Consider the following 113,742-nt stretch of genomic DNA (forward strand, 5'->3'; position numbering starts at 1 on the left):
GTCCTGCTCTATCACCTCGCGGTCGGCCGTGTACCGCACGACCGTGCCGATGTTGAGCAGCTCTTGTCGGGTGTTCTCTCGGAGGCGACCCAGCAGGGTGTTGCCGGGCCACACGAGATCGGAAGAACCGCTCCCCGACGCCTGCTGCGGCGCGGTGGCCACCGCGAGGGAACCCATGAACTGCTCGACCGGGCTGTTGGTGGCCGCGCGTTGCGCGATGGCCGAAGCGCCGGAGCTCAGGCCGACGCCTCGGTGGAGCACCTTCCTGATCCGTCGTTCGACACGGTCGACTAGGGCGTCGGCAACTTCGTCAGGAGTCCGCTCACGGAGGTCGCAGGCGTCTTCGAGGCCGAAGGAGGAGTCGCTGATCAAGTCGTCCACGACGGACGACTCCACGTCGACGCGAGTGTGCCTAGGCATTGCCACCTCCATCCCGAGCAGAGCGGTCGACGGATTTTCGATGTCGTTCCAAAGCTCCTTTGACCGCTCCGTGGGACGTGCCCAAGGATTCAGCGATCTGTCCCACGGTGTAACCGGCCTCGCGCAGGACGAGAGCTTGCCTGGCCAACTCGTTGCCGATGCCGGCCAAGCCGCGTTTGATCTCCAGCCTGGTGACGACGGTGTCGGCTGGACCCGGTGTCGGCGAGGCCATGCCGACGAGTTCGTCGAAGTCAGTCGACCGGGCCGATTCCCGTCGACGACGGGCGAACTCGTTGTTCCACTTCCGGTAGATGTTCGGGAACGCGTAAATGCAGGCCGTGGCGAAGTAGGACTTGAGGCTCGAACCGCCGCGCGGGTCCCAATCCCCACTGAGCAGGGCTTTGCGCCGGAACTCGTCGATGGCTTTGACCACCGTGTCGCTCGCCAGGCTGACCAGGTCGTCGTGCTCCCAGTAGAGCGGTGGACCGCCGACGGGGCAGCCCTTCTCGGCGCACTTGTCGAAGATCGCTTCCGACCTCAGCCAGGACATCATCAACGCGTGCCCGTACTTCGCGATGATCTTCGTGAACCGCTGCCACTCCGGCCCCTCGCAGCCCTCGGCGACCAACGCGTCGCGGAGCTTGGCGTCCCCTGGGTGATCGCCCGTGTTACCCACCTCCTCCTTCGGAGTCGGTTCATCCGGACGAGTGGTTCTATGTCGGCGCGAGCGGCTGGCGGCACGGAGCGGGGCGATCGGTTTCGTCCGTGCCGCGAGCGGCACACCACGACATACAAGCTGCACAAGGCAACCAACGGCCAAGGCCGCAGACCTCGGAGCAGCAACGTGAGCCGGACTCCTCGCCCTCCCCTCCTGAGCACGCGCACCGCGTTGGTGCTGCTGCTGGGCCTCGCGTGCGGCGCGGTCGCAGGAGCGTTGACCTACATCGCCGGGAACAACGTCGCGGCCTCTGTCCTCGCGGGGCTCACCGCGAGTGGCGTCGCGGTCGCGTTCTTCCACGCCCACGTGGGTGATGACCTGCCAGAGGGGCGCGACGACGCCTGACTGCTCCGGTTCCGGTTACTGGGGTTCCGGCTTCGGTTCCGGCTTCGGCGACACCACCGGCGCCCGCCGCGCGGTCGGCAGCACCGGCGGCGGTTCCTCCGTGTCCAGGCCGGCCGCCATCGCCACCGCCCGGTCCCACTCGGGGTCGGAGGCGTAGTCCGCGTGCCGGTTCACGCCGGGCGCCCAGCGGCGACCGGGGAACGGCCCCCGCTGCGGGTCGGGCAGCCAGTGGTCGCCGCCGAGGACCAGCGCGCCCGTCGGACCCCGCCGCGCGGGCGGCAGCGCCCCGGTGGTGCCGTCCTCGCGGAAACCCACCCCGAGCAGCACCTCGTCGAACACCTGCCGGTCCCACGTCGTCACCGCGCCGCCCAGCGCGTCGGTGCCCCGGCACAGCGCCCGCCACCGCCCCTCCAGCCGCGCGGACAGCGAGGCCAGCGAGCTGTGCGGCACCACCGCCGGGAACGCCCGCGCGTACGCCCACTGCAACTGGGACCCGGCGGTGACCAGGCCCAGCCGCTCGGCCTGGTGCGGCGGCAGCTCCTCCAGCAGCCGGGCCGCCGCCACCGCGGTGAGCAGGCTGCCCTGGCTGTGCCCGGCGAGCACGACCCGCGTGCCGGGTTCGGCGAGGTGCTCCCGCGCCCGCGCCACCAGCTCCGGCACCACCTTCAGCGCGTAGCACGGCGGCACCACGGGGTGCGCCTCGCGCGGCCAGAACGCCGCCAGGTCGGCCAGCACCCCCACCTGCCGCGCCTTGTCCGGTCGCCGCGCGGCCAGGTAGACCGCCCGCAGCAGCGACAGCACCAGCAGGCCCAGCACCACGACGCCGAAGTTGGACACCGGGTCGGTCCACGCCGGCGGGTCCACCTCGCGCAGCCGCAGGAACGCCGCGGGCACCGCGCCGGTCGCCAGCACCGCCGCCAGGACCAGCACCGCCTGGTGGCTGTGCCGCCGCTGCCACCGCGCCCACCACCACGCCCGCGCCGCGCGCTTGGCGTCCCGGCCGCGCCCGGCGTGCAGGAGCGCGGCCTCGCGCGCCCACTCCTCCTTGCGGCGCAGCGAGCTCCACCGCAGCATCCCGAGCGTCGCGGCGACCGCCAGCCCGGCGGCGAGCGCGAGCACCCCGGCCACGCCCCACAGCAGCGCGATGTAGCGGTACCCGCGCGGCAGCGACCCGTGGCCGAGCACGCCGCGCAGCGCCAGCGCCAGCCCCGCGCCGAACCCGCCGCCGAGCAGCGCCGCCACCGCCACCACCGGCGCGGCCATCCAGCCGCCCGCCCACGGCCGCAGCTCGCGCGGCTGCTTCGACCAGGTGCGGCGGGCCAGCAGGGCGGCGGGCACGAGCAGCAGCCCGATGAGCAGGCACACCAGCGCCTCGATCGCGGCCACCAGCTGCACGGACAGGTCCGCGCCGGGCAGCCGCGACGGCAGCCTGACCAGCAGCGCGGTCGAGACGAGGAGCAGCAGCCAGGCGGTGGTGTGCAGCACGCGGCGCGGTCCCCTGCCGAGCGCGGCGCGCAGCCACCGCCCGCCCCGGTGCGGCGTGCCGCCGGTCGGGTCGTCGAGCAGCATGGCGCCCAGCGCGGCCACCGCGACCAGCGCGATCCCGGCCGCCCAGCACACCGCGATCGCGTGCCCGTGCCCGCCCGGCGCGAGCAGCGGTCCGGGCGGGCCGCCCAGCGCGACCACCACGCCCGTGCCCAGGCCCGCGACCAGGTGCAGCACGCGCAGCGCGGGCGTGTCCGGGTCGGCGGCCACCAGCGCGCCGGGCAGGCCGGACGGGCCGGGCTCCGGGTCGGCCGCGACGGGCGTCCCGGCGCGCTCGATCCGCCAGTCCACGCTGGACATCCGGTGCAGCACCAGCAGGGCCAGCGCGATCGGCGCCACGCCCACCACCGCCCGGACCCACGGCGTGCCACCCGCCCACGGCCGCCCCCACAGGCACGCCGAGCCGGGCGCGAGGCACTGCGCGGCGACCAGGTCCAGGCTGATCACGGCGAGCTGCGCGACGAGCAGCACGGTCAGCAGCAGCGCCGCCAGCCGCAGCAGCGCCCGCAGGCAGATGCCGAGCAGGTGCGCGGGCGCGTTGCCGGCGGGCGCGGGCGGCAGCATCCAGTGCGCCACGTTGGCCAGCGCGAACGGGAACAGCAGCGCCCACGCGGCCTTCGCCAGGCCGCCGGAGGTCATGCGGCCCCACACGTAGCCCTCGACCACGCGCGACACGGGCCGCCCGCCGGCCTGGAGCACGGGTCCGGGCGCGGGCCTGCGCAGCCGGTCGGCCGGGCGCACGACGCGACCCAGCCCGTCGCCGGCCACGTCGACCGCCGCCACCGCGTCGACCAGCGACTCCGGGGTGGTGCCCTGGACACCGTGCACCCGCAGTTCGACCACCCTCGTGTCGGGGCCCGGAATCAGCACCAAATCCTCCAGCGAGCCTCGGTCCAGCCAGGCCATAGTGGTGCATCGACCACACTCGACGTCGACTTCCGGGGGCCCGGCGTGGCGAGCGGTATGGTCGGGCCGACCCCGACATGGAGGAACCCACGATGACCGCCGAGAGGCTCCAACACCGCAACGGCGTCGACTTCGCCGTGGCGGACCTCTCCCTGGCCGAGTTCGGCCGCAAGGAGATCCGGCTGGCCGAGCACGAGATGCCGGGCCTGATGGCGCTGCGCCGCGAGTACTCGGAGGTCTACCCGCTGCGCGGCGCGCGGGTCTCCGGTTCGCTGCACATGACCATCCAGACCGCCGTGCTGATCGAGACCCTGGTGTCGCTGGGCGCGGAGGTGCGCTGGGCCTCGTGCAACATCTTCTCCACCCAGGACCACGCCGCCGCGGCCGTCGTGGTCGGCCCCCACGGCACGGTCGAGGAGCCGAAGGGCGTGCCGGTGTTCGCCTGGAAGGGCGAGACGCTGGAGGAGTACTGGTGGACCGCGGAGTCCATGCTGACCTGGCCGGACGGCAACGGCCCGAACATGATCCTGGACGACGGCGGTGACGCGACGCTGCTGGTCCACCGGGGCGTGCAGTACGAGAAGGCGGGTGTCGTCCCGGAGGCCGAGGTGGACGCCCCCGAGGAGTGGAAGATCGTCCTGGACACGCTGCGCCGGTCGCTCGCGGCGGACCCGGGCAAGTGGACCAAGGTCGCCGAGGGCATCCGCGGCGTGACCGAGGAGACCACCACCGGCGTGATGCGGCTGTACCAGCTGGCGGCGGCCGGCGAGCTGCTGTTCCCGGCGATCAACGTCAACGACGCGGTGACCAAGTCGAAGTTCGACAACCGCTACGGCATCCGTCACTCGCTGATCGACGGCATCAACCGCGGCACGGACGTGCTGATCGGCGGCAAGGTGGCCGTGATCTGCGGTTACGGCGACGTGGGCAAGGGCGCGGCCGAGTCGCTGCGCGGCCAGGGCGCCCGGATCGTGGTCACCGAGGTCGACCCGATCTGCGCCCTCCAGGCGGCCATGGACGGCTACGACGTCCAGGTGCTCGACGACGTGCTCGACCGGGCCGACATCATCATCACCACGACCGGCAACAAGGACGTGGTGACCGCCGACCACATGTCCCGGATGAAGCACCAGGCGATCCTGGGCAACATCGGCCACTTCGACAACGAGATCGACATGGCCGGCCTCCAGCGCTACCCGGGCGTCCGGCGGATCAACATCAAGCCGCAGGTCGACGAGTGGGTCTTCCCGGACGGCCACTCGATCATCGTGCTGTCCGAGGGCCGCCTGCTGAACCTGGGCAACGCCACCGGCCACCCGAGCTTCGTGATGTCCAACTCGTTCTCCAACCAGGTGATCGCGCAGGTCGAGCTGTTCACCAAGCACCAGGAGTACGACAAGGAGGTCTACCGGCTGCCGAAGAAGCTGGACGAGAAGGTCGCGCGCATCCACCTGGAGGCGCTGGGCGGCAAGCTCACCAAGCTGACCAAGGACCAGGCCGAGTACATCGACGTGGACGTCGAGGGCCCGTACAAGCCGGAGCACTACCGGTACTGACGCCGACCGGGGTGGCCGGTCCCGGCCACCCCGGTCAGGTCCACTCGACGCCGACGCCCGCCACCCCGGGCCCGACGTCCTCGAAGTACGCGCTGACGAACCCGCCGAGCCCGCACACCAGCTCCTCCAGGTCCACCGGGGAGGCCCCGGTGTCGCCGCGGAACTGCTTGGTGCACCGGGCGGGCAGGGTGCGCCGGCTGAACGCGACCTGGAGCAGGTAGCCGCGGCAGGCCCCGTGGAACGTGCGGTGGTGGCCGGGCGTGGGTCCGCCGGTGTCGTCGACCACGGTGAAGCTGAACACGTGCTCCTCGCCCTCGGCGAGCCTGCGGTCGAACAGCAGCTCGAACGCGAGCCCGTGCGCGGGGTGCTGCCGCCGCGTGCGGCCCAGCCGGCAGCCCTCGCCGGTGCGCACGAGGGCGTTGTCGGCCAGGCCGCCCCCGTCGCCCCGGTGCACGGCCAGGAACCGGTCCGGCCCGGCCTTCGCCGCCCGCACGACGAGCCGCGTGGTGACGGACCTCTGCTCCCGCTCGGGTCCGACGAGCACGGTGTCGTGCACGGACAGCACGTCGAGGTCGGTGTTGGCGCCGGCGTCGGCGACCGACTCGAACTCGGCCGGCGGCGGCGCGGGGGAGAGCCACGTCGAGCGGGGAGGCCTGGGCTGGGGGCGGTGGCCGACCAGCGCCACCAGGGATTCCGGCGGCAGCTTCAGCACGGTCTCCAGGGCGCGCACGGTGGCGATGGCGCGCGGCACCTCCGGGTGGCGCAGGCCGCGCTGCCAGTAGCTGAGCGTGGACTGCCCCACCTGCACGCCCTGCTGCTCCAGGTGGGCGCGCAGGCGGGCCAGGGACAGGCCGCGGTGCGCGATGGCGTCGTGCAGGGCGCGGTGGAACGGTCCGTAGCGCAGCGTCTCGGCGAGCGCGTTCGGGAGTCCCCCCGTGGAGTGGCCCTCAGTCGGGTGGCCCACCGGCTCGTCAACCGGTCTGGCGTGCCCGGAATCCGCGGTCACCGCGGCACCACCCTTTCGCGCAACCGGAAATGGGGTTCACCGTAGTCACTCGATCTGGTGATCGAAAGGATCAATCATCACCCGACTGGGCGAAGTGATGCCGCCGAACGTGGACAAGGACCGCCCCTTAGGGTGTTCTTCGTGGGAAAACTCGTCGTGATCGAGGGCCTGGACGGCTCCGGCAAACGCACCCTCGCCAAGGCGCTGACCGGCGCGTTGGAGGCCCGCGGCCTCGCGGTGGCGACGGGCGCGTTCCCCCGGTACGAGCAGGACGTGCACGCCGAGCTGGTGCGGGACGCGCTGCACGGCAGGCTCGGCGACCTGACCGGCTCGGTGCACGGCATGGCCGTGCTCTACGCCCTGGACCGGCGGGACGCGGCCGAGGGCATCCGAGCCGACCTGCGCGCGCACGACGTGGTGCTGCTCGACCGGTACGCCGCCTCCAACGCCGCCTACGGCGCGGCCCGGCTGCGGGAGCCGGCGGGCGGCGGGTTCGTCGAGTGGGTGAGGGCGCTGGAGTTCGACCGCTTCGGCCTGCCCGCCCCGGACCTCCAGGTGCTGCTGCGCGTGCCGACCGGCGTGGCGGCGGACCGCGCGGCCCGGCGCGAGGTGGAGGAGACCCGGGACCGCGACCTGTACGAGTCCGACGGCGGTCTCCAGGCGCGGTGCGCCGTCGCCTACGACGAGCTGGCCGCGATGGGCTGGGTGTCGCCGTGGGAGGTGCTGGACGGCACCGCTGACCTGCGCGCGGATGACCTCGTCGAACGCTGGTTCGCCCGTTAGCGTGACGGTGTAACGAAACGTCACGGCTGCGCCGATGACCCGCTGACGATCCCGGTTCGGGGAGGCGAGGCGGTCACGTGCATCGGCGACACAGAGTGGTCACGGACTGGACCCGTGCGGCGACCAGCGGCGATGACCACCGGTCGGTGCGGGGGCTGCCGGCCGTTAGTGGGACGATGTTGGGTATGAAGGCACGCGTGCTCGTCGTGGACGACGACCCCGCCCTGGCGGAGATGCTGACCATCGTGCTGCGGGGCGAGGGCTTCGACACCGCCGTGGTGGGCGACGGCGCCCGCGCCCTGCCCGCGCTGCGCGAGCTGAAGCCGGACCTGGTCCTGCTGGACCTGATGCTGCCCGGCATGAACGGCATCGACGTCTGCAAGGCCATCCGCTCCGAGTCGGGTGTGCCGATCGTGATGCTGACCGCCAAGAGCGACACCGTGGACGTGGTGCTCGGCCTGGAGTCGGGCGCCGACGACTACGTGGTCAAGCCGTTCAAGCCGAAGGAGCTGGTCGCGCGCATCCGCGCCCGCCTGAGGCGCACCGAGGCCGAGCCCGCCGAGGTGCTCCAGATCGGCGACCTGACCATCGACGTCCCCGGCCACGAGGTGCTGCGCGAGGGCAAGCCGATCCAGCTCACCCCGCTGGAGTTCGACCTGCTCGTGGCGCTGGCCCGCAAGCCCCGCCAGGTGTTCACCCGCGAGGTGCTGCTGGAGCAGGTCTGGGGCTACCGGCACGCCGCCGACACCCGCCTGGTGAACGTGCACGTCCAGCGGCTGCGGTCGAAGGTCGAGCGCGACCCGGAGCACCCCGAGGTGGTGCTGACCGTCCGCGGCGTCGGGTACAAGGCGGGTCCTCCGTGATCGGCGGTCGGTTGATCAGGTGCGGATGACCGGGGCCGCCCGCCGGCGGCTGGTGGACCCCGCGGTGCGCGAGGCGCGCCGCGCGGTCGAGCACGCCCGCCGCCGGGCGGTGGCGTTCGGCGACCTGTGGCGCCGCTCCCTCCAGCTGCGGGTCGTGGTCAGCACGCTCGCGCTGTCCTCGGCCGTGGTGTTCGTGCTGGGCATGGTGCTCCAGGTCCAGATCACCGACCAGCTGCTCCAGGACAAGATCAAGGCGGCGGTCCGGCAGACCGAGGCCAGCGCGGCGGCCATCCAGCCCGAGATGGCCGGCCTGAACCCGGGCCCGGACAACGTCAAGGCCCGGTTCGCCCTCGCCCTCACCAAGCTCACCAGCTCCGGCGTCGACCTCGACGCCGCGGGGTCCGGCGCGGGCGCGTTCGAGCCCGTGCTGTGGGACGCGGGCGAGGTCGGCGCGGACGGCCTGCCGGTCGCCGTCGGCCCCTACCCGGAGGTGCCGCTCGGCCTGTACGACATGCTCGGCGAGGCCAGCACCGGCTACCAGATCACCACCGTCGACCGGGACACCGGCCCGACGACGCTGCTGGTCGTCGGCAAACCGGTGAGCACCTCGTCCCGCGCCATGCACCTCTACCTGCTGTTCCCGCTGACCGGCGAGCAGACCACCGCGGAAGTCGTGCAGAACACCCTCGTGGTCGGCGGGCTGGTGCTGCTCCTGCTGCTCGCCGTGATCGCGAACCTGGTCACCCGGCAGGTCGTGCGGCCGGTGCGGCAGGCCGCCGAGATCGCCGAGCGGTTCGCCGACGGCGACCTCGACGAGCGGATGCCCGTGGTCGGCGAGGACGACGTGGCGCGCCTGGCCGAGTCGTACAACGAGATGGCCGCCAGCATCCAGCGGCAGATCCACCAGCTGGAGGGGTTCGGGCAGCTCCAGCGCAGGTTCACCTCCGACGTCTCGCACGAGCTGCGCACCCCGCTGACCACCGTGCGGATGGCCGCCGACGTGCTGCACGCCTCCCGCGAGCAGTTCCCCAGCGGCCTGGCCCGCTCCACCGAGCTGCTGGTCGACGAGCTGGACCGGTTCGAGTCGCTGCTCGGCGACCTGCTGGAGATCAGCCGCCTGGACGCGGGCGTCGAGGAGCTGGCCGCCGAGCTGGTCGACGTGCGCGTGCTGGCCCGCCGCGCCCACGACGCGGTCCGAGCCATCGCCAACAGCAGCGGCTCGGCGATCGTGCTGGACCTGCCCGACCACGAGGTGGTCGCCGAGGTCGACGCCCGGCGCGTCGAGCGCATCCTGCGCAACCTGCTGGCCAACGCCGTCGACCACGGCGAGGGGCTGCCCGTCGAGCTGACCATGCGCGGCGACGACCACGCGGTCGCGGTGACCGTCCGGGACCACGGCGTCGGCCTGCGCGCGGGAGAGGCGGACCTGGTGTTCAACCGGTTCTGGCGCGCCGACCCGTCCCGCAACCGCCGCACCGGCGGCACCGGCCTCGGCCTGTCGATCAGCCTGGAGGACGCCCGCCTGCACGGCGGCGCGCTGGACGCGTGGGGCGAGCGCGGCCAGGGCGCGGTGTTCCGGCTGACCCTGCCGTGCCGGCTCGGGCACGAGGTGACCGGCAACCCGCTGCCGCTGGTGCCGCCCGACCTGCCGGTGGTCGCGCCCGAGCCGGAGCCGGCGGCGCCCGAGCCGGTCGAGGAGGTCGAGCTGACCGAGGAGGAGATCACGTGGCAACCCGCCGAGCCGGTCACCGGCGAACGCGAGGAGGTCCGGTGAGGCTCCTCGTCGTGCTCCTGGCGCTGCTGGTGGCCTCCGGCTGCGCGGCGATCCCCACCGAGACCTCGCCGATCGCGGTCAACCCGTCCGCGGGCCGCTCCACCAAGGCCGCCGCGATCGAACCGGCCGACGACATCGACCCCCTCACCCTGGTCCGCGAGTTCGTCAACGCCACCGCCAACCCCGAGGACGGCTACGCGGCCGCCAAGGCCTACCTCACCGAGTCGGCGCGGGACAGCTGGAACACCAGGAGCACGCCGACGATCATCGAGCCGACGTTCAACACCGTGCCGACGGGGCTCGGCGCGGACGACGACGAGCAGCGCACGGTGCTGCTCCAGGGCAAGAAGGTCGGCAGGCTCCAGCTGGAGGACAACTCGTTCGTCGAGCTGGTCGGCAACGTCGACACCGCCATCGGCGTCGCGCGCGACGCCGACGGCCAGTGGCGCATCTCCCAGCCGCCCGACGGCATCTACGTGCCGCAGGGCGGGTTCAACCAGCACTACCGCCGGGTGACGCTGTTCTTCTGGAACCACGACTACAGCGTGCTGGTGCCCGATCCCCGGTACGTGGTGGTCGCGCCGTCGACGTCGATCCCGTACCGGGTGACGCAGCTGCTGCTCAAGGGACCCGCGGTGACCATGCGCGGCGCGATGGCGTCGGCGATCCCGAACGGCGCGGAGCAGCGCCACGACACCACCGAGGCCGACGACGGGGCGCTGGAGGTCGACCTGACCAAGGTCGGCGACATCACCGCGGCCGTGCGCAAGCAGGTCGTGGCGCAGGTGGTGAAGTCGCTGACCGGGGTGAGCAGCAGCCGCATCCGGATCCTCGTCGAGGGCCAGCCGATCCTGCCCGAGCGGGACGAGTGGCGGCCCGCGGACGTGACCACCGGCGAGGGCCTGACCACCCCGGACGCCGGCCTGACCGGCATGCTGCTGACCGGCGGGCGGGTGCGGCAGGTCAACGGGGAGCAGGTGGCCGGTCCCGCGGGCGCCGGCGAGTACCAGGCGATCGGCGCCGCCCAGTCCATGGACGGCAGCCGGCTGGCCGTGGTGAGCCGGGTCGGCGACGGCCCGGTCCGGCTGCGGGTCGGCGGCGTCGGCGACGGCCTCGGCCTGGTCGACCTGACCGCCACCTCGCTGACCAGGCCCACGTGGCTGCTCAGCGGGCAGGAGGACGAGCCGAGCAGCGAGGTGTGGACCGTCGTCGACCGGACCAACGTGGTGCGGGTGGTCGCGACCGACAACGGGTGGACCGCGCGCACCGTGAACGCCTCCGAGCTGGCGCTGCACGGGCCGATCACCGAGCTGCGGCTGTCCCGCGACGGCACGCGGGTGGCGGCGGTGGCGGGCGGGCGGCTGCTCGTGGCGGCCGTGGTGCGCGGGCAGGACTCGGCGGTGGCGCTGCGGTCGCCGCGCAACGTCCAGCCCTCCCTGGTGGGCGCCAACGCGCTGTCCCTGGACTGGCTGGCGCAGGACGTGCTGGTGGTGAGCACGTCGCTGGCGTCGTGGCCCATCGCGAAGATCAACATCGACGGGCTGGGCATCGAGCGCTACAACACCTCGAACCTGACCGCGCCCGTGAACTCGGTGACCGCCGCGCCGGGCCGCACCGTGCTCGCGGTGGACCAGAGCGGCCTGTGGAGCGCGAGCGACGTGGCCGACGTGTGGCGGGCCTCGCCCACCGAGGTCGACCGCGCCACCCAGGTCTTCTACCCGGGCTGACCTCGCCTTGTTTCACCCGATCGAGACTTCCCGGGGTCCGTTCCGGACCCCTCCGGCTGTCGGTGGTCGCCGGCACCCTCGACCCGTGTTGACCACTCTGCTGTTCCCGCCCCGCTGCCCCGGCTGCCGCACCTGGGGCGCCCGCGCGTGCGCCCGCTGCCTGGCCGCCTTCGGCCCGCCCCGCCGCGTCCCGTGCGCCGGCCCGCCCGCCTTCGCCCTGGCCCCCTACGCGGGCGCGGCCCGCGAACTGGTCCTCGCCTTCAAGGAACGGGGCCGCCGCGACCTGGCCGCCGTCTTCGGCGCCCTCATAGCCACCGCCGTACCCCTCCTGCCCCTGCCCCACACCTCACTCCCCCTTCCTCCCACTTCCCGGACCCCCGCCACCGCGCCGCCACGGCCGTCGCCGTCACCGTCTCGGGGTTCTCCGTCCCCGGGGCACATGGGGCTTCCAGGACACGCGTGGCTCCCGGGACAGGTGTGGCTGGTTCCCGCACCGTCCCGATCATCGGCGGCGAGGGCGCGGGGAGGTTCCCACGTGTTGAGAATGGCACGCGCGTCCGGCTTTTCCGTCGCCCCGGTCCTGGCTTTCGCGAAAGGCGTTCGTGATTCGGTCGGGTTGGACCCGGCGTCCCGACGGGCGAATCTGGAGGGGCGGGTGCGGATCGTTCCGGGTGGGCTGCCACCGCCCGGAACACCGGTTGTCCTGCTGGATGACGTGATCACGACAGGTTCTACGGCACGCGCCTGCATTTCGGTGTTGAAATCGGGTGGGTTCCGGGTATCCGGGGTGCTCGCACTGACAGCAGCCAGACGAACCCACTCGGTCGAGTGAATCCAGTCGGGAACCCCCCGGCTCGCTCGTCCGTTAGCCGGATGTGAGGCCCATGCAGAGGCTGTTCGCCGTAATCGCCCTACCGGCGGATGACCGCGTCCGCCTGGACTGCCCGGGTGAGCCGTCGTCGGCGTGGCGCCGTGACGCGCCTGCCTGGCGCACAGCCGGTGCCCATTTTTCGTCGCTCTGCGTCACGACCGAAAAATCTTGGAGTTCCCCCGCCCCGGGGGCTGTCGCAGCGGCGAATACCGGGCTAACGTGCACCGCTATCAGCGTTCCCGGCACGCGGGGAGGAGGCGAACAGCCCATGACCCTGGCGCCGGTCGGATGCTGAGGGGCCACCCTCAGCAACAACTCCGCGAAGCAGGTCGCGACGCAGATCGCGTATCCGGCGCCGAAAGATCCAGAGCCACAGCTCGCCCCTAAGCGAGGGAGGTTGCGTATGGACATCGTCGTTAAGGGCCGCAACGTCGAGGTGCCCGAGCACTACCGGGTTCACGTCGCCGAAAAGCTGGCCCGGCTTGAGCGTTACGACCGCAAGGTCATCCGCTTCGACGTGGAGCTCTTCCACGAGCCGAACCCCAGGCAGTCGAAGAACTGCCAACGCGTGGAGATCACCGGCAACGGACGTGGTCCCGTGGTCCGCTCCGAAGCCTGCGCAGGCGATTTCTACGCCGCGCTGGACGCCGCCGTCACGAAGCTGGAAAGCAGGTTGCGCCGCTCTCACGACCGCAGGCGCGTGCACCACGGTCGACGCGCCCCGGCCTCGGTCGCCGAGGCGACCAGCGGACTCGCGGCCACCCTGGCCCCCGACACCGACGGGCAGGCGCAGAGCGCGTGGCGCGGGCGCACCGCGGTGCTGGAAACCACAGGACCGACCGACGACGAGGACATGGCGGAAGTGCCCTCGCAGCGCTGGGACGACGGCGTCGAGGACAACGAGCCGGGCCGGATCGTGCGGGAGAAGGAACACCCGGCCAAGCCCATGACCGTCGACCAGGCCCTCTACGAGATGGAACTCGTGGGCCACGACTTCTACCTCTTCTCCGACGCCGACTGCGGCCGTCCGAGCGTCGTCTACCGCCGGAAGGGGTTCGACTACGGCGTGATCAGGCTGGCCTGACCCCCACCTGACCACGGTCCCCCACCACCCACCAACCCCCGGCGTCCAGCACGCCGGGGGTCCAACGCGTCCCCACCCACCCCCGCAAGCACGTACCCCCAGCCCACGCGAGTCGTACCTCCAGAACGCGCGAGTCGTACGCCCAGATCAACCGTGTCGTACGCCCAACCCGCGCGAGTCGTACCTCCAGAACGCGCGAGTCGAACGTTCATGACCCCCGAGTTCTACGTTCAGGACCCGGCGTGTCCTCCACTCGGGCACCGCGTGTCCTCCACTCCGGCATCGCGTGTCCTCCACTCCGGCACCGCGTGTCGTCCAGTGGGTCACCCCGCCCCGCCGAGGACCTCCCCGGCGCCGCGCCGCAGGTAGATCAACTACCCGTCCGCGGCCCGTCACGGGCCGTTTCGCACCCCTTCCTACCTGTGTCTGTGCACACACCTTCACGACTTGCCTACGATGGCAGGTGGTGAAGGCTCGGCATACCCGTGACGAGCCGCTGGAAGGCGCCCGCCCGGGCGCTCGCGATGAGGTAATGAGGTCGACCCGGATGGTGCTGTCCCGACTGCTCCGCGCTGGCGAGGGCAAGATGCTCAAGCGCCTGCGCAACATCGCAGCGCACATCAACACCCTCGAAGACGACGTCGTCGACCTCTCCGATGCGGAGTTGCGCGCGAAGACCGAGGAGTTCCGCCGCCGCCACGCCGACGGCGAGTCCCTCGACGACCTGCTGCCCGAGGCGTTCGCCGTGGTCAGGGAGGGCGCCAAGCGCACCCTCGGCCAACGGCACTTCGACGTCCAGTTGATGGGCGGCGCCGCGCTGCACCTCGGTCAGATCGCCGAGATGCGCACCGGTGAGGGCAAGACGCTGACCTCCGTGCTGCCCGCCTACCTCAACGCCGTCGCGGGCAAGGGCGTCCACGTCGTCACCACGAACGACTACCTGGCCAAACGTGACTCCGACTGGATGGGCCGCATCCACCGCTTCCTCGGCCTGACCGTCGGCGCGATCCTGTCGGAGATGACCCCCGAGCAGCGGCGGGTCGCCTACAACGCCGACATCACCTACGGCACGAACAACGAGTTCGGCTTCGACTACCTGCGCGACAACATGGCGTGGAGCCGCGACGAGATGGTCCAGCGGGGCCACTTCTTCGCCATCGTCGACGAGGTCGACTCGATCCTCATCGACGAGGCCCGCACCCCGCTGATCATCTCCGGCCCGGCCGACCAGTCGTCCCGCTGGTACGTCGAGTTCGCGCGCCTGGCCACCAAGATGCGCCGCGACGTGCACTACGAGGTCGACGAGCGCAAGCGCACCATCGGCGTGACCGAGGCCGGCGTGCAGTTCGTCGAGGACCAGCTCGGCATCGACAACCTGTACGACTCGACCAACACCCCGCTGGTCGGCTACTTCCAGAACGCGATCAAGGCCAAGGAGCTGTTCGCCAAGGACAAGGACTACATCGTCCGCAACGGCGACGTCATGATCGTCGACGAGTTCACCGGCCGCGTGCTCGCCGGTCGCCGCTACAACGAGGGCATGCACCAGGCGATCGAGGCCAAGGAAGGCGTCGAGATCAAGGCCGAGAACCAGACGCTGGCCACGATCACCCTCCAGAACTACTTCCGCCTCTACGAGAAGCTCGGCGGCATGACCGGCACCGCCGAGACCGAGGCGGCGGAGTTCCACCAGACCTACAAGCTCGGCGTGGTCCCCATCCCGACCAACCGCCCGATGAAGCGCAAGGACGAAGCCGACCTCGTCTACAAGACCGAGGAGGCCAAGTTCGAGGCGGTCGCCGAGGACATCGTCGAGCGGCACGAGAAGGGCCAGCCGGTGCTGGTCGGCACGACGAGCGTCGAGCGCTCCGAGTACCTGTCCAAGCTGCTCGTCCGCAAGGGCGTCCCGCACGAGGTGCTCAACGCCAAGCACCACGAGCGCGAGGCGCTGATCATCGCCAAGGCCGGCCGCAAGGGCGCCGTCACCGTCGCCACCAACATGGCGGGCCGCGGCACCGACATCGTGCTCGGCGGCAACCCCGACATCCTCACCGACCACGAGCTGCGCGAACGCGGCCTCGACCCGGTGGAGGCGCCGGAGGAGTACGAGGCCGCGTGGGCGAAGCTCATCGAGGACATCACCGCCGAGGTCAGGTCCGAGGCGGAGGAGGTCCGCGAGGCGGGCGGCCTGTACGTGCTGGGCACCGAGCGGCACGAGTCGCGGCGCATCGACAACCAGCTGCGCGGCCGCTCCGGCCGTCAGGGCGACCCCGGTGAGTCGCGCTTCTACCTGTCGCTCAAGGACGAGCTGATGCGCCGCTTCAACGCGGCGATGGTCGAGACCGTCATGACCCGGCTGAAGGTGCCGGACGAGGTGCCGATCGAGCACAAGATGGTCACCCGGGCCATCCGCAGCGCGCAGACGCAGGTCGAGCAGCAGAACTTCGAGATCCGCAAGAACGTCCTCAAGTACGACGAGGTCATGAACGAGCAGCGCAAGGTCATCTACGCCGAGCGCCACCGCGTGCTCGACGGCGAGGACCTTCGCGACCAGGTGACCCACATGATCACCGACGTGGTCGGCGAGTACGTCGACGGCGCGACCTCCGAGGGCTACGCCGAGGACTGGGACCTCGACAAGCTGTGGACGGCGCTCAAGACGCTGTACCCGACCACCCTCGACTACAAGAAGCTGCTCGACGAGGACGAGGACGTCACCCGCGAGTCGCTGAAGTCGCGGCTCCAGGAGGACGCGCTCGCCGCCTACGAGGCGCGGGAAGCGGAGATCGACGGCCGCGTCGGCGAAGGCGCCATGCGCGAGCTGGAGCGCCGCGTCCTGCTCTCGGTGCTGGACCGCAAGTGGCGCGAGCACCTGTACGAGATGGACTACCTCAAGGAGGGCATCGGCCTGCGGGCGATGGCCCAGCGCGACCCGCTGATCGAGTACCAGCGGGAGGGCTTCGACATGTTCAACAGCATGTTGGACGCCCTGAAGGAGGAGTGCGTCGGCTTCCTGTTCAACCTCCAGGTCGAAGCCGCCGAGCCCCAGCCCGCGCCCGCCGAGCCGCCGGTCCAGGTCTCGATCGCCAACGGCGGCCCGCTGGCCGGCAGCCGCGCCCGCGCCCGGGCCGCCGCCGCGGCAGCGGCCCAGCAGGAGGCGGAGGCCGCCGGCCAGGCCCCGGCCGGCCCGGCCCTGGCCCAGTTGCAGAGCGGCAACGCCATCCCGCCCGCCCTGCGCGGCAAGGGCCTGGACGGCCATGCCCAGCAGGGCCTGACCTACTCGGGCCCGTCGGAGAGCGGTGACGAGCAGACCCAGGGCGGCGGCCCGCGCCAGAGCGGCGGCGGCGGTGGCGGTGGCCAGAGCGGCACCCGCAAGGAACGCCGCGCGGCGGCTCGTGCCCAGGCGAAGGGGCAGCGCAAGGGCCAGCAGTGACCTGACACGCGGCCGGCTGCGCGTACGTGCGTGGCGGGACGCGTGTGAGTGAGCGTCCACGCGGAGGCGGGGCATCGACCGAGGTCGGTGCCCCGCCTCCGCATTTCACCGGCCTGTGGCCCGTGGCCCGCGATCCGCGATCTGTGGCCTGCGATCCGCGGCTCGCGCGCCCCGACAGGTTCCGCGCCGCCCTCATGATCGCGAGCCCTGACCATCTGGCCACAGGCATACGGGCGCGGATGCGCGCGTCGTGCGGGCGCACGCGGATGTGCCGGAGGGCGGGCATTGGGCTGTGGCCGGCGGGGTCGGGTGGCGAGGAAGCCGGGGCGGTGGTGTGGCGGGGCGGTGGTGTGGCGAGGCAGGGGTTGGGCCCGGACTGCGAACCGGACTGCGGCTCGGGTGGAGGGCTCGGGTGGAGGGCTCGGGTGGAGGGCTCGGGTGGGGCTGGCGTGGAGGGCTCGGGTGGAGGGCTGGGCTGGGGGAGTCGTTGGAGCGGGTGGGGCTGGAGTGGGTGTGGAGGGGTGGTTGCTCGGGCGTCCATTTCATCAACCGATGGCCGTAACGGCGTTTTCGTACATGGTTGGGGTTGTGATCACCTGATCGTGTGACGGGAGCCGGCGGGGGCAGAGGCGAGGGGGCAGAGGCGGTGGGGACCGAGGGGCCGGGTAGGTGAGCGGCGGGTGTCAGGGCAGCAGGTGGAACTCGGTGCACCGCCAGCGGTCGCCGTGGCGTTCCACCCTTGCGGCGAAGGCGCGCGTCCTCGTCGGCATGTGCAGGGTTCCCGCCAGTTCCGCCGCGTCCGACGACACCCGGCACAGGCGGTAGCGGCCGAGGCGGGTTCGGCCCCTCGTCACCGCTCCCGCCAGCGTCGACACCGCCGGTGGGGCGAAGGTCTTGGCCAGTTGGCTCGCCGGGCGGCGGCCGCACAGGGTTTCCAGGGCCGGGATCAGGAAGTGGCGGGCGTCCAGCGCCGTCGGCTGGGACGGGGGCGGCGTCGTCCAGGACGGGGGCAGCGTGCGCAGTTGAGGTGGCATGCTGAACCGAGTGGGAAAGCCCGCCGTACGTACCAAGATCACCTGATGGAGGCAACGGGTGCGCGGACTGGTGCTCGACTTCGGCGGTGTGCTCACCGACCTCGGCGACGACCACACCGCCGCCGAGCCTCCCCTCGTCACCGCGACCCGGCGGCTGCGGCGCGGCGGCGTGCGCACCGCGGTGCTCTCCAATGCCGACGGCCTGTGGCGACCGCCCGCCGCCTGGTCGCCGCTGTTCGACGTCGTCGTCACGTCCGGTGAGACCGGCATCGCGAAGCCCGACCGGCGCGCCTACCTGCTGGTCGCCGAACTGCTCGGGCTTGCCACGAACGAGTGCGTCTTCGTCGACGACCTCGCGGTGAACGTGCGCGGCGCCGTCGCGACCGGGATGGTCGGGGTCCACCACCGGTCGGTCGACGCCACCCTGGAGGAGCTGGCCGTCCTGCTACCGGGCTGACCGCCTGGCCACCTCGAAGCACAGCACCGCCGCCGCGCCGGCGACGTTCAACGACTCGACGCCCGCCGCCATGGGGATGGACAGCCAGCCGGTCACGTGCGGCCTCACCTCGGCCGACACGCCCGCCGTCTCGCTGCCGAGCACGAACGCCGCCCGCTCGGGCAGGTCGAACCCGTACACGGTCCGCGGCGCGCCCGCGTCGAGCGCGTACACCGGGTAGCCCTCCGCGCGCAGCGCCTCGACCGCCTCGGCGGCCGTCGCGCACTTGAGCACCGGCGCGCGGAACGCCACCCCCGCCGACGCCTTCACCACCAGCGGGTCGATCGACGCCACGCCCCGGCGCGGCACCACGATCCCCTCCATGCCCGCGGCGGTGGCGGTGCGCAGGATCATGCCCACGTTCGCGGGCGTGGTGATGCCGTCCAGGACCAGCACGTGGCGGGGCCGCGAGCGCAGCGCCACGTCCAGTGGGAGCATCCGCGGCGCCACGACGTCCGCCAGCACGCCCTGGTCGTGCCGCCCGTTGCCCGCCAGCACCTTCACGCGCTGCGCGGTGGCCCGCTGCACCCGCACGCCCCGCCGGCCGGCCGCGTCCAGGATCTCCCTGGCCGCGGGTCCGCGCGCGGTGTCGGCCAGCACCACCTTGTCGACCTCCAGCCGCGGGTCGTCCAGCGCTTCGAGGACCGGCTTGCGTCCGTAGACGGTGACGAACTTGTCCTTGGGCGAAACATCCACGAGGAGCAGTGTCCTCCACCCGTTCGGGGCTTGTTTCTCCGCCGGCAATCATGATGATCGTCACATGACACCGCGCGACGAGGCGCACCGTCTGCTGGCCGCCGGTCAGGAGGCGGACGTCTACCTGCGTCCGGACGGCCTGCTGGTCAAGCGCAGCCGCGCGGGGCGCGACCCCGGACCCGAGGCCGAGCTGATGCGCTACCTGCGCCGGCACGGCCTGCCGGTGCCCCGGGTCGCCGACGTCTCGGGGGCGGACCTGGTCATGGAGTACATCCCCGGGCCGCGCATGTCCGAGGAGGTCGACGCGAAGCCGTGGCGGGCGGGCGCGCTGGGGCGGGAGCTGGCCGCGCTGCACCGCAGGCTCGACGACCTGCCCGCACCGGACTTCCTGCCCGGCGACGGCGGCCTGCTGCACCTCGACCTGCACCCCGGCAACGTCGTGCTCGGCCCGGAGGGCGCCGTGGTGGTGGACTGGGCCAGCGCCCGCCGCGGCGACCGCCGCGTCGACGTGGCGCTGAGCTGGATGGCGATGGCCGTGGCGCCGCTGCGGCCGCTCAAGCGGCTCGCCCGGTCCCGGCTGCTCAGGGGTTTCCTGGCCGGTGTCGACGGCGGGGTGCGCGCGGCCATGCCCGCCGCCGCGGCGATCCGGCTGGCCCGGCACCACCGCGACGAGGCCGAGGTCAGCGCCGTGCGGCGGCTCGTGGCGGATTGCAGCGACTAGCCTGGTCGGCATGCCCGACCGCCTGTCCGCGCTGGACGCCTCGTTCCTGTACCTGGAGGACGCCACGACGCCGATGCACGTCGGCGGGGTGGCGGTGTTCCGCCGGCCGCGCTCGGGCTTCGACTACGACCGGCTGGTCGGGCTGATCGAGGAGCGGCTGTCGCTGGCGCCCCGGTACCGGCAGAAGGTCGTGCACGTGCCGGGGCGCCTCGCGCGGCCCGTGTGGGTGGACGACCAGGACTTCGACGTCACCTACCACGTGCGGCGGTCCGCGCTGCCGAAACCGGGCAGCGACCGGCAGCTGCACGACCTGGTCGCGCGGCTGATGTCCCGCCCGCTGGACCACGCGCGGCCGCTGTGGGAGGTCTACCTGGTCGAGGGGCTGGCCCGGAACCGGATCGCGGTGGTCACCAAGACCCACCAGGCCGTGGTCAGCGGGCTGGGCGCGCCGGAGATCGGCCAGGTCATCCTGGACGTGTCCGCCACGCCGCGCCCGCCGGTCGAGTCGCTGTGGATGCCCGCGCCCGAGCCGAGCGGGGTGCAGCTGGTGGCGGACGCGGTGGCGGAGGCCGTGCAGCGGCCCGGCGAGGTCGTGGAGAACGCCCGCTCGGCGACCATGGACACGGTGGCCGCGGTGCGCAAGGTCGTCGGGCTGTTCGGCGGCCTGGCCTCGGCGGTGCGCACGGCCGCGACGCCCGCGCCCGGCAGCCCCCTGAACGTGCGGATCTCGCCGCAGCGGCGGTTCGCGGTGGCGCGGGCGCGCCTGGACGAGCTCCGCACCGTCCGCCGGGTGCACGGCGGCACGGTCAACGACGCCGTGCTGGCGGTGCTGACGGGCGCGCTGCGCACGTGGCTGCTGTCGCGCGGCGAGATCGTGACGGCCGGGACGACCATGCGGGCCATGGCGCCCATGTCGGTGCGCGACGACGAGGCGGGCGTGGCCGCGTACTTCGTGGACCTGCCGGTCGGCGAGCCGAACCCGGTGGTGCGGCTGCACCACGTGTCGCACGCGATGCGCGCGCACCAGGAGTCCGGGCAGTCGGTCGCGGCGCAGACGCTGGTGCGGTTCTCCGGCTTCGCGCCGCCCACCCTGCACGCGCTGGGCGCGCGGGCGGCGTCGTCGTTCTCGCGGAGGCTGTTCAACGTGGTGGTGACCAACGTGCCCGGCCCCCAGGTGCCGCTGTACGCGGCGGGCGCGAAGATGATCGAGATGTTCCCCGTGGTGCCGCTGGCCAAGAACCAGGCGCTGTCGATCGGGGTGACGTCGTACGACGGCGGGTTGTACTTCGGCTTGAACGCCGACCGCGACGCCATGTCCGACGTGGACGTGCTCGCGGCGATGGTGGAGGAGTCGGTGGAGGAGCTGATGGGAACGGTGTCCGCATGAGGGTGTACCTCCCGGCGACCGTCGCGATGTTGCGCGACCTGGTGGACCAGGGGCAGTTCGTTCCGGTGGGCGGGACGGGGTTCGCGTTGACGCCCGCGCTGCGCGAGTCCTACGCGGCCGGCGACACCGAGGAGCTGGAGTACGCGGCGATGCTCGACGCGGCGCGGGCGTCGTTGCGGCTGATCGCCGGCGACGAGAAGGCCGTGCCGCGGCGGGCGGTGGTGTCGGTGGACGTGGAGGGCGTGCAGCTGCGGCCTGACCTGGACTTCTCGGTGGTGAAGTTGTCGGGGCCGGTGCCGGTGAAGCAGGTGGCCGCCGTGCACCTGGACACGGGGGAGGCGGAGGACGACGTGCGCGCGGCGGCCGAGGTGATCGACGCGGCCGACCTGGGGGATCCGGACGCGGAGTTCACGCTGGGCGGGGCGGAGGACCACGAGCTGGCCTGGTACGCGCTCCAGGAGCTGCCGTTCGTGCTGGAGCTGATGTAGGCGCGGCGGTGGTGACCGGTCGCGGGGGTCCCGGTGGGACTCCCGCGACGCCACCACTGGCCTGGAATTGTCGTACCCCGCCGGTAAGGTAAAAGCAGGGGTCCCTGAGCGGGGACTCCTGCGAAGCGTTCATGCGGCTCGGAGCGTTCGTGCGCCTCGGAGCGTTCACCCGGCTCGAAGTACCCACCCGGCGGTGCTCGCGGTGCTCGTCGGCTTCGCCAGGCCCCCTCACATCCCCGGCGCCGGCTCCCACAGCTCCACCCGGTTGCCCTCCGGGTCGACGCACCAGCCGAACCGCCCGAACTCCGAGTCCTCGGTCTGCGGCAGCACCTCGACCCCGTGCGTGCGCAACCGCTCCAGCACCAGCACCAGGTCGTCGACCCGGAAGTTGATCATCACCCGCTGCCCGGGTTCCCCGAAGTAGTCGGTGTCCTGCGCGAACAGCGCCAACGTCGTGGTCTCCGCCCCACCCCAGTGGAACGTCACCGCGCCGCCGTCGCTCATCGGGACGCCCAGGGTCCTGCGGTACCACTCGGCCAGCCGCGCGGGGTCGCGGGCGCGCAGGAACACCCCGCCGATGCCGGTCACCTTCGCCACGACCGCGCACCGTACTACCGCCGACCCCGCTCGCACGGACGGGTGATCGGCTTAGTCGTACTCCTCCAGCTTCCCGCGCGACTCCAGCAGCCTGCGCAGCGACGCCAGCCGCCCCGGCGTCGCCTCGCCGGTCTCCACCAGCGCGTCCAACATGCAGCCCGGGTCCTCCGGCGCGCCCTGGTGCCCGCACCCGGACGGGCACTCCTCGGCCATCGCCCTCATGCCCGGGAACGCCGCCACGATGTCGTCCGGCGTGATGTGCGCCAGCCCGAACGACCGGATGCCGGGCGTGTCGACGGCCCACCCGCCGCCGGGCAGCGGCAGCGCCACCGTCTGCGTCGACGTGTGCCGCCCCTTGCCGACGCCGCTCACCACGCCCACCGCGCGGTTGGCGTCCGGCACGAGCTTGTTCACCAGCGTCGACTTGCCCACCCCGGAGTGCCCGATCAGCGCCGACAACCGGTCGGTCAGGCGCTCCCGCAGCTCCGCCGGGTCCTGGTCGGACCGCGTCACCACCACCGGCAGGTCCAGCTCCGCGTACGCCGCCAGCAGCTCGTCCGGCGGCGCCAGGTCGCTCTTGGTCAGGCACAGCAGCGGCTGGAGCCCGCCCGCGTACGCGGCGACCAGGCAGCGGTCGATGAACCCGCGTCGCGGCTGCGGCTCGGCCAGCGCCGACACGATCACCAGCTGCTCGGCGTTGGCGACGACGACCCGCTCGAACGGGTCGGTGTCGTCGGCGGTGCGGCGCAGCACGCTGCGGCGCTCGTCGACGCGCACGATCCGGGCCAGCGTGTCCGGCTGCCCGGTGGTGTCGCCGACCAGGCCGACCTGGTCGCCCACCACCACCGGGGTGCGGCCCAGCTCCCGCGCCCGCATCGCGGTGACCAGCCTCGACGGGTCGTCGCCCACCGCGCACGTCCACCGGCCCCGGTCCACGCCGACGACCATGGCGGGCACCGCGTCCGCGTGCTCGGGCCTGCGCTTGGTGCGCGGCCGGGTGCCCTTGCCCGGCCGCACCCGCACGTCCGACTCGTCCAGCCGCCGCCAGTCGCCGCGCGCCACGTCAGCGCGCTCCCAGCAGGGTCGACCACATCCCCGGGAAATCGGGGATCGTCTTCGTCGTCGAACCGATGTCGTCCACCGCCACGCCCTCGACCACCAGCCCGATGATCGCGCCCGCCGTGGCCATGCGGTGGTCGGCGTAGGCGCGCCACGGCCCGCCGCGCAGCGGCCGAGGCGTGATCACCAGGCCGTCCTCGGTCTCCTCCACCTCGCCGCCCAACCGGTTGATCTCGGCGGCGAGCGCGGCGATGCGGTCGGTCTCGTGGCCCCGGATGTGCGCCACGCCGCTGATCCGCGTCGGCCCGTCGGCCAGCGCGGCGAGCGCCGCCACGGTCGGCGTCAGCTCGCTCTCGTCACGCAGGTCCACGTCGACACCGGTCAGCCGGTCGGGCCCGGTCAGGGTCAGGCCACCGGCGGCCAGCTCCACGCGGCACCCCATGCGCTCGAACAGCTCCCGCACGGCCCCACCGGGCTGCGTGGTGCGCTCCGGCCAGCCCGGGACGGTCACCGAACCGCCGGTCACCGCCGCCGCCGCCAGGAACGGCGTCGCGTTCGACAGGTCCGGCTCCACGTGCCGGTCGCGGCCCGCGATCGGGCCCGGCGCCACCCGCCACACGTCCCGCGCCGAGTCGTCCACCTCCACGCCCGCCTCGCGCAGCATCGACACGGTCATCCCGATGTGCGGCAGCGACGGCACGGGCCTGCCCGAGTGCCGCACCACCACCCCGTCGTCGTAGCGGGCGCCGGACAGCAGCAGGCCCGACACGAACTGGGACGACGCCGACGCGTCGATGGTGACCTCGCCGCCCGGCACCGCGCCCGTGCCCCGCAGGGTGAACGGCAGCGCGTCGCCCTCGACGTCCGCGCCCAACGCGCGCAACGCGTCCAGGATCGTCGTCATCGGCCGCACCCGCGCGTGCTCGTCGCCGTCGAACGCGACCTCGCCGACGGCCAGCGCCGCCGCCGCGGGCAGGAACCTCATCACCGTGCCCGCCAACCCGCATTCCACCCGCGCCGGCCCGCGCAGCGGACGCGGCGTGACCAGCCACGACCCGTCCGGCCCGTCGTCGACGCCGACACCCAGCGACCGCAGCGCGGCCGCCATCAGCAACGTGTCACGGCTGCGCAGCGGGGCGCTCACGGTGGACGGCCGATCGGCCAGCGCGGCCAGCACCAGCGCCCGGTTGGTGATCGACTTGGAACCGGGAACGGGTACCGTCGCGTGCACGGGGCCTTCGGCGGTGGGCGCGAACCACTGCTCAGTCATGCGTCGATGATCCCGCATGGCCACCCGGACGGCTCGCACCGGGCCTTCCGACGTGCGACGATGACCGTCGGAACTGATCGTTGTGGGGTGATGGGTCGTGTGCGGCAGGTACGCCTCCACCAAGAACCCGGCGCTGCTGGCCGCCGAGTTCGACGCGGTGGACGGGACCGAGGGCGAAGCGCCCGGCCCCGACTACAACGTCGCGCCCACCAAGCGCGTGCTCGCCGTGGTCGAGCGCCACCCCCGCGACGACGAGGGCACCCCCGACCCGGACCGCCTGGAGCGCAGCGTCCGCGTCATGCGCTGGGGCCTGGTGCCCCACTGGGCCAAGGACACCTCCGGCGCCGCCAAGATGATCAACGCGCGGTCGGAGAGCGTGCTCGACAAACCCTCCTACCGCGACTCCGCGGCCAAGCGCCGCTGCCTCATCCCCGCCGCCGGCTGGTACGAGTGGCAGCCCGGCGAGGGCCGCAAGCAGCCGTACTTCATCAACCCCGGCGACGACTCCAGCATCGCCATGGCCGGCATCTGGTCCGTGTGGTGGCAGCAAGAGGGCGACGAGCGCAAACCGATCATCACCTGCGCGGTGCTGACCACCGACGCCATCGGCGAGATGACCGCCGTGCACCACCGCATGCCGCTGGTGCTGCCCCGCGACCGCTGGCAGGCGTGGCTCGACCCCGACCTCGCCGACCCGAAGGACCTGCTCGCGCCCGACCGCGACCTGGTCGACGCGCTGGAGCTGCGACCCGTGTCGATGCGCGTCAACAGCATCAAGAACAACGACCCGTCGCTGATGGCCGCGGTCGCCCTGGGGGAATCCGAGAAACCGGAGCCCACCTTGTTCGAGCTGTCATGACCTCCCGGGTGGTCGACACCCCCCACGGCCCCGCACGGGCCGAACTGCACTGCTCGCCCGGCGGCCGGGCGGCACTGCTGCTCGGGCACGGAGCGGGCGGCGGGATCTCCGCACCCGACCTCGTGGCCGCCACCCGCGCCGCCGTCGACGTCGGCGTGCACGTCGCCCTGGTGGAACAGCCCTACCGCGTGGCCGGCAGACGCGCGCCCGCACCCGCCAAGCAGCTCGACGCGGCGTGGCTCGCGGTGGCCGAGGAGCTGTCCACCGGCTGGTTCGACGACCTGCCCCTCGTGTTCGGCGGGCGCTCATCCGGCGCCCGCGTCGCCTGCCGCACGTCCGCCGAGGGCCAGGCGGTCGCGGTGATGTGCCTGGCGTTCCCCGTGCACCCGCCCGGCAAGCCCGAGAAGACCCGGCTGCCCGAACTGGACGCCGTCGAGGTCGCCACCCTGGTGGTGCAGGGCGAGAACGACCCCTTCGGCCGCCCGTCCGCCGCGCACCACCGCGAACTCGTGCTGCTGCCCGGCGCCCACGACCTCAAGGCCGACCTGGAGGGCGTGCGCCGCACCGTGGGGGAGTGGCTCGACCGCGTGCTCAGGCCCCTGGACTGAAACCCCGCCGTCAACCGGAGATCGGCGCCACCACCGCCTGGGTCAACCGCACCAGGTCCGCGGGCGCGATCTCCACCTCCAGGCCGCGCCGCCCCGCCGAGCAGTAGACCGTCCCGAACGCCTCCACCGAGGCGTCCACCACCACCGGCAACCGCTTCTTCTGGCCCAACGGCGAGATGCCGCCCGCCACGTACCCGGTCGCCCGCTCCGCCGCCGCCACGTCGGCCATCCTCGCCTTCTTGCCCTTCAACGCCGCCGCCAGCGCCTTCAGGTCCAACTGCCCGGTCACCGGCACCACGCCCACCGCCAGCTTGCCGTCCACCTCCGCCACCAACGTCTTGAACACACGTTCAGGTGAGATCCCGAGCGCCTCCGCGGCCTCCAGCCCGTAGGACTCGTGCCGCGGGTCGTGCTCGTAGGCGTGCAGCTCGTGGGCCACCTTCTGCTTGTCCAGCAACGCGGTGGCGGGCGTACCACGTCCGGCCATGATCGCGCACCCTAATGGAGGGAATGCCCGCCGCGGCGAGCGCGTTCTTGAGGACGTGGTTACCGAGGTGAAGGACCAGCAGGGCGCGCAGTCGGCCAACGGGCAGTCGACCGACGAGCGGCCGACCACTGAGCGGCTGACCACTGAGCGGCCGACCAACGGGCGGCCGGCCACCGGGCGATCGGTCAAGGCGCGCCCACCACGTGGCTCGGCTCACTGCCGTCCCACCGCCCGCCGCGTATCCTCGAAGGCGTCTCAGACGACGTCCACCGCGCTGACCGGCAGGTGGGAAGGGAGCGCGGTGCCAGCCACGCGAACGCAGGTCACGCCTAGCGACGAGACCTCGGACGAGCGAGCAGCCAGGTTCGAGCGCGACGCCATGCCGCTGCTGGACCAGCTGTACTCGGCTGCCCTGCGGATGACCCGCAACCCGGCCGACGCCGAGGACCTGGTGCAGGAGACCTTCCTCAAGGCGTACGCGGCGTTCCAGTCGTTCTCCGAGGGCACCAACCTCAAGGCCTGGCTGTACCGGATCCTGACGAACACCTACATCAACGGCTACCGCAAGAAGCAGCGCCAGCCGCTCCAGCAGCCGACCGACGAGATCACCGACTGGCAGCTCGCCCAGGCGGAGAGCCACACGTCCACGGGCCTGCGGTCCGCCGAAGTGGACGCGCTCGACCGGCTGCCGGACTCGGACGTCAAGGACGCCCTCCAGAGACTGCCCGAGGAGTTCCGGATCGCCGTCTACCTCGCCGACGTCGAGGGCTTCGCGTACAAGGAGATCGCAGACATCATGGGCACCCCGATCGGCACCGTGATGTCCCGGCTGCACCGGGGCCGCAGGCAGCTCCGCGAGCAGCTGGCGGACGTCGCCCGCGAACGCGGCTTCCTCCGCGACGGCCAGCGCGAGGTGGCGGGGCGATGAGCTGCGGCGAACACCACAAGACCGACTGCTCCGAGGTCCTGTCCGAGGTCTGGCTCTTCCTCGACCACGAGTGCGACCAGAAGCGCAAGGAACTCCTCCAGACCCACCTGGACGAGTGCCACCCGTGCCTGGAGCAGTACGGCATCGAGGAGCAGCTGAAGGCGCTCCTGGCCCGCAAGTGCGGCGGTGAGCACGCGCCCGAGGAGCTGAAGCGCCGCCTGCGCGCCCACCTGTTCCGGGCGACCGGCGAGGGCACGGTCGAGGTGGAGGTGGAGATCACCACGACCACCACCAGCGCCTCTCCTCCGTCTGCTGCGCCGTCCTCGTCTTCTGCCTCCCCGTCTTCTGCGCCCTCCTCCACGTCCTCCGCGTCGTCTTCTGCGTCGTCCTCGGACTGAAGCGACCCCACCGAGCGGCGCCGGACCCCTCTGGGCCCGGCGCCGCTCGTTCTCACCGGTGGGGCCCGTAAACCCCGGTGCGCCCGGCACGACACCGTTGCTACGGTCGCGCGGTCGTACAGGGCTGTGCCGGGTTGTGCGGGTCGATGCCGGGGAGGGCCGATGTCGCGGTTCTACGTGACCACCTCGAACCTGGATCCCGTGCGAGCCGACGTGCTGGCCCGCCACCGCCGCCTGCGCGGCGACCGGGTGCGCTTCCTGCTCGTCTCACCCACCCGCGACACCCGGGACCTGCTGGCGCTGTCGTCCACCGACACCGTCGACCCCTCCGACACCGGGCACCGGGCCGGGGTGTCACGGCTGTGGCGCGCGTGCGCCGCCGCGGGCGACCTGAACCGGGGGCCGGGCGACGAGTGGGCGTTCCGGCTGTCCAGGCACACCGGGCGGCTCCGCGAACTGATCAAGACCGGTGAGCTGCGCATCGAACCCGCCACCCGCCGCGACGAGGTGCTGGCACTGTTAGCCGCCGAACCACCGGACGTCCGCGCGGCCGGCCCCGATGACCAAGGCGCACCCGTGCCCGACCACCCCGGCCTGGCGCTGGAACCGTGGTGGGACGCGGCAACCGGCGTGACCGGCCTGGGGTACGGCGCGGACAGCCCCAACCACCGGCGCTGGTGGCTGGAGGGCGACCGGCGGGTGCACGTGGTCGACGCGGACGCCCTGCGGCCCCACGCCGTGCTCTGGCCGGCGGTGCTGCTGTCAGCCGGACTGCCGCCACCCACGGACATCTACATCCACGACCCCGCCGCCGCCCTCGACCTCACCGACCTCACCGACCTGGCCGACCGCCACGGCGCCGACGCCGTGCGCTGGTGGCTGCTGCGCACCGCACCAACCCCTGCCGGCCGCCAGCCGCCCCCGACCACCCGCCCGGCGGCTCCCACCAGCGGCCCGGCGGCTCCCACCAGCCACCCGGCGACTCCTTCAGGCCCTCGGGCGGCTTCCCCGGACCGCTTGGTGGCCCTCGCCAACGACGACCTGGCCGGCACCCTCGGCGGTCTCGTCGACCGCGTCACCACCATGGTCCACCGCTACCGCGCCGGTAAACCGCCCGTCGCCCTTCCCCCGCCGGACGCCGAGGCCCTGCTCACCGCCTGCCGAGCCGCGCCCGACCAGGTCAACGAGGCGCTGGCCGCGTTCGACTTCCGGCAGGCCACCGACGCGGTGTGGCGGATCGTCGAGCAGGCCGGCCGCTACGCCGACCGCGCCCGGCCGTGGGACCTGGCCCGTGCCGATCGCGCCGGTGACCGCGACGCCCGCGACCGGCTCGACGCCGTGCTCGCCGTGCTGCTCACGGCGTGCCGTGTGCTGGCGACCGAGCTGACGCCGTTCCTGCCGACGCTCGCCGCCGGCATCGCGGGGCAGTGCATCACGCTGACGGATTCGCTCGCTGCGCCTCGGGCCTTGTTCCCTCGGCGGTGAGGTGCGGCGGTGGCAGTGGCGGGTGCGGCGGTGGCAGCGGGGGGTGTGGCAGTGGCGGTGGCGGGTGCGGCAGTGGTGAGGGGCGGCAGTGGTGGGGCAGGTCGCTGGTGAAGGTGGGCTGCCGGTGAGGGTCGGTTCGGGCAGGTGGCTGGGACCTGGGGTCGTGGGGGTGGTTGCTCGGGGCCTCATTTCATTCTCAACCGATGGGCGTAACAGCGTTTCCGTACATGTTCGGGGCCGGCTTCACCCGGTTGTGTGACCGAGCACCGAGGCACCCGGAAGTCGAAGCACCGAAGCGCCCAAGATCGCCAACCGCCCCGATGATGCCGCTCGAACCGCCCGTCCGCCCGCCGAACCGACCCCTAACCCGCCCCTACCCCACCCACGCCACCACCGCCGAGCCCCAGAAAACCGAAGGCCCCGGGAGCCGCAGCTCCCGGGGCCTTCGCACACCACACCGTCGAACGACGGGTCAGGCGTTGGGGCGCTTCCCGTGGTTGGCGCCACCCTTCTTGCGGTCGCGGCGCTTGCGGGCACGCTTCGACATGGGGTTCTCCTAGTGCTCGAACTACCTCCCATCAGTGTGTCACGACCCCTCATCCGCACATCACCGGCCCTGAACCGTGGTTGGATTGGACCCGATCGAAGGAGGGCCATGGCCGAGGAGATTCGCGCCGAGATCGTCGCCAACGTGGCGCAGATCGCCGTCAAGGAGGGCGACCAGGTCGACCACGAGACCACGGTCGTGGTGCTCGAGAGCATGAAGATGGAGATCCCGGTCCTCCCGGAGGGCTCCGGCAGGATCACCCGCATCGCGGTCGCGCCCGGCGACGTGGTGCAGGAGGGCGACCTGATCGCGGTGGTGGAGTAGCTGTCCACGCTCACCGACCTCCTCGCCGAGCACACCAAGCTGTCCGGCGCCGCCGTCGACCACCTCCAGCTGGTCGTGGCCGAGTGGCAGCTGCTCTCGGACCTGAGCTTCGCCGACTTCCTCATGTGGGTGCCGCTGGACGACCGCGAGTTCCTGTGCGTCGCGCAGGCCCGGCCGACGACGGCGCCGACGGCGCACCCCGAGGACGTCGTGGGCAGCACGGTCGACGTCGACGAGCACCCGCAGCTGCGGCGGGCCATGGGCGAGCAGCGGATCTGCCGCGAGGAGGACCCGCGCTGGCACCTCGGTGTCCCGGTGCGCCGCGAGGCCATCCCGGTCAAGCGGAACGACGAGGTCATCGCGGTGCTCAGCCGCAACACGAACCTGGCCGTGCCGCGCGTGCCCAGCCCGCTGGAGATCTCCTACCTGGGCAGTGCCGCCGACCTGTGCCAGATGATCTCCGACGGCACGTTCCCCACCACCGAGCCGTCCCCCGACGTGCACACGAGTCCGCGCGTGGGTGACGGCCTGATCAGGCTCGACGCGTCGGGCGCGGTGGTGTTCGCGAGTCCCAACGCGCTGAGCGCCTACCACCGCATGGGTCACGCGTCCGACCTGGTGGGCGTGCACCTGGCGCCGTTGACGCGGTCGCTGATCGGTGACCCGTTCGACGCCACGGAGGTCGCCCAGCGCATCCGGGCGGCGCTGGACGGCCAGCCGTCGATGCGCATCGAGGCCGAGTCGCGCCGGGGCGCCGCGGTGCTGTTCCGGGCGTTGCCGCTGCGGCCCCGGGGCAGCGCGGCGGGCGCGCTGGTGCTGTGCCGGGACGTCACCGAGGTCCGCCGCCGCGACCGGGCGCTGATGTCCAAGGACGCGACGATCCGCGAGATCCACCACCGGGTGAAGAACAACCTCCAGACGGTGGCCGCGCTGCTGCGGTTGCAGAGCCGCCGGACCAGCAGCGAGGAGGCCCGCGAGGCGCTGGCCGAGTCGGTGCGCCGCGTCACCTCGATCGCCCTGGTGCACGAGACGCTGTCGATGTCGGTCGACGAGCGGGTGGACCTGGACGAGGTGGTGGACAAGGTCATCCCGATGATGTCCGACGTCGCGGCCACCGAGTCGCAGGTCGTGGTGCGGCGGGACGGCCCGTTCGGCATCGTGCCCGCCGAGCTGGCCACGCCGCTGGTGATGGTGCTGACCGAGCTGGTGCAGAACGCGTTCGAGCACGCGTACGCGGCGGGTCAGCGCGGCGAGGTCGTGGTGCACGCGGAGCGCTCGGCGAAGTGGCTCGACGTGGTGATCTCCGACGACGGCAAGGGCCTGCCGCAGGGCTTCTCGCTGGAGCGCACCGACCGCCTCGGCCTCCAGATCGTGCGGACCCTCGTGGAGTCCGAACTCAGGGGCTCGTTGAGCTTGCGACGCCGGCCCAAAGGCGGTACAGAGGCGGTCCTGCGCGTACCCCTCAGGGCACGGCGTTAGACTGCTACCCGTGCACACGTGACGACCTGCCTCAGCGGAGTCACGTGGTCATGCGGGAGGGTGTGCAACACAAACGAAGGGCCCGACACCTGGCACGGTGTCGGGCCCTTCGCTTGCTGCTTGGCTCAGGCGTTGCTGCGAGCCCGGGTGCGAGCGTTGCGGCGCTTGAGGGCGCGACGCTCGTCTTCGCTCATCCCGCCCCACACGCCGGCGTCCTGGCCGCTCTCCAACGCCCACGAGAGGCAGTCGGAGACGACGGGGCAACGGCGGCAGACGGTCTTCGCCTCGGCGATCTGCAGGAGCGCAGGACCGCTGTTCCCAACGGGGAAGAACAGCTCGGGGTCCTCGTCGCGGCAGATCGCGCGGTGGCGCCAGTCCATTGGAACTACTCCTCAGCTAGGCGCGCAAAGGCGCGCCGGTCGTCAGCGGTCGGTTTTGGGGTGCTTGTGAATGCTTTCACGAACGCCACGGATGTCAAGGGTTTAGCACTAACCCGGTGAGTGAACTCACCCGAAAGATCGACTGAGTTCACCCGTGGTTTCACGGAGAGGCATCTCTACCAGCAAGAACATCGCGGACAGGTAGCGCGACGGTCACGCCACGGTCACACGAACGTGGTCACACCGCCACCGTCAGCGCGCCTGGCACCCCGGTGAACTCCACCTCGGTGCACGTGCCGAGCAAGTCGCCGTCCACCTGGAGGTTGACGGGCTCCCGGGTCGTCACCCGGACGTACTCGACGTCGTCGCGCCGCAGCAGGTTCGCGCCTCTCGGGTTCCCATCCGTGGCCAAAAGATGCGCGACGTAGCGCAAAATCGTCGGCAAACCCATGCCGTGCAGCCCGAACAGGCCGAGACCGCCGTCGAACGAGGTGCTCGGGTTGAGCCGGATCGCCTTGTCGCCGAGGTAGGTCCACGGGTCGGTGTTCGACACGAACGCCAGCCGCACGTCCTCGAACGGGGGCTCGCCCGGGATCCGCACGGTCAGGCTGGCGGGTTCCCTGCGCTGGGTGAAGTAGCTGGCCAGCGCGGTGCGCGCGTACAGGCCCGGCGACGCCTGGCGGCCCTTGGCCCGCTGGTGCTCCACCCCGGCGACCACGTCGGCGTCCCAGCCGACGCCCGCGTTGAAGGTGAACCAGCGGTCGTGCTGGTCCGGGCCGCCCGCGGAGGCGACCTTGCCGAGGCTGACCCGGCGGCTGGTGCCGTGCTCGACGGCCTGGAGCAGGCGGTAGGTCGCCTCGACCGGGTCGCGGGGCAGCCCGAGGGCGCCCGCGAAGACGTTGGCCGAGCCGCCCGGGACGACCCCGAGCAGCGGCAGCCCCGGTCGCGCGCCGCCGCGCAGCACGCCGTTGACGACCTCGTTCACCGTGCCGTCGCCACCGTGCGCGACCACCAGGTCGTACCCGTCCACGACGGCGCCCGCGGCGGCGTCCGCCGCGTGACCGCGGTAGTCCGTCTCGACGACGTCGAGCTTCACCTCGCTGGCCAGCGCGTGCGCGAGCACGTCCCGGCCGCCGGGCGTCGTCGCCGTAGCCTGTGGGTTGACCACCAGAAGTGCGCGCACTACTGAAGGGTAGGACAGCGCGTGACCTGGCACCGATCGCGCGTCACCCGGTAAGCGGGGTCAGGGCGCCCGGAAGTGGCCGACATCTCCTTTCCCGCAACGCAGTGCGCAGCCTCGTGACCTGTGCCCGCGACAAGTGCACCCCGGCCCGACCGCCGGCTCGCCGAAGACTTCCCTTGATCTTCGCCCCTGGCGCGGCCGAAGGGGACTCGCCAACCGGGTGGCCTACGATGCGTGACGAGTACTCACGGTGAGGAAAGGCCCAGCGTGTCGAACCGGAATGGGGTGCCGGCGGCGGTCCGGGTGGCGGGCGGGCTGACGGCGGTGGAGGGGTTGGCCGGGCTGGCGTTCGCGGTCGCGCTGGTCGTGCGGTCGTTCGAGGTGGACGACCCGGGCTCGGACCTCGGCCAGGCGGCGTACTTCGTCGTGCTGGGCGGCGGTGTGCTCGCGGCCGCGATCGGGCTGCTGCTGGGCAGGCACTGGGGGCGGACGCCGGCGATCGTGCTCCAGCTGCTGCTGCTGGGCGTGGCCTGGTACGCCTACGGGCCGTCCGGGCAGCAGCTGTGGGGCGCCCTGGGCGGCCTCTACGCCGGGATCACGCTGTTCCTGCTGTTCACCAACCCCGCGCGCCGGTGGGCGCTGGGCGTGGACGAACAGGACGATTAGGTCGTTCGGTCCCAGACCATCGTCTGGACGCTCGCCGACGAACGGAGGGTGTTCCCATTCACCTCGACGGGTGACGCTGTGGGTGGTGAATTCACCACTCCCTGCGTTCGTTGAGGTGACGAATCCATGCGACTCAATCGCGCCCTGTCCGCGGTGGTCGGAGCCACTGCCGCGCTGCTGTCCGCGCTGGCCCTGACGGCGATCGCGCCGGCGGCCTCCGCACAGGAGGCGGACGGCGTCCAGCCGTACATCATCGGCGGCGGCACGGCGAGCAACGCTCCCTGGGCGGCCCGCCTGTTCCGCAACGGCCAGCAGAACTGCTCGGCCACCATCATCGCCCCGACCTGGATCCTCACCGCGCAGCACTGCGTGGCGTCCTCGGGCACCTACACGTTCCGGGTCGGCAGCCTCGACCAGACCACCGGCGGCACGCTGGTCACCGCCACGCGGATCATCCAGCACCCCTCGGTCGACCTGGCCCTGGCGCAGATCGACCGCTCGGTGTCGACCACCTACGCCCCGCTGGGCACCACCACCGCCGTGGCGGTCAACCAGACCGTGCAGCTCTACGGCTGGGGCGCCACCTGCACCAACCAGCCGGAGATCAACTGCCAGTCGCGCTACCTCAAGTACGCCGACACCCGGGTCACCTCGGTGAACGGCCGCGACTACCGCGGCGGCATCGCGATCTCGGTGACCCGCGTCAACGGCATCGCCGCCGGCGGTGACTCGGGCGGCCCGATGTTCGCCACCAGCCCGGTCGACGGCCGCCGCTACCAGGTCGGCGTCGCCTCCACCTCCGACCGCTCGACGCGGTCGCACTACACCGCCGTCACCCGCTACCGCGACTGGATCCGCTCCTACGCCGGCGTCTGACCGAAGTCTCCCGACCGGGGGGCAGGACTTCCTCCCCTGCGCCGCCCCCCGGTCGGGGCACCACGGCGACCGACCCGACCTGCTCACCAGTTGTAATCACCCTGCGTGTTCACTTTTGGCGGATGGACACGAACGGAGTAGCCAGATACGGTTCTCCAGGCGTTCACGCCGCTCCGGGTGCCGTGCAGGGTGAGGTGCGCAGTGCAGAACCCCCCGAAATGGGTGTCGACGAACGGTGACGTCGAGCGACCCAACGTGGCCCGGTTGTTCGACTACTACCTGGGCGGGGCGCACAACTTCGCGGTCGACCGCGAGTACGCCGAGCAGGCCCTGCCGCGGATCCCGACCGCGGAGATCGTCCAGCACACCCGCGCGTTCCTGCGCCGGGCGGTGCGCGTGTGCGTGGCCGCCGGCATCCGCCAGTTCCTCGACCTGGGCTCCGGCATCCCGACCGCGGGCAACGTGCACGAGGTGGCCCAGCAGGTCGACCCGACGTGCCGCGTGGTGTACGTGGACAACGACCCCACGACCGTCGCCCACAGCCGCACCATGCTGCGCGACAGCCCGAGCGTCGCGATCGCCGAGGCCGACGTCCGGGACGTGGGCGCGGTGCTGGCCTCGCCGGAGGTCCGCGGCCTGCTCGACCTGACCCGGCCGGTGGCCGTGCTGATGGTCGCGATCCTGCCCCACGTCGGCGACGAGGACGGGCCCGTCGAGCTGGTCGCCCGCTACCGGGACGCGGTCGTGGACGGCAGCTACCTGGTGATGAGCCACCTGACCGCCGACGAGCAGCCGGAGATGGTGGAGGAGCTGGTCGGCGTGACCGTCGACACGCTGTCGCCGATCGTGGCGCGGTCCAAGGCGGAGCTGGAGCCGCTGTTCACGGGCTTCGAGCTGCTGGAGCCGGGGCTGGTGCTGGCCGCCCGGTGGCGCGGCGAGGAGGATCAGGTGAGCTGCGCGGAGGCGGTCGCCTACGGCGCGGTGGGCGTGAAGCGCTCGGGGTGAGCGCGCTGGTCAGGGCTCGGGGCGCTTCTCGGTGAGCAGCCGCGTCTGCTGCCTGAGGACGTCGGCGGTCCGCGTCACCCAGTCCTCGATGACCCGCTGCTCCTCGGGCGTGTAGCGGGCGGAGAGGTCCGCCATCGCGGCGGCCAGGCCCGCGAAGACCCGCCCGAACGCGCCGGGCACCGCGGTGATCACCACGCGCCTGCGGTCCTCGGGGTCGGGCTCGCGGCGGACCAGGCCCGCTCGTTCCAGCCGGTCGGCCACGCCGGTCACCGCGCCCGGCGTCAGGTTGATCTCCTTCGCCAGGGCGCCCGCGGTCAGCGGGCCCTTGCCCGCGATGAGCGCCAGCGCCCGCTGGTCGACCGCGGTCACGCCCAGGTGCGCGCCCACGGCCTCGTGGAAGGCCACCACGGCGGTGCTCAGCTCGCGCCCGCGGTCACGCGCGCGGTCACGTCCGTGGTCCCGGCCCTCCATGGCGGGCACTTTACCGCTCCCAATATTTCAGTACACTGAACTAAAATATTTGGAGGCTGAGGGGGTTGGCGGATGTCGGAGTTGCGGCTCGCGCTGGGGGTGCCGAGGTGGGCCGGGCGGTTCTACCTGCGGCACTGGCCGGTGGTGGTCGGCCTGTCGCTGGTGGGGTCCGCGCAGCGGCTGGTGGCGGTGAACTGGGGGCTGCCCGGCTTCGCGGGGTTCGCCTCGGAGGTCGTCGTGATGGCGGCGCGGATCGCCCTGGTGGTCGTGGTGTGGCGGCTGGCGGCGCGCGGGGAGGAGTGGCGGTGGGAAAACGTCCGCACGTTCGTGTCACGCCACTGGCAGTCGCTGCTGTGGCAGGGCACGCTGTTGTCAGCGGCCTTCCTGGTGTTCGACGTCGGTCTGGAGTCGGTCAGCTCCTCACCGACCTACCTGGCCGTGCTGCTGTTCCTGAAGAACCCGACCGTCATCGCGTTCACGGTGGTGTGGTGGGTCGGGTTGATCAGGCAGGCGGCGGTCAGCCGTCCTGTCCCAGCCGGGTCAGGGCGTCGTCGGTGAGGCGGAAGACCGTCCACTCGTCCATGGGGAGGGCACCGAGGGACTTGTAGAAACCGATCGAGGGGGTGTTCCAGTCGAGCACCGACCACTCCAACCGCGCGTAGCCCTGCCGCACGCACTCCTCCGCGAGGGCCTGGAGCAGCGCCCGGCCCAGGCCGCCGCCGCGGTGGGCGGGCTGGACGTAGAGGTCTTCGAGGTAGATGCCGTGCGTGCCGCGCCAGGTGGAGAAGTTGAGGAACCACAGGGCGGTGCCGACGACGCGACCGTCCACTTCGGCCACGTGCCCGAACAGCGCGGGGTTGGGGCGGAACAGGACGTCGTGCAGCTGCTCGGCGGTCAGGTGGCACTCGTGGCGCAGGCGCTCGTACTCGGCCAGCTCCTCGACCAGCCCGACGATCGCCGGCACGTCCTCCGGGCGGACGCGGCGGACGCGCGGGTCAGTCAACGTCGACCTCCCAGGCGGGCACGTTCAGCCTGCGCACCTGGGGGTCGCCGCGCTCGTCGCCGAGCACCGCGGTGCCCGCCGGGTCGAGGCCGAAGTGCACGCCCTGGTCCGGCGGGAGGTTCAGCCACGCCGCGATGAGCACGCGGCTGAAGTGCCCGTGGCCGACGAGCACGACGTCGCCGCCCGGGAGGACCTTGCGGACCCGGTCGAGGACCGCGGTGGCGCGCGCGTGCACCTGCTCGGCGGTCTCGCCGTGGGGTGACGGGTGGGTCCACACGGTCCAGCCGGGCACGGTCTCGCGGATCTGCGGGGTGGTGAGGCCTTCGTGGTCGCCGTAGTCCCACTCGCCCAGGTCCTCGGTGCGCTCCACCTCGTGGAGGCCCGCGAGCTCGGCGGTGCGCCAGGCGCGTTGGCGCGGGCTGGACAGGACCAGGGCCGGTGGCCGGTCGGTCCCGCGCAGTCGGGCGAGGACTGCCCCGGCGCGGCGGGCCTGCTGCACGCCCACCTCCGTGAGCGGGATGTCGGTGCGGCCCGTGTGGCGACCGGTCTCGGACCACTCGGTCTGGCCGTGCCGGAGGAGGTAGACGTGTGACGTCACGTCGTCGATCTTAGGGGTGGGGGTGGTCGTCGGCCGGGTGATTGGTGTCGCCGGTTACGTGGCGACCTTCGTCACCGCGCCGGTCCTTGAGCGCGTTCGGGCAGGTCGAGCCGAAGCGACCGGGTGCCCAGGACGCCGGCGAGCACCAGGCGTGCGGCGTCCTCGGTGCCGGACTCGGCGGTGTGGGCGGCGACGCGCAGGCCGTCCCGGGCGACGGGCGACGTGTCGCGGTCGAGGGTGATCGGGCCGATGGCAGGGCAGTCGACGGCAGGGCGGTCGACGGTCTTGCGCCGCGACGGTTCGGCTGGGGACGGGATTCCGGCGTCCCCGAGCTCGACGAAGCGCGGACTGCCGGAGGCCAGGTCGCTGATCAGGCGTCGCGGGGCGCGGTCGGCGGGGTGGCGCGTCGTGGGGTGCGTTGGCCGACCCGAGCGTCCAGCCGGCGTCGTGCACGACTACCGGGATGTGCGACGGCCGGTCGAGCAGCCGTTGCACGCCCGGGGTGATCCGCGACGGCACGACGTCCGGGCCGGCGACTCCACCACCTGCGCCGACGACAGGGTTGCTGGCGTACTCAGCCGTACCGGGCGTGCCAGGTGTGCCGAGATGAAAACGGCGCTGACCAGGCGGGGGGACCCCGCTGGTCAGCGCCGTGTTTCAGCAGGTGATCAGGACGCCTGCTTGGTCTCCCAGAAGATCTTGTCGATCTGGGCGATCAGGTCGAGCAGCTCCTGCCCCTTGGCGGGGTCCATGGAGCCCTTGGCGCCGGAGGCGCCCGCGGCCTTCGTGGCCTTGTTGAACAGCTCGTGCAGCTCCGGGTACTTCTCGAAGTGCGGCGGCTTGAAGTAGTCGGTCCACAGCACCCACAGGTGGTGCTTCACGAGCTCCGCGCGCTGCTCCTTGATCAGGACAGCACGGGTCCGGAACTCCGGGTCCTCGTTCGCCTGGTACTTCTCCTGGATCGCCTTGACCGACTCCGCCTCGATCCGGGCCTGAGCCGGGTCGTACACACCGCACGGGAGGTCGCAGTGCGCGGTGGCCTCCGGGAGTGGGCGGCGGAGTGAACGGATGCGCGACAGAAGTCGCATCTTTCCTCCCTGACAGTGGATGCTCCGACGTGCGGAACCCTACTCCGGGGGCGTGGCGCGGGCAGGCGGAGGTGATCGTTGGCACGGGACGGGCGCGGTGCGGAGGTCAACCCGTTGCCGCTGGTTCGGGTGGTCGGGCCGTCGATGGCGCCGACCCTCCGCGGTGGCGACGTGGTGCTGGTCCGGTACGGCGGGGAACCTCGGGTCGGGGGGCTGGTGCTGGTCAGGTGGGCCGCGCGGCCCGCGCAGTTGTCGATCAAGCGGGCCGTTCGCGAGGTGCCCGGCGGGTGGCACGTGGAGGGGGACAACCCGTTCGCCTCGACCGACTCGCGCGAGTTGGGCGCGGCCGAGGTGGTGGCCACGGTGCGGTTCCGGTTGTGGCCCCGGCCGCGGTTGCTCCGGTGACCCCGGAGGAGCCGGCGCCGCCCGGAGGAGCCGGCGCCCCCGGGGGAACCGGCGCCCTGGGGCAACCGGCGCCGTGGCAACCGGCGTCCTCGGCCGTCAGCCGCCCCGGCCTCTCCAGCCGCTGATTCCGCGCCGCTGACCCCTCGGCCGTCGACCCCGTGCTGTTAACCCCTCGGCCGACCACCCCGTGCGGTCAACCCCGTGCGGTCAACCCCTGAACCGCCGACCCCGCGCCGGCTAACCCCTCAGTCGCGCGTACCAGGCCTGGCACTCGTCGTACGACGGCAGCAGGCCGGCGTCGCGCGCTTCCTCCAGCGTCGGCGCGGCCGCGTCCTTCGGCGACAGCACCGGCTCCACGTCCGCCGGCCAGGGCAGGTCCACCGACAGCGGGTCCAGGCCGCGCTCCGCCTTCGGGTTGAAGCCCTCCGAGCACAGGTACGAGGCGATCGTCCCGTCCTCCAGCGACATCAGCGCGTGCCCCAGCCCTTCGGGCACGTACACGGCGTTGAACAGGTCGGGCGACAGCTCCACCGCGTCGCACGCGCCGAACGTCGGCGACCCGACCCGCAGGTCGAACACCACGTCCAGGAACCGCCCGCGCGGGCAGTGCACGTACTTGGCCTGACCCGGCGGCACGTCCGCGTAGTGCAGCCCCCGCACCACGCCCCGCCGGGACTCGCTGTGGTTGGTCTGCGCGACCCGCAGCGGGTGGCCGACGGCCTCCTCGAACGCCGCGCCCTGGAACGGCGCGACGAACAGCCCTCGCTCGTCCGGGAACACCGAAGGGGTGAACTCGAACGCCCCGGGAATTTTCAGCTCACGTGCCTGCATGCCGGACACCCTAGGGCCCGCCGGCTCTTGACCGATCCTGCCTGCGGAAACTGACCGGTCAGTCCAGAAAACCGGACGTACGTCCTGTGAAAATGGCCTCTGACCTGCGAAAAGACTGTGACCCCCGTCGCAGACAGCGGCCGTTCGCGCTGCCATGCTTGCCCGCACACCGCCTTCCAGGGCCGCCGCGCGACCGCGCGTGCCGACCCGCAGCCAGGCCCCGTCGACCCGCGTGACAACGCCGGTCCCGGTGCGCCACCGCCACTCGCGCACCGCAGGAGGGACTCCCATGACCGCAGTGAACGAACCGCTCACGACCGAGCTGACCGACGACGAGATCTTCAGCGCCCACGAGGGCGGCAAGCTGGGCGTGGGCATCACCGCCTCCCTGGCCGACCCCCGCGCCCTGTCCATCGCCTACACCCCGGGCGTGGCCCGGGTCAGCCGCGCCATCGCCGACGACCCCGGCCTGGCCTCCCGCTACACCTGGGCGCACCGCCTGGTCGTGGTGGTCAGCGACGGCACCGCCGTGCTCGGCCTCGGCGACATCGGCGCCAGCGCGTCCCTCCCGGTCATGGAGGGCAAGGCCGCCCTGTTCAAGACCTTCGGCGGCCTCGACTCGATCCCGCTGGTGCTCGACACCACCGACGTGGACGAGATCGTGGAGACGCTGGTCCGGCTGCGGCCGTCCTTCGGCGCGGTCAACCTGGAGGACGTCGCCGCGCCGCGCTGCTTCGAGCTGGAGGCCCGGCTCATCGAGGCCCTGGACGTGCCGGTCATGCACGACGACCAGCACGGCACCGCGGTGGTCACGCTGGCCGCCCTGCGCGGCGCCAACACCGTCCTCGGCAAGCGCGTCGGCGACCAGCGCGTGGTGATCTCCGGGGCGGGCGCGGCGGGCGTGGCCTGCGCGAAGATCCTGATCGCGGCGGGCGTGGGCGAGGTGACGATGGTCGACTCGCGCGGCATCGTGCACGCGGGCCGCGACGGGCTGAACCCGGTCAAGGCGGAGCTGGCCGAGGTCACCAACGCGAGCGGCCTGCGCGGCGGCATCGCCGAGGCGCTGCGCGGCGCGGACGTGTTCGTGGGCGTGTCGTCCTCCACGGTCGAGGAGGAGCTGATCGCGGGCATGGCGGGCGACGCGATCGTGTTCGCCCTGTCCAACCCCGACCCCGAGGTGCACCCGGAGGTCGCCGGGCGGCACGCCGCCGTGGTCGCCACCGGTCGCAGCGACTTCCCCAACCAGATCAACAACGTGCTCGCCTTCCCCGGCATCTTCCGGGGCGCGCTGGACGCCGGGGCCCGCCGGATCACCGAGGGCATGAAGCTCGCCGCCGCGGACGCCATCGCCGCGGTCGCCGCCGACGACCTCGCCGTCGACCGGATCGTGCCCAGCGCGCTCGACCCCCGGGTCGGGCCCGAAGTGGCCACCGCGGTGGCCTTGGCAGCGCAGCGGGACGGAGTAGCCTGACCCCAAGTCGGAGTTGGGAGAGCTCCGGCCGCATCCGTCCGTACCCCTCGATTGGCAACGAAACCGCCAAGGTGTTGTTTCGTTAACCCGTTGAGGGGTGGGCGATGACGCTCCGAAGCGCTACCGTCCCTCTCCTCGGGTGAATATTGCCCGTGGAGAGGGACGCCGTTTTCGGGTGCGGTCGGGCCGGTCATCCCTGCCGTAGACACGGGAAGGTGGGACCGTGCCCAAGCGGGTTGGACGCGCTCCGGTGGTGCTGGACCCGGCCCGCCCGCCGAACGGCGAGGTGGAGCTGGGCGGTCTCGCGCTGCCCGAGTCGCCCGCGCTGCTGTGCGACCCCAAGGGCGTCGTCATGCGCGCCAACCCCGCCGCGGTCGCGCTGTGCCGGGCCCGGTCCGCCGACGAGCTCGTCGGCCGCGACCTGACCGGGCTGCTGCTCGGCGACCCCGACGACCTGCGCCTGTGCCGGGCCGACGGCGTGCTGCTGCCGGTCCGCGTGGTGCGCACCCACGTGCCGGGCACGGGCCTGCACGCCGTGCTCATGGTCGACGTCTCCGACCTGGCCGGGGCCGCCGAGGACCTGCGCGACGAGCAGCGGCGGCTGCGCACGGTGCAGCGGGTCGCCCAGATCGGCTCCTGGGAGTACGACCCGGACACCGGCGTCACGGTCTGGTCCGAGTCGCACTACGAGATGATGGGCGTCAAGCCCGGCGAGGTGGTGCCCGGCGCGCAGGCCGTGCTGGACGTGGTCCACCCCGACGACCACGAGATGGTCGCCAGCTACTGGGCCAACCGCGCGCTCGACGGCAGCCCGATCGACATCGTCTACCGGATCGTCCGGCCCGACGGCGGCCTGCGCTGGATCCGCGGCGTCGCCGAGGCCAAGGTGCGGTCGGACGGCCGGACCCAGTTCATCACCGGCTACATCCGCGACATCACCGACCAGCTGACCTCCGACCGCGCGCTGGAGACCGAGCGCGCCCGCCTGCTGGAGGCCCAGCGCATCGCCCGCATGGGCAGCTGGAGCTACGAGTTCCCGGCCAAGGCGGGCCGGTCCGGCGCCGTGCACCGCAGCGAGGTGCTGCTGGAGATGTACGCCGAGCTGGGCGTCGTGCCCGACGACGACCTGCTGTGCGGCGTGCACCCGGAGGACCGGGGCCCGCTGGAGGACCTGCGCCGCAGGCTGCTGCGCAACGACGACGCCGACGGCGGCCGGACGCTGGAGGCCGAGGTCCGCAGCGAGCTGGGCGACCGCGTGTACGTGTGCCGGGCCCGCGCCGAGGCCGAGGGCGGCCGGATCACCCGCCTGCACGGCACCGTCCAGGACGTCACCGAGGCCCGCGCGCTGGAGCGGGAGCTGCGCGCCGACCGGCGCCGCCTCGCCGACGCGCAGCGGGCCGCCCAGCTGGGCGTCTGGGAGTGGAACCTCCAGACCGGCGAGGTGGTCTGGTCGGAGATGATGTCCCAGCTGTTCGGCGTGCCGCGCGAGGAGCACACCCACTACCAGACCTACCTGGACCTCGTGCACCCCGACGACCGGGCGTGGGTCGACGACCTGTGGCAGCAGCTCGCGGGCGAGGAGGTGCCCATCCAGCTGGAGCACCGGCTCGTGCGCCGCGACGGCAAGGTGCGCGTGTTCCGCTGCTACGGCGTGGTGGTCAAGGGCCCGGACGGCAGGCCGCTGGCGGTCGGCACGGCGCAGGACATCACCGAGCAGCGGGCCACCGAGACCCGCATGAAGCGGTCCAGCCAGCGCTTCGCCGACCTGGTGTCGCTCACGCCCGTCGGCATCGGCCTGTTCGACGAGGGCGAGCGGCTGGTCGACGCCAACGACGCGCTGTGCGACCTGCTCGGCATGGACCTGGAGCAGCTGCGCGGCATGACCGCGGGCCGGCTCACCCACCCCGACGACAGCGGCAACCCGCTGCCGCCGATCGACGAGATGTCCGCGCCCGGCGCCGAGCGCTCGTTCAAGATCCCGCAGCGCATCCTGGTGCGCCGCGACGGCGTGCAGGTGTACTGCGAGCTGCACATCGCGCTGTCCGTGCAGGACGACGGCCGCCGGTTCTGGCTGATCGTGTTCCAGGACATCACCGAGCGCCGCCGCACCGCCGAGGCCCTGCGCCACCAGGCCACCCACGACGAGCTGACCGGCCTGCCCAACCGGGCGCTGGTCAAGGAGATGCTGGCGGACCTGCTGGCGTCGCCGCGGCGGTCCAAGGTCGCGGTGCTGTTCTGCGACATCGACAACTTCAAGCGGGTCAACGACTCGCTCGGCCACGACGCGGGCGACGAGCTGCTGGTCGCGCTGGCCAGGCGGCTGGAGGGCGGCCTGCCCGGCAGCTGCACCGCCGCCCGGCTGTCCGGCGACGAGTACGTGATCATCTGCGAGAACATCGACGAGGTCGGCGGCGTGGACAAGCTGGCCACCACGGTGGCGGGCCTGCTGCGCACCGCCGTGCCGGTGCACGGCCAGCTGGTCCGGGTGTCGGCGTCGATCGGCGCGGCCGTGCCCAACGGGTCCCGGGCCACCGGCAACGACCTGCTGCGGTTCGCCGACGCCGCCATGTTCGAGGCCAAGCGCGCGGGCGCGGGCCGCGTGTCGCTGGCCAGCGCCGCGCTGATCGCCTCCGCCGACCGGCAGGTCCACCTGGAGGGGCAGCTGCGGGAAGCGCTCCAGCACGACGGGCTGGCGCTGCACTTCCAGCCGGTGGTCGGCGTGGACGGCGCGGTGCTGACCGCGGAGGCGCTGGTGCGCTGGCCGCACCCGGACCGCGGGCTGCTGCCGCCGGACATCTTCCTGCCCGTCGCGGAGCAGGGCGACCTGCTGCGCGAGCTGGACCGGTGGGTGCTGCGCACGGCGCTGAAGGAGGCGGCGGGCTGGCCGTCGCCCGGCGGCCGGGCGGTGTCGGTGGCGGTGAACCTGGCCGGGCTCGTGCCGGGCGACCCCGAGTTCGTCGACATCGTGGCCAACGCGATCGCCGAGGCGGGCATCGAGTGGGACCGCGTGGTGCTGGAGCTGGTCGAGACCGCGCTGGTCGACCTGCCGTCGCGGGTGCGGCAGTCGATGGACGAGCTGGTGGGCCGCGGCATCAGGTTCGCGGTGGACGACTTCGGCACCGGCTACTCGTCGCTGGCCAGGCTCAAGGACCTCCCGGCGCAGATCATCAAGGTCGACCGGCGGTTCGTCTCGGGCGTGGGCAACGACTCGTCGGACTTCGCCGTGGCCAAGGCCGTGGTGGACATGGCGCGGGCGATGGGCCGCGAGTGCGTGGCCGAGGGCGTCGAGACCGCCACCCAGTTCCACGTGCTGCGCGGCGTGGGCGTGGACGCGTACCAGGGCTGGCTGTTCTCCCGGCCCGTGCCGCCCAAGGAGTTCCGGGCGGTGCTGGCGCTGGGCCCCTTGCACATACCCCGCGCCGGGTGATTCGGGATACTCCACGATCGGGTGGTGACGTGGAGTGAGGAGACGGTGCGGTGGACCCGGCACGGATGATCGCCGACTTGGAGGCCAAGGCGCGTGACCTCGCCCGGCGGGCGCAGGAGGTGCGGGAGGGCATCCGCGCGGCGGAGGCCGTGGTCAGCTCGCCCGACGGGGTGGTGACCGCGACCGTCGCGCCCAACGGGGCGCTGCGGGGGATCCGGTTCGCGCTGCCCGCCTCGGGGATCCCGGACGCCCGGCTCGGCGAGGTGGTGATGGAGACCGTCCGGCGGGCGCAGGCCGAGGTGGCGCGGCGGGTGGCGGAGGTCGTGGAGGTCGAGTTCGGGGGCACCGAGGCGATGGGGTTCATCGCCGGGTTCGCGCCGGAGGGGGCCGGTGGGGCACCGGTCGACGGGGTGGCGGGGGGCTCGGGGCGGCACCGGGTGGTCGCGGGGGCGCCTGCGGCGCCGGGGACGCCGGCGGTGGCCGACGTGCCTGCGGTGGCCGACGTGCCTGCGGTGCCGGCGGTGGCCGACGTGCCCGGGGTCCCGCTGCCGCGCAGCCTGTGGTGCCCGGAGGACGGCGGTGAGGCGGGGCGGTGAGCGGTCTCGACGTGCGGTCCGGCGTCGATCTCGGCGGTGACGCGTTCGGCGTGCTCCTGAGGCCCTTCGCCGACGCCGCGGCGCGGGCGGTGGAGGACGTCCGGCGGGCCGGGCCGGACGTCGAGGTGGGCGAGCCGTCCCGGGCCGCCCGGAGCCGCGGGCTGGCCGCCGCGTGGCTGGACACGCTCGGCGCGGTCCTCGACCCGTTGGACGCGCTGGTCGAGGCCGACCTCGGGTGGCTGGTCGAGCACGTCGCCTTCCTGCGCGCGCCGCTGGACTGGCTCGCCGGCGACGGCGCGCGGATCAAGGACGCGGTCGCCCGGTGGCGGCAGGCGTCGATCGACCTCGACCGCCTCGCCCGCGCGCGGCGGGACGAGGTGGACGTGCACGTCGCCGGGTGGGCGTCGCACGCGTCGGAGGCGTTCCGGCGCGCGCGGGAGGCGTGGGTGGACGAGGCGTTCGCCGCCTCGCGGCGGTGCGCCGCGGTCGCCGACCACGTGTCGATGGCGGGCACCGCCGCGGCCGCCGTGCGCGGCGTGGTGCGCGACCTGGTCGTCATGTTCGCCCGCGAGGTGGTGCGCAACGCCGCCGTCGCGCTGGCCGCGGCCGAGTCGAGCGGCGGGACGTCGGTGGCGGACTTCACCGCGTGGGCGGTCGGCCGGGCGGCGGCCGTGCTGGCGCGGATCACCGAGCAGGTCGCGAAGCTGCTGGGCGCGGTGGCGCGCCTCCTCGGGCGGCTGGAGGAGCTGGCCCGCTCGGTGTGATCAGGCACTTGTGCCAATGCGGGCACTCGTCGACGACTCGTCGGCGATACTCACGAACCGGTGTCGAACGACAACGGGGGGTGACCGGGTGAACCCTGAACGGGTGATCGCGGACCTGGAGGCGAGGGCGCAGGACCTCGCCCGGCGGTCACAGGACATGCAGGAGCAGATCAGGGGCGCGGCGGCGACGGTGCGCTCGAACGACGGCGCGGTCACCGTCACGGTGGCGCCCAACGGAGCGCTCCAGCACATCGGGTTCTCGCCGCGCGCGACCGAGTTCTCGCACGTCCAGCTGGGCCAGGTGGTCATGGACGCGGTCCGGCGGGCGCAGGCGCAGGCGGCGCGGCAGGTGGCGGCCGTGGTCGAGCCGCAGTTCGGCGGCACGGAGGCGATGGACTTCCTGACCGCCTTCATCCCGCAGGAGGAGGCCCCTCCGCCCGCGCCGGTCGCGGAGGAGGGCGGCGGCGTGCTGCGGCAGGACCCGTGGGGCGCGCCGAGCGGTTTCCGGCCACCACCCGCGCGACCCGCGCCGAGGCGTGCCGAACCCGACGACGAGGACGGCTTCGGGACGGTGCTGCGGTGAGCGGGTTCCGGGTGCAGGCGGGGCAGCTGCGGTCGTTCGCCGGTGGGCAGGAGGGGCGGCAGGGCGAGGTCGCGGCGGTCGCGGCGGACGCCGCGGCGATCGACCTCGGCGGTCGGACGTTCGGCGAGCTGCTGGAGTTCTTCGCCAACGAGGCCCAGCAGGCCGCCGCCGAGGCCGCGGAGAAGATCGGGGAACTGGCCACCGCCTACGGCGAGGCCGCCGGCGACACCATCGCGACGGCGACCCGCTACGACGACGTCGAGGACGGCAACCGGAAGCGGTTCGGGGGAGGCGGCTGATGGGGGACGACGGCCTGATCACCGGGGTCGACACCGGCGAGCCGTTCGCGCCGGACAACTTCGCGGGCGCGGGCGTCTTCGAGTCCGGCGCGCAGGCGTACGACTCCTTCGGACGCGCCATGGGTGAGGGCGACTGGGGTGAGTTCGGCATGAACGTGGGCGCCCTCGCCCTCGACGGCCTCGGCATGATGATCGACCCGCTCGGCTCGCTCGCCACGGCCGGCATCGGGTGGCTGATCGAGCACATCAGCTTCCTGCGCGAAGGGCTGGACAAGCTCGCCGGCGACGGTGACAAGATCAAGGAGGCGGTCGCCGGCTGGAACAAGGCGGCGGCGGCCCTCGACGGCATCGCCCAAGCCCAGCACGACGCGGTCGAGAACCAGGTCAGGGGTTGGGAGCAGGCTGCGGCCGACGCGTTCCGGCAGAGCCAGGGCCGGTTGGTGCAGGAGACGCTGGAGACGAGCCGGACGTGCGTCGCCGTCGCCGAGTCGGTCGCCTCCGCCGGCACCCTCACGGCGGCCGTGCGCGGCATGATCCGCGACCTCGTCGCGGTGCTCGTCTGGGAGATCATCCGCAACGCGGCCATCGCCCTCGCCTCGTCGGTGGTGAGCTTCGGCAGCTCCGTCGCCGCGTTCGCCGCGTGGGCGGTCGGCCGCGCGGCGGTCGTGCTCGGCAAGATCGCCCAGCTGATCGCGAAGCTCCTGCGGGCGGTGACCCGCGTCCTGAGCCGGATGAAGGGCGCGCTCGGCTCCCTCGGCAACGCCCTCAAGGGGCTGCGTCGGTTCGGGCGGGGTGGGAGCGGCACGACCCGGCCGGCCGGAGCGCCAGGGGCTGGGTTCCAGGGCTTGGAGGACGCGGGCAAGCGGATGGAGGGCCGGGGCGACGCGCGCCCGACGCTGGGCGACGTGGGCTCCGGGGTCGCGGACGCGGGCAGGCAGTTCGGTCGCGCCTACAGCGATGCCGGCAGGACCTGGGAGAAAGCCACGGAGAACGTGACGGTCCGGCGGGTGGAGGGCGGCAAACCGGCGGTGGAGGCCTACACCCCGTTCAAGCCGTTCAAGCGCGGGGACGGCTCGCCGTCACCGCACTCGATCCCCAGCGTGACCGACGGCGCGTTCCAGACCAAGCTCGCTGCCGACTACTCGCGGGAAGCCTCGAAGCAGGACGAGTTGGAGAACGAGGGCCGGGGCGGCGACGACGCGTTCAAGCGCAGGACGGGGTACCTGGACGAATGAGGGGCAGGGGCGTTTGGGTGGTGGTGGCGGTGCTGTGCCTGGTGGCGCAGTTCGCCACCGGGTTGTTCGTCATGGGCAACACCAACAGGGTGGTCGGCTTCGTCACGCTTTCCTTGGGTTTCCTGGGCTTCCTGCTCGCGATCTTCCAGATGCGGATCAAGGGTTGGCTGGTCCTGGTGGGGCTCGTCGTCTTCTTCGGCACGATGGTGGCCTCCGGCCTGGCCTCGCACCCGCTGTACCTGGCGGTGTTCGGGCAGACCACCGAGTGCGAGGTCCTCCGGGTGCACGAGGTCGACACGTCGAGGACCAACTCCGAGTTCCGGTACTCGCTCCGGTGCGGTGATCGACACCACGACGACGTGAAACTCGACACGTACAAACACCCCCTCGGCGAGGCGGGCGACCGCATCCCCGTCGTGTTCGACCGGCACGAGCTGGTGTCCCCGGCCTGGCCGGACCAGGTGGGGGTCGGCAAGGCGTGGCTCCTGCCGCTCGCCCTGGTGGTCGCGCTCGGGTTCGTCGCCTTCGCCGCCACCCGGCCGCTCGAACCGGAGCCACCGCGCCGCGGGTCAGCCGGCTGACGCCCGGACCAGCGGCAGGAGGGCGGCGACGCGGTGCCGGGGCAGGTCGATCAGCCTCAGCTCCAACTCGTCCTCGTCCTCGGCGTGCCGGTCGACCAGGTCGCGCGACTCCCGCTTGGTCAGCTGCCCGCGCGACGCGGTGACCAGGGCCTCCCGCCACACGTTGCCCAGCTTGCCGTGGGCCCGCGAGAGCACCTCGCGCACGGCCAGGCCGCCCGCGTCCAGGGTGCCCGCCAGCACCTGGTCCGCGACCACGACGCAGTGCTTGCCGTCCGGGGTGGAGCGGAGGAACTTCAGCGCGAACCTGGTGCCCACCAGGGACGTCAGCGACCGCTGGCCCTTCTCGGATGCCACGTCCGGGTGGTTGTTCGGCACCAGCGCGGCCATCCGGCCCGGCGAGCACGCCAGCAGGGTCCGCAGCAGCCAGGGGCCCGGGTCGCCGGACAGGTCGACGGCCAGGGACGCCGCGCCCTTGCCGACCGGTTCGGCCCACCCCGGTTGGCGCGGCTTCGGCGGCGGGGACGACTCGGGGCGCGGCGCCAGGTCGACCAGCGCCTGCAACGCCCGCGAACCGGGGCCGGTCGCCTCCACCGACTGCGGGCCGTGGGTGTAGATGGCGGTCTTCGGCGGCGCGCCCGCCGAGCGGCGGGTGGTGGGCCGGCACACGTACAGGTCCGCCGCGCTGCCGATGGCCTGCGCGCCGTCGAACCGGTGGAACGCGGGCAGGATCGCCTCGAACACCATGCCCAGCTTCTGGAGCTCCTGCTGCACCTTCAGGCCCAGCGCGGGGGTGCGCTCGCTGAAACCGTGCGCCAGCAGGACCCGGCCCCGGCCCAGGTCCGCCAGGCACTCGACCGCGCGCGACGCGAACAGCGCCATGCCCTCCGGCGTGTACGGCGGGTCGCTGAACACCAGGTCCGCCGACTCCAGCACGGCGGGCGGCAGCCCGAAGCGGAAGTCGGCGTGCAGCGCCCGCACCGGCCACCCGCGTTCACCGGCCCGGGTCGCGATGTGCTCCAGCAGCCGGTCGTCCACGTCGACCACCACGACCGACACGTCCGGGTTCACCGCGCACACCGCGAGCGACGTCAGGTCGTGGTCGCCCAGGCACAGCAGCGTCCGCCCGGCCAGGTCGTAGGTCGCGTCCAACCACAACGCGCGCCGCAGCGCGGTTTCGGGCGTCGCCTGCACGTGGTCCAGCGCGGCCAGCGGCGGCGGCACGTCGGCGATGTCGGCCCGGATCGACCGCAGCTCGGCGGCGTGCCCGCGCACCAGCTCGTCCAGCGGGTCGGGCAGGTCGCCGCCCGCCCGGAACGCCGCGTAGTCGGCGACCTTGGCGGGTGTCACGCGGTAGCGGTCACCGCTGGTCTCCAGGTCGTCACCGATCGCGGTCAGCAGCTCCTGCACGGTGCGCCTGGGCACTGCGGGAAGCCGCACCAGCTCCGCGAGGGTCCGCCAGTCCTCGACCAGCAGGTCGAGCACGCGACGGAGCCTGCGGGAGTGCGCGCCTCGTGCGGCCAGCAGGGCTCGCACCGGTTCGGTTGCCACAAACCGTGCAGCCTACTGACCGAATGGTGGAACGCCGTGCCCCGGTCCGGGTGACGGGCTAGGGTCGTTCGACGCTTGATACCCACCGGCGGGAGGACCACGGGTGATCGAGTTCCGCGACGTGACCAAGCGGTTCGACGACGGCACCACCGCGGTCGACGGCCTGGACCTGGTGGTCGAGGCGGGCACGATCACGGTCTTCGTCGGACCGTCCGGGTGCGGCAAGACCACGTCGCTGCGCATGGTGAACCGGATGCTCGACCCCACCTCGGGCGCCGTGCTGGTGGACGGCCGGGACGTGATGGACGTGGACCCGCCGGCGCTGCGGCGCGGCATCGGGTACGTCATCCAGCAGGCCGGCCTGTTCCCGCACCGGACGGTGCTGGACAACGTGGCCACCGTGCCGCTGCTCACCGGGTGGACGCGGAGGAAGGCGCGGGCGCGGGCCGCCGAGCTGCTGGAGCTGGTCGGCCTGCCCGCCGAGCTGGGCAAGCGCTACCCCGTGCAGCTGTCCGGAGGGCAGCAGCAGCGCGTCGGCGTGGCGCGGGCGCTGGCCGCCGACCCGCCGGTGCTGCTGATGGACGAGCCGTTCAGCGCCGTCGACCCCGTGGTGCGCGAGGGGTTGCAGGACGAGCTGCTGAGGCTCCAGGCCGAACTGGACAAGACGATCGTGTTCGTCACCCACGACATCGACGAGGCCGTGCGCATCGGCGAGAAGGTGGCGGTGATGCGCGTCGGCGGCGTGCTCGCGCAGTACGCGCCGCCCGCCGAGCTGCTGGCGCGGCCCGCCGACGACTTCGTGGCGGGCTTCGTGGGCAAGGACCGCGGTTACCGCAGCCTGTCCTTTGTGGACGCCTCCGGGGTGGAGGTGGCCGAGGCGCCGGTCGCTGACGGGCGGGCGACGGGCGACGGGTGGCGGCTCCTGGTCGGCGAGGACCGCAGGCCGAGCGGCTGGATCGCGCCGGACGGCGCGCTCGTGCCCGGCGGCTCCCTCTACGAGGTGGGCGCGCCGGTGCGGGGCGCGCTGGACTCCGCGCTGTCCTCGCCGTCCGGCCTCGGCGTGGCCGTCGACGCCGAGGGCAGGCTCTCGGGCGTGGTCACCGCGCGGCAGGTGCTGGACGTGATCGAGCGCGCCCGTGGGTGAGATCGGGAACTACCTCGCCGACGCGGGCACCCGGGCGGCGCTCGTGGACATGCTGCTCGACCACGTCTACCTGTCGCTCGTGCCGCTGCTGGTGTCGGTGGTGCTGGCGGTCCTGCTCGGCCTGCTGTGCCACCGGTTCCGGCAGGTGAAGTCGGCGCTGGTCGCGCTGTCCAACGCGGTCTACACGATCCCGTCGCTGGCGCTGTTCGCGATCATCCCGGCGATCATCGGCACGCAGGTGCTCGACCCGCTCAACGTGATCATCGCGCTCACCGTCTACACCACGGCCCTGCTCGTGCGGCCGGTCGCGGACGCGCTGGACGCGGTGCCGGCGCACATCACGGCCGCCGCCACCGCGATGGGCTTCCGGCCGCTGCGCCGGTTCCTGTCCGTGGAGCTGCCGCTGGCCGTGCCGGTGCTCGCGGCGGGCGTGCGGGTCGGGTCGGTGAGCAACATCAGCCTGGTCAGCGTCGGCGCGCTGATCGGCACCGGCGGCCTCGGCGCGCTGTTCACCGACGGGTTCCGGCAGCGCTACCTCGCGCCGATCATCGTCGGCATCGTGCTGACGCTGGTCCTCGCCCTGGTGGTGGACCTGCTGCTGGTGCTGCTGCGCAACGCGCTGACGCCGTGGACGAGGGTGGGGAAGCCGTGATCTTCGCGGACGCCCTCGCGTGGCTGGTCGACCCGGTCAACTGGACCGGGTCGAAGTCGATCCCGGTGCGGGTCGGCGTGCACCTGCTGTACTGCCTCGGCGCGGTGCTCGGCGCGGCCGCGATCGCGGTGCCGCTCGGCCTGTACGTCGGGCACACCGGGCGCGGCGGCGTGGTGCTGGTGGGCGGCGGCAACGCCCTGCGCGCGCTGCCGACGCTGGGCCTGGTGACGTTCCTGTACCTGGTGGCGGGCGGCGGCGCGGTCGGCGTGCTGGTCGGCCTGGTGGTGCTGGCGGTCCCGCCGATCCTCGCGGGCACGTACGCGGGCATCCAGGACGTGGACCGCGGTGTGGTGGACGCCGCGCGCGGCATGGGCATGACCGGCGCGCAGCGGCTGTGGCGGGTGGAGGTGCCCAACGCGCTGCCCCTGCTCGTCGGCGGCCTGCGCAACGCCACGCTCCAGGTCGTCGCGACCGCTTCGGTGGCGGCGTACGTGGGCATCGAGACGCTGGGCCGTCCGCTGCTGGACGGGTTGCGGGTGCTGGACTACGGGCAGTTCGTCGGCGGCGCGGTGCTCATCGCGCTGCTCGCGGTCGTGCTGGACGTCCTGCTCGCGGGGTTGGGGCGACTGGTCGTCCCCGCCGGGCTGAGGCTGCGGACGCAGCCGGGTCGCCGGAGGAGCCGGTGACCGTCGAATCAGGAGGAAGCACCGCATGAAGCGCACGTGGGCCGTCATCGCCGCGACGGCCGCGCTGGTCGTTTCCGCGTGCGGGTCGCAAGAGGACCTGAGCGGGGCGAACCAGCAGGCGGAGTCGGGCGAGGTCGTGGTCGGTTCGGCCGACTTCACCGAGAACAAGATCCTGGCCGAGATCTACGCCGGCGCGCTGCGGGCGACGGGCGCGACCGTGTCGGTCAAGGCCGGCATCGGCGCGCGCGAGCTGGTGGTGAAGGCGTTGCAGGACAAGTCGCTCGGCGTGGTGCCGGAGTACAGCGGCAACCTGCTCAACTACTTCGACAAGACCAACACCACGACCGAGTCCGAGGAGGTCTACGCGGCGCTGAAGGCCAAGACGCCGTCGGGCCTGGAGGTGCTGGCGCAGTCGCCGGCGGAGGACAAGGACGTCCTCGTGGTCACGAAGGAGACCGCGGACGCCGGCGTGAAGTCCATCGCGGACCTCGGCGCGGGCAAGTACGCGCTCGGCGCGGCCGGCGAGTGGGCGCAGCGCTGGGAGACCAAGGTCGACGAGCTGTACGGGGTGACGTTCACCGAGATCAAGACCACCGACGCGGGCGGGCCGGTGACCGTGGACGCGCTGAAGAACGGCGAGGTGCAGGTGGCCAACCTGTACACCACGTCGGCGGACATCGAGGCCAACGGGTTCGTGCAGCTGGAGGACCCGAAGACCATGTACCCGGCGCAGAACGTGGTGCCGCTGCTGCGGTCGGACGCGGTCGACGCCAAGGGCAAGGAGGCGCTGGACAAGGTGTCGGCGGCGCTGACCACCGAGATCCTGGCCGACCTGGTGAAGCAGGCGGACGTGGACAAGAAGACCATCGCCAACGTGGCGGCGGACTTCTTGAAGAGCGTGTCGCTGTAGGGCTGGAGCGGTCGTTCGACGGCCCGGTTCCCCGAGGGGGCCGGGCCGTTTCGCTGTCCTGAACGTGGAACTCGGGGGTCCTGAGTGTTCGACTCGCGATGCTTGAGTGGAGGACACGCGATGCCCGAGTGGAGGACACGCGCGGGGTCAGGGGGTGCGGTAGGTGAGTTCCACGTGGGTTTGGTGGCGGGTCAGGCGCAGGGCGGCGGTGGCGGCCAGCATCAGGAGGACGCCGGCGTTCTCGGCCAGTTCCTCGGCGTGGTAGGTCAGGGTGTAGAGGGGGCCCGTTTCGGACCGGGCCGGCAGGAGGCCTTGCGCCACCTCGCCGCCCAGGGCCGCCACCAGGAGGGTCGCGCAGCCCGCCGGGAGCAGCCACCGTCCCGTGGCAACCATGTCCCACCTCGTCCAGTCCGCAGTCGGGACGGGACGGCAGGTGGCGAACATGAGGGCCGGGTGGAGATCGGGGCCGATCAGCTCCGGCCGCCGATGCGCGAGGTCAGCTCGTCGGCCGAGCGGCCGACCTCGGCAGCCAGCTCGGGCCAGGTCTCGCCGCACTCCGGCGCGCAGTCGTGCCGGAACGTCACGGTGACCGCGGCGATCGGGCGGCGGCCGTGGTCGAACACCGGGGCCGCCACCGAGGCGAACCCGGCCGTCACGTAGCCGTCCTCCACGGACCAGCCGCGCCGCCGCTCCGCGGCCAGCAGGCGGCGCAGGGACGGCAGGTCGGCGGGACCGCGGCCGGTGCGGTCCACGAACGAGGCCACGCCCGGGAACAGCGCCCGCACCTGCGCCGCGGGCAGCCGCCCCAGCACCGCCCGGCCCGACGCGGTCAGGTGCGCCGGCAGCCGCACGCCCACGTCCGACACGATCGTGGTCGGCTGCCGGGGCTGCTCGCGCACCAGGTACAGCGACTCGGCGCCGTGCAGCACGCCCAGGTGCGCGGTGCGGCCCGCGGAGTCGACCAGCCGCCGCAGGACGGGGCCCGCCAGCCGCTCCAGCGGGTCGTGCCGCAGGTAGGCCGACCCGAGTTCGAACGCGGCCACGCCCAGCCCGTACCGTCGCTCCTCGGGGAAGTGGGTCGCGAACCCGGCCGCCGCCAGCTCCGCGAGCAGGTGGTAGGTCGTCGACCTGGGCAGGGACAGCTCGCGGGCCACCGCCGCCGCCGACAGCGGTCCCGGCCTGCTCGCCAGCAGCCGCAGCACGGCGAGTCCCCGGCGCAGCGCCGGCACGTCGCTGCTGGCTCCCACGGACCCATTCTCAACAAATCGGCGGCCGGGCGCATTGGAGGGGCATGACGACGAGCTTCGAGGAGTTCGCCGCGGCGCAGGTGACCCCGCTGCTGCGCTACGCCACCGTCCTCACCGGCGACCCCCACCTGGCCCAGGACGTGGTCCAGGAGTGCCTGCTGCGCGCGCAGCAGCGCTGGGCGCGCATCAGCGGCGTGGACGCCCCGGTGGCGTACCTCAAGCGCATGGTGACCAACGAGTACCTGAGCTGGCGGCGACGCCTCAAGACGCACCTCCCGCTGACCGGCGTCGACCCGCCCGGACCGGACCTCACCGGCCACTACGACGAGCGCGAGGACATGCTCCAGCGCATCGACAAGCTGCCGCGCAAGCAGAAGGCCGCCGTGGTCCTGCGCTTCTACGAGGGCTTCGACGACGCCGAGATCGCCGCGACCCTGGGGTGCTCCCAGGGCACGGTCCGCAGCCACATCTCCCGCGCGCTGGCCACCCTGCGCGCGGCCGAGAAGGTGAAGGAGGCGCTGTGAACGACACCGAGAAGCTGGTCGCCGAGGCCCTGCGGCTGCGCGCCGAGCGCACCCCGCCGCCCGGTCCCGTGCTCGCCGCCCTGCACCGGCCGCGCCGCAGCCGCAAGCCGCTGCTCCTGGTGCTGGCCACCGCCGGCACGGTCGCCGCGGCCGTCGTGGCGGTCACCACGGTGGCCAGGCCCCCCGTCGCCGAGGAGGCGCCGCCCGCGATCCCGATCACCACGACGGTGGCGGAGGACCCGGGCCCGGCCGTGCGGACCGTGCCGCTGGAGTACAGCCCGACGTGGCTGCCGGACGGCTTCACCGAGTGGCGGCGCGGCAACACCCCGCACGGCTCGGATCGCTCGTACCAGCGGGTCGAGGCGGAGGGCTCCGTCGCGCCGCAGATCGACTTCAGCGTCCACGGGGACGACATCGCCACGCGCGCCGCCTCGCTGGAGGCGTCCGCCGACCAGGTCGCGGTCGCCGGCGCGCCCGGCTACTTCGTCGGCGGCGACCTGCACTGGCGGGTCCGGGAGGACCGGTTCCTCGTCGTCACCACGCAGGGGGTGCCCGACGCGCGCGCCACGGCCCTGCGGGTCGCCGAGTCCGTCCGGCCGGACGGACGGGCGATCCGCGTGCCGGTGTCCTTCGGCGACTCGACCGTGTTCTCGATCACCGACAGGGGCGACGGGGGCTGGAGCGCGCACGGGACCGCGACGCACGGCGGGCACGACTACCTCGTCTCCCTCTCCACGGCCCCCTACCTGGCCAATGCGGCGCGGGAGGTGACGGCGCGGGGCCGTCCCGCGCAGTACTACGAGGAGATCAGCGGCGGGCTGCTCAACGTGGACCTCGGCGCCGGGCGGCACCTCGGCGTGTCGAACACCGGCTCGTCCAGCCGGTTGGCGCCGCCCGAGGCGCTGGTCGAGGTCGCCGAGCTGGTCGTGGTCGACCCGGAGCCGCAGGTCAAGTGGTAGCTGTCTGGGATGCCAGACGAGATCCGGGGTTCCCCGGTCGTGCGGACCCGGCTGCCGGGTTGAGATGGGCTCATGCCACCACCCGTGCAGCTGGGTCCGAAGCCCCTGACCCGCGCCGACGTCCACGCCGTCGCCCGCGAGGGCGCGCGCGTGGAGATCACGGACGCGGCGCGCGAGGCGCTCACCGCCGCCCGCGCGCACATCGACCGCCTGGCAACGGCCGACCAGCCCACCTACGGCGTGTCGACCGGGTTCGGCGCGCTCGCGATCCGGCACATCCCGCCTGACCGCCGCGCCGCGCTCCAGCAGTCCCTGGTCCGCTCGCACGCGGCGGGCGCGGGCCCGGAGGTGGAGCGCGAGGTCGTCCGCGCCCTGGTCCTCCTGCGCCTCAAGACGCTCGCCGGCGGCCACACCGGCGTCCGGCCGGGCACCGCCGGGGCGATGGCGGCCATGCTCAACGCGGGCATCACGCCGGTGGTGCGCGAGTTCGGCTCGCTCGGCTGCTCCGGCGACCTCGCGCCGCTGTCGGCCGCCGCCCTGGCGCTGACCGGCGAGGGCGAGGTCCGCGACGCGCACGGCGCCCTGCTCCCGGCCGCCGACGCGCTGGCCGCGGCCGGTCTCGCACCGGTCCGGCTGGCCGAGAAGGAGGGCCTGGCGCTGATCAACGGCACCGACGGCATGCTCGGCATGCTGGTGCTGGCGATCGCCGACCTGCACCGCCTGCTGGACGTGGCCGACCTGACCGCCGCGATGAGCGTGGAGGCCCTGCTCGGCACCGACCGGGTCTTCGCCGCCGACCTCCAGGCGCTGCGCCCGCACCCCGGCCAGGGGCGCTCGGCCCGGCGCATGGCCGCGTTCCTGGCGGGCTCGGAGATCGTGGCCAGCCACCGCGGGCCGGAGTGCACCCGCGTGCAGGACGCCTACTCGCTGCGCTGCTCGCCCCAGGTGCACGGGGCCGCCCGCGACACCGTGGCGTACGCGGAGACCGTCGCGGACCGCGAGCTGGCCGCCGCCGTGGACAACCCGGTGGTGCTGGCCGACGGCCGGGTCGAGTCCAACGGCAACTTCCACGGCGCGCCGCTGGCGTACGTGCTGGACTTCCTGGCCATCCCGACCGCGGACGTGGCGAGCATCGCCGAGCGCCGCACCGACCGGATGCTCGACGTGCACCGCTCGCACGGCCTGCCGCCGTTCCTGGCGCACGACCCGGGCGTCGACTCCGGCCACATGATCGCCCAGTACACGCAGGCCGCGATCGTGAGCGAGCTGAAGCGCCTGGCGGTCCCGGCGAGCGTGGACTCCATCCCGAGCAGCGCCATGCAGGAGGACCACGTCTCCATGGGCTGGTCCGCCGCCCGCAAGCTGCGCAGGGCCGTGGACGGGCTGCGGACCGTGCTGGCGATCGAGCTGGTCACCGCCGCCCGCGCCCTGGACCTGCGCCACCCCCTCAAGCCCGCACCCGCCACCGCGGCGGCCGTGGCGACGCTCCGCGAGGTGGTGCCGGGCCCCGGCCCGGACCGCCACCTCGCCCCGGAGATCGCCGCCGCCGAGGAGCTGATCCGAAGTGGAGCGATCTGATGGTCCGAGCGAACCGCGGAACCGAACTGACCGCCCGCAGCTGGCAGACCGAGGCCGCCCTGCGGATGTTCCACAACAACCTGGACCCGGAGGTCGCCGAGCGGCCCGACGACCTGGTGGTCTACGGCGGCACCGGCAAGGCCGCCCGCGACTGGCCGAGCTTCCACGCCATCACGCGTGAGCTGACCGCCCTGGCCGACGACGAGACGCTGCTGGTGCAGTCGGGCCGGCCGGTCGGCGTGCTGCGCACCCACGAGTGGGCGCCGCGCGTGCTGATCGCGAACTCCAACCTGGTGCCGGACTGGGCGAGCTGGCCGGAGTTCCGCCGGCTGGAGGCCGAGGGCCTGACCATGTACGGCCAGATGACCGCCGGCTCGTGGATCTACATCGGCACCCAGGGCATCCTCCAGGGCACCTACGAGACGTTCGCCGCGGTCGCGGACAAGCGGTTCGGCGGCACGCTCAAGGGCACCCTGACCGTCACCGCGGGCCTCGGCGGCATGGGCGGCGCGCAGCCGCTCGCGGTGACCATGAACGAGGGCGTCGCCCTGTGCGTCGAGGTCGACCGGGCCCGCGCGCTGCGCCGCGTGGAGACCCGCTACCTCGACGAGGTCGCCGACGACCTGGACGACGCGGTCGCCCGCGTGCTCAGGGCGAAGGCCGAGGGCCGCGCGCTGTCCGTCGGCGTGATCGGCAACGCCGCCGAGGTGCTGCCCGAGCTGCTGCGCCGCGACGTGCCGGTGGACGTGGTCACCGACCAGACCTCCGCGCACGACCCGCTGGCGTACCTGCCGAAGGGCGTGGCCGTGGACGACTGGGCCGACTACGCGGCGAAGGAGCCCGACGAGTTCACCGACCGGGCCCGCGAGTCCATGGCCGACCACGTGGGCGCCATGGTCGGCTTCCTGGACCGCGGCGCCGAGGTGTTCGACTACGGCAACTCGCTGCGCGGCGAGGCGAAGCTCGGCGGCTGCGAGCGGGCGTTCGACTTCCCCGGCTTCGTGCCCGCCTACATCCGGCCGCTGTTCTGCGAGGGCCGGGGCCCGTTCCGGTGGGTGGCGCTGTCCGGCGACCCGGCCGACATCGCCAAGACCGACCGGGCGATCCTGGAGCTGTTCCCCGAGGACGAGAAGCTGGCCCGCTGGATCGGGCTGGCCGGCGAGCGGGTCGAGTTCCAGGGCCTGCCCGCCCGCATCTGCTGGCTCGGCTACGGCGAGCGGCACCTCGCGGGCCTGCGGTTCAACGAGATGGTGGCCTCCGGCGAGCTGTCCGCGCCGATCGTGATCGGCCGCGACCACCTGGACTGCGGTTCGGTGGCCTCCCCGTACCGGGAGACCGAGGCCATGGCCGACGGCTCGGACGCCATCGCGGACTGGCCGCTGCTCAACGCCCTGGTCAACACCGCCTCGGGCGCGACCTGGGTGTCGCTGCACCACGGCGGCGGCGTCGGCATCGGCCGCTCGATCCACGCGGGCCAGGTGATCGTCGCGGACGGCACGGAGCCGGCCGCCCGCAAGATCGAGCGGGTGCTGACCAACGACCCGGCGATGGGCGTGATCCGGCACGTGGACGCGGGGTATGACCGGGCCGCCGAGGTGGCCGCCGCGAAGGGCGTCGCGATCCCCATGGCGGGCGACCGTGGCTGACCTCGCGGACCTCGCCGACGTCGGCCGCGACCGGCGGCGGGGCGGCTACTCGCGGCACGGCTTCGACCGCGCCGAGCTGGAGCTGCGCGCCTGGTTCGCCGAGCAGGCCCGCGGGCGGGGCCTCGACGTGCGGCCCGACCGCAACGGCAACCTGTGGGCGTGGTGGGGCGAGCCGGGGCCGGGCGCCGTGGTCACCGGCAGCCACCTGGACTCGGTGCCCGGCGGCGGCGCGTTCGACGGCCCGCTGGGCGTGGTGTCCGCGCTCCAGGCCGTCGACCTGCTGCGCGCCCGGGGCTTCCGGCCCGCCAAGCCGCTGGCGGTCGTGGTGTTCGTGGAGGAGGAGGGCGGTCGCTTCGGCGTGGCCTGCCTGGGCTCCCGGCTGATGACGGGCGCGATCGCCGCCGACGCCGCGTGCGCGCTGACCGACGCGGACGGCGTCACGTTCGGCGAGGCGGCCCACGCGGCGGGCTTCGACCCGCTGCGCATGGGCCGCGACGACCGGGCGCTCGCCTCGATCGGCGCGTTCGTCGAGCTGCACGTGGAGCAGGGGCGCGGGCTGGAGGAGCCGGTCGGGCTGGCGTCGTCGATCCTGGCGCACGGCCGGTGGCGGTTCACCTTCACCGGCGAGGGCAACCACGCGGGCGCGACCCTGGTCGAGGACCGCCGCGACCCGATGCTCCCGGCCGCCGCGACGGTGCTGGCCGCCCGGCGGGCCGCGACGGGCGGCGCGCGGGCGACCGTGGGCCGGGTCGTGCCCAACCCCGGCGGCACCAACGTGATCGCCTCGTCCGTCGACGTGTGGCTGGACGCCCGCGCCGACGACGAGCCGCGCACCCGCGAGGTGGTCGCCGCGATCACGGCGGCGGCCGAGGGGGCCGCCCGGGACGAGGGCTGCGAGGTGGTCGTGCGCGAGGAGAGCTGGGGCGGGACGGTGACCTTCGACGCCGGGCTGATGGCCGAGGTGCGCGCGGCGCTCGGGGCCGACACGCCCGCGCTGCCCACCGGGGCCGGGCACGACGCGGGCATCCTGGCCGCGCACGCGCCCACCGCGATGTTGTTCGTGCGCAACCCCACGGGGGTGAGCCACGCGCCGGGCGAGCACGCCGAGCCGGACGACTGCGCGGCGGGCGTGGTGGCGCTGGCGTCGACGCTGGAGCACCTGGCGCGGTGAAGGGCTTCTGGCTGGAGCGGGCGTGGCTGCCGGGCGGGCCGGCCTCGCGGGTGCTGGTGCGCGCCGACGGCGGGCGCATCACAGATGTGTCCACTGTGGACAGCATTCCGCTCGGCGTGGAGCGCTTGCGCGGCATGGTGTTCCCGGGTTTCGCGAACGCCCACTCGCACGCGTTCCACCGGGCGTTGCGCGGGCGCACGCACGGTGGCGGCGGCACGTTCTGGACGTGGCGCGAGCGGATGTACGAGCTGGCGGGGCGGCTGACGCCCGAGTCGTACCTGGAGCTGGCGCGGGCGGTCTACGCGGAGATGGCCGTGGCCGGCGTGACGGCGGTGGGGGAGTTCCACTACCTGCACGCGGGCGGCAACGAGATGGGTGAGGCGCTGCGGGCCGCCGCCGCCGAGGCCGGCGTCAGGATCACCCTGCTGGACGCCTGCTACCTCACCGGCGGGATCGGCGAGCCGGCGCGCGGCGTGCAGGAGAGGTTCTCCGACGGCACCGCCGAGCGGTGGGCGTCCCGGGTGGCGGAGCTGCGCGAGGACGCGAACACCAGGGTCGGCGCGGCGATCCACTCCGTGCGCGCCGTGCCGCGCGAGGCGCTGCCCCTGGTGGCGGGCGCGTTCCCGGACCGGCCGCTGCACGTCCACCTGTCGGAGCAGCCGGCGGAGAACCGGGCCTGCCTGGACGCCCACGGGGTGACGCCGACGCGGTTGCTGGCCGAGGCCGGCGCGCTGACGCCGCGCACGACCGCCGTGCACGGCACCCACCTGACCGCCGAGGACGTCGCGCTGCTGGGGTCGTCCGGGACCGGCGTGTGCTTCTGCCCCACCACGGAGGCGGACCTGGCCGACGGCATCGGCCCGGCGCGGGAACTGGCGGACGCCGGGTCGCCGCTGTCGCTGGGCAGCGACCAGCACGCGGTGGTCGACCCGCTGCTGGAGGCGCGGGCCCTGGAGCACGGCGAGCGCCTGCGGACCGGCAGGAGGGGCCGGTTCACGCCCGCCGAGCTGGTCGCGGCGCTGACCAACCACGCGGCGATCGGGTGGCCGGGTGCGGGGCGCATCGAGGTCGGCGCGCCGTGCGACCTGGTGGCGGTGCGGCTGGACTCGGCGCGCACCGCCGGCGCCGAACCCGACCAGGTGGTGCTGGCGGCCACCGCGTCCGACGTGACGGCGGTCGTGTCCGGCGGGCGGGTCGTGGCGCGCGACGGCGTGCACGAGACCCTGGGCGACGTCGGGCGGCTGCTGGGGGAGGTGCTGTGAGCACGGTGGTCACCGGCATCGGTGAGCTGACCACGAACGACCCGGAGCTGGGGCGCGTCGCGGGCGCGGCGCTCGTGGTCGAGGGCGGCGCGGTGGCGTGGGTGGGGCCCGCCTCGTCCGCGCCCGCCGCCGACGAGGCGGTGGACGTCGGCGGGCGGGCCGTGCTGCCGGGGTGGGTGGACAGCCACTCGCACCTGGTGTTCGCGGGTGACCGGACCGCCGAGTTCGAGGCCCGGGTGGCGGGCCGGGCGTACGAGGCGGGCGGCATCGCGGTGACCGTGGCCGCGACGCGGGAGGCGTCGGACGAGGAGCTGGTCGCGAACCTGCGGCGGCACGTGGCCGAGGCCGCCGCGCAGGGCACCACGACCGTCGAGACCAAGACCGGGTACGGGTTGACCGTGGCGGACGAGCTGCGGTCCGCGCGCCTCGCCGCGGCCGAGGTGGACGAGGTGACGTTCCTCGGCGCGCACCTGGTGCCGCCGGGCGCGGACGCCGACGAGTACGTGGCCCTGGTGACGGGGGAGATGCTGGACGCGGTCGCGCCGCACGTGCGGTGGGCGGACGTGTTCTGCGAGGTCGGCGCGTTCGACGAGGACCGGTCGCGGGCCGTGCTGCTGGCCGCCGCGGCGCGCGGCCTGGGGCTGCGCGTGCACGGCAACCAGCTGGGCGAGGGACCGGGCGTGCGGCTGGCGGTGGAGCTGGGCGCGGCGAGCGTCGACCACTGCACGCACCTGTCCGGCGCGGACGTGGACGCGCTGGCCGGGTCGCCGACCGTCGCCACCCTGCTGCCCGCGTGCGACCTGTCCACCCGGCAGCCCCTGGCGCCGGCGCGCCGGCTGCTGGACGCGGGCGCGACCGTCGCGCTGGCCAGCAACTGCAACCCGGGCAGCTCGTACACGACGTCGATGGCGTTCTGCGTGGCCACGGCCGTGCTCCAGATGGGGCTGACGGTGGAGGAGGCCGTCACCGCCGCCACCCTGGGCGGCGCGCGGGCGCTGCGCCGCGACGACGTGGGCCGGCTCGGCGTGGGCGCGCGGGCCGACCTGCACGTGCTCGACGCGCCGTCGGCGACGCACCTGGCGTACCGGCCCGGCGTGCCGCTGACGTGGGCGGTGTGGCGGGCCGGCGCGCGGCTGCGGTGAGGTGGTCCGTGGTCCCGGGGCCCCGGGACCACGGACGGGGTCAGCCGTTCACGAGCTGGACCTCGCCCTCCAGGTCGACCCTGGAGTAGTCGGGGCTCAGCACGATCGAGGCCCGGTAGTACGACGACCTCGCGCGGAAGGGGTGGTCCTCGGCGAGGACCACGAAGGTGGCCCGCTGCTCGGCGCCGGTGCACGACTCCGACCGGGTGTGCGAGCCGGTCGCGATGTTCGGGCCGACCCGCTGGTTCAGCAGGGCGCTCAGGGTGTACCACCGGCCGGCGGCGCAGGTGAACCTCAGGTTCATCTCGACCGCCGCGCCGCGGGCCTTTCTCAGCACGGGTTGCTGGAGCTCCAGGACGGCCCTGGTGGCGACCCGGCAGTTGACCGCGAAGGTCACCTCCACCACCGCGCCGCGGGTCTTCCCGACCGCCGGCGACTGGATCTCCAGGACCACGGGCTGCGAGTCGTCGTCCACGTCCGCGCCGGCCGGCAGCGCGGCCGCGAACGTGGCGCCGGCGACCAGCGCGGTGGCGACCGCGACCTTCGCTGTTCTCAAGGGCTCTCCTCGGTTTGGGCGGAAGCCAGGCCGATGAGCAGCCCGGCGGTCAGCAGGGTCACGGGCAGGTGCCACAGGAAGTCGAAACCGCTGTGCGCCAGCAGCGCGACCAGGCCGGCGGCGGCGCCGGCCCACAGCGCGCCGGGCCGCCCCCGCCACACGACGACGGCGGCGGCGGCGGCGGCCAGCACGAGCGCCAGGAGCACCAGGCCGACCAGGCCGAGTTCGACCAGGACCTGGACGTACTCGTTGTGCGCGTACCGCATGGCGCGCGTCCCGCCGGCGGGACCGGTGAAGGTGAACCAGCCCCGTCCCGGGCCGGCGCCCGTCCACGGCCGGGCGGCGACCTGCTCGAACGCCGACCGCAGCGCGCCCTCGCGGTCGGGGGAGTCGACCGTCAGCCGGGTGCCGGACACCGCCGCCAAGCGGTCCCGGAACGCCCACGCGACGGCCCCGACCAGGGCGAACCCGACCGGCACGCCGACCCGCCGGACCCCCTCCCGGGAGAGCCCCAGCGCCACCGCGAGCCCGGCGGCCAGGCCGAGGCACGCCAGTGGCGGGTCGGCGGGCCCCGCGGCCGGGATGGACGGCGCGAGCGCGCCCAGCGCGACCAGCGCCCCGAGCGCGGCGGGCGCGGCGTGCCGCGCGACCGCGCGCGGACCGGCGACCGCGCCCAGCACCACCAGGCCCGCGACCAGCCCGGCCCGGCTCAACGTCGCGCCCAGCCCCACCAGCAGCGCGTACGCCGCCGCGGCCAGGCCCGGCGAACCGGGTTTCCCGGTCCGCAGGCCGAGGGCGAGCAGGGCGAGCGCGGCGAACAGCGCGGCGGCGGAGTTCGGGTAGGTCACCGTCGTGGAGGCGCGGACCAGCCCCTCGGACACCATCGACCACGACGGGACGCGGAACGCGACCGCCGCCCACCCCACGAGGGCGGCGGTCGCGCCCAGGCCCACCAGGGCCGACGCGACCAGGTCGCGCTGCGCCGGGTTCGCCTGCCGGCCCACGACCGCCGCGGCGGCCACCGTGCCGAGGGCCGCGACCGTCGGCAGCGCGTCCGGGGGCTGCCCGTCCAGGCCCGCGCGCAGCAGCGCCCACGCCGCGAGCGCGCCGCACGCCCACGACAGCGGACCGGCGGACGGGCGCGTGCGGAGGACGAGCAGGAGCGCGAGACCGGCCAGCACCCCGGACAGGACCCGTCCGGGCAGGTGGTAGCCGCCTTGCGCGACCACCGCCACCGCGACGGCGGCCGGCAGGGCAAGGACTGGGTTCGGCGCCGCGGTGGCGGCAGGAACCCGTTCGTGTTGGACCGGCACGGCTCTCCCCCTGAGTTGCGCCGCTGTAGCCCCCGATGCGCGGATGCTGTCCACGGGTTCGGACACTGGTAAAGAAAACTTACAAACTTGCCCGCCCGCCCGGCGGGCGAGCGGCGGCGGCGGTCGCGTCCCGCTTGGCGCACCAGGGGGAACGGCGTCGCCTGTTCGGGCGGCGCGCCTCCGCCCGGTCCGGGCCGCCGGCGACCTGGAGCGGCTCCACGTGGCCGGATCGGCGCGGCGGGGGCAGGCTTGGTGGCATGGAGTACACCCAGCTCGGCCGTTCCGGCCTGTCCGTGTCCCGGCTCTGCCTCGGGACGATGAACTTCGGCCCGGAGACGTCCGAGACCGACAGCCACGCGATCATGGACCGGGCCCACGAGCACGGTTTGAACTTCTTCGACACCGCCAACGTCTACGGCTGGCAGAAGGGCGAGGGCGTCACCGAGCAGATCATCGGCCGGTGGTTCGCGCAGGGCGGCGGCCGGCGCGAGCGGACCGTGCTGGCCACCAAGCTGTACGGCGACATGGGGGACTGGCCCAACGACAAGCGGCTGTCCGCCCTGAACATCCGGCGCGCCGCCGACGCGTCCCTCAAGCGGCTCCAGACCGACTACATCGACCTGTACCAGATGCACCACGTGGACCGGGACACGCCGTGGGACGAGATCTGGGAGGCGTTCTCGGTCCTGCGCCAGCAGGGCAAGGTGATCTACTTCGGGTCGTCGAACTTCGCCGGGTGGCACCTCGCCCAGGCCCAGGAGGCGGCTCGGAACAGGCACTTCCTCGGCCTGGTCAGCGAGCAGTCGATCTACAACCTGATGAACCGGTACGTGGAGCTGGAGGTCCTGCCCGCCGCGCTCCACTACGGCCTCGGCGTGATCCCGTGGTCCCCGCTGCACGGCGGCCTGCTCGGCGGCGTGCTGCGCAAGCAGCGCGAAGGCGGCGGCTCGCGCGGCAACAGCGGGCGCAGCGCCGACGCCCTGGAGAAGAACCGGGACGCCGTCGAGGCCTACGAGAAGCTGGCCGCGGACCTCGGCGAGGACGCGGCCCACCTCGGCCTGGCGTGGCTGCTGCACCGCGAGGGCGTGACGGCCCCGATCATCGGACCCCGGACGCAGGACCAGCTCGACGGCTCGCTGCGCGCGGTGGAGATCAAGCTCGACGGCGAGGTGCTGGACCGCCTGGACGAGCTGTTCCCGGCGCCCGGCCCGAACGGCAGCAAGCCCGCGCCGGAGGCGTACGCCTGGTGAACCGCGGCGGCCCGGACGAGCACGAGGCCCCCACCCGAACCCGGGTGGGGGCCTCGTCCGCCTCGCGGCTCAGTCCTCGAAGTCGTCCTCGTCGTCGCGCGCCAGGTACGTGGCCAGGCGCTCGACCGCCGTCTCGAACTCGGGGTTGGCGTCGACGAACCCGCGCAGCTTGCCGGCCAGCCAGGCGAGGCTGACCTCCTCCTCGCCGCGCCGGCTCTCCAGCTCCTCGATGCCTCGGTCGGTGAAGTACACGATCCCTACTCGAACGCCTTGGTGATCAGCTCGCGCTGCTCGACCTCGTGGACCTTGGACGACCCGGCGGACGGCGCGGCCATCGGGCGCCGGGACACGCGCTTGACGCGGAACCGGTCCGGCAGCAGCTCCGGCAGGGCCAGGCCGAAGAACGGCCACGCGCCCTGGTTCGCCGGCTCCTCCTGGACCCAGCGGACCTCGGCGGCGTTCGGGTAGCTCTCCAGCGCCGCGGTCAGCTTGCGCGCCGGCACCGGGTACAGCTGCTCGACGCGCACGACCGCCACGTCCTTGACGCCGCGCTTCTCCTGCTCGGCCAGCAGCTCGTAGTAGATCTTGCCGTAGCACAGGATGACCTTGGTGACCTCGGACTTCACCACGTTCCGGTCGTCGATGACCGACTGGAAGCGGTCCTCGACGAAGTGCTCGACCGGGCTGGTCGCGGCCTTCAGGCGCAGCATCGACTTGGGGGTGAACACCACCATCGGGCGGTTCACGCCGTCCAGCGCGTGCCGGCGCAGCAGGTGGAAGTAGTTCGCCGGGGTCGACGGCACCGCGATCGTCATCGAGCCCTCCGCGCACAGCTGGAGGAACCGCTCGATGCGGCCGGAGGTGTGGTCCGGGCCCTGGCCCTCGTGGCCGTGCGGCAGCAGCAGCACCACGTCGGACAGCTGGCCCCACTTCGCCTCACCGGACGAGATGAACTCGTCGATGATCGGCTGCGCGCCGTTGACGAAGTCGCCGAACTGCGCCTCCCACAGCACCAGCGCGTCCGGGTTGGCCACCGAGTAGCCGTACTCGAAGCCGAGCGCCGCGAACTCCGACAGCACCGAGTCGTAGACCATGAACTTGCCCTGGGTCTCGGCCAGGTGCTGGAGCGGGGTGTACTCGTCGGAGCGCTTGCGGTCCACCAGCGTGGCGTGCCGCTGCACGAACGTGCCGCGCCGCGAGTCCTGGCCGGCCAGGCGGACCGTGCGGCCCTCCAGCACCAGCGACCCGAACGCCAGCAGCTCGGCGAACGCCCAGTCGATGCCGCCCTCGCGGGCCATCTTGGCGCGCCGCTCCAGCACCGGCTTCACGCGCGGGTGCGGGGTGAAGCCCTCGGGCAGGTCCACGTGCGCGTCGGCGATCCGCTCGATCATCGAGCGCTCGATGCCCGTCGGCAGCTTGGCCGGGATCTGCTGCTCGGCCTCGATCGACGGCGAGGTCTTGATCGGGTGCTTCTCCAGCTCCCTGACCTCGTTGAACACGTGCTCCAGCTGCGAGGAGAAGTCCTGGAGCGCCTTCTCGGCCTCCTCCACGGAGATGTCGCCGCGACCGATCAGCGCCTCGGTGTAGGTCTTGCGGACCGAGCGCTTGGTGTCGATCACGTCGTACATCGCGGGCTGCGTCATCGACGGGTCGTCGCCCTCGTTGTGGCCGCGCCGCCGGTAGCAGACCATGTCGATGACGACGTCCTTGTGGAACCGCTGCCGGTACTCCACGGCCAGCTTGGCGACCCAGTAGCACGCCTCGGGGTCGTCGCCGTTCACGTGGAACACGGGCGAGCCGATCATCTTCGCCACGTCGGTCGAGTACTTCGACGACCGCGAGTTCTCCGGCGCGGTGGTGAAGCCGACCTGGTTGTTGACGATGACGTGCACGGTGCCGCCGGTGCGGTAGCCGCGCACGAGCGCCAGGTTCAGCGTCTCGGCGACCACGCCCTGGCCCGCGAACGCGGCGTCGCCGTGCAGCGCGACCGGCAGCACGGTGAAGCCCTCGCCGCCCTTGTCGAGCATGTCCTGCTTGGCGCGGACGATGCCCTCCAGCACCGGGTCCACGGCCTCCAGGTGCGAGGGGTTCGCGGTCAGCGACACCTTGGTCTCGCCGTCGCCGAACATGCGGAAGTACTTGCCCTCCGCGCCCAGGTGGTACTTCACGTCGCCGGAGCCGTGCGCCTGGCCCGGGTCGAGGTTGCCCTCGAACTCGCGGAAGATCTGCGAGATCGGCTTGCCGACGATGTTCGCCAGCACGTTCAGCCGGCCGCGGTGCGGCATGCCGATGACGACCTCGTCGATCTCGTGCTCGGCGGCCTTGTCCAGCACCGCGTCGAGCAGCGGGATGACGGTCTCGCCGCCCTCCAGCGAGAACCGCTTCTGGCCGACGTACTTGGTCTGGAGGAAGGTCTCGAACGCCTCGGCGGCGTTGAGCTTCGACAGGATGTACTTCTGCACGGTGGCCGGCGGCTTCTCGTGCGGCACCTCGACGCGCTCCTGGATCCAGAGGCGCTCCTCCGGGTCGAGGATGTGCATGTACTCGACGCCGACCGTGCGGCAGTACGAGTTGCGCAGCACGCCCAGGATGTCGCGCAGCTTCATCCGCTCCTGGCCCGCGAACCCGCCGACCGGGAACTCCCGGTCCAGGTCCCACAGGGTCAGGCCGTGCGACAGGACGTCCAGGTCGCGGTGGCTGCGCTGGCGGTAGTTCAGCGGGTCCGTGTCGGCCATCAGGTGGCCGCGGGTGCGGAAGGCGTCGATCAGCTCGATGACGCGGGCGGTCTTGTCGACCGCGCCCTCGGGGATGTCGGCGACCCAGCGGATCGGCTCGTACGGCAGGCGCAGCGAGGTGAAGACGTCGTCGTAGAAGCCGTCCTCGCCCAGCAGCAGGTGGTGGATGCGCTTGAGGAACTCGCCGGACTCCGCGCCCTGGATGATCCGGTGGTCGTAGGTGGAGGTCAGCGTGATGATCTTGCTGACGCCCATGTCCGTCAGGGCCTGCTCGCTGGTGCCCTGGAAGTGCGCCGGGTACTCCATGGCGCCGACGCCGATGATCGCGCCCTGGCCCGCGGTCAGCCGCGGCACCGAGTGGTTGGTGCCGATCGTGCCCGGGTTGGTCAGCGAGATGGTGGTGCCGGAGAAGTCCTCGGCGGTCAGCGCGCCGGTCCGCGCCTTGCGGATCAGGTCCTCGTAGGCCTGCCAGAACTGCGTGAACGTCATGTTCTCGCAGCCCTTGATCGAGGCCACGACCAGCGAGCGCGAGCCGTCCTTGCCGGGCAGGTCGATCGCCAGGCCGAAGTTGACGTGCTCGGGCGTGACCACGTTCGGCTTGCCGTCGACCTCGGCGAAGTGCCGGTTCATGTTCGGGAACGCCTGGAGCGCCCGGACCACGGCGTAGCCGATCAGGTGGGTGAAGGAGACCTTGCCACCGCGGGTGCGCTTGAGGTGGTTGTTGATCACGATGCGGTTGTCGGCCAGCAGCTTGGCCGGCACCGCGCGCACGCTCGTCGCGGTCGGGACGGTGAGCGACAGCTCCATGTTCTTCGCGATGGCGGCGGCCGCGCCGCGGAGCGGCTTGCGCTCCTCGCCCTTGCCCTGCTGCACCGGCGCGGCCTTGGCGGCCTGCGCGGGAGCGGGCTTGTTCGCCGGCTTGGGCGGCGCGGCGGGCTTCTCCGCGGGCTTGCCGTCAGCAGGCTTGGCGTCGGCGGGCTTGGCGTCGGCGGGCTTCGCCGGCGCGGCCTTGGTCGCCGTGGCGGTGCCCGACGTGGTCGTGCCGTTCTCCGCGGCCGTCGGGGCCCCGTTGCCGGACCGCTGCGTCGACTTGTAGTCGGCGAAGAAGTCGTGCCACGCCGGGTCTACCGACGACGGGTCGGCGAGGAACTGCTCGTACATCTCCTCGACCAGCCACTCATTGGGGCCGAACTGCGAAGTAGGGCTGCTGCTGGACACGGCTGGCGCTCGCCTCTATCCATCTCGCTCTTGGCAATGACTCACTCATCGCCAGGCTAGTCCCCCGTCTGGTGCAGTTCACACACAGGAGGGGCCCGGCGTCGAGTGTTCGCTCACAGGATCGATCAGGTCGCCGCTCGTGTTATGGGTGCTTGGGCATGACTTGAGGTTGAGCCCGTCACGTTCGCCCGGGGCTTCGTCCCGCGCACTCCTGCCACCCACCCCCTGTGAACCATTCACCCACCTGAACAAGGCCTCCTGACCTCAATGTTCAACCAAAAGGTTGACCAGGCCGGACGACCCGGCTACCGTCTTGTTCAACCAACCGGTTGAACAAGGAGGTGGCGGTGGAGGACCGGCTGTCCCGGGTCTTCGCGGCCCTGGCCGACCCGATCCGGCGCGACATGGTCGCCCGACTGGCTTCGGGCGACGCCACCGTGAACGAGTTGGCCGAGCCCTACCCGGTCACCGTGCAGGCCGTGTCGAAGCACCTGAAGGTGCTGGAGGAAGCCGGCCTGGTCACGCGCGGCAAGCAGGCGCAGCGGCGACCGGTCCACCTCGAAGCGGAGGTGTTCGACCTGATGACGAAGTGGATCGAGCGCTACCGGCGCCAAGCCGAGGAGCGCTACCAGCGACTGGACGAGGTGCTGCTCGAACTGGGGCAGCCCCGAACCGAAGGAGGAGCGCCATGACCACGACCACCCGCGCCGACACCACGATCAGCGCCGACCCGACCCTCCCGCTGATCCGCATCACCCGCGAGTTCAACGCCCCGCCCGAGTCGGTCTTCCGCGCCCACACCGACCCGGACCTGGTGGTCAAGTGGATGGGCCCGCGCTCGATCACCATGGAACTGCTCCGCTGGGACCCCACCACCGGCGGCGCCTACCGCTTCGTCCACCGCCGGGGCGACGAGGAGTACGGCTTCTACGGCTCGTTCCACGAGGTGCGCCCCTCCGAGCGGATCGTCCAGACCTTCACCTTCGAAGGCTTCCCGGACGGCGTGTGCCTGGAGACCCTGACCTTCGAAGACCTGGGCAACGGCCGAACCCGCCTGCAAGCCCTCAGCGTCTACGAGTCCACCGAAACCCGCGACGCAGTCCTGTCCAGCGGCATGGAAACCGGCGTCGTCGAAGGCTACGAACAGCTGGACGACCTCCTCGACTAACCACCCGCCAACGCCCCACCCTCCTCGCGCGCCAGCGCACACGGCACCCAGCTCGTGGTTTCCCCGTATGGCCTGGGCGCAGCCCGACCGCGCTTGTCAAGGGGTCCGCACGCCCTTCGCGGACCCCTTGACGAGTGTGGTTGCCTCAGGCAGGCCATACGGGGAAACCACGAGCCCACGCCCTTCCCCGGCGGCCTGCCCAGCGGCGAGCGCCGCTTTCAAGCCCTTCAAGCCCTTCAAGCCCTTCAAGCCCTTCAATCCCGTGAACCATCACCCAGCCTGAATCCCAGCCCGAACCCCAGCCAACCCCTCGGGCACAACCTCTCCCACCCCATGCGCCCACAACCGCGCGTAATACCCCCCAGCCGCCACCAACTCGGCGTGCGTGCCCACCTCCACCACCCGCCCCTCCGCCAGCACCACGATCCGATCAGCCCGAGCCGCCGTGGCCAACCGGTGCGCCACCACGAACGTGGTCCGCGACCCGGCCCCCGCCACCCGGTCGGCCGCCTCCAGCACCGCCGACTCGGTAGCCGGGTCCAACGCCGCCGTGGCCTCGTCCAGCAGCAACAACGAGGGCCGCACCAACTCGGCCCGGGCCAGCGCGATCAACTGCCGCTGCCCCGCCGACAACCCCTGCCCGCGCTCACCCACCTGCTGGTGGAACGCCGCGGGCAACGACGCGACCACCGGCAGCGCGCCCACCGCCCGCACCGCCGCCTCGACCTCGCCGCGTGAGGCCTCCGGCCGGGCGTAGGCCACGTTCTCCGCGACGTCCCCGCCGAACAGGTGCGCCTCCTGCGGCACGACCCCCAGCCGCTGCCGCAACGCCGACAGGTCGTAGTCCCGCACGTCGACCCCGTCGACCAGCACCTGCCCGCCGGTCACGTCGTAGAACCGCGCGACCAGCTTCACCAGCGTCGACTTCCCGGCGCCGGTGGCGCCGACCAGCGCCACCGTCTCCCCGGCCGGGACCTTGAGCGACACGTGGTCCACCGCCGGCCGGTCGGCGCCCCGGTAGGCGAACGACACGTCCCGGAACTCCACCTCGCCGCGCAACTCCGCCACCGGCACCGGCGAAGCGGCCTCCGGCACCGAGGTGGGCGTCCGCAGCAGGTCCCCGATCCGGCTCAACCCCACCCGGGCCTGCTGGTACCCGTCGAACACCCCGGACAGCTGGTACAGCGGCGAGAAGAACAGCCCCAGGTACAGCACGAACGCCAACAGCACCCCGGGCGACAGCGTCCCCTCCGCCACCCGGTAGGCCCCGACCACCAGGATGGCCGCCTGCGCCACCCCCGACAGCAGCGACAGGAACGGGAAGTAGGTCGCGATGTACCGCTGGGCCCGGATGCGCGACCGCCGATAGGCGTCGCTGCGCTCCGCGAACGCCTGGGCCGACCGCCCCTCCCGCGTGTAGGCCTGGGCCACGCGCAACCCGGACACGTTCTCCTGGAGGTCGGCGTTGACCGCGCTGACCCGCTCCCGCGCCTCCGCGTAGGCCGCCGACGACAGGCGCTGGAAGACCACCGTCGCGGCGAGCAGCACCGGCAGCACGGCCAGCGCCACCAGCGACAACCCCGGATCGGTCACGACCAGCGCCGCGGCGATGCCGACCACGGTCAGCACGCTGATCACGAACGTGGTCAGCCCCGTCTGGAGGAAGCTGGACAGCGCGTCCACGTCCGTGGTCATCCGGGTCATGATCCGCCCGGCCATCTCGCGCTCGTAGTAGTCCAGGCCGAGCCGCTGCAAGTGGGCGTAGCTGCGCACGCGCAGCAGGTACAGCAACCGCTCGCCGACCCGGGACGTCACCACGGCGCCCGCGGCGGCGGACACCCACCCGAAGGCGACCAGCAGGAACCCGACACCGGCCACCGCGACGATCCACCCGGGCGCGCCGCCCACCACGCCCCGGTCGATCCCCAGCCGGACCAACCCGGGCAGGGCCACCGCCAGCAACGTGTCGACCAGCAGCAACCCCCCGACCCCGAGCATCGCCCACCGGACCGGGCGCAACAACGTGCGCAGCCGGAAGCCGGGATCGGGCGCGGCCGGGTCCTCGCCCCCCAGCTCGGGCTCGTCGACGGCCGGCGGCAGGGCGCGCACCCGGGCCATCAGCTCCGGCGTCGGCGGGGTGCCGCCCAGCAACGCCGACGTGCCCCCGCCACCCCGGCCACCGGGCGCGGCGGAGACCGACCGGTTCGCGGCGCGAACGGCCAACCCGTCGGAGTCCGAATCCAAATCCGAACCCGCCCCGGACCCGGGCCACAGCTCAGGGGTGAACCCGCCCGAACCGGGCTCCAGCGGCACGTCGGCCCGGGGGTCCACGTGCTCGATCGCCTCACCGGGCCCGGCCAGCAGCTCCCGGTACAGCCGGCAGCGCCCGTGCAGCTCCTCGTGCGTCCCCACGTCGACCACGCGCCCCGCGTCCAGCACCGCGACCCGGTCCGCCAGCGCCAGCGAGGACCGCCGGTGCGCGATCAGGATCGTGGTCCGCTCCGCCGTGACCGCGGCCAACGTGCGGTGGATGGCCGCCTCGGTGGCGTTGTCCACCGCGGAGGTGGCGTCGTCCAGCACCAGCACGCGCGGGTCCGACAGCAGCGCCCGCGCCAGGGCCACCCGCTGCCGCTGGCCACCGGACAGGGTCAGCCCGCGCTCGCCGACGACCGTGTCGTACCCGTTCGGCAGGGCCTCGACGAAGGAGTGCGCCTCGGCCGCCCGAGCCGCCGCCCGCACCTGCTCGTCCGAGGCGTCCGGCAGGCCGTAGGCGATGTTCGCGCGCACCGTGTCGGAGAACAGGAACGCCTCCTCGAACACCACGCCCACGGTCCGGCGCAGCGATTCCAGGCGCAGCTCCCGCACGTCCACGCCGCCCACCGACACCGCGCCGGACTGCACGTCGTAGAAGCGGGGCAGCAGCAACGAGATCGTCGACTTGCCGGACCCGGCCGTGCCGACGACCGCCAGCGTCTCGCCCGGCTCGACCCGCAGCGACACCCCGGACAGCACCGGCTCGCTGCGCGTGTACCCGAACGACGCGTCCCGCAGCTCCACCGACACCGGTCCGGGCGGCACGTCGCGCGCGCCGTCCACCACGTCCGGCTGGGAGTCGATCAGCTCGTACACCCGCTCCACGCCCGCCCGCGCCAGCTGGGCGGTCACCATCAGGCTCGACAGCAGCCTGGTCGGGCCGACGAGGTTCGCCACGTAGGTGGCGAACGCCACGAACGTCCCCAGGGTCACCTCGCCGCGCAGCGCGAGCCAGCCGCCCAGCGCCAGCACCGCCACCTGGCCCAGGTAGGGCAGCGTGGCGAGGGTGGCCGCCGGCTTCGCGGTCAGCCGGGCCGCCCGCATCCGCTCGGCGAACAGCACCCTGGCCCGCCCCTCCAGCCGGGCGACCTCGCGCGCCTCCTGCCCGAAGCCCTTCACCACGCGCACGCCGGTGACGGTCTCCTCGACGTGCTGCGCCACGTCGGCCGCCCGCTGCTGGGCCGACCAGGTGGCCGGGAACAGGGTCAGCCTGCTGCGGGCCGCGACCACGCCGACGGCGGGCACGATCACCAGCGCGATCAGGGTGAGCAGCGGCGACAGCCAGAACATCGCCACCAGCGCGGCCACGGCGAACACGACCGTGCCGAACGCCAGCGGCGTCATCGACAGCAGGCTGTTGACCAGCTGGAGGTCGGTGATCGAGCGGGACACCACCTGGCCGGTGCGCAGCGCGTCCTGCTTCGGCCCGTCCAGCCGCTGCACCGCGCCGAACACGGCCTGGCGCAGGTCGTGCTGCACGTCGACGGCCAGCCGCCCGCCCAGGTAGCGGCGCACGAACGCGGAGCCGAAGGTCAGCAGCTCCAGCCCGACCAGGACGACCGCGAGCCAGGTCAGGCGGTCCGTGCGGCCGGCGACGGCGTCGTCGACGGCGGCCTTGACCAGCAGCGGCCCGGCGGCCTGCAAACCCACGCCGACGACGGCGGCCAGCACGGACAGCACCACGAGGGAGCGGTGCCGCCAGCAGGCCCTGGCGAGTCGCTTGATCCAGCCGTCGGAGGTGTTCACGGCTCCACATTAGGTCCGGGGCCCGACACTTTCCGGCCGCGGCGGAGTGCCAAGGGCCACCCCGGAAATCCCGGGGTGGCCCTTGGTCCTTTCAAGATCACCTGATCAGGTGAGGATCACGTGATGTCCTTGCGCTGCGTAGCCGCCCAGCCCGCGAGGAAGAACAGCGCCGACCACACCAGGAAGACCAACCCGCTCAGCCACCAGTCGAACGCCCCGAGCGCGCCCGCGACGGCCCGCAGCACGTCCACCAGCTCGTCCGGCACCACGCCCGCGTTGGCCAGGAACAGCGACGACGCCACCGAGCCGGTCATGCCGTTCACCGCGCCGTTGGGCAGGAAGCCGATGACGTCCGGCAGCTCCTGCGCCGCCAGCACCAGCTGGAGGCCGTTCTCGATGATCAGCATGTAGAGCAGCAGCACCACGGTGGTCGCCGCGGTGCTGGTCATCAGCGCGCCGACGCCGACGCCGAACATCGTCATCAGGATCGACGCCAGGACGCCGACACCGGCCAGCGCCAGCCAGCCGCCCGCGCTCGGCAGCGCGCCGGAGTCCGAGGTCAGCGCGATGCCGATGCTGACCGAGGCCACGATCGCCAGGCCGTAGATCGCGCCCCACGCGATGTAGACGACCATCTTCGCGGTCAGCGCCGCCACCCGGTTGGGCGAGGTCAGGAACGTGGTGGTGATCGTCTTGCGGTTGATCTCGTTCGAGATCGCCAGGCCGCCGAAGATCATCGGGAAGACGGTGGCCACGTTGATGCTGCGCGCGATGCCGAACACCGACACCTGCCACTGCGCCGGGTCGACCCCGAGCAGCCTGGTCAGCTCCTCGGCCTCGGAGCTGCTGACCACGTCCATGATGCTCCGGCCGATGGCGCCCGTGCCGAGCGCCCAGCCCAGCGCGAGCAGCACGGTCGGGATCATCAGGCCCCACCACAGGCCCGTGGTGGTGGTCTTGCGGAACTCCGCCTTGATCAGGTTGCCCATCACGCACCACCCTGCTGCTGCCCGTAGGGGTTGTCCGGCTGTTGCTGCCCGGTGCCGGGCGGCGCGTACGGGTTCGGCTGCTGCTGTTGCTGCTGGTAGCCGGGCTGCTGATAACCGGGCTGTTGGTAACCGGGCTGCTGCTGGTAACCGGGCTGCTGGTACCCCTGCTGCTGGTAACCGGGCGGCGGCGCGTAGTACCCGCTGCCCTGCTGCTGCCCCGGGAACTGACCCTGCCCCGGCGGGAACTGCCCCGGGAACTGGCCCGGCGGGAACTGGCCCTGCGCCGCGTACTGGTCCTGCCCCGCGTACTGACCGCTGGTGAGCTGGAAGAACAGCCGCTCCAGGTCGGCCCTCTCCTCCTCGATCCCGTAGATCGACACGCCCGCCTTCAGCGCCACGTCCGCGACCTGCTGGACCTCGACCCCGGTGATCGCGATCCGCCCGTCCGGCAGTTGCTCGATGCCCGCGACGCCCTGCTCGCGCAACGCCGCGACCAGCGCGCCCGCGTCCGAGGGCTGCACCAGCACCCGCGCCTGCTGCTGCGCCCGCAGGTTGTCCAGCGGCCCGTAGAACATGGTCTGGCCGCGGCTGATGATGACCACCTGGTCCACGGTCTGCTCGACCTCGGCCAGCAGGTGGCTGGAGATCAGCACGGTCCGCCCGCTGCGCGCGAACGACTGGAGGAACGACCGCAGCCAGGCGATGCCCTCGGGGTCGAGCCCGTTGGCCGGCTCGTCGAGCACGAGGATCTGCGGGTCGCCCAGCAGCGCGGTGGCCAGCGCCAACCGCTGCTTCATGCCGAGCGAGAACTCACCCGCCTTGCGGTCGCCCGCCGCGCCCAGCCCCACGAGCTGGAGCACCTGGTCGGCCCGCGCGTCCGGCACGCCGATCGCGGCGGCGTAGACCCGGAGGTGGTTGCGCGCGGTGCGCTTGGGGTGGAAGCCCTGCGCCTCCAGCACCGCGCCGACCACCCGGCCGGGGTTGCCGAGCCGGTCGAAAGGGCTGCCGTTGATCAGGGCGGTGCCCGCGGTCGGGGTCACCAGGCCGAGCAGCATGCGCAGGGTCGTCGTCTTGCCCGCGCCGTTGGGTCCGAGGAAGCCGGTCACGGAACCGGGTTCCACCGTGAAGCTGAGATTCTGCACCGCCGCGACCGGACCGAACTGCTTGGTCAAGCCCTGCACCACGATGCGGCCACTGCCGTCGTGCACGCGTCCCTCCCGGATTGCTCCTACCGGGCGTCATCCTGCCTTAGCGGGATCACTCGGGGAGGGCATGTCGTGGTTTCGACACCACCACGGGCAGTTCCGCGGTGGCCTCGGGGTCCCCCGACGGATTCCCCGGCGGACCACCGGGCAGCCCGCCGAACAGGTCACCGGGCAGGCCGCCCACCACGCCGCCCGCCGGACCGCCGGGCGCGGTCCCCGGCACCTCCTCCGCGCGGTGCGCCGCGCGGTGCGCCGACCGCCGCGCGCGCCGCCGCTCCCGGTGCGTGGAGCCCTCGCCGATGAGGTGCTGGTGCGCCATCGTCCACACCTGGCACGGCCACCTCTTGTTCCGCAGCACGCCGGGGCACGCCCGGCAGCGGCCGTCCGGACCCTGCTGGTGCACGGTCAGCAGCAGCCGCCAGCCGTCGGCCAGGCGGTGGATCTCGGCGCGCGCGAGCGGCACCAGCGAGTCGGCCTCACCGCGCTCGGCGGCCTCGTCGAGCAGCGCCAACCGGCGCAGCACCGCGGCCCGCAGGGCTTCGTCCAAGACGCTCACATCCTGTCCGCGGCCTGGTCGAGCAGGCGGTGCAGTCGGCGGGTTTGGGTGACGGACATCACAGCCGATTCGCCGGGCGGGGAGACCAGGAGCACCCGGTCGTCCTCGACGATCACGGTCATCGACCGGTCCCGCCCGAACGGGTCGTGGCAGTCGATCCAGTCCTGTGGTTGAGCCATCGGCACTCCGATCGGAGGTGGCGCGGCGCCTCGCCGCGCGAGCGGACGACCCCGCTGCGTAGCGACGCGGGTTCCCAGACCTGTCCATCGGCCGACGAGCCGCCGTGACTTACCCGTTACCGTCTAGATTCACTCGTTCGCTTGAACCACGTGCACGCACCGTGGTTCAGGTGGCGGGTGGTGTGGGCCGGACCGGTGGGCCCGCTGGGCAGGGCCCCCGAACTCCGGCTAGGATTGGCAGCGCGGCCCGCTCCCAGTGACCCCCAGGCTGGTTGAGCGGGCCGCCTCTCACGTCGAGGGCCCCGCTCACGGTAGGTGAGCGGGGCCCTCTCTTCTCCCGGATCAGCTCGTGGGCTCCCGGATCAGATCTCGACCGCGGTGTGCTCCAGGTCGTGGGCCTCGGCGACCGGCCGGTTGGTCAGCGCGCCCTCGTGCGCGTTCAGGCCCAGGGCCAGCGACGCGTCCGCGCGCAGCGCCTCCCTCCAGCCCCGGTCGGCCAGCGCCACGGCGTGCGGCAGGGTCACGTTGGTCAGCGCGTAGGTCGACGTGCGCGGCACCGCGCCGGGCATGTTGGCCACGCAGTAGAAGACCGAGTCGTGGACCTGGTAGGTCGGGTCGGCGTGCGTGGTGGGCCGCGAGTCGGCGAAGCAGCCGCCCTGGTCGATCGCGATGTCCACCAGCACCGAGCCGGGCTTCATCTGCGCCACCAGCTCGTTGGACACCAGCTTCGGGGCCTTGGCGCCGGGCACCAGCACCGCGCCGATCACCAGGTCGGCCTCGCGCACGGCCTGCTCGACCGCGTACCGGGTGGACGTGACGGTGCGCAGCCGGCCCTGGAACAGGGCGTCGACGTGCCGCAGCCGGTCGACGTTGGTGTCCAGGATCTCGACGTCCGCGCCCATGCCCGCGGCGATGGTGGCCGCGTTCAGGCCCGCCACGCCGCCGCCGATGACGACCACGCGCGCCGGGTGCACGCCGGGCACGCCGCCGGGCAGCACGCCCCGGCCGCCGGAGGGCTTCATCAGCGCGAACGCGCCCACCTGCGGCGCGAGCCTGCCCGCGACCTCGGACATCGGGGCGAGCAGCGGCAGCGCGCCGTTCGGGCTCTGCACGGTCTCGTAGGCGATGGCGGTGGTGCGGGACGCCAGCAGCGCCTCGGTCAGCGGCCGGTCGGCGGCCAGGTGCAGGTAGGTGAACAGGACCTGGCCCTCGCGCAGCCGGGGGTGCTCCTCGGCCACCGGCTCCTTGACCTTGAGCACCAGCTCGCCCTCGGTCCACACGTCGTCCGCGCTCGCCAGCACCTTGGCGCCGGCGGCGAGGTACTCCTCGTCCGTGATGGCCGAACCGAGCCCGGCGCCCGCCTCCACGTAGACGTCGTGGCCGCGCGTGGTCAGCTCGTGGGCGCCCGCCGGGGTCAGCGCGACGCGGTACTCGTGGTTCTTGATCTCGCGGGGAACTGCGATCCGCACGGTGGGCTCCTTCGGCCGTCGTTGCACCAAAGGTCGGTTACCCGGTTCGCGGTGTCATCGTGCTCCCGGCACGAACGGCCGGGGGCCCGGTTGTGCCGGCAGGACAAGTCGACCGGCGCGTTGACACCCGTCCCACCCGCCACCTAGCGTGCGGGCAAGTCAACTGAACATCGGCCGCGGCGTCGCGCAGAGACGCCGGAACCCGCGCGGGAGAGACCCCGGGCACCGTCCCGGGGCGCCGAAGGAGCAAGCACCCCGCACACTCTCAGGCAGCGAGAACCGCTCGGGTGAGGCGACTCTGGAAAGCGTGCTCCACAGCGCGCACCCACGGTGCAAGCCGCAGCTTCGTGCGGCGAAGCTCTCAGGTCCCAGGACAGAGTGGGGGAACCAGGACCACCACCCAGGGAGCGCTGTCGTGACCTTTCCGGAGAAGCTGCTGTACACGCCCGAGCACGAGTGGGTCGACTGGGCGCCGGGCGCCCAGGACCCCGTGGCGATCGGCATCACCTCGTACGCGGCCGAGTCGCTGGGCGACATCGTGTTCGTCGACCTGCCCAAGGCGGGCACCCGCGTGACGTCCGGCGAGGTGTGCGGCGAGCTGGAGTCCACCAAGTCGGTCAGCGAGCTGTTCGCGCCGGTCACCGGCGAGGTCGTCGAGGTCAACCCGGCCGTGGTCACCGACCCGTCGCTGATCAACAACGACCCGTACGGGCGCGGCTGGCTGTTCAAGGTGGCGGTCGAGGAGGCCACCGGGCTGCTGACCGCGGCGAAGTACGCGGAACTGACCGAGGCCTGATCGTGGCCATCAGCGTGTTCGACCTGTTCTCCGTCGGCATCGGCCCGTCCAGCTCGCACACGGTCGGCCCGATGCGCGCGGCGACGATGTTCGCGGCCAGGCTGCGGCCCGCGCTCGCGTCCGTGAACCGGGTGCGGGTGGAGCTGTTCGGTTCGCTCGGCGCGACCGGCCACGGCCACGGCAGCCCGAAGGCGGTGCTCCTCGGGCTGGAGGGGCACCGGCCGGAGGAGGTCGACCCGGCGGCGGCCGAGGCCCGGGTCGCGGAGATCCGCGCGTCCGGCAGGCTCCGGCTGGGCGGTGCGCGGGAGATCGCCTTCACCGAGGACGACGACCTGGTCATGCACCGGCGCAAGTCGCTGCCGCTGCACCCCAACGGCATGAGCTTCACCGCTCACGCCGGGTCGGAGGTCGTCGACTCGGCGGTGTACTACTCGGTCGGCGGCGGTTTCGTGGTCGACGAGACGGCCGCCGGCGCCGACCGGATCAAGGCGGACCGGACGGCGCTGGCGCACCCGTTCAAGTCCGGCGACGAGCTGCTGGCGCGGACCCGCGAGACCGGGCTGCCGATCAGCGGGGTGATGCTGGCCAACGAGCTGTCGTGGCGCGACGAGACCGAGGTCCGGGGCGGCCTGCTGCACATCTGGCGGGTCATGCAGGACTGCGTCGAGAGGGGCTGCACCGAGACCGGCGTCCTCCCCGGGGGCTTGAAGGTCCGGCGGCGGGCCGCGGAGATGCGGCAACTGCTGGCGGCCGAGCACTACGCCACCGACCCCCTGCGGGTGATGGACTGGGTGACGCTGTTCGCGCTGGCGGTGAACGAGGAGAACGCCGCGGGCGGCCGGGTGGTGACGGCCCCGACCAACGGGGCGGCCGGCATCGTGCCCGCGGTGCTGCACTACTACGCGAGGTTCGTGCCGGGCGCCTCGGACGACGGCGTGGTGCGGTTCCTGCTGACCGCGGGCGCCATCGGCGTGCTGTTCAAGGAGAACGCGTCGATCTCGGGCGCCGAGGTGGGCTGCCAGGGCGAGGTGGGCTCGGCCTGCTCGATGGCGGCCGGCGGGCTGGCCGAGGTGCTGGGCGGCACGCCGGAGCAGGTCGAGAACGCGGCCGAGATCGCGATGGAGCACAACCTCGGGCTGACCTGCGACCCGATCGGCGGGCTGGTGCAGATCCCGTGCATCGAGCGGAACGCGCTGGCGTCGATCAAGGCGATCACGGCGGCGCGGATGGCGCTGCGGGGGGACGGGTCGCACTTCGTGTCGCTGGACAAGGTCATCAAGACCATGCGGGAGACCGGCCGGGACATGAAGGACAAGTACAAGGAGACGGCCCGGGGCGGGCTGGCGGTGAACGTGATCGAGTGCTGACGGTCGCGGTGACACCCGGCCCCGCGTTGGCGCGTGGGCCGGGTGTGGCCTGTTGCAGTGGCGCACCACGGGTGCCCGGGAGGTCGGTGTCACACTCGGGGGATGAGCGTTGAGCCGTGTCCTGCCGGGGAGGGCGGCGTGCACGTGCCGTCCCCGGCGCCGGGTCGTGACCGCTGCCAGCTGTGCGGACGGGACCTGAGGTGAAGGCCGTCCAGTTGCCGCGGGATGCGCGTGGCCAGCGGTTGTGCCGCCACGAGTACGCCGGGGGCTGCACGTGGTGGTGCAGCTACCGGCGCGGCGTGGTGTGCGTCGGGCCGGCGGTCGGGTTGCTGGCCGCGGCCTGCGTGATGCTGTGGCTGTGGGGCGACGAGGCGGGGCGGCAGCGGGCGGTCGAGGCGGCGGTCGGGATGCTGCTGGTGGCGGGGGCGGGTGCAGCGGCGGTGCTGGTCGCCGAACGCGCCAGTGACCGCATCTGAACCTCGGTCGCGTCCGGCGTGCCGGACGCGCGTCCTCCACCGCGCCGCACCGCTCCGTCGACTAGCGCGGCAGCGCCGACTCGACCGCCGCCACCACCTCGTCCGCCTCCGGGTCGGTGGTCGGGCGGAAGCGGGCGATCACCGAACCGGTCGGGGACAGCACGAACTTCTCGAAGTTCCACTGCACGTCACCGGCCGCGCCGGAGCCGTCCGGCACGGCGGTCAGCTCCTCGTACACCGGGTGCCGGTCCGGGCCGTTCACGTCGACCTTCTCGAACAGCGGGAACGTCACCCCGTACGTGGTCGAGCAGAACGTGGCGATCTCCTCCGCCGTGCCCGGCTCCTGGCCCGCGAACTGGTTGCACGGGAAACCGACCACCGAGAAACCGCGCTCCGCGTACCTCTCGTGCAGGCGCTCCAGGCCCTTGTACTGCGGCGTCAGGCCGCACCGCGACGCGACGTTGACCACCAGCAGCGCCTTGCCGGCCAGCGAACCCAGGCTGGACGCCTCGCCGGACAGGGTGTGGACCGGGATGTCGTGGATGCTCATGCCCGAAGGCTAGATCCCACCCGGACCGCGGGCCTGCGCAGGCCGACCGCCCCGCCCAGGACCAGCACCAGCCCCGGCAGCGCCAGTGGGCCGGCCAGCGCCCACGCCGAGCCGGCCTCGACGGGCGCGGCCGCCGCCGACAGGCACAGCGCCACCGCGAACGCCGCCACGGTGGTCCGCAGGGCGTTGTCGGGCACCGCGTCCGCCAGCGCGAACAGGCCGACGCCGAGGGCGATCAGCGGGCCGACCGCCGGGTGCGACGCCACGAGCACGGCCGCGCCGAGCAGCGCCACGACCAGCGTCGGGTACAGCACCCCGCGCCGCCACAGCGCGGCCGCCGCGGCCAGCAGGATCACGCCCGTGCCGGTGCCCGTCCACCAGCGCGGCAGGTCGTGCAGGGCGGTGCTCGCCGGCAGGGCCGCCCAGCCGACACCGGCCGCGGCCAGGTAGGCGCCCGCGGGTGTCGCGTACCCGAGGCCCCGCGCCACCACCCACGCGCCCACCAGGAGCACGGCCACCCAGTAGAGGCCGACCGCGGTCGGGTGGCGCAGGTCCGGGAGGTTCACCGCCTGCGAGAGGACGTCGCCGCCGCGCCGCCCCGACCCGCCCGGCCGGTACAGCGGCAGCACCAGCAGCGTCGCCACCCCGAAGAACAGCAGCGGCGCCGCCCACGCCCGCCGCGCCACGTCCGCTTCCCCCATCGGACCAGGTTGGCAGCGGTCCGCGACCAGCGTCAACCGCTCGGCCGGCACACCGCCACCACCACCCGCGGGCCGAGCAGGCGCGCCGGCGCGGTGCGGACCAGTCCGACGCGCAGGCCGAACACCAACCGCGTGCCCGGTGGCCAGTGCCGGGAACGTCACCGGAACGCCGACCGCGCAGAGCCGGAGGTCACCCATCGTCATCCCCCGGGCGACTGGGCCGGAGGATGGATCGGACCTGCTGAGACGGTGCGCCGGTGGGGGAGAGGTCCGATCACTCGGGTGGAGCAGGCGACCCGCCGCTGCGTGATCCCCGGCGGGGACGGGACGCGCCGGCGCGGTTTCACCGATGTGAACTTCGTTGACGCTGGTGTGACCGACTCCCTAACGTCAACGGCGAGAGGTCCGAGGACCTCGTCAACCCGAGGAGGGGGCCACGACTTCGGCGGCGGTGTCGTGGCCCCCTTCCCGGGCGTGTGGGCCGGTGGTCGCGGGGACTGCGGTGGTCAGAAGTCGAAGACCGGGCCCGTGTGCGAGCGCATCACGCAGGCGTTCGGGAACTCCGCCTCGAACGTGCGCTTCTCGCCGCGCCACTTGCCGATGGCCTTGACCCGCACGGGGGCGTACTCCAGCGTGCAGGCCCCGTCGCCGGGGACCAGGCCGGCGACGTCACCGTCCACTTCGGACAGGATGGAGCAGGTCTCGTCCGCCCTGGGGTGCAGGCCGCCGTTCGGCTCGCAGACGAGGTTCACGATCTGGAGGGTGCCGTCACGCGTCGAGCTGAGCATGAAGTTCGACTCCGGGACGGTGAAACCGGGTACCAGTGCGGCGATCGCCGCGAGGACGGGAAGTGGTGCCATGTGCCCACGATGGGCCTCTCGCACCGCCTCCTCCAGTTATCTCACCGAAAAGTGTGGTTCCGCTCAAGGTTCACGCCAGTCGGGCCGATAGTCCCGTTACCTGCGAGTAGGTGAGTGCGCCCTCGTCGCGCCGGGAACACGCGGCCCCGAGACCGCCACGACCGGGGACCGCCACGACCGGGAGTCAGTCGGCGAGCCGGACGACCGCGCCCGTCCGCGCCGACTCGAACGCCGCCTCCACGACCTCCAGCCCGGCCACCGCGTCCGCGCCGGGCACCGGGGCCCGACCGGCCGCGACGGCCGCGTAGAAGTCCTGGTACGCGCCGGGCTCGGTGCGCACCGGCGCGTCGCCCAGCAGGCCCCAGCGCTCCCGGTCGTCCTCGCCCCAGCCGGGTCCGCCGGGCGTCGCGCCCGCCTTCAGCGCCTCCTCCTGCGGGTCCATGCCGGACTTCACGAACGCCGACCGGTCGCCCAGCACCCGGAACCGGGGCCCGAGCGAGGCCGCCAGCGCCGACGTCCACAGGTGCGACACCGCGCCGGTGGTGTGGGTCAGCGCGAGGAAGGCGTCGTCGTGCGCCTTCGCGCCCGCCCGCAGCGTCCGCACCTCGGCGTACACGGCGGTGGGCCGCCCGAACAGGGCGATCGCCTGGTCGACCAGGTGCGTGCCCAGGTCGTAGACGACGCTGCCCAGGTCGGCCGGGTCGCCGGACTCCTTCCAGGAGTCCTTGACCTCCGGCCGCCACCGCTCGAACCGCGACTCGAACCGGTGCACGCGGCCCAGCGCGCCCTCGCCGACCAGCCGCGCCACCGTGCGGAAGTCGCCGTCCCACCGCCGGTTGTGGAACGGCGCGAGCAGCAGGCCGCGGGACGCCGCCAGGTCGACCAGCCCGCGGGCCTCGGCCGCGGTCGCCGCGAACGGCTTGTCGACCACCGCGCCCAGGCCGTGCTCCAGCGCGGCGCGGGCGTGCCCGGAGTGGAAGCGGTTGGGCGTGGTCACCACGGCCAGGTCGAACTCGTCGGCCCGCGCCCACAGCTCGTCGGGCGACGCGATCAGCTCCGCCCCGGGGTAGCGGGCGGCCACCTCGGCCCGCCGCCCGGCGTTGCCGGTGACCACGGCGGCCAGCTCCAGGCCGGGCGTCGCGTCGAGGAACGGTGCGTGGAACGCGGCTCCGCCGAGCCCGTAGCCGATCAGTGCGGTGCGCATGCGGGGAACCCTAGGCTTCCCACGACGTGGACGCCCTGTCGTGGGCGGTCACGCACCGCTACGTTCAGCCCCATGAGTCTGCTGGTGAAGCGACGGCACGTGGATCACGTGCGCGTCACCAGCACGGCCTGTCGCCTCGGCTGATCCACCTCGTTCCAGCACCGCCGTCCCCCCTTCGGCGTGCCCTCTTCACCACCCCAGCCTGACAGGAGCCCCCGGCATGTCCTGGTCGTTCGACACCAAGCAGGTCCACTCCGGCGCCGCGCCCGACCCCGCCACCGGCGCCCGGGCGACGCCGATCTACCAGACCACCTCGTTCGTGTTCCGCGACACCGCGCACGGCGCGGCGCTGTTCAGCCTCGCGGAGCCCGGCAACATCTACACCCGCATCAACAACCCCACCCAGGACGTGCTCGAACAGCGGGTCGCCGCGCTGGAGGGCGGCATCGCGGCGGTGGCGTTCGCCTCCGGCCAGGCCGCCGAGACCGCCACGATCCTCAACCTCGCCCGCGCGGGCGACCACCTCGTCTCCAGCGCCTCCCTCTACGGCGGCACCTACAACCTGTTCCACTACACGCTGCCCAAGCTCGGCATCGAGGTGTCCTTCGTGGACGACCCCGACGACCTCGACGCGTGGCGCGCGGCCGTGCGGCCCGACACCAAGGCGTTCTTCGCCGAGTCGCTGGCCAACCCGCGCAGCAACGTGCTGGACATCGAGGGCGTGGCCGAGGTGGCGCACGAGGCGGGCGTGCCGCTGGTCGTGGACAACACCGTGCCGACGCCCTACCTGCTGCGGCCCCTGGAGCACGGCGCGGACATCGTGATCCACTCCGCCACCAAGTACCTGGGCGGCCACGGCAACGCCATCGCGGGCGTGGTGGTCGACGGCGGCCGGTTCGAGTTCTCCGACGCCGAGCGGTTCCCCGACTTCAACGAGCCCGACCCCAGCTACCACGGCCTCCGGTACTGGCCCGCGCTCGGCCACGGCGCGTTCGCCGCCAAGCTGCGCGTGCAGGGCCTGCGCGACACCGGCGCGGCCATCGCGCCGCTGAACAGCTTCCTGGTCCTCCAGGGCATCGAGACGCTGTCGCTGCGCCTGGAGCGGCACTCGGCCAACGCGCTGGAGCTGGCCCGCTGGCTGGAGTCGCGCGACGAGGTGGAGAAGGTGCACTACGCGGGCCTGGAGTCCAGCCCGTGGCACGAGCTGGCGCGGAAGTACCTGCCGGACGGCCAGGGCGGCATCGTGTCCTTCGAGCTGCGCGGCGGCGTCGAGGCGGGCCGGGCGTTCGCGGACGGCCTGGAGCTGTTCAGCCAGCTCGCCAACATCGGCGACGTCCGCAGCCTGGTCATCCACCCGGCCAGCACCACGCACAGCCAGCTCACCGCGGAGGAGCAGGCCGTCGCCGGCGTCACGCCGGGCCTGATCCGGCTGTCGGTCGGCATCGAGGGCGTGGAGGACCTCAAGGCGGACCTGGAGGCGGGCTTCCGCGCCGCGAAGTCGGTGCTGTGACGACCGCTCCGGACCTCGGGGCCACCGTCGGGAAGACCCCTCGCGCCGCCGGCGGGTGGCGCGAGGGGGACCCCGACGGGCGCAGGCGCTGGTTCCGCGGCGCCCTGCCCGGCCTGCCCCTGAAGATCGCCTACGAGACGTGGGGCGAGCCGAACGCGGACCGCTCGAACGCGGTGCTGGTGCTGCACGCGCTGACCGGCGACAGCCACGTGGCGGGCGGGGTCGAGCCGGGTCACCCGACGCCGGGCTGGTGGGACGGCCTGGTCGGGCCGGGTCGGGCGCTGGACCCCGCCGAGTGGTTCGTGGTCGCGCCGAACGTGCTGGGCGGCTGCCAGGGCACCACCGGGCCGTGGGCCGCCGCGCCGGACGGCAGGCCGTGGGGCCCGCGGTTCCCCCGAGTGTCGGTGCGGGACCAGGTGGCGGCCGAGGTGCTGCTGGCCGACCACCTGGGCGTCGGGTCGTGGGCGGCCGTGCTGGGTGGGTCCATGGGCGGGATGCGCGCGCTGGAGTGGGCGGTGTCCGAGCCCGACCGGGTGCGGTCGCTGCTGGTGCTGGCCGCGCCCGCGGCGTCGACCGCGGAGAACGTCGCGCTGGCCTCGGCGCAGCTGCGGGCCATCGAGCTGGACCCGGTGCGCGGCATGGGCGTGGCCCGGCGGATCGCCCACATCAGCTACCGCAGCGAGCCGGAGCTGGACGCCCGGTTCGGGCGCGAGGTGCAGCCGGACGGGCGGTTCGCGGTCGAGTCCTACCTGGACCACCACGCCGACAAGCTGGCCCGCCGGTTCGACCCGGAGAGCTACGCGGTGCTGACCGAGGCCATGAACGGCCACGACGTGGGCCGGGGCCGGGGCGGCGTGCGGGCGGCGCTGGGCCGGGTCACCGCGCGCACGATCGTGGCGGGCGTCGACTCGGACCGGCTCTACCCGCTGCGCCTCCAGCGGGAGGTCGCCGACGCCGTGCCCGGCGCGGGCGGGCTCCGCGTGGTGACCTCGCCTCACGGCCACGACGCCTTCCTCATCGAGGTGGACCAGGTGGCCGCGCTGGTGGGCGAGCTGCTGGAGGGGGTCGGCAGCCCGCGGTGACGCGGGTGGACTCCCGGTCCGGCCGCGCGATGCCCGAGCAGGTCGACGACACCCGGCAGCCCGTCCTGGAGCCCGCAGGTGCCGACGACCTCCTGGCACGCGCCCGCAAGCGCTTGCGGGGTGGTGCGGTCCGGAGTCGGGTCCGGCGCCGCCCCAGCCGCCGAGGCCGCGGACCGACCGGTCAGGGCTCCGCGTCGATCACGTGCGGGAGTCCGACCCGCGGAAGTGGGCAGCGGCGCCGGAAGCGGTCACTCGTCCAGGGCGGCGGCGATCCACGGCGACACCGGCAGGTCGCGCGTCTGGCACTCGGCGGCCAGCTTCACCGTCCAGCGCAGCGCCTGGAGCACCACGGTGGCCAGCTCCTGCGGTTGCCCGTTGGCCAGCGCGATCTCGATCTGCTCGGCCGCCGCCTCCTGGTCGCCGTGCACCTCGGCGAGCAGCGTGCGGATGGCGGTGCGGACCGGCGGGTCGGCGTCGTCGATCGGCACCTCCTGCCCGTCCTCGTCGAAGACCTGCATCTTCACCGGTGTCGCGCCGCCCGACCCGAGCGCGGCGACCATCTCGCTGCACTCGGAGAACAGCAGCAGGACCAGCTCCCGGATCTCCTCGTTGCCCTCCGGGGAACCGCTGAGGTAGCCGGTGACCAGGTCGACCGCGACCGCGTCCTCACCGGCCTTGGCGGCGGTCAGGGCCTCGGCGGCCACGGCCTGGAGCCGTGCGCGGCGGTCCGGATCTTGCTGCGGGTGCATGCGGCCATCTTCCGAGGGTGAGTGGGTGTGCACAGCTCTTGCCTATTGCCTACCCGGTGGTGTTCGGCTGAAGCAACGCCTTGTCCGCCGGGGTGCTACTCGGGTATGTCGATCTGCGGGGGCACGTGCCGGGGTACCCGGGCCGACCTGCCATCAGGCGCATGATCCGCACTTTCCTCCGGGTCGTGCTGCTCCGCGACCGCACGCGGATCTTCGGGGTCTCCCGCCTCGGCGTGGCGCCGGCGCCCGCCCGGGCCCTGGCCGTGTCGATCACCTGGGGTGCCGACTGCGCCGACACCCCGGACCCGGACGGGTGGTGGTCGGGCCGACCGGCGACGGGGGTTCGGGGTGCGTGCGACGATCGCGGTGGAGCGGCGTCGGCGTCCGCGGCGCAGGTGCGGCGGCCGGTCGCGCCGGTGGCGGTGCTGCTCGGCGCGCGGGCGCTGGTCCTGTTCGGACTGTCGTTGCGCGGCCTGCCGCGGCGGGCGGTGCGGACGACCGGCTACGGCTGCTGGAGCGCCTCACGCGGCTGCCGCTGTTCCTCGCCGTGCGCCTGGTCCTGCTTCGGCAGCGCCGCCAGCAGCGCGACCGCGATCGTCGCGCCGTGCAGGGCGACCTCCGCGGCGGACGGCCGGAGCACCAGCAGCGGCGGCACGCAGGCCAGCGCGGTCAGCAGCCAGGGCCGGCGGGTGTGGCAGCCGCCCGAGTGGGCGGTGTGCAGCAGGTACCAGCCGAGCAGCAGGTGGATCAGGTTCTGGAGCGGGTCGACCCGGAACACCACCAGCACGCCCGCCGTGCCCGCGAACCCGGTGACGACGAACCCGAGCACGCCCAGCACGCCGTAGCCGACGCCGAGGGTGACGGCCAGCCGGGTGCGGTGGGTCTCCCTGGTCCGGGACGGCAGGTGGGTGGCGCCGCGCTCGAAGCGGTGGAACAGCAGCAGCACGGGCAGGAGCAGCAGCACGAGCACGGCCGTCCAGCGGGGCCGGTGGACGACCCAGCCGAACGCGGCGGGCCCGTCGAGCACGCCGAGCAGCCCGACCACCGCGGCGAGCGCGGTGAGGTAGCCGAGGTAGACCGTCATGGGCGCGGCGCGGGTGAACTCGACGACCCGCCACTGCCGGTGCCCCTCCAGCCACGCGGCCACGCGGGGGCGCAGCAGCAGCACCACGCAGATCTGGGCCAGGCCGAGCACCAGCAGGCAGACGGTCGGCGGGTTGAGGTTGGAGGTCCGCTCGCCGGGCAGCGCCATCATGGTGCGCGGGTAGCCGCCGAGCGTGATCAGCGCCAGGAGCACGGGCACCGCGGCGACCGCGAGCAGGGCGAGGACGCGGCGGGGGAGGCGCAGCAGGCTGCCGTCGGCGTAGTGGAACCCGAGCTGCTGGAGCAGCAGCGCGCCGAGGAGCAGGTTGAGGTGGCCGCCGGTGTGCCAGTCGGAGCCGATGCGCAGCGCGTCGACCAGGATCATCAGGGCGACCAGCGCGACCGGCGTGAGCAGGCGGGCGTCGCGGTGCAGCCGGGCCATCACCGGGGTGGCGGCCACGGCGACGAGGTAGAGGCCGAGGAACCACAGCGGGTGGGCGATGAGCCTGCCGAACAGCTCGACCCGGGACTTGTCCACGTCGAGCAGTTCGAGCGGCAGCGGCAGGACCAGCCAGGCCAGCACGAACGCCAGCACCGGGCGCAGCAGCCACGAGGTGCGGGCGGCCAGGTAGCGGCCGTAGCCGCCGTGCCCGGCCTGGACGGCGTGCCAGCTGACCAGGTTGGCGTGGCCGCCCGCGAAGTAGAAGACCGGGATGGCCTGGAGGAACCAGGTGAGCAGCCACAGCCAGTGCGGGTCGGCGCCCGCCCAGTGCGTCACGGTCAGCACCGAGTGGCCGACGACGACCAGGCCCAGGGCGGCCAGGCGCAGGAACGTGGCGTAGCGGTCGGGCTGCCGCGGCTCCGGCGGCGGACCGGGCGGCTCGCGGCGGCGCGGCAGGCGGGCGACGAGCAGGAAGACGACGACGGCGCTGCCGAAGCCCCAGGCCAGCACCGGTTCGTGCCCCGGCGGTCCCCAGCGCTGGCGCCAGGAGTTGAACTCCAGTCCCGCGGTGTAGAGCTGGGCGGTGGCGTGGCACCGGCCGGGGTTGCCGCGCGGGTTGCGGTCGCACTGGCCGCGCATGTCCAGGATGAGGCGGGTGTCCAGGGCCTCGCGCGCCTGCCGGTCCAGGGGGCGGCCCTTGCTCTCGGCGTAGCGGAGGAGGTCGTAGCCCAGGTCGTGGGCCTTGCAGCCGGTGCCGAAGTCCCACTCGGTGTCGCCGGCGGGTCCCGAGCAGCCGCCGCCGGGGTCGATGGCGCGGGTGGTGCCGTCCGGGGCGGTGACGACCCGCGGGGTGCGGTGCACGACCTCGGTGAAGTCGGCGGGGAACTCGGCCAGAGGGCTGGTGGTGGAGGGGTTGACCATCGCGGTGACGGCGCGGGCGGCGACGGCGACGTCCCCGGTGAGCGGTGGCGGGTCGGTGGCGCCCGCGGGGCGGGAGGCGATGACGCCGCAGGCGAAGACGGCCAGGGTGATCAGGGCGAAGCGGAACCAGGCCGGTAAGCGGGCGAACGACCGGAAGCCCGGCCACCCCCCGGTGGTCTTCCCCTCTTCGTCATCCATCGGCCGTCCAGGCTACGGATCGGCGTCGCGCGCCGCCAACCGGTTGAGCCCCCTGTCGGGGTGGGGTTGACCCCACCGCCGATCAGGCGATCGGGGGCGGGCCGGGTTCGGGTGCCCGGGGCCGGTCGGCGCCGAGCGAGGTTCCGGGTGCTCAGGCGGTCGCGCCCGACAGGGAGGCCAGGGCCATCCGCGACAGCAGCTTCGCCATCTGCTCCCGGTCGAGGTGGGCGCTGTGCGGCGTCGAGTTGATCAGGCCGAACACGGCGTGCGCGGCGGCCCGCGCGGTCGGCTCGTCCACCTCCGGCGAGGTCTTGCGGATCGTCTCGACCCACACCTCCACGTAGCGCCGCTGGAGCGCTCTCACCAGCCGCCGGTCGGGGTCGGTCAAGTTGGCCAGGTTCCGGATCTGCACGGTGATCAGCGCCGGGTCGTCCAGCGCGAAGTCGACGTGCCAGCGGATCAGCTCGCGCAGCGCGTGCTCCGGGTCGCGGGACACCGCGACGCGCGCCAGCCCGCCGTCGAGCAGGCGTTCGCTGATCTGCGTGAGCATTTCCCCCAGCATCGCGTCCTTGCTGCGGAAGTGCCGGTAGAGCGCGGGTCCGGAAATGCCCACCGCCGCGCCGATGTCGTCGATGCCGACGCCGTGGAAGCCGTGCCGGGCGAATAGTTCGGCGGCGGCGGCCAGGATCTGGTCACGGCGGCTCTGCTTCACGGGTACGTCCGGCACGGCGCCCATCTTAAGCGGCCCGACCACCCCGGGTAAACGTCCGTTAACGCGGGTGCCACGTGGAGATCGTTAACTACCTGGGGTAACCGGTTGTTAACTCTTGACCCACTCTTCTTGGTCGGGTCTAACTGCTGGTAACTGTTGTTGTGCACTGCATCACACCCTGCGTTGTTTCCCTCCGGGAGTCTCCGATGCGCCTTGTCAAAACCCTGTCCAGCGCCGCGGTCGCGTTCGCCGCGACGCTGGCGCTCGTCACGCCGGCCCAGGCGGCCGGCGCCAATTACGTCGCGCTCGGCGACTCCTACTCCTCGGGGACCGGCACCGGCACCTACTACAGCGACTCGGGCAGCTGCAAGCGCAGCCAGTACGCCTACCCGGCGCTCTGGGCGGCCTCGAACGCGCCCGCGTCCTTCAAGTTCGTCGCCTGCTCCGGCGCCCGCACCGGCGACGTGCTGAACAACCAGGTCAGCGCGCTCAGCTCGTCGACGTCCCTGGTCAGCGTCTCGGTCGGCGGCAACGACGCCGGCTTCTCCGACGTGATCACCACCTGCACCCTGGGCACGGACACGACCTGCGCGAACCGCGTGAACCAGGCCAAGGCCTACGCCACCGGCACCCTGCCCGGCCAGCTCGACAACGTCTACACCCAGATCCGCAACCGCGCGCCGTCCGCCAAGGTCGTCGTGCTGGGCTACCCGCGCCTGTACAAGGTGCCGGGCTCCTGCTCGGTCGGCCTGAGCGACACCAAGCGGGCCGCGATCAACTCCGCCGCCGACACCCTGCACCAGGTCATCTCGGCCCGCGCGGCGGCGAAGTCCTTCACCTACCGCGACCTGCGCGGCGCGTTCACCGGGCACGAGATCTGCTCGTCGGACTGGTGGCTGAACAGCCTGTCCTGGCCGGTCGACGAGTCCTACCACCCGAACCGCAACGGCCAGCGCCTCGGCTACCTGCCGCAGTTCACCTCGGCCGCCGGCTGACCGCCGCCGGCCGACAACCGCCGGCCGGCAACCGGCAGTCGACAACTGACAACTGACAGCCGGCAGATAACGACTGACAACTGACGGATGACAACTGACAGATTTTGACCGGTGATCGCTGCCCGGTTGTCGGGAACACCGAAGAGGGGGCCGCAGTCGGCGGCCCCCTCTCGCTTGTCCCCTGGCGTTAACAGGCGCTAACATCCTCATAGGTTAACGACGGCTAACCACGAGGAGCCCATGGACGCCCCGGTGCTGCGCAGCGCGGCCGACAAGTCGGCCGACGCCTTCCGGCGCTACCACGACGAGCACGCGCGCCTGGTGGACGAGTTGCGCGCCAAGCTCCGCGACGCCGCGCGCGGCGGCCCGGAGAAGGCCCGCGAGCGGCACGTCGCGCGCGGCAAGCTGCTGCCCCGCGACCGCGTCGACGCCCTGCTCGACCCCGGTTCGCCGTTCCTCGAACTCTCGCCGCTGGCCGCGGGCGGCATGTACGGCGACGAGGCGCCCGCCGCGGGCGTCATCACCGGCGTGGGGCGCGTGTCGGGCCGCGAGGTCGTGGTCGTCGCCAACGACGCCACCGTCAAGGGCGGCACCTACTACCCGATGACGGTCAAGAAGCACCTCCGCGCCCAGGAGGTGGCGCTGCACAACAACCTGCCCTGCGCCTACCTCGTGGACTCCGGCGGCGCGTTCCTGCCGAAGCAGGACGAGGTGTTCCCCGACCGCGAGCACTTCGGCCGCATCTTCTTCAACCAGGCCACCATGTCCGCCCGGGGCATCCCGCAGGTCGCGGCCGTCCTCGGCTCGTGCACGGCCGGTGGCGCGTACGTGCCCGCGATGTCCGACGAGGCGGTCATCGTGCGGAACCAGGGCACGATCTTCCTCGGCGGCCCGCCCCTGGTGAAGGCCGCGACCGGCGAGGTCGTCACGGCCGAGGAGCTGGGCGGCGGCGAGCTGCACTCGCGCACCTCCGGCGTCACCGACCACCTCGCCGAGGACGACGGGCACGCGCTGCGCGTCGTGCGCTCCATCATCGGCACGCTGGGTCCCCGCCCGCCGCGCCCCTGGCGGGTCGAGCCGAGCGTCGAGCCGGTCGTGGACCCCGCCGAGCTGTACGGCGTGGTGCCCACCGACAGCCGCACCCCTTACGACGTGCGCGAGGTCATCGCCCGAGTGGTCGACGGCAGCCGGTTCCAGGAGTTCAAGAAGGACTACGGCGCCACGCTGGTCACCGGGTTCGCCCGCGTCCACGGCCACCCGGTCGGCATCGTCGCCAACAACGGCGTGCTGTTCGGCGAGTCCGCGTTGAAGGGCGCGCACTTCATCCAGCTGTGCGACCAGCGCTCCGTGCCCCTGGTGTTCCTCCAGAACATCAGCGGGTTCATGGTCGGCCGCGAGTACGAGGCGGCGGGCATCGCCAAGCACGGCGCGAAGATGGTGACGGCGGTGGCGTGCGCGCGGGTGCCGAAGTTCACCGTGGTGATCGGCGGGTCGTTCGGCGCGGGCAACTACTCGATGTGCGGGCGGGCCTACTCGCCCCGGTTCCTGTGGATGTGGCCGAACGCCCGCATCTCGGTGATGGGCGGCGAGCAGGCGGCGTCGGTGCTGGCCACCGTGCGGCGCGACCAGCTCGGCGACCCCTGGTCCGCCGAGGACGAGGAGGCGTTCAAGGCCCCGATCCGGCGGCAGTACGAGGACCAGGGCAACCCGTACTACTCCACGGCCCGGCTGTGGGACGACGGCGTGATCGACCCGATGGACACCCGGACCGTCCTGGGCCTCGCGCTGTCCGCCGCGGCCAACGCGCCGATCGAGCCCGTTTCCTACGGCGTCTTCCGGATGTGATGGGGATGTTCGAGTCGGTTCTGGTGGCCAACCGCGGCGAGATCGCGGTGCGGGTGGTCCGGGCGCTGCGGCGGTTCGGCATCCGGTCGATCGCGGTCCACAGCGACGCGGACGCCGACGCGCCGCACGTGCGGCTGGCGGACGAGGCGGTGCGGCTCGGCCCGGCGGCGGCGCGGGAGAGCTACCTGTCGATCGAGCGGGTGGTCGAGGCCGCGGTGTCGACGGGCGCGCGGGCCGTGCACCCCGGGTACGGGTTCCTGGCCGAGAACGCCGAGTTCGCGCGGGCCTGCGAGAAGGCGGGCCTGGTGTTCATCGGCCCGCCCGCCGAGGCGATCGAGGCGATGGGCGACAAGATCCGCGCCAAGCTGACCGTGGCGGCGGCCGGCGTGCCCGTGGTGCCGGGGCGCGCCGCGGTCGGCATGACCGACGACGACCTGGTGGAGGCGGCCGGCGAGATCGGGTTCCCGGTGCTGCTGAAGCCGTCCGCGGGCGGTGGCGGCAAGGGCATGAGGCTGGTCCGCGAGCCGTCCGGGCTGCGGGACGCGATCGAGTCGGCGCGGCGCGAGGCGCGCGGGTCGTTCGGCGACGACGCCCTGCTCATCGAGCGGTTCGTGACCAACCCGCGGCACGTCGAGATCCAGGTCCTGGCCGACGCGCACGGCCGCGTCATCCACCTCGGGGAACGCGAGTGCAGCCTCCAGCGGCGGCACCAGAAGATCATCGAGGAGGCCCCGTCGCCGCTGCTCACGCCCGAGGTGCGGGAGGCGATGGGTCGGGCGGCGGTGGAGGCGGCGCGGTCCGTCGGGTACGTCGGCGCGGGCACCGTCGAGTTCATCGTCGACGGCGTCTCCGGCGACTACCACTTCATGGAGATGAACACCCGGCTCCAGGTCGAGCACCCGGTCACCGAGCTGGCCACCGGCGTGGACCTGGTCGAGCAGCAGCTGCGCGTCGCGGCCGGCGAGCACCTCCGGCTCGACGACGTGCGGTCCTTCGAGAAGCACGCCGTGGAGGCGCGGGTCTACGCGGAGGACCCGGCGCGCGGGTTCCTGCCGACCGGCGGCACCGTGCTGGCGCTGGACGAGCCCAGTGACGTGCGGGTGGACTCGGCGCTGAGGGTCGGGCTGACCGTCGGCAGCGACTACGACCCCATGCTGGCCAAGGTCGTCGCGTCCGGCGACACGCGCGAGGAGGCGCTGCGGCGGTTGGACGCCGCGCTCGGGCGCATGGTGCTGCTGGGCGTGACGACGAACATCCCGTTCCTGCGGGCGCTGCTGAAGGACCCGGACGTGCGGGCGGGCGCGCTGGACACCGGCCTGGTGGAGCGCAAGCTCGACGAGCTGGTGGCCGTCGACCGGCCGGACGAGGTGCTGGCCGCGGCGGCGCTGGAGCGGCAGCTGTCGCTGCGCGGCGACGACCCGTGGGAGCGCGGCGACGGCTGGCGGGTCGGCGAGCACGCGTGGACCACGTGGCTGATCGACGGCGTGCCGGTGCGCGTGCGCGGCGACGAGGTGTCGGTCGACGGCCGGGAACCGGTGCGCCTCAAGGCCTCCGTCGAGGACGGCGCGCTGGTCGTCGGCACCCGCCGGTACGCGATGGCCAGGTCCGGCGACGTGCTGTGGCTCGGCGCCGGCGGGCGCTCGTGGGCGCTGACCGAGACCCTGCCGTCCGAGGTCGCCGCGACCGCGGGCGGCGCCGCCGGCGGGACGGTGACCAGCCCCATGCCGGGCACGGTGCTCGTGGCGCGCGCGTCCGCCGGTGACGAGGTGGTCGCGGGACAGCCGCTGTTCGTGGTCGAAGCGATGAAGATGGAGCACACCGTCACGGCCCCCGTGGCCGGTGTGCTCGCCGAAGTGCACGTCCGGGCGGGCCACCAGGTCGCGCTGGACCAGACCCTAGCCGTCGTCGTGCCCCACCAGGAGTGAGAACGATGTTGGACTTCCGTCTTGACGAGGAACACGAGGCGCTGCGCAAGACCGTCGAGGAGTTCGCGCGGGCCGAGGTCGCGCCCGTGATCGGCGGGTTCTACGAGCGGGAGGAGTTCCCGTACGAGATCGTCGCCAAGATGGGGCGGATGGGCCTGTTCGGGCTGCCGTTCCCCGAGGAGCACGGCGGCATGGGCGGCGACTACTTCGCGCTGTGCCTGGCGCTGGAGGAGCTGGCGCGGGTCGACTCGTCGGTGGCGATCACGCTGGAGGCCGGTGTGTCGCTGGGCGCGATGCCGGTGTACCGGTTCGGCTCGGACGAGCAGAAGGAGCGGTGGCTGCCGCGCATGGCGGCGGGCGAGGTGCTGGGCGCGTTCGGCCTCACCGAGCCCGGCGGCGGGTCGGACGCGGGCGCGCTGCGCACCACCGCCGTGCTCGACGGGGACGAGTGGGTCGTCAACGGCACCAAGGCGTTCATCACCAACTCGGGCACGGACATCACCGGCCTGGTGACGGTCGCGGCCGTGACCGGGCGGCGGGAGAGCGGCAAACCGGAGATCTCGGCGATCATCGTGCCGTCCGGCACGCCCGGGTTCACCGTGTCGCGCAAGTACTCCAAGGTCGGGTGGAACGCGTCGGACACGCGCGAGCTGTCGTTCCAGGACTGCCGCGTGCCGGCGGGGAACCTGGTGGGCGAGCGGGGGCGGGGGTACGCGCAGTTCCTCCAGACCCTGGACGAGGGCCGGATCGCCATCGCCGCGATCGGCGTGGGGCTCGCGCAGGGCTGCGTGGACGAGTGCCTGAGGTACGTGGGGGAGCGCGAGGCGTTCGGCCGCAAGATCGGCGAGTACCAGGCCATCCAGTTCAAGATCGCGGAGATGGAGGCGCGCGCCCACACCTCGCGGCTGGCGTACTACCAGGCGGCGACGAAGATGCTGCGCGGCGAGCCGTTCAAGAGGGAGGCGGCGATCGCGAAGCTGGTGTCGTCGGAGGCGGCGATGGACAACGCGCGCGAGGCGACCCAGATCTTCGGCGGGTACGGGTTCATGAACGAGTTCCCGGTGGGGCGGTTCTACCGGGACGCGAAGATCCTGGAGATCGGCGAGGGGACCAGCGAGGTCCAGAAGATGCTGATCGCCCGGGAGCTGGGGCTGAAGTAGGAATTCCCGGTGACCGCTGGTCAACACCCGGTGGGGCGGTAGCTCTGCCGGGTGTTCTTCCGGGTGAACCCCTGTTGACCGGTCGTGTCCGGTGCCACGCTCGGGCGGGCGTGGTCGGGGGGACGGGTGGCGGGCATCGGCGTGGAAGCCCACGACGGGAGGTCGGCTCAACCGTGACGTGCCACTTGGAGGTGGCCTACCACCACGACCGGCCCGTGGCCGAGTTGCACAGCCGCGACGACATCGCGCGTTTCGCTGACGAGCTGCCGACCCCGGGTTGGGAGTACACCGCTGCGACCGTGTACGCCGTCGACGCCGAGGTCCCCTTGGGCGCCGTGCGCGAGGCCATGTGGCAACTGCTCACCACGGGCGGCGCGCGGCCGACTTGCGTGACCTGGCAGGAAGACCGCCGGTAGGCCCTAGAACCGCCCGTGCCGCCCCTCGCCCGCCAGGAACCGCCGCAGGCCCCGGTCCACCTCCCGCAACGACACCAGACCGTGGTCCCGCTCGTTCGCCAGCGCGGCCTCCTCCGACAGGCCCTCCTGCTCCAGCACCGACAACCGGTCCTGCCGCAGGCACCCCTGCGGGAACCCGGCGATCACCGCGGCCAGCTCCTCGGCCGCCGCCCGGCAGGTGCCGTTCGGCACGACCCGGTTCGCCAGGCCGATCCGCAGCGCCTCGCCGGAGTGCACGGGCCGGCCGGTCAGGACCAGGTCCAGGGCCCGTGACGTCCCGATCAGCCTCGGCAACCGCACGGTGCCGCCGTCGATGAGGGGCACGCCCCACCGGCGGCAGAACACGCCGAACACCGCGTCCTCGTCCACCACCCTCAGGTCGCACCACAGGGCCAGTTCGAGCCCTCCCGCCACGGCGTGGCCCGACACGGCGGCGATCACCGGTTTCGACAGGCGCACCCTGGTCGGGCCCATCGGGCCGGACTCCGACAGCGGGTCGTTGCCCCGGTCGGTGCCCAGCGCCTTCAGGTCCGCCCCCGAGCAGAACGTGCCGCCCTCGCCGTGCAGGACGGCCACGGACGCGGTCGGGTCCTCGTCGAACTCGCGGAACACCTCGGTCAGGGTGTGCGCGGTCGGCCCGTCGACCGCGTTCCGCGCGGCCGGGCGGTTCAGCAGGACCGTGAACACCGGTCCCGAGCGCTCCACTCGCACCGCGCTCACAGCTCCGGCGCACCTCGTTCCAGGATCGCGCCGAAGTCGACGCCGCGCGGCAGCGTGCCGAACGCCGCGCCCCGGTCGCCGGACAGCCGGGACGCGCAGAACGCGTCCGCCACCGCCGGGTGCCCGAACCGCACCAGCAGCGAACCCTGCAACGCCAACGCCATCCGCTCCACCAGCCTGCGCGCCCGCACCTCCAGGTCGCCGGTGTCCGCCAGCTCGTCCTTGAGCGCCGCCACGGCGTCGTCCAGCCGCCGGTCGGCGCCCCGGGCGGCGTCCAGCTCGGCGAGGAACTCCGCCACCGCGTCGGGCGCGCGCCCGAGCACCCGCAGCACGTCCAGCGCCGCCACGTTGCCCGAGCCCTCCCAGATGGACATCAGCGGCGACTCGCGGAACAGCCGGGGCATCCCCGAGTCCTCGACGTACCCGTTGCCGCCCAGGCACTCCAGCGCCTCGGCCGCGTGCGCCGGGCCGCGCTTGCACACCCAGTACTTGGTCACGGCCAGCCCGAGCCGGCTGCGGGCGCCGGCCAGCCACAGCGCCGCCGTGGTCGCGGCCTCCGACTCCACGGCCAGGTCGGCCAGCACGTTGCGCATCGCGGGCTGGTCGACCAGGAGAGCGCCGAACGCGGTGCGGTGCGCCGCGTGGTGCGCGGCCCGGGTCAGCCCCGCCCGCATCCCGGAGGCCGAGCCGATCACGCAGTCCAGGCGCGTCGCGTTGACCATCTCGATGATGGTCCGCACGCCCCGGCCCTCCTCGCCGACCAGCCAGCCGACCGCCTCGTCGTACTCGACCTCGGCCGACGCGTTGGACCTGTTGCCCAGCTTGTCCTTCAGGCGCTGGAGGAGCACCGCGTTGCGCGTGCCGTCCGGCAGCACGCGCGGCACCAGGAAGCACGACAGGCCGCCCGGCGCCTGCGCCAGCGTGAGGAACAGGTCGGACATCGGGGCCGAGGTGAACCACTTGTGCCCGGTCAGCAGGTGCCCGTCCCCGTTGGGGACGGCGCGGGTGGTGTTCGCGCGCACGTCCGAGCCGCCCTGCTTCTCGGTCATGGACATGCCCGCGACCAGGCCGCGCTTGCCCTCGGGGGCGCGCAGGCCGAAGTCGTACTCGCGGGAGGCCAGCAGCGGTTCGAACCGCTCCGCCAGGCCCGGCGACGCGCGCAGCGCGGGCACGGCGGCGTAGGTCATCGAGACGGGGCACCCGTGCCCGGCCTCGGCCTGGCTCCACACGTAGAACTTCGCGGCCCGCGCCACGTGCGCGCCGGGCCGGTCGTCGCGCCACGGCGCGGCGTGCAGGCCGTGCCGCACGGCGGTGGTCATCAGCTCGTGCCAGGCCGGGTGGAACTCGACCTCGTCGATCCTGCGCCCGTACCGGTCGTGGGTGCGCAGCACGGGCGGGTGGGCGTTGGCCAGCCGCCCCAGGTCCTGGACCTCGGCCGTGCCGGCCAGCGCGCCCAGCTCGCGCAGCTCCGGTTCCGCCCACCCCGCGCCGCCCCGGCGCAGGCCGTCCAGCAGCGCCGGGTCGGCGGAGACGTCGTGGCCCTCCAGCGGGGGGACCTGGTTGGTCACCTCGTGCGTGACGCGCGTCATGCACGTCAGGGTACTACTCGTGGGTAACTTCATGGACCCCGGAAAGTCGGGGGTGCTGCCCGCGTCGTCCGGCCCTAACGTCGATCCGGTGAGCGATCACGAAGGGGCGGTGGCCGCGCTGCGCGGCCGGTACGCGGCCATCCCGGCGGGCGCGCCCGTGCGGCTGGCCAAGTCGACGTCGAACCTGTTCCGGTTCCGCGACGACCAACCCGGCGGTCTCGACGTGCACCGGTTCAACCGGGTGCTGTCGGTCGACCGCGAGGCCCGGATCGCCCGGGTCCAGGGCATGACCACCTACGAGGACCTGGTCGACGCCACCCTGCCGCACGGCCTGGTGCCGCTGGTCGTGCCGCAGCTCAAGACCATCACGCTCGGCGGGGCCGTGGCGGGCCTCGGCATCGAGTCCAGCTCGTACCGCAACGGCCTGCCGCACGAGTCGGTGCGCGAGCTGGAGGTCATGACCGGCGAGGGCGCCGTCGAGGTGGTCGAACCGGGCGACGACCTGTTCCGGGGGTTCCCGAACTCCTACGGCACCCTCGGCTACGCGCTGCGGCTCGACATCGAGCTGGAGCCCGTCTCGCCGTACGTGCGGCTGCGGCACGTGCCGTTCGGCGACGCCGCCGAGTGCGCCGCGGTGGTCTCCGCGATCTGCGCGGAAGGCGCGTACCTGGGCGAACCGGTCGACTTCGTGGACGGCACGGTGTTCTCGGCGGGCGAGCAGTACCTGACCCTGGGCGACTGGGCCGGCGCCGCGCCGCGGACCTCCGACTACACCGGCAACCGGGTCTACTACCGGTCGATCCGGGAGCGGCGCACCGACTACCTGACCGCGCGCGACTACCTGTGGCGGTGGGACACCGACTGGTTCTGGTGCTCGCGGGCGTTCGGCGTGCAGCACCCGCTGGTCCGGCGGCTGGTGCCCAAGCGCTACCTGCGGTCGGACGTCTACCGCCGGGTCGTGGCGTGGGACCGGCGGCACCGCTTCTCGGCCCGGCTGGGCAGGGCGGTGGAGGAGCCGGTGATCCAGGACGTGGAGATCCCGGTGGACCGGCTCGCGGAGTTCCTGGACTTCTTCCACCGCGAGATCGGCATCAGCCCGGTGTGGCTGTGCCCGATCCGGCTCCGGGACCGGGCGGGCTGGCCGCTGTACCCGATGGACCCGGACGTGCTGTACGTCAACGTCGGCTTCTGGTCGTCGGTGGCGCTGCGCCCCGGCGAGGAGGTGGGCAGCCGCAACCGGCTCATCGAGGCCGAGGTCACCCGGTTGGGCGGGCACAAGTCGCTGTACTCCGACTCCTACTACGAGGAGGAGGAGTTCTGGGACCTCTACGACGGGCCGGCGTACCGGCGGCTGAAGGAGCGCTACGACCCGGACGGGCGGCTGCCCGACCTGTACGCCAAGTGCGTTCTGCGTGGATGAGAGGAGCGTTGTCGTGCGGTTGGCCGAGGTGTTCCAGCGCGCGGTCGGCGGGTGGGACGTCGTCTTCACCGCGTACGACGGCAGCCGGGCCGGTCCCGGCGACGCGGACGTGCGCATCGAGGTGCGCACCCCGCAGGCGTTGTCCTACCTGGCGTCGGCGCCCGGCGAGCTGGGCCTGGCCCGCGCGTACGTGACCGGGCACCTGGAGATCATCGGCGACGTGTACTGGGCGTTGACGCGCCTGTCGGAGCTGTCGCTGCGGGAGGTGCCGTGGGGCCAGCGGGTGGGGCTGCTGACCACCCTCGGGCGGGCCAGGCTGGGCACGAGGGTCGAGCCGCCGCCGCAGGAGCGGCGGTTGCGCGGGCTGCGGCACTCCAGGTCGCGGGACCGCGAGGCGATCGCCCACCACTACGACGTGTCGAACAGGTTCTACGAGTGGCTGCTCGGGCCGTCCATGGCCTACACGTGCGCGGTGTACCCGACGGCGGGGTCCACGCTGGAGGAGGCCCAGTTCGCCAAGCACGAGCTGGTGGCGCGCAAGCTGGGGCTGGAACCCGGGATGCGGCTGCTCGACGTGGGCTGCGGCTGGGGCGGCATGGTCATCCACGCGGCCCGCGAGCACGGCGTGCGGGCGCTGGGCGTGACGCTGTCGCGCAACCAGGCCGGGTGGGCGCGCGAGGCCATCGCCGAGGCGGGCCTGTCCGACCTGGCCGAGGTGCGGCACCTGGACTACCGGGACGTGCGCGAGGACGGGTTCGACGCGGTCAGCTCCATCGGCCTCACCGAGCACATCGGCAAGGCCAAGCTGCCCGGCTACTTCCGGTCCCTGCACCGGAAGCTGCGCCCCGGCGGCCGGCTGCTGAACCACTGCATCACCCGGCCGGACAACCGGCAGCCCGCCCGGACCGGCGACTTCATCAACCGGTACGTGTTCCCGGACGGCGAGCTGGTCGGACCGGGGCACATCGTGTCGCTCGTGCACGACACCGGTTTCGAGGTGCGGCACGAGGAGAACCTGCGCGAGCACTACGCGCTGACCCTCGCGGCCTGGTCGCGGAACCTGGACGAGCACTGGGAGGAGGCGGTGGCGGAGGTGGGCCTGGCCCGCGCCCGCGTGTGGCGGCTGTACCTGGCCGCGTCCCGGCTGGGGTTCGACCGCAACGGCATCCAGCTGCACCAGGTGCTGGGGGTGAAGCTCGACGGCACGGACGCGCACATGCCCCTGCGGCCGGAGTGGTGACGGGGCGGGGGCGCAGCCGGGGGCGCCCAGGGGTTCCACCGCCCCTGGGCGCCCTGCGCCCGGTGCCCGCCCCGCTTCAGGCGAGCTGCCCGACGATCCGCTGGACCTCGTTCGACGGGATCGCGAAGCCGATGCCCACGCTGCCCGCCTGGCCGCTCTCCGACGCCGGCGAGTAGATCGCCGAGTTGACGCCGACGACCTCGCCGGCCGCGTTGACCAGCGGCCCGCCCGAGTTGCCCGGGTTGATCGACGCGTCGGTCTGGATCGCCTGGTAGCTCACCGACGCGCCGCGGCGGCCGGTGGTCGCCGGCACGGTCACGGTGCGGTCGAGGGCGCTGACGATGCCCGAGGTCACGGTCCCCTGCAAGCCCTCCGGCGAGCCGATGGCCACGACCTGGTCGCCGATCCTCACCCGGTCGGAGTCGGCGAACACCGCCGGGGTCAGGCCGCTCACGCCCTCCGCCTGGAGGACCGCCAGGTCGCTGGACGCGTCGCTGCCCAGCACCGAGGCGTTCGCGGTGCGCCCGTCGGCCAGCGTCACGGTGACCTCGCGCGCCCCGTCCACGACGTGGTCGTTGGTGAGGATCCGCCCGTCCGCGCTCAGCACCACGCCGGAGCCCAGGCCCTCGCCCCGGGCGGTGGTCACGTTGACCTGCACCACGCTCGGCAGCACCTTCGCGGCGATCGCCGAGACGTCCGCCGACGCCGCCGACGACGCCGTCGAACCGGCCTGCACCGCCGCCGGGCTGCCGACCGCGCCCGTGGTCGCGCCCGGCGCGCTCATCGCGCCGACCACGCCACCGGTGACCCCGCCGAACAGAGCGGCGGCCAGCGCCGCCGAGGTCACCACCGCGCCGGTGCGCCGCCGGAACGGCGCCCGCTCCACCAACGTCCCGCTCACCGCGGGGAAGTCCTCTGCCATGCACCCAGGTTCGCGCCGCGTCCTGTGAGCGGGCTGAGCGCCGCGTCAGGACTTGCCAAGAATCGCGGCGACCCCGTCCGCCGGCAGCGGTTCGCCGAACAGCGGCCCCTGCACGCCGGTCACGCCCAGCTCGGCCAGCCGCGCCACCTCGGCCTCCGTGCGCACGCCCGCCGCGTGGAGGGGGATGCCCAGGGTCCGCGCCCACGACAGCAGCGCCACCGTGGCCGTCTCGTCCATCGGGGTCGCGCCCGCGGTGGCGCCGCGGATCGGCGCGCCCTCGAACTTCAGCCCGCCCAGCGGCAGCTTGCGCAGCCGGTCGACGCCGTGGTTGGCGTTGCCCACCCGGTCGAGCGTCAGCCCCACGCCGTGCTCGGCGAGGATGGACAGCTCCTCCAGCTGCTCCTCGCCGAGCCTGCCGAGCAGCGTCTCGTCCAGCTCCAGCCGGAGCCCGGACGCCGGCAGGCCGCTCTCCCGCAGCACCCGGCGCACCTCGGCCACCAGCTCCGGCTCCTGGCACTGCCGGGCGGTCAGGTCCATGGTCAGCACGGGCGCGGCCGCGCCGAACTCCGCGTGCCAGCGGCCGGCGTCGTGGCACGCCTGCTCCAGCGCCCACGCGCCCAGCCGCGCCGCCATGCCCGTGCCGGCGACCAGCGGGCCCAGCTCCAGCGGGTCGACCCGGCCCTCGACGGGGTGCTCCCAGCGCAGCCGCGCCTCCACGGCCAGCAGCGACCCGTCGACCGGCGAGCGCACCGGCTCGTAGTCGACCAGGAAGTCGCCCTGCTCCAGCGCTCCCGCGACGGACGCGGCGAGCCGCAGCGGGGTCCGCTCCCGCCGGTCGCGCTCGGGGTCGTAGAGCGCCCACTGCGCCTTGCCGTCCTCCTTGGCCCACCGCACGGTCATGTCGACGCACCGCATCAGCTCGGTCACGTCCGCGCCGCGCGCCGCCCGCGCCACGACGCCGACGCTGGCGGTCACGCCGATGCCGTCGTCGCCCACCCACACCGGTTCGGCGAGCAGGCCGAGGGCGTCCTCGGCGAGCGTCACCACCGTCGCCACGTCCTCCGGGTCGCGGATCAGCACCCCGAACTCGTCCGGCCCGATCCGGGCCAGCTGCCCGACCCCGTCGAACACCGACCGCAGGTGGTTGGCGACGGAGCTGAGCACCCGGTTGCCGACCTCGTGCCCGTAGGCGTCGTTGACCACCCGGAACCCGTCGAGGTCGAACACGACCAGCGCGAGCGACGTCGAGCCCCTGGCGCCGACCGCGTTCTCCAGCCAGCCGAGGAACTGGCCGCGGTTGGCCAGGCCGGTCTGCACGTCGTGCAGGCTCTGGTGCAGCAGCCGCGCCTGGAGCGCCCGCACCTCGTTCAGGTCCTCCAGGACGGCCACGTAGTAGGCGGGCGCGCCCTCGTCGTCGCGCACCAGGGCGATCGAGACCAGCGCGGTGACCGGGTCGGCGGGGTCGCCCAGCAACCGCAGCTCCGCCCGCACGTGGTCCTCGTGCCCGGCCCTCAGCTCCTCGGCCAGCCGGTTCAGCACCACCTGGTCGTCGGGGTGCACGAGCTCGCGGCCGGTGGTCCCGGCCAGCTCCTCGGCGGTGCGGCCGAGCATGGCGAGCAGGGCGTCGTTGCAGTCCAGCAGCTCGCCGCGGAGGCCGGTGACCGCGATGGCCGCGGGCGAGGTCCGGAACACCGCGCGGAACTTGGCCTCGCTGGCCCGCAGCCTCACCTCCGCCGACCGGGTGAGCCGCAGCGCGCGGGTCTGGCTCTGCTCCTGCTGGTCGAGCGTGCGCACGCGCAGGCCGTCGGCGAAGCCCGCGGCGAACGAGCCCAGCACGCCCATCAGCCGCTTGGTCCGCTCGCAGGGCAGGCCGAAGTGGTCGAGCAGGTGGTCGCCGACGAACGCGAGCGAGCGCTCCAGCGCGATGGTCGACACCAGGCCGTGCTCGACCATCGCGCGGCCCGCCCGGTGCACCGCGCCGGTGGGGCCGTCGTGCCGCACGGCGGTGTGCAGGTCGGTGGTGAACCCGGCGAGCAAGGCCTCCAACCGGGGACGCGGCAGGTCGGCCACCACGGTCGAGCCGATGGTGGCGGCCCACCGCCTGGCGAACTCGCCCCGGTCGTGCCCGGACTCGTCACCCGGTTGTGCGGCGCCTGCCTGTTCGACCATCTTCATTCAGCTCTGCGGGCCAATCTTCGAGGGGACACCCTGGTCGTCGACCTGTCGCGCGATCAGGCCACCGCGATAGCCGACGTGCGCATTTCCGGTCATTTATCACTCGAATGGTGCAATGGTCGACCGTAGGGCGCGATCCAGCTTAGTGTCACCCGACCGTGGATGCGCAAGGCGATCCCGCCGGTGGGCCCGTGACCAGGCGAAACGTCTTCCGGCCGCGTCGGCGGAATTGACGCCTGGGTCTTTTGCGGGGTTTTGCGGTGCGCGCACGCCGGTGTGCCGGGCGTTGAGGGACGCGGGTGGGTGGCGTGCGGCGCGGTGGAACAGGTCCAGTCCAGCAGCGCCGCGGGCGCGTCGTCAACGGCGTCCGGATAGCGGAAACCCTTGACCCGGCGGCGTTCCGGGCGCTTGGCTGCCGGGGCGGCGTTGAGGGACGCGCACCCCTCGTGTTCGGGAGAGCGCCGCATGAGCCCTGCCACCGACCGGGTCGTCGCCCGGGTCGTCGTCGTCGGAGCGGGTCCCCGCGCCTCGGGGTTGGTCGAGCGGTTGGGCGCGAACGCGCCCGAGCTGTTCCCGCACCCGCTGGAGGTGCACCTGGTCGACCCGTTCCCCGAGGGCTCGGGCCGGGTGTGGCGGCACGGGCAGTCGCCGCTGCTGCGGATGAACTCGATGGCCGAGGACGTCACGGCGTTCACCGACGACAGCGTGGTGCTGGAGGGCCCGGTCCGGCCCGGACCGTCGCTGGCGGAGTGGGCGCGCGACCAGGCTGGGTCCGACCCGTCCACGTCGGACCTGCCGCCCGGCTTGCCTCCCGACCTGCGGGCGGAGCTGGCGGCGACCACGCCGACCTCGTTCCCCAGCCGCCGCGTGCAGGGCGCCTACCTGCGGTGGTTCCACGGGCTGGCCGAGGCGTCGCTGCCCGCCGGCAGCTCGGTCCGCGTGCACCGGACGTCGGCGGTGCGGCTGACCGGGTCGTCGGGCGAGCCGCAGCGGGTGTGGCTGGCCGACCGCGCCGAGCCGCTCGTGGCCGACGTGGTGGTGCTCGCGCTGGGTCACCTGGACGTGGAGCCCTCGGCCGCGGAAGCGGAGCCGGCCTCGTACGCGGGGCGGCACGGGCTGCTGTACCTGCCGCCGGACTACACCGCCGACACCGACCTGTCCGCGGTGCCCGCCGGGGCCGACGTGGTGGTGCGCGGGCTGGGGCTGGCGTTCGTCGACCTGTTCGTGCTGCTCGCCGAGGAGCGCGGCGGGCGGTTCACGCGGGAGGGCGGCGTGCTGCGGTACGTGCCGTCCGGGCGGGAGCCCCGGTTGCACGCCGGGTCGCGGCGCGGCCTGCCGTACCACTCGAAGACCGGCTACCGGCTGCGCGGCGCGCCGCCCGAGCCGCCGCGGTTCTTCTCCGCCGACGCCCTCGCCGGGGCCTCCTCCGGCGACCTGGACTTCCGGCGCGACGTGTGGCCGCTGATGGCGAAGGACGTGGCCTACGGCTACTACCGGGAGCTGTTCACCGGGCACCCCGAGCGGGTGCGCAAGCCGTGGGACGAGTTCGCCGGGTGCTTCGCCGAGCTGGACTGGCACGGCCCGGAGATGCGGGAGCTGGAGGAGGCCGTCGCGGACGAGGACCGGATCGACTTCGAGCGGCTGGACCGGCCGCTCGACGGGCTGGTGTTCGCCTCCTCGGACGCGTTCCAGGAGCACGTGCGCGGGTACGTCGAGGCGGACGTGGCGCGGCGGTCCGACGACCGGTGGAGCGCCGACCTGGGCGCGTTCCTGGCGCTGCTCGGCGTGTACGGGCAGTACGCGCGGCTGGCGGCGACCGGCCGGGTGCGCGGCGACGGCGGGTGGTGGCACGGGTTCTTCAGCTGGTTCGCCAGCGGGCCGCCGCCGGACCGGCTGGAGCAGCTGCTGGCGCTGTCCCGGGCGGGCGTGGTGCGGTTCCTCGGCGCGGACGCGTGGGTGCGGGCGGAGGACGGGGCGTTCCTGGCGGGCGGCGCGAGCGTGCCGGGTCACGTGGTGCGGGCGTCCGGGCTGATCGAGGCGCGGCTGCCGGTGCACGAGCTGGGCCGCACGGCCGACCCGCTGCTGCGGTCGCTGCGCGACGCGGGCGAGGTGCTGGCCGACGAGGCCGGGCAGGTGCGCGTCGCGGCGGCGGACAGCCGGCTGCTGGACGCGCGCGGCGAGCCGCACGCGCGGCGGTTCGCGGTCGGTCCCTACACGTCGAACCGGGCCTACGCGGCGTTCGCGCGGCCGAACACGAACGCGCCCGCGTTCCGGCAGAACGACGAGGTGGCCCGGGAGGTGCTGCGGTTCTTGACCTCCGGCTAGGTGTACCGGGGCGGGCACGCGCCGCGGCCTCGTGCCCGCGCCCCTCCCGGCGACCCTTCGGTTGGAGCTTCAGGCGACGGACGTGTAGCGGCCCCGGAACCGGACCAGCGGGGCCTCGTTGTCGGCGTGCCGGATCTCGCGGGGCTCGCCGACCAGCGCCACGTGGTCGCCCACCGCGATCCGGCGGGCGGTGCGGCAGCTCAGGCGCAGCGGCGCGTCCAGCAGGCGCGGCACGCCGTCGGCGTCGGGCTCCCACCGCGTGGCGGGCCCGAAGCGGTCCGCGCCGGCCCTGGCGAACAGGTCGGACAGCGCGGTCTGACCGGCGTGCAGGAGGTGGACGGCGAACAGCGGCGCGGTGCGCAGCACGGGCCAGGCGGACGCGCCCTCGCCGATCCACACCACGACCAGCGGCGGGTTCAGGCTGGCCGAGGTGAACGAGCTGACCGTGACGCCGACCGGCCCGTCGGGACCGGGCGCGGTGACGATGCCGACGGCCTGGGGGAAGTCGCGGAGCGCCGCGCGCAGGTCGGTCACGACGCCACCCCCGCGGGCGCGGCGAACCAGCCGGCCTCGGCCAGCAGGGCGGCGGGGTCCTGGTCGAGCGCGGACTCGTTGAGGAACAGCCCGCGCCCCGGCACCGCCGCGCCCAGCTCCACCAGCAGCGGCTTGAGGTGCAGCTCGACCGCCAACGCATGCCGGTCGCTCGCGGCGACCAGCAGCGGCACCGCCACCCGACCCCGCAGCCACCCACCGGGCGCCCGGTCCAGCACGGCCTTCAACAGCCCGGTGTACGTGGCCTTGTAGGTGGGGGAGGCCACCACCAGGTGATCGGCCCGGCCCAGCGCGCCCAGCGCCTCGTCCACGACCCCCGACCCGGGCGCGAACACCTCACCCGCCAGTTCGGCCGCGTCCACCAGCGGCCCGTCGTCCGCGACCTCGTGCCCCAGCGCCCGCAACGCGCCGCGCACCGCCTCGCCGACCCCGACCGCGGCCCGCGACGTCCGCGACCCGACCCGCGGGTTCCCGACCAACACCCCGACCACCAGTGGCTGACTCACCCACCGAGCATGTGCGCCCCCACCCCCACCCCTCAACCCCGTCCACCCACCGGACCCCTCTTGCCCCGAGCCCCGCACCCGGTCCCACCCGCGCGACCCACCACGCCCGACCGGACAACTCGCGACACCCCACCGGACAACTCGCGACACCCCACCGGACGACACGCAACACCCCACCGGACGACACGCGCGAACCAAAGCCAGTTCACCGCGCGTGTCCTCCACTCCGGCATCGCGTGTCCTCCGCTCAGACATCGCGAGTCGTACGTTCAGGACCGCCGTGTCGTACGTTCAGGACCCCGAGTTCTGCGTTCGCGACGCCCGGGTTCACCGTTCAGGGCCCCCCGAACGGCGTTCGGGGGGCCCTGAAGAGGTGATGGGGTCAGGCCACCGCGGTGAGGACCGAGGCGATCCGGGTGGCGATGCGGTCGTTGTCGGTCGGGGCGAGGCTGAGCCAGCCGTCCTCGTGGACCATCAGGTAGCGGCCCTGGTGGGTGTCGAACCACGTGATCAGGGCGCCCGCCCGGGTGCGCCGGTAGCCGCCGCCCACGGTGACGCCGAACTGGCCGCCCGCGACGCGGCTCGCGGCCAGCTCGCTGACCACGGTCGCGTCCTCGCGCGACAGGCCCGCCTTCTGGAGCGCCTCGCGCTCGTCCAGCTCGCCGCCGCCGCCCCACGGGTCGTCATCGTCGTCGTCCTGCTCGTCCTGGAGCGCCACGGCCGCGTGCAGCGTCTCCAGCCGCAGCGACAGGGCGCTGCCCGGTCCCGCCGACCCGCCCGGCAGCACGTCCACGATCGACCGCGCCAGCGCCGTCGGCCGGATGCCCAGCACGCCGATCGACCCGCTGTCGATCACCGCCATCGCGCCCTGCTCGCCGCCGGACACCGCGACCGCCCGCACCGCCCGGTCCACGTGGGCCACCGCGTCGACGGCCACCTCGTGCTCCGCCAGCAGCCGCAGCAGCTCGACCAGCCGGGGCGCGGGTTCGCCGTGCGCGGCCAGCGCCTGGCCCCGCAGCCGTTCGCGCTCCTCCTCGGTCGACCCCGGCACCGGCACGTCCAGCGGGTACGGCAGCCGACCCAGCCGGAGGTGGTGCCACAGCGCGTCCAGTTCCCCCGGTGTCAGCAGGAACTCCGGCTCGATCACGCCTGGTCGCCCTTCTTGCGCGGCTTCACGCCGCCGATCACCGACGGCGGCAGGTTCTCGCCGGGCACCTCGAAGATGTCCTCGCCCCGGATGTACGCCGCGGCGCGGTGCTCCTTGTCCTCGCCGCCCTGACCGCCGGCGGGGGCGCCACCCATGGGCGCGCCACCGGCCACGCCGGACGCCGCCGCGCCCGCCGCGCCGGGACCGAAGCCGCCGGGCACCGGGCCGCGGGGCGCGCCGGGACCGGCCGTGGCCGTCGAGCCGCCCGCCGCGAGGGCGCCGCCCGTGCCACCGGCGCCGCCCGAACCGGTCGGGCCGAAACCGCCACCGGCGCCACCGCCGAAGCCGCCACCGCCACCTGCGCCGCCGCCGAAGCCACCGGACCCGGCCGGGCCGAAGCCGCCGCCGGCCGGCCCGAAGCCGGGCATGCCGCCCATCGGCCCGCGACCCGTGCCCGTCGCCGTCGGCGTGTTCGTCACCGGGGGCGTGCCGGGGCTGCCGGCGGGGACGTAGGCCGGCGGCTTCACGCCGGGTGGCAGGGTGCCGCCGCCCTGCTTGGGCGCGGTGTTCGGGTTCGCCGGCTGGTACTGCGGCACGTGGCCGCTGCTCGGCGGCGCGTAGCCGGGGTTGTTGTAGCCCGGCGGCGTGTAGCCGGGGGTGGTGTAGCCCGGCGTGTTGTAGTTGGGCGCGGTGTAGCTCGGGGCGGTGTAGCCGCTGCCCGAGGGCGCGGTGTAGCCCGACGGGGTGTACGGGTTGGCCACCGGCACCTGCGCCGCCGCGGCGGCCGCCGTCGTGCCCTCGGGCCGGGAGACCGCCGGGGGCATCGGGCCGCCGGCCGCGCCCGGGGCCAGGGCCGCCGCCTGGTACGAGCCGCTCTGCGCGGGAGGCGAGTAGGACGTGGTGGGTGACAGCGGCGCCACGGGCCGCTCGGCCGTCGCCGCGTACCCGGACGGGGCCGTCGTCGCGCCACCGCCGCCGCCGGACGAGTACGCGCTGACCGCCGTCGCGTCACCCAGCGTCGGACCCGACACCGAGGTCGCCGCCAGCATGAGCCGGGGCTCCTCGGTCTGCCCGGTCACCGGGTTGAACGGCGGGGTGAACACCGGCGTGGTCTGGTCGACCGCCCGCGACTCGTGCTCCATCGTGTTCATCACGGTCACGGCGTGCTCGTGCAGCGCCCGCGCGTGCTCGTTGGCCGCCTGCACGTCGGCGGCCGAACCGGCGAGCCCCTGGATGCCGCCCGCGGTGAACGTCCCGGCCGCCTGGTCCCAGTTGAACTCGACCGGCTCGGGCATGCTCGCCCGCGCGTTCTCCATGATGTGGCTCTGGTCCTGCACCCGCTTGCCGACCTCGACGGCGGTCGCCGCGGTGTCGGTGACCCACTCGGCGAGCATCTTGATCGACGAGCGCGCGGCGTCCGCGGCGTCGCCCGTCCAGCCGGACTCGCTCACCGCCACCCGCTCGTTGATCAGCCGCGCGGCCTCGGTCAGCTCGGTGCCGAACTGGCCCCACTCCGCGCCGATCTCGCCGGTCTGGCCGGGGTCGTTGTTGTTGTGCACCGCCTCGTACAGCTCGCGGTGGGACCGGGACGCC

The 113,742-nt window shown here is 73.3% G+C and carries 105 protein-coding genes, 1 pseudogene and 1 riboswitch (1 of these 107 only partly in view); of the genes and pseudogenes, 59 read left to right on the top strand and 47 right to left on the bottom strand.

All coding sequences use genetic code 11. From position 1 onward, the window contains the following. A pseudogene (locus ABD223_RS30735) lies at nt 1-381 on the bottom strand (hypothetical protein); the annotation flags it as partial. A 31-nt stretch (nt 382-412) separates the two neighbouring features. Further along, nucleotides 413-1,096 carry an RNA polymerase sigma factor gene (locus ABD223_RS30740; RefSeq protein WP_344040115.1) on the bottom strand — a complete coding sequence of 228 codons (684 nt, stop codon included), beginning with the start codon at nt 1,094-1,096 and terminating at the stop codon, nt 413-415. A gap of 168 nt (nt 1,097-1,264) precedes the next feature. Here ABD223_RS30740 and ABD223_RS30745 point away from each other — a divergent pair, with 168 nt between their 5' ends. Continuing rightward, a complete protein-coding gene (locus tag ABD223_RS30745) occupies nt 1,265-1,483 on the top strand; it encodes a hypothetical protein (RefSeq protein WP_344040116.1) in 219 nt (72 codons plus the stop codon). A gap of 15 nt (nt 1,484-1,498) precedes the next feature. Here the strand turns inward: ABD223_RS30745 and ABD223_RS30750 are convergent, their stop codons facing one another. Continuing rightward, nucleotides 1,499-3,934 carry a hypothetical protein gene (locus ABD223_RS30750; RefSeq protein ID WP_425564040.1) on the bottom strand — a complete coding sequence of 812 codons (2,436 nt, stop codon included), beginning with the start codon at nt 3,932-3,934 and terminating at the stop codon, nt 1,499-1,501. 92 nt (nt 3,935-4,026) lie between these two features. Between ABD223_RS30750 and ahcY the strand changes: the two genes are divergently transcribed. Next, entirely contained in the window at nt 4,027-5,490 is a 1,464-nt protein-coding gene (gene ahcY / locus ABD223_RS30755; RefSeq protein WP_344040118.1) for an adenosylhomocysteinase, read from the top strand. Between the two features lie 34 nt (nt 5,491-5,524). Here the strand turns inward: ahcY and ABD223_RS30760 are convergent, their stop codons facing one another. Then, the gene (locus ABD223_RS30760) at nt 5,525-6,496 is read right to left on the bottom strand and encodes a hypothetical protein (protein WP_344040119.1); all 972 of its coding nucleotides are present in this window, start codon (nt 6,494-6,496) and stop codon (nt 5,525-5,527) included. 141 nt (nt 6,497-6,637) lie between these two features. On the opposite strand from ABD223_RS30760, the gene ABD223_RS30765 reads away from it, so the two are divergent. The 6 genes from ABD223_RS30765 (at nt 6,638) to secA (ending at nt 17,031) form a co-directional block, all read left to right on the top strand. Then, nucleotides 6,638-7,279 carry a dTMP kinase gene (locus ABD223_RS30765; protein ID WP_344040120.1) on the top strand — a complete coding sequence of 214 codons (642 nt, stop codon included), beginning with the start codon at nt 6,638-6,640 and terminating at the stop codon, nt 7,277-7,279. Between the two features lie 185 nt (nt 7,280-7,464). Beyond that, nucleotides 7,465-8,142, top strand: coding sequence for an MtrAB system response regulator MtrA (gene mtrA, locus ABD223_RS30770; protein ID WP_344040121.1), 678 nt, complete (start codon nt 7,465-7,467; stop codon nt 8,140-8,142). Nucleotides 8,143-8,167: 25 nt separating this feature from the next. Then, complete coding sequence (gene mtrB / locus ABD223_RS30775) at nt 8,168-9,916, top strand: MtrAB system histidine kinase MtrB (protein ID WP_344040122.1); 1,749 nt, start codon at nt 8,168-8,170, stop codon at nt 9,914-9,916. Then, nucleotides 9,913-11,643, top strand: a complete 1,731-nt coding sequence (locus tag ABD223_RS30780; RefSeq protein WP_344040123.1) for an LpqB family beta-propeller domain-containing protein — start codon at nt 9,913-9,915, stop codon at nt 11,641-11,643. The genes mtrB and ABD223_RS30780 overlap by 4 nt, the downstream gene beginning before the upstream one ends. Before the next feature lie 1,274 nt (nt 11,644-12,917). After that, a complete protein-coding gene (gene hpf, locus ABD223_RS30785; protein ID WP_344040125.1) occupies nt 12,918-13,598 on the top strand; it encodes a ribosome hibernation-promoting factor, HPF/YfiA family in 681 nt (226 codons plus the stop codon). Nucleotides 13,599-14,145: 547 nt separating this feature from the next. Then, nucleotides 14,146-17,031, top strand: a complete 2,886-nt coding sequence (gene secA / locus ABD223_RS30790) for a preprotein translocase subunit SecA (RefSeq protein WP_344040126.1) — start codon at nt 14,146-14,148, stop codon at nt 17,029-17,031. Between the two features lie 683 nt (nt 17,032-17,714). Here secA and ABD223_RS30795 read toward each other — a convergent pair. Then, nucleotides 17,715-18,065, bottom strand: coding sequence for an Rv3235 family protein (locus tag ABD223_RS30795; protein ID WP_344040127.1), 351 nt, complete (start codon nt 18,063-18,065; stop codon nt 17,715-17,717). Between the two features lie 58 nt (nt 18,066-18,123). Here ABD223_RS30795 and ABD223_RS30800 point away from each other — a divergent pair, with 58 nt between their 5' ends. Beyond that, nucleotides 18,124-18,522 (top strand): HAD-IA family hydrolase, encoded by a 399-nt coding sequence (locus tag ABD223_RS30800; protein ID WP_344040128.1) that lies wholly within the window; start codon nt 18,124-18,126, stop codon nt 18,520-18,522. On the opposite strand, the gene ABD223_RS30805 is transcribed toward ABD223_RS30800, so the two are convergent. Beyond that, on the bottom strand, nt 18,511-19,257 hold the full coding sequence (locus ABD223_RS30805; RefSeq protein WP_380648895.1) for a TrmH family RNA methyltransferase: 747 nt from the start codon (nt 19,255-19,257) through the stop codon (nt 18,511-18,513). The two genes, ABD223_RS30800 and ABD223_RS30805, sit on opposite strands and share 12 nt — an antisense overlap. 64 nt (nt 19,258-19,321) lie before the next feature. Between ABD223_RS30805 and ABD223_RS30810 the strand changes: the two genes are divergently transcribed. Genes ABD223_RS30810 through ABD223_RS30820 form a run of 3 tightly spaced genes read left to right on the top strand, consistent with a single transcriptional unit; the run spans nt 19,322 to nt 21,853 of the window. Further along, entirely contained in the window at nt 19,322-19,978 is a 657-nt protein-coding gene (locus ABD223_RS30810) for a phosphotransferase (RefSeq protein WP_344040129.1), read from the top strand. Between the two features lie 10 nt (nt 19,979-19,988). Beyond that, nucleotides 19,989-21,365 (top strand): WS/DGAT/MGAT family O-acyltransferase, encoded by a 1,377-nt coding sequence (locus ABD223_RS30815; RefSeq protein WP_344040130.1) that lies wholly within the window; start codon nt 19,989-19,991, stop codon nt 21,363-21,365. Further along, nucleotides 21,362-21,853: a DUF6912 family protein gene (locus ABD223_RS30820; protein ID WP_344040131.1), complete on the top strand. Its 492-nt coding sequence runs from the start codon at nt 21,362-21,364 to the stop codon at nt 21,851-21,853. The genes ABD223_RS30815 and ABD223_RS30820 overlap by 4 nt, the downstream gene beginning before the upstream one ends. Nucleotides 21,854-22,081: 228 nt before the next feature. On the opposite strand, the gene ABD223_RS30825 is transcribed toward ABD223_RS30820, so the two are convergent. The 3 genes from ABD223_RS30825 to aroA are packed head-to-tail and all read right to left on the bottom strand — an operon-like array spanning nt 22,082 to nt 24,779. Beyond that, complete coding sequence (locus ABD223_RS30825) at nt 22,082-22,450, bottom strand: VOC family protein (RefSeq protein ID WP_344040132.1); 369 nt, start codon at nt 22,448-22,450, stop codon at nt 22,082-22,084. 51 nt (nt 22,451-22,501) lie between these two features. After that, a complete protein-coding gene (gene rsgA, locus ABD223_RS30830) occupies nt 22,502-23,512 on the bottom strand; it encodes a ribosome small subunit-dependent GTPase A (RefSeq protein ID WP_344040133.1) in 1,011 nt (336 codons plus the stop codon). A 1-nt stretch (nt 23,513) separates the two neighbouring features. Continuing rightward, complete coding sequence (gene aroA, locus ABD223_RS30835; RefSeq protein ID WP_344040134.1) at nt 23,514-24,779, bottom strand: 3-phosphoshikimate 1-carboxyvinyltransferase; 1,266 nt, start codon at nt 24,777-24,779, stop codon at nt 23,514-23,516. Nucleotides 24,780-24,876: 97 nt separating this feature from the next. Here aroA and ABD223_RS30840 point away from each other — a divergent pair, with 97 nt between their 5' ends. Both ABD223_RS30840 and ABD223_RS30845 read left to right on the top strand, forming a co-directional pair. Then, on the top strand, nt 24,877-25,638 hold the full coding sequence (locus tag ABD223_RS30840) for an SOS response-associated peptidase (RefSeq protein WP_344040135.1): 762 nt from the start codon (nt 24,877-24,879) through the stop codon (nt 25,636-25,638). Beyond that, a complete protein-coding gene (locus ABD223_RS30845) occupies nt 25,635-26,246 on the top strand; it encodes an alpha/beta hydrolase family protein (RefSeq protein WP_344040136.1) in 612 nt (203 codons plus the stop codon). Before ABD223_RS30840 ends, ABD223_RS30845 begins: the two co-directional genes overlap by 4 nt. A gap of 10 nt (nt 26,247-26,256) precedes the next feature. Here ABD223_RS30845 and ybaK read toward each other — a convergent pair whose 3' ends face one another. Beyond that, nucleotides 26,257-26,733, bottom strand: a complete 477-nt coding sequence (gene ybaK / locus ABD223_RS30850; protein ID WP_344040137.1) for a Cys-tRNA(Pro) deacylase — start codon at nt 26,731-26,733, stop codon at nt 26,257-26,259. Between the two features lie 301 nt (nt 26,734-27,034). Here ybaK and ABD223_RS30855 point away from each other — a divergent pair, with 301 nt between their 5' ends. The 3 genes from ABD223_RS30855 to ABD223_RS30865 all read left to right on the top strand — a co-directional run bounded on the left by ABD223_RS30855 (nt 27,035) and on the right by ABD223_RS30865 (nt 29,544). Continuing rightward, on the top strand, nt 27,035-27,661 hold the full coding sequence (locus tag ABD223_RS30855; protein ID WP_344040138.1) for a sigma-70 family RNA polymerase sigma factor: 627 nt from the start codon (nt 27,035-27,037) through the stop codon (nt 27,659-27,661). Further along, a complete protein-coding gene (gene rsrA / locus ABD223_RS30860; protein ID WP_344040139.1) occupies nt 27,658-28,059 on the top strand; it encodes a mycothiol system anti-sigma-R factor in 402 nt (133 codons plus the stop codon). Before ABD223_RS30855 ends, rsrA begins: the two co-directional genes overlap by 4 nt. 162 nt (nt 28,060-28,221) lie before the next feature. Next, nucleotides 28,222-29,544 (top strand): class I tRNA ligase family protein, encoded by a 1,323-nt coding sequence (locus ABD223_RS30865; protein WP_344040140.1) that lies wholly within the window; start codon nt 28,222-28,224, stop codon nt 29,542-29,544. Nucleotides 29,545-30,016: 472 nt separating this feature from the next. Here the strand turns inward: ABD223_RS30865 and ABD223_RS43695 are convergent, their stop codons facing one another. Beyond that, nucleotides 30,017-30,091, bottom strand: coding sequence for a 50S ribosomal protein bL37 (locus ABD223_RS43695; RefSeq protein WP_096498094.1), 75 nt, complete (start codon nt 30,089-30,091; stop codon nt 30,017-30,019). A gap of 108 nt (nt 30,092-30,199) precedes the next feature. On the opposite strand from ABD223_RS43695, the gene ABD223_RS30870 reads away from it, so the two are divergent. Both ABD223_RS30870 and ABD223_RS30875 read left to right on the top strand, forming a co-directional pair. Next, nucleotides 30,200-30,415 carry a biotin/lipoyl-binding carrier protein gene (locus ABD223_RS30870; protein ID WP_344040142.1) on the top strand — a complete coding sequence of 72 codons (216 nt, stop codon included), beginning with the start codon at nt 30,200-30,202 and terminating at the stop codon, nt 30,413-30,415. After that, nucleotides 30,416-31,894, top strand: coding sequence for a sensor histidine kinase (locus tag ABD223_RS30875; protein WP_344040280.1), 1,479 nt, complete (start codon nt 30,416-30,418; stop codon nt 31,892-31,894). A gap of 125 nt (nt 31,895-32,019) precedes the next feature. On the opposite strand, the gene ABD223_RS30880 is transcribed toward ABD223_RS30875, so the two are convergent. Together ABD223_RS30880 and ABD223_RS30885 are read right to left on the bottom strand one after the other, a co-directional pair. Continuing rightward, nucleotides 32,020-32,274 carry a WhiB family transcriptional regulator gene (locus ABD223_RS30880; protein WP_053719541.1) on the bottom strand — a complete coding sequence of 85 codons (255 nt, stop codon included), beginning with the start codon at nt 32,272-32,274 and terminating at the stop codon, nt 32,020-32,022. Between the two features lie 238 nt (nt 32,275-32,512). Further along, nucleotides 32,513-33,457 (bottom strand): diacylglycerol/lipid kinase family protein, encoded by a 945-nt coding sequence (locus ABD223_RS30885; protein ID WP_344040144.1) that lies wholly within the window; start codon nt 33,455-33,457, stop codon nt 32,513-32,515. A gap of 267 nt (nt 33,458-33,724) precedes the next feature. On the opposite strand from ABD223_RS30885, the gene ABD223_RS30890 reads away from it, so the two are divergent. The 3 genes from ABD223_RS30890 to ABD223_RS30900 all read left to right on the top strand — a co-directional run bounded on the left by ABD223_RS30890 (nt 33,725) and on the right by ABD223_RS30900 (nt 36,004). Continuing rightward, nucleotides 33,725-34,123, top strand: a complete 399-nt coding sequence (locus ABD223_RS30890; protein ID WP_344040145.1) for a hypothetical protein — start codon at nt 33,725-33,727, stop codon at nt 34,121-34,123. A 126-nt stretch (nt 34,124-34,249) separates the two neighbouring features. Then, a complete protein-coding gene (locus ABD223_RS30895; protein WP_344040147.1) occupies nt 34,250-34,999 on the top strand; it encodes a S1 family peptidase in 750 nt (249 codons plus the stop codon). 201 nt (nt 35,000-35,200) lie between these two features. Continuing rightward, the gene (locus tag ABD223_RS30900) at nt 35,201-36,004 is read left to right on the top strand and encodes an SAM-dependent methyltransferase (RefSeq protein ID WP_344040148.1); all 804 of its coding nucleotides are present in this window, start codon (nt 35,201-35,203) and stop codon (nt 36,002-36,004) included. Nucleotides 36,005-36,013: 9 nt separating this feature from the next. Here ABD223_RS30900 and ABD223_RS30905 read toward each other — a convergent pair whose 3' ends face one another. Continuing rightward, nucleotides 36,014-36,475, bottom strand: coding sequence for a MarR family transcriptional regulator (locus ABD223_RS30905; RefSeq protein ID WP_344040149.1), 462 nt, complete (start codon nt 36,473-36,475; stop codon nt 36,014-36,016). Nucleotides 36,476-36,547: 72 nt separating this feature from the next. Between ABD223_RS30905 and ABD223_RS30910 the strand changes: the two genes are divergently transcribed. Next, nucleotides 36,548-37,033, top strand: coding sequence for a hypothetical protein (locus ABD223_RS30910; RefSeq protein WP_344040150.1), 486 nt, complete (start codon nt 36,548-36,550; stop codon nt 37,031-37,033). On the opposite strand, the gene ABD223_RS30915 is transcribed toward ABD223_RS30910, so the two are convergent. The 4 genes from ABD223_RS30915 to sodN form a co-directional block, all read right to left on the bottom strand. Further along, complete coding sequence (locus ABD223_RS30915; protein WP_344040151.1) at nt 36,993-37,478, bottom strand: GNAT family N-acetyltransferase; 486 nt, start codon at nt 37,476-37,478, stop codon at nt 36,993-36,995. The two genes, ABD223_RS30910 and ABD223_RS30915, sit on opposite strands and share 41 nt — an antisense overlap. Beyond that, entirely contained in the window at nt 37,471-38,076 is a 606-nt protein-coding gene (locus tag ABD223_RS30920) for a histidine phosphatase family protein (protein ID WP_344040152.1), read from the bottom strand. Before ABD223_RS30920 ends, ABD223_RS30915 begins: the two co-directional genes overlap by 8 nt. Before the next feature lie 71 nt (nt 38,077-38,147). Beyond that, nucleotides 38,148-38,450, bottom strand: coding sequence for a hypothetical protein (locus tag ABD223_RS30925; protein ID WP_344040281.1), 303 nt, complete (start codon nt 38,448-38,450; stop codon nt 38,148-38,150). A gap of 294 nt (nt 38,451-38,744) precedes the next feature. Further along, nucleotides 38,745-39,164: a superoxide dismutase, Ni gene (sodN, locus tag ABD223_RS30930; RefSeq protein ID WP_344040153.1), complete on the bottom strand. Its 420-nt coding sequence runs from the start codon at nt 39,162-39,164 to the stop codon at nt 38,745-38,747. Between the two features lie 78 nt (nt 39,165-39,242). On the opposite strand from sodN, the gene ABD223_RS30935 reads away from it, so the two are divergent. Then, a complete protein-coding gene (locus ABD223_RS30935; RefSeq protein WP_344040154.1) occupies nt 39,243-39,569 on the top strand; it encodes a S26 family signal peptidase in 327 nt (108 codons plus the stop codon). Between the two features lie 237 nt (nt 39,570-39,806). Here the strand turns inward: ABD223_RS30935 and ABD223_RS30940 are convergent, their stop codons facing one another. Next, a complete protein-coding gene (locus tag ABD223_RS30940; RefSeq protein WP_344040155.1) occupies nt 39,807-40,400 on the bottom strand; it encodes a dTDP-4-dehydrorhamnose 3,5-epimerase family protein in 594 nt (197 codons plus the stop codon). Nucleotides 40,401-40,689: 289 nt separating this feature from the next. Here ABD223_RS30940 and ABD223_RS30945 point away from each other — a divergent pair, with 289 nt between their 5' ends. The 8 genes from ABD223_RS30945 (at nt 40,690) to ABD223_RS30980 (ending at nt 49,356) form a co-directional block, all read left to right on the top strand. Next, nucleotides 40,690-41,871, top strand: a complete 1,182-nt coding sequence (locus ABD223_RS30945; protein WP_344040156.1) for an NAD(P)-dependent malic enzyme — start codon at nt 40,690-40,692, stop codon at nt 41,869-41,871. Nucleotides 41,872-42,094: 223 nt separating this feature from the next. Then, complete coding sequence (locus ABD223_RS30950) at nt 42,095-45,298, top strand: putative bifunctional diguanylate cyclase/phosphodiesterase (RefSeq protein WP_344040157.1); 3,204 nt, start codon at nt 42,095-42,097, stop codon at nt 45,296-45,298. A 50-nt stretch (nt 45,299-45,348) separates the two neighbouring features. Further along, nucleotides 45,349-45,894, top strand: coding sequence for a YbaB/EbfC family nucleoid-associated protein (locus ABD223_RS30955; RefSeq protein WP_344040158.1), 546 nt, complete (start codon nt 45,349-45,351; stop codon nt 45,892-45,894). Next, the gene (locus tag ABD223_RS30960; protein ID WP_344040159.1) at nt 45,891-46,658 is read left to right on the top strand and encodes a hypothetical protein; all 768 of its coding nucleotides are present in this window, start codon (nt 45,891-45,893) and stop codon (nt 46,656-46,658) included. The genes ABD223_RS30955 and ABD223_RS30960 overlap by 4 nt, the downstream gene beginning before the upstream one ends. A gap of 88 nt (nt 46,659-46,746) precedes the next feature. After that, entirely contained in the window at nt 46,747-47,241 is a 495-nt protein-coding gene (locus tag ABD223_RS30965) for a YbaB/EbfC family nucleoid-associated protein (RefSeq protein WP_344040160.1), read from the top strand. Beyond that, nucleotides 47,238-47,540: a type VII secretion target gene (locus ABD223_RS30970; RefSeq protein WP_344040161.1), complete on the top strand. Its 303-nt coding sequence runs from the start codon at nt 47,238-47,240 to the stop codon at nt 47,538-47,540. The genes ABD223_RS30965 and ABD223_RS30970 overlap by 4 nt, the downstream gene beginning before the upstream one ends. Next, nucleotides 47,540-48,775 (top strand): hypothetical protein, encoded by a 1,236-nt coding sequence (locus tag ABD223_RS30975; protein ID WP_344040162.1) that lies wholly within the window; start codon nt 47,540-47,542, stop codon nt 48,773-48,775. The genes ABD223_RS30970 and ABD223_RS30975 overlap by 1 nt, the downstream gene beginning before the upstream one ends. Beyond that, nucleotides 48,772-49,356 carry a hypothetical protein gene (locus ABD223_RS30980; protein ID WP_344040164.1) on the top strand — a complete coding sequence of 195 codons (585 nt, stop codon included), beginning with the start codon at nt 48,772-48,774 and terminating at the stop codon, nt 49,354-49,356. Before ABD223_RS30975 ends, ABD223_RS30980 begins: the two co-directional genes overlap by 4 nt. Here ABD223_RS30980 and ABD223_RS30985 read toward each other — a convergent pair. Further along, the gene (locus tag ABD223_RS30985; protein WP_344040166.1) at nt 49,345-50,904 is read right to left on the bottom strand and encodes a bis-aminopropyl spermidine synthase family protein; all 1,560 of its coding nucleotides are present in this window, start codon (nt 50,902-50,904) and stop codon (nt 49,345-49,347) included. The genes ABD223_RS30980 and ABD223_RS30985 overlap by 12 nt on opposite strands. A gap of 103 nt (nt 50,905-51,007) precedes the next feature. Here ABD223_RS30985 and ABD223_RS30990 point away from each other — a divergent pair, with 103 nt between their 5' ends. The 4 genes from ABD223_RS30990 to ABD223_RS31005 are packed head-to-tail and all read left to right on the top strand — an operon-like array spanning nt 51,008 to nt 54,296. After that, entirely contained in the window at nt 51,008-52,048 is a 1,041-nt protein-coding gene (locus ABD223_RS30990) for an ABC transporter ATP-binding protein (RefSeq protein WP_344040167.1), read from the top strand. A gap of 49 nt (nt 52,049-52,097) precedes the next feature. Beyond that, nucleotides 52,098-52,700: an ABC transporter permease gene (locus ABD223_RS30995; protein ID WP_344040282.1), complete on the top strand. Its 603-nt coding sequence runs from the start codon at nt 52,098-52,100 to the stop codon at nt 52,698-52,700. Further along, the gene (locus ABD223_RS31000) at nt 52,697-53,386 is read left to right on the top strand and encodes an ABC transporter permease (protein WP_344040169.1); all 690 of its coding nucleotides are present in this window, start codon (nt 52,697-52,699) and stop codon (nt 53,384-53,386) included. The genes ABD223_RS30995 and ABD223_RS31000 overlap by 4 nt, the downstream gene beginning before the upstream one ends. 25 nt (nt 53,387-53,411) lie before the next feature. Continuing rightward, nucleotides 53,412-54,296 (top strand): ABC transporter substrate-binding protein, encoded by an 885-nt coding sequence (locus tag ABD223_RS31005; protein ID WP_344040170.1) that lies wholly within the window; start codon nt 53,412-53,414, stop codon nt 54,294-54,296. A gap of 147 nt (nt 54,297-54,443) precedes the next feature. On the opposite strand, the gene ABD223_RS31010 is transcribed toward ABD223_RS31005, so the two are convergent. Further along, the gene (locus ABD223_RS31010; protein ID WP_344040171.1) at nt 54,444-54,689 is read right to left on the bottom strand and encodes a hypothetical protein; all 246 of its coding nucleotides are present in this window, start codon (nt 54,687-54,689) and stop codon (nt 54,444-54,446) included. Between the two features lie 77 nt (nt 54,690-54,766). Continuing rightward, nucleotides 54,767-55,543: an IclR family transcriptional regulator gene (locus tag ABD223_RS31015; RefSeq protein ID WP_344040173.1), complete on the bottom strand. Its 777-nt coding sequence runs from the start codon at nt 55,541-55,543 to the stop codon at nt 54,767-54,769. A gap of 44 nt (nt 55,544-55,587) precedes the next feature. Between ABD223_RS31015 and ABD223_RS31020 the strand changes: the two genes are divergently transcribed. The 7 genes from ABD223_RS31020 (at nt 55,588) to hutI (ending at nt 63,825) form a co-directional block, all read left to right on the top strand. Next, complete coding sequence (locus ABD223_RS31020) at nt 55,588-56,067, top strand: SigE family RNA polymerase sigma factor (protein WP_344040175.1); 480 nt, start codon at nt 55,588-55,590, stop codon at nt 56,065-56,067. Continuing rightward, the gene (locus ABD223_RS31025; protein ID WP_344040176.1) at nt 56,064-57,026 is read left to right on the top strand and encodes a hypothetical protein; all 963 of its coding nucleotides are present in this window, start codon (nt 56,064-56,066) and stop codon (nt 57,024-57,026) included. The genes ABD223_RS31020 and ABD223_RS31025 overlap by 4 nt, the downstream gene beginning before the upstream one ends. A 72-nt stretch (nt 57,027-57,098) precedes the next feature. Further along, a complete protein-coding gene (gene hutH / locus ABD223_RS31030; protein WP_344040177.1) occupies nt 57,099-58,604 on the top strand; it encodes a histidine ammonia-lyase in 1,506 nt (501 codons plus the stop codon). Then, nucleotides 58,604-60,250, top strand: coding sequence for a urocanate hydratase (gene hutU / locus ABD223_RS31035; RefSeq protein WP_344040178.1), 1,647 nt, complete (start codon nt 58,604-58,606; stop codon nt 60,248-60,250). The genes hutH and hutU overlap by 1 nt, the downstream gene beginning before the upstream one ends. Beyond that, the gene (locus ABD223_RS31040) at nt 60,243-61,421 is read left to right on the top strand and encodes an allantoate amidohydrolase (protein WP_344040179.1); all 1,179 of its coding nucleotides are present in this window, start codon (nt 60,243-60,245) and stop codon (nt 61,419-61,421) included. The genes hutU and ABD223_RS31040 overlap by 8 nt, the downstream gene beginning before the upstream one ends. Then, nucleotides 61,418-62,683: a formimidoylglutamate deiminase gene (locus ABD223_RS31045; protein WP_344040180.1), complete on the top strand. Its 1,266-nt coding sequence runs from the start codon at nt 61,418-61,420 to the stop codon at nt 62,681-62,683. The genes ABD223_RS31040 and ABD223_RS31045 overlap by 4 nt, the downstream gene beginning before the upstream one ends. Beyond that, on the top strand, nt 62,680-63,825 hold the full coding sequence (gene hutI, locus ABD223_RS31050; RefSeq protein ID WP_344040181.1) for an imidazolonepropionase: 1,146 nt from the start codon (nt 62,680-62,682) through the stop codon (nt 63,823-63,825). The genes ABD223_RS31045 and hutI overlap by 4 nt, the downstream gene beginning before the upstream one ends. Nucleotides 63,826-63,865: 40 nt before the next feature. Here the strand turns inward: hutI and ABD223_RS31055 are convergent, their stop codons facing one another. Next, a complete protein-coding gene (locus ABD223_RS31055; protein ID WP_344040182.1) occupies nt 63,866-64,381 on the bottom strand; it encodes a hypothetical protein in 516 nt (171 codons plus the stop codon). After that, nucleotides 64,378-65,694 carry an O-antigen ligase family protein gene (locus ABD223_RS31060; RefSeq protein ID WP_344040183.1) on the bottom strand — a complete coding sequence of 439 codons (1,317 nt, stop codon included), beginning with the start codon at nt 65,692-65,694 and terminating at the stop codon, nt 64,378-64,380. Before ABD223_RS31060 ends, ABD223_RS31055 begins: the two co-directional genes overlap by 4 nt. A 257-nt stretch (nt 65,695-65,951) precedes the next feature. On the opposite strand from ABD223_RS31060, the gene ABD223_RS31065 reads away from it, so the two are divergent. Next, the gene (locus tag ABD223_RS31065; RefSeq protein ID WP_344040184.1) at nt 65,952-66,944 is read left to right on the top strand and encodes an aldo/keto reductase; all 993 of its coding nucleotides are present in this window, start codon (nt 65,952-65,954) and stop codon (nt 66,942-66,944) included. A gap of 69 nt (nt 66,945-67,013) precedes the next feature. On the opposite strand, the gene ABD223_RS31070 is transcribed toward ABD223_RS31065, so the two are convergent. Together ABD223_RS31070 and ABD223_RS31075 are read right to left on the bottom strand one after the other, a co-directional pair. Then, entirely contained in the window at nt 67,014-67,196 is a 183-nt protein-coding gene (locus ABD223_RS31070; protein WP_344040185.1) for a DUF6104 family protein, read from the bottom strand. 5 nt (nt 67,197-67,201) lie between these two features. Further along, nucleotides 67,202-70,897 carry a multifunctional oxoglutarate decarboxylase/oxoglutarate dehydrogenase thiamine pyrophosphate-binding subunit/dihydrolipoyllysine-residue succinyltransferase subunit gene (locus tag ABD223_RS31075; protein ID WP_344040186.1) on the bottom strand — a complete coding sequence of 1,232 codons (3,696 nt, stop codon included), beginning with the start codon at nt 70,895-70,897 and terminating at the stop codon, nt 67,202-67,204. Nucleotides 70,898-71,244: 347 nt separating this feature from the next. Here ABD223_RS31075 and ABD223_RS31080 point away from each other — a divergent pair, with 347 nt between their 5' ends. Then, nucleotides 71,245-71,589 (top strand): ArsR/SmtB family transcription factor, encoded by a 345-nt coding sequence (locus tag ABD223_RS31080; RefSeq protein ID WP_380648904.1) that lies wholly within the window; start codon nt 71,245-71,247, stop codon nt 71,587-71,589. Beyond that, entirely contained in the window at nt 71,586-72,065 is a 480-nt protein-coding gene (locus ABD223_RS31085) for an SRPBCC family protein (RefSeq protein WP_344040188.1), read from the top strand. The genes ABD223_RS31080 and ABD223_RS31085 overlap by 4 nt, the downstream gene beginning before the upstream one ends. Before the next feature lie 270 nt (nt 72,066-72,335). Here the strand turns inward: ABD223_RS31085 and ABD223_RS31090 are convergent, their stop codons facing one another. The 6 genes from ABD223_RS31090 to ald all read right to left on the bottom strand — a co-directional run bounded on the left by ABD223_RS31090 (nt 72,336) and on the right by ald (nt 80,522). Further along, entirely contained in the window at nt 72,336-76,124 is a 3,789-nt protein-coding gene (locus ABD223_RS31090) for an ABC transporter ATP-binding protein (RefSeq protein ID WP_344040189.1), read from the bottom strand. Between the two features lie 116 nt (nt 76,125-76,240). Continuing rightward, the gene (locus ABD223_RS31095; protein WP_344040190.1) at nt 76,241-77,113 is read right to left on the bottom strand and encodes an ABC-2 transporter permease; all 873 of its coding nucleotides are present in this window, start codon (nt 77,111-77,113) and stop codon (nt 76,241-76,243) included. Further along, on the bottom strand, nt 77,113-78,321 hold the full coding sequence (locus ABD223_RS31100) for an ABC transporter ATP-binding protein (RefSeq protein WP_344040191.1): 1,209 nt from the start codon (nt 78,319-78,321) through the stop codon (nt 77,113-77,115). Before ABD223_RS31100 ends, ABD223_RS31095 begins: the two co-directional genes overlap by 1 nt. Before the next feature lie 49 nt (nt 78,322-78,370). Continuing rightward, nucleotides 78,371-78,874 (bottom strand): hypothetical protein, encoded by a 504-nt coding sequence (locus ABD223_RS31105; RefSeq protein WP_344040192.1) that lies wholly within the window; start codon nt 78,872-78,874, stop codon nt 78,371-78,373. After that, nucleotides 78,871-79,053: a hypothetical protein gene (locus tag ABD223_RS31110; protein ID WP_344040193.1), complete on the bottom strand. Its 183-nt coding sequence runs from the start codon at nt 79,051-79,053 to the stop codon at nt 78,871-78,873. Before ABD223_RS31110 ends, ABD223_RS31105 begins: the two co-directional genes overlap by 4 nt. A gap of 362 nt (nt 79,054-79,415) precedes the next feature. Beyond that, nucleotides 79,416-80,522, bottom strand: a complete 1,107-nt coding sequence (gene ald, locus ABD223_RS31115; RefSeq protein WP_344040194.1) for an alanine dehydrogenase — start codon at nt 80,520-80,522, stop codon at nt 79,416-79,418. A gap of 197 nt (nt 80,523-80,719) precedes the next feature. Beyond that, a riboswitch (glycine riboswitch) is annotated at nt 80,720-80,814 on the top strand. Between the two features lie 123 nt (nt 80,815-80,937). On the opposite strand from ald, the gene gcvH reads away from it, so the two are divergent. From gcvH to ABD223_RS31130, 3 genes are all read left to right on the top strand, one after another. Further along, nucleotides 80,938-81,318, top strand: a complete 381-nt coding sequence (gene gcvH / locus ABD223_RS31120) for a glycine cleavage system protein GcvH (protein ID WP_344040195.1) — start codon at nt 80,938-80,940, stop codon at nt 81,316-81,318. A gap of 2 nt (nt 81,319-81,320) precedes the next feature. After that, nucleotides 81,321-82,685: an L-serine ammonia-lyase gene (locus ABD223_RS31125; RefSeq protein ID WP_344040196.1), complete on the top strand. Its 1,365-nt coding sequence runs from the start codon at nt 81,321-81,323 to the stop codon at nt 82,683-82,685. A gap of 200 nt (nt 82,686-82,885) precedes the next feature. Continuing rightward, entirely contained in the window at nt 82,886-83,161 is a 276-nt protein-coding gene (locus tag ABD223_RS31130) for a hypothetical protein (RefSeq protein ID WP_344040197.1), read from the top strand. A gap of 61 nt (nt 83,162-83,222) precedes the next feature. Here the strand turns inward: ABD223_RS31130 and ABD223_RS31135 are convergent, their stop codons facing one another. From ABD223_RS31135 to ABD223_RS31150, 4 genes are all read right to left on the bottom strand, one after another. Continuing rightward, entirely contained in the window at nt 83,223-83,711 is a 489-nt protein-coding gene (locus tag ABD223_RS31135; RefSeq protein ID WP_344040198.1) for a glutathione peroxidase, read from the bottom strand. Beyond that, nucleotides 83,708-84,412: a hypothetical protein gene (locus ABD223_RS31140; protein ID WP_344040199.1), complete on the bottom strand. Its 705-nt coding sequence runs from the start codon at nt 84,410-84,412 to the stop codon at nt 83,708-83,710. The genes ABD223_RS31135 and ABD223_RS31140 overlap by 4 nt, the downstream gene beginning before the upstream one ends. A gap of 506 nt (nt 84,413-84,918) precedes the next feature. Further along, entirely contained in the window at nt 84,919-85,272 is a 354-nt protein-coding gene (locus ABD223_RS31145; RefSeq protein WP_344040200.1) for an SSI family serine proteinase inhibitor, read from the bottom strand. 184 nt (nt 85,273-85,456) lie between these two features. Beyond that, on the bottom strand, nt 85,457-86,476 hold the full coding sequence (locus ABD223_RS31150) for a Gfo/Idh/MocA family oxidoreductase (protein WP_344040201.1): 1,020 nt from the start codon (nt 86,474-86,476) through the stop codon (nt 85,457-85,459). Nucleotides 86,477-86,696: 220 nt separating this feature from the next. Between ABD223_RS31150 and ABD223_RS31155 the strand changes: the two genes are divergently transcribed. Both ABD223_RS31155 and metX read left to right on the top strand, forming a co-directional pair. Beyond that, nucleotides 86,697-87,986 carry a bifunctional o-acetylhomoserine/o-acetylserine sulfhydrylase gene (locus ABD223_RS31155; RefSeq protein ID WP_344040202.1) on the top strand — a complete coding sequence of 430 codons (1,290 nt, stop codon included), beginning with the start codon at nt 86,697-86,699 and terminating at the stop codon, nt 87,984-87,986. Continuing rightward, a complete protein-coding gene (gene metX / locus ABD223_RS31160) occupies nt 87,983-89,068 on the top strand; it encodes a homoserine O-acetyltransferase MetX (protein ID WP_344040203.1) in 1,086 nt (361 codons plus the stop codon). Before ABD223_RS31155 ends, metX begins: the two co-directional genes overlap by 4 nt. 248 nt (nt 89,069-89,316) lie before the next feature. On the opposite strand, the gene ABD223_RS31165 is transcribed toward metX, so the two are convergent. The 3 genes from ABD223_RS31165 to ABD223_RS31175 all read right to left on the bottom strand — a co-directional run bounded on the left by ABD223_RS31165 (nt 89,317) and on the right by ABD223_RS31175 (nt 93,188). Further along, a complete protein-coding gene (locus ABD223_RS31165; RefSeq protein ID WP_344040204.1) occupies nt 89,317-89,817 on the bottom strand; it encodes a hypothetical protein in 501 nt (166 codons plus the stop codon). 502 nt (nt 89,818-90,319) lie between these two features. Next, nucleotides 90,320-92,461 (bottom strand): acyltransferase family protein, encoded by a 2,142-nt coding sequence (locus ABD223_RS31170; RefSeq protein WP_344040205.1) that lies wholly within the window; start codon nt 92,459-92,461, stop codon nt 90,320-90,322. A 151-nt stretch (nt 92,462-92,612) separates the two neighbouring features. Then, on the bottom strand, nt 92,613-93,188 hold the full coding sequence (locus ABD223_RS31175) for an SACE_7040 family transcriptional regulator (protein WP_344040206.1): 576 nt from the start codon (nt 93,186-93,188) through the stop codon (nt 92,613-92,615). Between the two features lie 191 nt (nt 93,189-93,379). Between ABD223_RS31175 and ABD223_RS31180 the strand changes: the two genes are divergently transcribed. From ABD223_RS31180 to ABD223_RS31200, 5 genes are all read left to right on the top strand, one after another. Continuing rightward, nucleotides 93,380-94,168, top strand: a complete 789-nt coding sequence (locus ABD223_RS31180; RefSeq protein ID WP_344040207.1) for an SGNH/GDSL hydrolase family protein — start codon at nt 93,380-93,382, stop codon at nt 94,166-94,168. A gap of 240 nt (nt 94,169-94,408) precedes the next feature. Then, a complete protein-coding gene (locus ABD223_RS31185) occupies nt 94,409-96,013 on the top strand; it encodes a carboxyl transferase domain-containing protein (protein WP_344040208.1) in 1,605 nt (534 codons plus the stop codon). Nucleotides 96,014-96,018: 5 nt separating this feature from the next. Beyond that, the gene (locus tag ABD223_RS31190; protein WP_344040209.1) at nt 96,019-97,938 is read left to right on the top strand and encodes an acetyl/propionyl/methylcrotonyl-CoA carboxylase subunit alpha; all 1,920 of its coding nucleotides are present in this window, start codon (nt 96,019-96,021) and stop codon (nt 97,936-97,938) included. 5 nt (nt 97,939-97,943) lie between these two features. Next, nucleotides 97,944-99,098: an acyl-CoA dehydrogenase family protein gene (locus ABD223_RS31195; RefSeq protein ID WP_344040211.1), complete on the top strand. Its 1,155-nt coding sequence runs from the start codon at nt 97,944-97,946 to the stop codon at nt 99,096-99,098. Nucleotides 99,099-99,271: 173 nt separating this feature from the next. Then, on the top strand, nt 99,272-99,514 hold the full coding sequence (locus ABD223_RS31200) for an Imm1 family immunity protein (protein WP_344040213.1): 243 nt from the start codon (nt 99,272-99,274) through the stop codon (nt 99,512-99,514). 3 nt (nt 99,515-99,517) lie between these two features. Here the strand turns inward: ABD223_RS31200 and ABD223_RS31205 are convergent, their stop codons facing one another. Next, a complete protein-coding gene (locus ABD223_RS31205; RefSeq protein ID WP_344040214.1) occupies nt 99,518-100,273 on the bottom strand; it encodes a crotonase/enoyl-CoA hydratase family protein in 756 nt (251 codons plus the stop codon). Beyond that, complete coding sequence (locus ABD223_RS31210; RefSeq protein ID WP_344040215.1) at nt 100,270-101,862, bottom strand: acyl-CoA dehydrogenase family protein; 1,593 nt, start codon at nt 101,860-101,862, stop codon at nt 100,270-100,272. Before ABD223_RS31210 ends, ABD223_RS31205 begins: the two co-directional genes overlap by 4 nt. A 31-nt stretch (nt 101,863-101,893) precedes the next feature. Here ABD223_RS31210 and ABD223_RS31215 point away from each other — a divergent pair, with 31 nt between their 5' ends. Continuing rightward, a complete protein-coding gene (locus ABD223_RS31215; RefSeq protein WP_380648870.1) occupies nt 101,894-103,282 on the top strand; it encodes an FAD-binding oxidoreductase in 1,389 nt (462 codons plus the stop codon). Between the two features lie 13 nt (nt 103,283-103,295). After that, nucleotides 103,296-104,522, top strand: a complete 1,227-nt coding sequence (locus ABD223_RS31220) for a class I SAM-dependent methyltransferase (RefSeq protein WP_344040217.1) — start codon at nt 103,296-103,298, stop codon at nt 104,520-104,522. Between the two features lie 76 nt (nt 104,523-104,598). Here ABD223_RS31220 and ABD223_RS31225 read toward each other — a convergent pair whose 3' ends face one another. Then, nucleotides 104,599-105,444: a S1C family serine protease gene (locus tag ABD223_RS31225; protein WP_344040218.1), complete on the bottom strand. Its 846-nt coding sequence runs from the start codon at nt 105,442-105,444 to the stop codon at nt 104,599-104,601. A 45-nt stretch (nt 105,445-105,489) separates the two neighbouring features. Continuing rightward, nucleotides 105,490-107,613: a putative bifunctional diguanylate cyclase/phosphodiesterase gene (locus tag ABD223_RS31230; protein WP_344040219.1), complete on the bottom strand. Its 2,124-nt coding sequence runs from the start codon at nt 107,611-107,613 to the stop codon at nt 105,490-105,492. A gap of 471 nt (nt 107,614-108,084) precedes the next feature. Here ABD223_RS31230 and ABD223_RS31235 point away from each other — a divergent pair, with 471 nt between their 5' ends. Then, on the top strand, nt 108,085-109,944 hold the full coding sequence (locus tag ABD223_RS31235) for an FAD/NAD(P)-binding protein (protein ID WP_344040220.1): 1,860 nt from the start codon (nt 108,085-108,087) through the stop codon (nt 109,942-109,944). Nucleotides 109,945-110,013: 69 nt separating this feature from the next. On the opposite strand, the gene ABD223_RS31240 is transcribed toward ABD223_RS31235, so the two are convergent. From ABD223_RS31240 to ABD223_RS31255, 4 genes are all read right to left on the bottom strand, one after another. Continuing rightward, complete coding sequence (locus tag ABD223_RS31240; protein WP_344040221.1) at nt 110,014-110,478, bottom strand: flavin reductase family protein; 465 nt, start codon at nt 110,476-110,478, stop codon at nt 110,014-110,016. Beyond that, complete coding sequence (locus ABD223_RS31245) at nt 110,475-111,002, bottom strand: NADPH-dependent FMN reductase (RefSeq protein ID WP_344040222.1); 528 nt, start codon at nt 111,000-111,002, stop codon at nt 110,475-110,477. Before ABD223_RS31245 ends, ABD223_RS31240 begins: the two co-directional genes overlap by 4 nt. Before the next feature lie 382 nt (nt 111,003-111,384). Continuing rightward, the gene (locus ABD223_RS31250; protein WP_344040223.1) at nt 111,385-112,149 is read right to left on the bottom strand and encodes an ESX secretion-associated protein EspG; all 765 of its coding nucleotides are present in this window, start codon (nt 112,147-112,149) and stop codon (nt 111,385-111,387) included. Then, nucleotides 112,146-113,742, bottom strand: partial view of a PPE domain-containing protein gene (locus ABD223_RS31255; protein WP_344040224.1) — the 3' portion only. 53 nt of this gene lie beyond the right edge of the window; the window shows 1,597 of its 1,650 coding nt (coding positions 54-1,650); its start codon lies beyond the right edge, outside the window; its stop codon occupies nt 112,146-112,148. Before ABD223_RS31255 ends, ABD223_RS31250 begins: the two co-directional genes overlap by 4 nt.

This window comes from Saccharothrix xinjiangensis (genome assembly GCF_039527585.1).
GTDB lineage: Bacteria > Actinomycetota > Actinomycetes > Mycobacteriales > Pseudonocardiaceae > Actinosynnema > Actinosynnema xinjiangensis.

Excerpts from the sequence above, each read along its gene's own strand:
- ABD223_RS30750 (WP_425564040.1), bottom strand. The coding sequence starts at position 3,934 with ATGGCCTGGCTGGACCGAGGCTCGCTGGAGGATTTGGTGCTGATTCCG.
- ahcY (WP_344040118.1), top strand. The coding sequence starts at position 4,027 with ATGACCGCCGAGAGGCTCCAACACCGCAACGGCGTCGACTTCGCCGTG.
- mtrA (WP_344040121.1), top strand. The coding sequence starts at position 7,465 with ATGAAGGCACGCGTGCTCGTCGTGGACGACGACCCCGCCCTGGCGGAG.
- mtrB (WP_344040122.1), top strand. The coding sequence starts at position 8,168 with ATGACCGGGGCCGCCCGCCGGCGGCTGGTGGACCCCGCGGTGCGCGAG.
- hpf (WP_344040125.1), top strand. The coding sequence starts at position 12,918 with ATGGACATCGTCGTTAAGGGCCGCAACGTCGAGGTGCCCGAGCACTAC.
- secA (WP_344040126.1), top strand. The coding sequence starts at position 14,146 with ATGGTGCTGTCCCGACTGCTCCGCGCTGGCGAGGGCAAGATGCTCAAG.
- ABD223_RS30795 (WP_344040127.1), bottom strand. The coding sequence starts at position 18,065 with ATGCCACCTCAACTGCGCACGCTGCCCCCGTCCTGGACGACGCCGCCC.
- ABD223_RS30810 (WP_344040129.1), top strand. The coding sequence starts at position 19,322 with ATGACACCGCGCGACGAGGCGCACCGTCTGCTGGCCGCCGGTCAGGAG.
- ABD223_RS30815 (WP_344040130.1), top strand. The coding sequence starts at position 19,989 with ATGCCCGACCGCCTGTCCGCGCTGGACGCCTCGTTCCTGTACCTGGAG.
- ABD223_RS30820 (WP_344040131.1), top strand. The coding sequence starts at position 21,362 with ATGAGGGTGTACCTCCCGGCGACCGTCGCGATGTTGCGCGACCTGGTG.
- aroA (WP_344040134.1), bottom strand. The coding sequence starts at position 24,779 with ATGACTGAGCAGTGGTTCGCGCCCACCGCCGAAGGCCCCGTGCACGCG.
- ABD223_RS30845 (WP_344040136.1), top strand. The coding sequence starts at position 25,635 with ATGACCTCCCGGGTGGTCGACACCCCCCACGGCCCCGCACGGGCCGAA.
- ybaK (WP_344040137.1), bottom strand. The coding sequence starts at position 26,733 with ATGGCCGGACGTGGTACGCCCGCCACCGCGTTGCTGGACAAGCAGAAG.
- rsrA (WP_344040139.1), top strand. The coding sequence starts at position 27,658 with ATGAGCTGCGGCGAACACCACAAGACCGACTGCTCCGAGGTCCTGTCC.
- ABD223_RS30865 (WP_344040140.1), top strand. The coding sequence starts at position 28,222 with ATGTCGCGGTTCTACGTGACCACCTCGAACCTGGATCCCGTGCGAGCC.
- ABD223_RS30870 (WP_344040142.1), top strand. The coding sequence starts at position 30,200 with ATGGCCGAGGAGATTCGCGCCGAGATCGTCGCCAACGTGGCGCAGATC.
- ABD223_RS30880 (WP_053719541.1), bottom strand. The coding sequence starts at position 32,274 with ATGGACTGGCGCCACCGCGCGATCTGCCGCGACGAGGACCCCGAGCTG.
- ABD223_RS30895 (WP_344040147.1), top strand. The coding sequence starts at position 34,250 with ATGCGACTCAATCGCGCCCTGTCCGCGGTGGTCGGAGCCACTGCCGCG.
- ABD223_RS30905 (WP_344040149.1), bottom strand. The coding sequence starts at position 36,475 with ATGGAGGGCCGGGACCACGGACGTGACCGCGCGCGTGACCGCGGGCGC.
- ABD223_RS30910 (WP_344040150.1), top strand. The coding sequence starts at position 36,548 with ATGTCGGAGTTGCGGCTCGCGCTGGGGGTGCCGAGGTGGGCCGGGCGG.
- sodN (WP_344040153.1), bottom strand. The coding sequence starts at position 39,164 with ATGCGACTTCTGTCGCGCATCCGTTCACTCCGCCGCCCACTCCCGGAG.
- ABD223_RS30940 (WP_344040155.1), bottom strand. The coding sequence starts at position 40,400 with ATGCAGGCACGTGAGCTGAAAATTCCCGGGGCGTTCGAGTTCACCCCT.
- ABD223_RS30945 (WP_344040156.1), top strand. The coding sequence starts at position 40,690 with ATGACCGCAGTGAACGAACCGCTCACGACCGAGCTGACCGACGACGAG.
- ABD223_RS30975 (WP_344040162.1), top strand. The coding sequence starts at position 47,540 with ATGGGGGACGACGGCCTGATCACCGGGGTCGACACCGGCGAGCCGTTC.
- ABD223_RS30980 (WP_344040164.1), top strand. The coding sequence starts at position 48,772 with ATGAGGGGCAGGGGCGTTTGGGTGGTGGTGGCGGTGCTGTGCCTGGTG.
- ABD223_RS30995 (WP_344040282.1), top strand. The coding sequence starts at position 52,098 with ATGCTGCTCGACCACGTCTACCTGTCGCTCGTGCCGCTGCTGGTGTCG.
- ABD223_RS31005 (WP_344040170.1), top strand. The coding sequence starts at position 53,412 with ATGAAGCGCACGTGGGCCGTCATCGCCGCGACGGCCGCGCTGGTCGTT.
- ABD223_RS31010 (WP_344040171.1), bottom strand. The coding sequence starts at position 54,689 with ATGGTTGCCACGGGACGGTGGCTGCTCCCGGCGGGCTGCGCGACCCTC.
- ABD223_RS31020 (WP_344040175.1), top strand. The coding sequence starts at position 55,588 with ATGACGACGAGCTTCGAGGAGTTCGCCGCGGCGCAGGTGACCCCGCTG.
- hutH (WP_344040177.1), top strand. The coding sequence starts at position 57,099 with ATGCCACCACCCGTGCAGCTGGGTCCGAAGCCCCTGACCCGCGCCGAC.
- hutU (WP_344040178.1), top strand. The coding sequence starts at position 58,604 with ATGGTCCGAGCGAACCGCGGAACCGAACTGACCGCCCGCAGCTGGCAG.
- ABD223_RS31065 (WP_344040184.1), top strand. The coding sequence starts at position 65,952 with ATGGAGTACACCCAGCTCGGCCGTTCCGGCCTGTCCGTGTCCCGGCTC.
- ABD223_RS31085 (WP_344040188.1), top strand. The coding sequence starts at position 71,586 with ATGACCACGACCACCCGCGCCGACACCACGATCAGCGCCGACCCGACC.
- ABD223_RS31095 (WP_344040190.1), bottom strand. The coding sequence starts at position 77,113 with ATGGGCAACCTGATCAAGGCGGAGTTCCGCAAGACCACCACCACGGGC.
- ABD223_RS31110 (WP_344040193.1), bottom strand. The coding sequence starts at position 79,053 with ATGGCTCAACCACAGGACTGGATCGACTGCCACGACCCGTTCGGGCGG.
- ABD223_RS31135 (WP_344040198.1), bottom strand. The coding sequence starts at position 83,711 with ATGAGCATCCACGACATCCCGGTCCACACCCTGTCCGGCGAGGCGTCC.
- ABD223_RS31140 (WP_344040199.1), bottom strand. The coding sequence starts at position 84,412 with ATGGGGGAAGCGGACGTGGCGCGGCGGGCGTGGGCGGCGCCGCTGCTG.
- ABD223_RS31145 (WP_344040200.1), bottom strand. The coding sequence starts at position 85,272 with ATGGCACCACTTCCCGTCCTCGCGGCGATCGCCGCACTGGTACCCGGT.
- ABD223_RS31150 (WP_344040201.1), bottom strand. The coding sequence starts at position 86,476 with ATGCGCACCGCACTGATCGGCTACGGGCTCGGCGGAGCCGCGTTCCAC.
- ABD223_RS31155 (WP_344040202.1), top strand. The coding sequence starts at position 86,697 with ATGTCCTGGTCGTTCGACACCAAGCAGGTCCACTCCGGCGCCGCGCCC.
- ABD223_RS31165 (WP_344040204.1), bottom strand. The coding sequence starts at position 89,817 with ATGCACCCGCAGCAAGATCCGGACCGCCGCGCACGGCTCCAGGCCGTG.
- ABD223_RS31170 (WP_344040205.1), bottom strand. The coding sequence starts at position 92,461 with ATGGATGACGAAGAGGGGAAGACCACCGGGGGGTGGCCGGGCTTCCGG.
- ABD223_RS31180 (WP_344040207.1), top strand. The coding sequence starts at position 93,380 with ATGCGCCTTGTCAAAACCCTGTCCAGCGCCGCGGTCGCGTTCGCCGCG.
- ABD223_RS31185 (WP_344040208.1), top strand. The coding sequence starts at position 94,409 with ATGGACGCCCCGGTGCTGCGCAGCGCGGCCGACAAGTCGGCCGACGCC.
- ABD223_RS31190 (WP_344040209.1), top strand. The coding sequence starts at position 96,019 with ATGTTCGAGTCGGTTCTGGTGGCCAACCGCGGCGAGATCGCGGTGCGG.
- ABD223_RS31195 (WP_344040211.1), top strand. The coding sequence starts at position 97,944 with ATGTTGGACTTCCGTCTTGACGAGGAACACGAGGCGCTGCGCAAGACC.
- ABD223_RS31210 (WP_344040215.1), bottom strand. The coding sequence starts at position 101,862 with ATGACGCGCGTCACGCACGAGGTGACCAACCAGGTCCCCCCGCTGGAG.
- ABD223_RS31215 (WP_380648870.1), top strand. The coding sequence starts at position 101,894 with ATGGACCCCGGAAAGTCGGGGGTGCTGCCCGCGTCGTCCGGCCCTAAC.
- ABD223_RS31225 (WP_344040218.1), bottom strand. The coding sequence starts at position 105,444 with ATGGCAGAGGACTTCCCCGCGGTGAGCGGGACGTTGGTGGAGCGGGCG.
- ABD223_RS31230 (WP_344040219.1), bottom strand. The coding sequence starts at position 107,613 with ATGGTCGAACAGGCAGGCGCCGCACAACCGGGTGACGAGTCCGGGCAC.
- ABD223_RS31235 (WP_344040220.1), top strand. The coding sequence starts at position 108,085 with ATGAGCCCTGCCACCGACCGGGTCGTCGCCCGGGTCGTCGTCGTCGGA.